Genomic DNA, 115343 nt, shown 5'->3' with positions numbered 1-115343 from the left:
TTCTTTTAATTCTTGAACTTTATTTTCTCCAAAATCTCTAATGCCTAAATTATAAGCTTCTTTCATTTCATCTATTGTTCGCATCTTAGAAACTGCTATTAATTTTACTTCTTCTCCAGTGATAGAAACTTTCCTTGAATTTTCTATTTCAGTTAATATAAATTCATAATTATCTTTTATTGACATTTCATCACCTCTATTAATTTAAAATTTGAGATTCATCTATTTGTTTCGGATTAACTATTATTGCATCATTTATTGAAATTGTTCTATATGACTTATCTCCTATAGTAATATATCCATTTTTATCTCCTTTAGATACATAACTGTAATCCTGAGTTGGAGAAATAACGATTATAGGTATAAATCTAACTAATCCATGAATTTCTTGAACATAGACACCAAACAGATTATTTCTTTTTACAATGGCACTTTTTGGAATTTCAAAACATTTCTTATCTACAAGAATTATTTTAAAATTATTTATTCTGTCAGAGTAAATTGAATTAAACATATCAGACATAGATAAAATTATTACCGATTTATTATTTTCTTTTTCAATTTTAATAATTTTTCCCTTTAGTGTTTCAAAATTAAATTTTAAACTCAAAGTATCTCCAACTTTAAATTTATCTATCTTTTTATTATCTTCAATTTTTAAAGCTAAATAATAAGATAAATTATTTATTAATTTAAACAATTTATCTCCTTTTTTTACTTGACTTCTACTCTCAAATTTAGTTACTTTATTATATTTCTGCAAATATGCATAATTAATTTTTTCTAAATTATCAATTGTATAATAACTTTCAAGTCCATCAATTTTATAAGAAACTATTCCACTAAAGTCTGATGTATATTCTATATTACTTTTTGAAATACTCAAAAGTAGTTGCTGTTTTTTTTCAGCAAGTTCTTCTTGTGTAAACTTCATAAGTTCAGTAAGCTCAGATATACTTATATTGTCTTTTGAATTTAAATCTATATCATTAATATCAGCTATTGCACTTGAAAATTTGTTTTGTTTTAAATCATTTTGAAGCTTTTCCACATTAAAGTCACTAATAGAGTTTTCCGAATTATTGCTACTATTGAGTTTATAATTTAATGCTGCATTAACTTTGATAAGCTCATCTTTAAGTCCAGATGTATCATTCATTAAATTTATGCTTGCTATTTCAAAGCCTACAGGAACTTTTTGCCCTTCACTTGCATTAAAAAGTGAAATACCATCATCTCCAGCAGAATATACCTTCTCGTCTAATATATTAAAACCAACTACTTCTAAATTTTTTTTATAATTAGTATATGTAGGAAAAACAGTCTTATAACTTCTATATATTTTTCCTGAAAATGCTCTAGATAAAAAAAATAGAAATATTAAAAAAATTAAAACAAAAATTATTCTCTTTCTAAAAAAGAGTTCCTTTTTATTTTTTTTAATTCTCAAAAATATCACCCGATTATAATATTAAGTATAACACAAATAAAAATAAATCCATTCTTCAATTAAAAAAAATTTCTTCAATTTCTTCTTTGTATTCACGCGTCATCAAATTCAAAACAGCTTCCCTAGGATCTAAGCCACTGTATAATACTTCATATAATTTATGAGTTATAGGCATGTTCACGTTATATTTTTTAGACAATTCATATGCTGATTTTGTAGTTTTTATTCCTTCAACAACTTGTCCTACTATTTTACAAGCTTCTTCCGAACTATTTCCTTCTCCTATAAGTATTCCTGCTCTTCTATTCCTTGAATGCATACTTGTACATGTAACTATTAAATCTCCTATTCCTGAAAGTCCGTTAAAAGTTTGAGGATTTGCTCCTAAGGCCATTCCAAGTTTACTCATTTCATATATTCCTCGAGTTACTAATGCAGCCTTTGTATTATCTCCATATTTTAGACCATCACTCATTCCCGCAGCTAATGCAATGATGTTTTTTAATGCTCCTCCAATTTCTACTCCTATTAAATCAGAATTTGTATAAACTCTAAAATTATCTGTAGCAAATATTTTTTGAATAGTTTTTGCAGCATTAATATCTTCAGATGCAACTGTTACTGTTGTTGGAATGTCTAATCCTACTTCTTCAGCATGAGAAGGCCCCGATAAACATACATATGAATTATTCGGCAAAATTTCCTTAGATATTTCAGACATTCGTTTTAAACTATCAATTTCTATCCCTTTAGATAGATTAACTATTATCTGATTTCCAACCTTCTTTTTAACTTCAATTAAAACTTTTCTAAAACTATGAGAAGGAACAGCCATAATTATAATTTCAGTATCATTTATACATTCATTTAAATTTGATGATGCTTTTACATTTTTTATTTCTATATTAGGTAAATATTTTGAATTTCTATGATTATTATTTATATCTAAAACTGTATCATTATTTCTAACGTAAAATTTAATATTATATCCTTTATTTGACAACAGCCTTGATATTGCAGTCCCCCAGCTTCCTCCACCAAGAATTGCTATGTTCATTTTTTTACAGCTCCTATTTTATTTTCAGTTCCATTTATAATTCTTTTTATATTTGATCTATGTTTGTATATCCCCAATAATCCTATAACAAAAATTATAGACAAACCAATGTTATTATAAGAAGAGAATGACAAAAATAATACTATTATACTTACAAAAAAGAATATAGAACCCAATGATACCATTTTACTTGCCATTGTAACAAATATCCATATCAAAAAACAAAAAAATGTTAGTTGAAAATTCGTAATTAATAAAGCACCAAGAGTTGTAGCAACCCCTTTACCGCCTTTAAACTTCATATAAAATGGATAATCATGTCCCACTATACCAAACAATATATTTATTAAAACTAATGTTTCATTAACTTTAAATATATTTTTTGATAATAGTACTATTATTATTCCTTTTAAAAAATCTATAAGAAATGTTATTATTCCCCATTTTATTCCAAATACTCTAATTGCATTTGTGGTACCTGCGTTTCCGCTTCCATACTTTCTGACGTCCTTATTTAAAAATACTTTCCCGATTATATAAGAACCTGATATTGAACCCACTAAATAAGAAATTATTATAGTTATTAAAACTGTCATCCTTTTTCGCCTCTATTTTTTAACGATAAAACTAATGGTACTCCATCAAAACTATATGCATCTCTAATTTGATTTTCTAAATATCTTACATATGAAAAATGAAATAAATCCTTATCGTTAACAGAAATCAAAAATTTTGGAGGTCTTACAGAAACTTGTGAGCCATAGTATAATTTCCCTCTTTTACCTTTATCCGACGGCGGTTGATTCATAAGTACGGCTCTATTTAAAATATCATTTAAAACTCCTGTTTTTATCCTGTGATTATAATTATTGTTAACTAATGAAATCATTTCAAGTAATTTGTCCACACGTTGACCGGTTTGTGCAGATATAAATAATATTGGAGCATAATTTATAAATGGAAGTCTTTTCCTAATATCAGACTCAAATTTTTTCATAGTAGAATTATCTTTTTCTATCAAATCCCATTTATTTACAGCAACTATTATAGCCTTATTGTTATCATGAGCATATCCTACTATTTTAGAATCTTGTTCAGACACTCCTTCATGAGCATCAATTACAAGTACACATACACTCGATCTCTCTATTGCAGTCAAAGTTCTAATAACAGAATATCTTTCTATATTTTCGTATATTTTCTTCTTTTTTCTAAGTCCTGCTGTATCAACGAAAACATAATCTTCTCCATTAAAATTGAATTTTGAATCTATTGCATCTCTTGTAGTTCCGGGAATATCAGTAACTATAACCCTTTCTTCTCCCAATATACGATTAATTAATGAAGACTTTCCCACATTAGGCTTTCCTATAAAAGTAACTCTAATATCATCATCGAAGAAGTCGTCTTCCTGATCTTTGAAATCAACGATAACCTCATCTAATAAATCTCCAACTCCACTTCCTTGCTCAGAACTTATAGTAATTGGAGTACCTAACCCCAACTCAAAAAAATCATAATAATTATTTTTAGCATCCTTAGAATCAAATTTATTTACAGCCAATATAACTTTTTTATTAGATTTTCTCAAATAATTTGATATTTCCAAATCATTTGAAGATACACCTTTTATTCCATCTGTCAAAAATATTATTACATCACTCATATCTAACGCAAGATCAACTTGAGCTTTTATACTTGACATAAAAATATCCTCATCTTTCAAATCAAGTCCGCCTGTATCTACAAGTAAAAATTGTTTATTAAGCCATGTTGCATCAGAATATATTCTATCTCTTGTAACACCCGGAGTATCTTCTGTTATAGAAATTTTTTTTCCTACTATTTTATTAAAAAGTGTGGATTTACCTACATTAGGCGTTCCAATTATTGAAACTATAGGTTTTTCCATACTACCACCTCATCTCATTTTATACTATATCATTATATCATTTGAACGTAATTGTTTCAATTAATTCAATTGTTAAAATGGCGAATAAATAGTATAATTTAGAATTGAAAGGAGAATTTTATGGAACGCGTTTTAAAAGATCTAAATGATGCAAAAAGGCTGTTGAATTTAGCTATTTATTCAGGACAACTTCTAATTATGTATGGTGCGGAAATTTATAGAGCAGAAGACACTGTTCAAAGAATTTGTGACTCTATGGAAAATGTGAGTTCTGCAGATGCTTATGTACTTCCTTCCGGTATATTTGTTTCCATTGAATTTGAGGGAGAAATTGTAACCATATTTAAAAAGGTACATAGTTCAGCAACCAATCTTAACAAAATAGATAAAATAAATAGCTTTTCAAGAAAATTTGTAAAAGAAAATATATCATATGAAAAAGGTATGAATATTTTAAAAAATATAGAAAATGAATCTCCTATGAAAGAATGGAAAAAAAATTTATCTGCAGCGTGGGCTGCTGCATTTTTCTCTCTTCTTTTCGGAGGAAATATAAAAGATTTTTTTTCAACTTTTATAATAACAGGTATAATGTCTTTTACATTTAATAAACTTTGCTTTTTTAATTTTTCATTTGTAATAAATAATTTTATAGGAGCTTTTGTAGCATCAATATTAGCTGTTTTTGCAACTAATTTTGGATTTAGCGACAATAGTGATATGATTATAATAAGTGCTATAATGATCTTAGTTCCCGGAGTATCAGCAACCAATGCAGTAAGAGATATAATGAATGGAGATTTTTTATCCGGTTTAATGGGACTAACAAAAGCAATTTTTTTAGCTCTATCGATCGCATTAGGTGTTGGTGTTGTATTAAAATTTTTTAGGTGATATCTATGTATTATATAATTCAATTTTTGATAGCTGCTTTTACAACCATGGGATTTACATTTTATTTTAATTGTCCAAAACGAGCAATACCCATTTCATGTTTTTTTAGCGGAATATCTTGGCTTATATACAAAATCATTGTTATAAAATATCAAGATTATTTCTTAGCAGGTTTTACATCTGCATTCATTCTTGGATTAATAGGAGAATCTGCAGCTAGAATCATGAAAAATCCGGCTACAATATTTATTTTGCCGGGACTTATTCCTATGGTTCCAGGTGCAGGAATGTACTATTCTATGTACTATTTAATATATCAAAATTACCCTTCTTTTAAAATGGAAGCAATTAAAACTTTTTATATAGCTGCTTCTCTTGCAATAGGAATAGTTGCTGCATCTACATTTACTAAAGCTACTTATGCTATACTAAAATACAAAAAATAGCCATATATATGGCTATTTTTTAGATGCTTGTAATATTCTCTTATTTAATTCATAAGCCGGATTATAACCCATTTCTTTTTGCTTAAAATTTTTTGTTGCAACTTCTACTATCAAAGATGTATGTCGCCCCGGTTTTACAGGAATACTAAATATAGGTATTTTTTTACCAAGTATTTCTTCGTAATTATTATCAATCCCAAGTCTATCATATTCTTTAGAATCATCCCAATTTTCCAAATTAACTATCATTTCTATTTCTTTACTTTCCATTACATAACCTATTCCAAAAATTCGTTGTATATCTATTATTCCAACACCTCTTATTTCCATAAAATGCTTGGTTATACTTGGGGATTTCCCAATTAATCTGTCATCAATTTTTTTTATAATAACAGAATCATCTGATATTAATTTTGAACCTTTTGAGATTAAATCTAATGCCGTTTCCGACTTTCCTATCCCAGATTTACCTGTTATCAAAACTCCAACTCCATAAACATCTAAAAGAACAGCATGCTTTCTGATAGTTGGAGCCAATTCAATTTCTATATAACTTTGAAATCTTCCGGCAAATTTTATAAATGAATCAGTAGTTCTTAAAAGAGATACATTATTTATTTTGGCAAGTTCTATAACTTCATCATGAATCCAATTATTTCCTGAAAATATAAGTGCCGGAATATTATACTCAAAAAGTTTTTTTAGTGACTTATATCTCTTTTCCAATTCCATTTCATCAATATAAGTCCACTCCTGTTCTCCTAAAATTTGAAGTCTATCAGAATCAAATTTATTATAATAACCCGCTAATTGCAATCCGGGTCTATTTAAATTAGCAGTCAAAATACTTACATCTTCATAATTATTTGCTAAAAAAATTTTTTGAAGATTTAAATCTTCAACTATCTTTTTTAGTTTAATTCCTTCCATGTTCTCCTCCGTGAAAATACAAATATATAGAATTTGCAGCTTTAGAATTTATACCTTTAACTTCCAAAAGTTCATCTAATTCTGCATTCTTTATTTTATCCAATGATTTAAAATGTTGCATTAAATATTCTTTTCTTTTTTTACCAATATTATCTATTAAATCAAGCTCAGATTTAAATAAATTCTTACTTCTCAACAGTCTATGATAATTTATTGCAAATCTATGCACTTCTTCCTGAATTTTATATATCATTCTATAACCATTGGAATTAATCTTTAAATTAAACTCTCTATTATTATATATTATTCCTCTCGTTGTGTGGAATTCATCTTTAACTAATCCGCAAACAGGTATATTAACACCTAAATTTAAAAGTATTTCAAGTACAATATTTACTTGTCCTTTACCCCCGTCAAGCATTATTAAATCCGGAAAGTTAGAGAACGACGAAATTATATTTTTATTTTTTTCATCAATTCCCCTTATAAATCTTCTGTTAAGAACCTCTTTCATTGAAGCATAATCATCTGGTCCTACTACAGATTGGATTTTAAACTTTCTATAATCACTTTTTTTAGCAATTCCATCTTCAAATACAACCATAGAAGCTACACTTTGTACACCTGAAATATTAGAAATATCATATGATTCTATTCTTTTCGGAAATACTTCTAATCCTAATAAATTTTGAATTTCTTTAAGGGCATAAGTATTTTTTTTAATCTTTTCACTATAGTTATCTTCGTATTTACTGATCATATCAAGTGCATTTTTTTTAGCCATAATTACAAGATCTTTCTTATCTCCTCTTTTTGGAGAAATTATGCTTACTTTTCCGCTTCTTTTATCAGACAAATAAGATTCTAAAACATCTTTATCGTAAGGCTCACTTTCTACAACTATTTCTCTTGGAATAAATGCAACTCCACTATAAAATTGTTTTATAAAAGCATTTAAAATACTTTCTATATCATTATTTAAATAGTCCTTTATAATATAGTGTTCCCTTCCTATTATTTTTCCTGCTCGTATAAAGAAAATCTGAACCAATATTTGCTCTATACCCCTTGCTACTCCTATTACATCCCTGTTTTCACTAAAATCCGTATTACTAATAATCTGTTTTTCATTTAATATTTCAAGAGCTTTTATGCCATCTCTAAAATTAGCAGCAACTTCAAAATTTAATTTTTTTGATTCCATATTCATATTTTCTTCAAGAATATGAATTATATTTTTACTTTTACCGGATAAGAATTCTGTAATTTCATTTATAATGTCATTATATTTATCCTCGTCTACATTTTCATGACACGGTGCAAGACATTTTCCAATAAAATAATTGAGACATGGTCTATATCTAACATTATTTTTTTCCAAATTTAATGAACATGTTCTAAGTTTAAATAATCTTTCAAATATATCTATAGCTTCATTTACAGCACTTGCTGCAGGATATGGCCCAAAATATTTAGCACCATCGTTTAAAATTAATCTCGTTTTCAAAACTCTTGGAAATCTTTCATTTATTGTTATTTTTATATATGGATATTGTTTATCATCTCTTAAAACTATATTATATTTAGGATGATTATCTTTAATTAGATTACTCTCAAGAATTAATGATTCTATTTCATTTTCAACAATAATATATTCAAAGTCATTTATATTGGAAACCATTGTCTTAACTTTTACATTAGAATTCCCATAACTACTAAAGTATTGTCTAATTCTTTTTCTCAAAGATTTTGCCTTGCCAACATATATTATATTATCATTAATATCCTTCATAATATATACTCCCGGCTGATCCGGGAGTTGTTTTAATCTTTCTTCAATATCCTTCAAATTTTTATCTCCTATTTGCTCATCTCTTTGGTAACTTCATATAACCATGATCTTTCTTCAGAATTTAAAAATGGTGATATTTTTTCATAAACTTCCTTATGATATTCATTGAGAGCTTTTAACTCAAAATCATCTAAAAGATTAACATTAATTGCTTCTCGTTCTATCGGTGCAAAAGAAATTAAATTAAACTTAAGAAATATTCCACTTTCATTTTCAATATCTTTAACTACTTCTAAAATATTTTCTGTTCTAATTCCAAATTTTCCTTCTTTATATACCCCCGGTTCATCAGAAAAAATCATTCCTTCTTTAATTTCACTGCCTAAAGCTCTTGGACTAAGCCATGGTGGATTTTCGTGTACTCCTAAAAAATATCCTACTCCATGCCCTGTTCCGCACTTATAATCACTATGAATTTTCCATAACGGATATCTTGCAATCGCATCTAATGCTGAATCTTTAGTTCCCTTCAAAAAAACTGCACTTGATAATACAAAGTGTGATTTTAGAACATATGTGAAATCTGTGATTTCTTCATCAGTTAATTCCCCTACAGCTATAGTTCTTGTTATATCTGTAGTCCCATCCAAATATTGAGCTCCGGAATCTACAAGTAAAAAGCCTTTATTTTCAATAACGGATGCTTTTTCCTCACTTGCACTATAATGCATCATCGCTGCATTTTTACCATATGCAGATATAGTTTCAAAACTTTCATCTGTAAATAGAGCTTGCTCCTCCCTAAACTTTCTGAGCTTTTGAGCCGCTTCATATTCTGTTATAATTTCATCTTTTACTATTCTTTTTATCCAATAAATAAATTTAGTTAATGCAACTCCATCTCTTATATGAGCATTTTTTATATTTTGAATTTCTATAGGATTTTTTACTGTTTTTAATCCTTCTATTAAATCATCCCCTGAAATGACGTTGTTAGATTCATTTATTTCACTAAATAATTTATGATTAATTGAACTTTTATCTATATAAATATTTGTTTCAAAATATTTTTTTACATGCTCAAATACATCATCATAATTTATTATTTCACTAAATGAAGATAAATACTTAATCACATTATCATCCAATTTATCCTTATTGATGAATATATAAACTTTTTCCATTTCAACAATAGCGTATGAAATAACAACCGGGGTATGTTCTATATCATTACATCTCATATTAAATAACCAAGCTATATCATCAAGCTTTGATATTATAGTTAAATTCGCATTATTTTCTGATAACACTTTTCTTACATCTTCTATTTTCTGTTCTGATGTTCTTCCGCTATATTTATGTTCATGAATAAAAACTTTTGAATTAGGTAAAGAAATTCTATCTTGCCATATGTCTTTGATTAAGTCAATATCAATAATACTTATATTATTCTTATTAAGTTTTAACTCTAAATTTTCAAAATCACTTTGCAAATAATACTTTGCATTTAATCCTAAAACTGATCCTGATTTTAAATTATCAGATAACCATTCTATAATTGTTGGATATCCTTCAATCCCAATCTTCATAAGTTTAAAACCATTATCTTTAATTTGAGACTCTGCTTGAATGAAATATCTTCCATCTGTCCATAAAAATGCATCACTATTTGTAACAACAGCAGTACCTGCAGAACCGGTGAATCCTGTTACAAATTGCCTTTCTTTATAATAATCAGGTAAATATTCGGAACTATGAGGATCAAGCGTAGGAATAATATAACAATCAATTTTATTTTTTTTCATTTCGTTTCTCAATACTTTTAATACCACACAATCATCTCCTTATATATATTTTACTATAAAAATAAATTTTGTAAAATTAAAAGAGAATGCTAAATAGCATTCTCCAAATAAATTTTTTCTATTGTTTTCAATTTTTCTCTATCATATCTTTCAAAAGCTCTTTTTGAAGAATCAACATTAGTATAACATTTCCAATAACCGGTTAATTTGCACTTACAATTTTTGCAATGAAAATTATATACATCCCTTAAAGGATATCCTAAAAAAATTCCTATTTCATTTGGACAACTGTCATTTTCTAAAAATCTATTTTTCAAATGTTCTAAATAATCTTTATAGTTACCACACTTAGAATATTCAAAATCCTTCAAAAATTTAGTTATTTTATCTTCTTTAAGTTTATTTTTTAATCTTTTTTTATCATAAAAATATACTAAGACAGATTTTTCATTTTCTCTAAGTTCAACAAAATCAAGATTCAATATTTCTGAAAAATATTGTCGATTTGCTTTCCATAACATTTTTAGTTTCCTTTTAGAATCAGTTAAATTAACCATAGTTCCTAATTTTAACTTAGCTCTTGTTGGTGCTGTATTAAATTTAAGCATAGCTATTAAAAAATTTAAATCATCATATTGCTCAAGAAAAATATAAAAATTTAAAAAATCTTTTTTATACATTTTAAATTAAGCGTTAGCTAATTCTTTACCTAATGCTTCACATTCTTCAATAGCATCTTCATCAGGATTGTCATATGCAGCAAATCCATCGGCGATTAATTTGCAACCTGTAGCTTCAATTTCTTCTTGCCACAATCTCATCCATTCTCCATCAGCCCACTCATATGAACCAAAAATTACAACATTCTTTCCTGAAAGAAGAGGGTTTACTTTATCCATAAAAGGTCTCATTTCTGTTTCTTCTAATTCTTCTGCTCCCATAGCTGGACAACCAAAAGCAACATTATTAACTTCTTTTACATCATCTTCAGTAGCTTCCCCTACAGGTATAAGCTTTACTTCAGCACCTGCATCCTGTGCTCCCTTAACAATTGCATTAGCCATCGCTTCTGTATTACCTGTTCCACTCCAATAAATTACATTTACCTTACTCATTTGAATCCTCCTATAAATATTATGTTTTGATATTGACTATCATTTTCTATTACATTATAATATAAGTGATATATTAATTTTTTAATAAAATTATAATAATTATTTTAAAATAAAGGAGTGGTTAAATGCTAAATCATCTATCACTAGCAAGTCAATTAAAATCTAGTACTTTCAATAAAGCTCTTGATATTTATCATGGTGATGTTAAAAAATTTATTAGTTCAAATCAAACTGCTAAGGAATATTTAGTACATTTAAATATGTTTTTATATACTTATTTTTTAGTTGAATATAACAAAGATTTGGAGGTTTTTGCACTTCAGAACGAAAGATATATCTACTCAGAAAATAATATACATGTATTAATTGAACTTGGTGAAATTATATTAAAAGGTTATACAAATAAGTTTTCATCTGAACTTAATCAAAATGACCATGAATTAATCGAAAAAGCTCTTGATTATATAAATAAAAACTATAATAAGAAAATAACATTACAAACTGTTGCGAATAAGCTTCATATATCAAGAAATTACTTATGTCATCTATTTAAAACAAAAACAGGCTATAAATTTTGTGAATATATAAATCTACAAAGAGTAAATAAAGCAAAAACATTAATTGAAGAAAATAAAAAAACATTTGAATTTATTTCTTTTGATTGTGGATTTTCTTCTCAATCACATTTTTCAACTACATTTAAAAAATATATGGGACTAACTCCAAATGAATATAAAAAAGAATTAGGATAAAAATAAACCATCTTTCACAAAAGATGGTTTATTTTTATCCTAAAAGAATATAAGTCCTTCTTATACTTCTGAAGGTTGATTTACAATTTCCTCATATTTAGCAAAAACAGCTTCTTCAATAGCTTTTCTTGCTTCAGCATTAATCGGATGTGCAATATCTCTAAATTCTCCGTTTGGAAGCTTTCTGCTCGGCATAGCTATAAATAATGATTCTGTACCTTCAATTATCTTTATGTCATGGATTACTATTTCATTATCAAATGTAACCGATACTATAGCCTTCATTTTGTCTTCATCTGGTAATTTTCTAATACGTACGTCTGTAATTTTCAATTGTAACTCACCCTTTCTATTGTGTGATTACTATTATACTATAATAATATATTAAAATATAGTATAGTTTTTTTTTTAACAATCTTTTTATTAAAATTGTTCATTTGATAATTATGGTATATGGTTTTTATATATGATATAATAAAAACATTAAATTTTATTTTTGGGGGAAAAAATGTTTGATTTTATAATAAATAAACATAAATATAGACATATTCACTTTATAGGAATTGGTGGAATATCAATGAGCGGTTTAGCTGAAATAATGCTAAATGAAGGATATGTAGTTTCAGGTTCAGATCATAAAGAAAGCATTATAACTAAAAAACTTGAAAATAATGGAGCCAAAATATATAACTCCCACTCAGCTGATAATTTAAGAGGGGTAGATTTAGTTGTATATACTGATGCCATTAATATTGAAAACGAAGAATTAAAGGCCGCTATAAAGCTTAAAATTGATATTATAGACAGAGCTTCTTTCCTTGGAGCTCTTATGAAAAATTATGATACATCAATAGCAATTTCAGGAACTCACGGAAAAACTACAACTACGTCAATGGTTACTGAAATCATAAAAAATCTTAATTCAAATCCAACAATATTATTGGGTGGTCAATTAGATGATATTAACGGTAATGTAAAAATAGGAGATAAAAAATTATTTTTAACTGAAGCATGTGAGTATAAAGCAAATGTATTAAAATACTTTCCTACTACGGCTGTGGTATTAAATATTGATGAGGATCACTTGGATTATTTCGATAATATCGAACATATTATTAAAACATTTAAAGGATTTGTAAATAATTTAAATTCAAATGATAAATTAATATTAAATCTTGATGACGAAAATTCAAGAATGCTATTAAATGACAAAAGAGAAAATGTAATTACATTTTCTACAAAATCTCCCGCAAATTATAATGCTAAAAACATAATTTATTCTTTAGATGGTTATCCGTCTTATGATTTATATTATAATGAAAAATTTATAGGTAATGTAGAACTTTCAATCATGGGAAATCATAATGTATCTAACTCCCTGGCAGCAATTGCTGCCTCTGTTGAAAATGGAGTGTCATTCAAAGATGCTATCAATGGAATTAAAATATATAAAGGAGTACATCGAAGATTAGAATATAAAGGTAAGTATAATGGTGCAATTATAGAAGATGACTATGCACACCACCCTACTGAAATAAAAGCATCTCTTAATGCTTTAAAAAATTCATGTAAAGGTTCTTTATATTGTATTTTCCAACCGCATACTTTTACTAGAACAAAATTGTTACTTGATAGTTTTTCAAAATCATTTAACAATGCAGATGTTGTTATAATTACTGATATCTATGCTGCAAGAGAAAAAGATTACGGAGATATTCACTCAAAAACTTTATGTGATGCAATAAACTCTAATGGAGGAAATGCTTTTTATTTAAAAAACTTTAGTGATGTTTGTGAATATTTAAAGAAAAATTTAAAAGAAAATGATATGGCTGTTACAATGGGCGCAGGTGATGTATATAAAATAGGAGAAGCTCTTTTAGAAGATAAATAATTTAAAATGAGATTTATGATAATCATAAATCTCATTTTTTATCTTATAAGTCATCCTCAAATACTGAAGATTTAGAATATGCTGATACTTTTCCTTCAAAAAAATCTGTCTTTATTTCATTTGGATTGGAATATTCAGAAACCCATTTCATCGAATTCGGCTCTTCAATATTCCTGTCGAACAAATTACCAAACCCAATACTTCTAGACCTTAAATTCCCAAGATATTCTATATAATCTTTTACCATTTGTGCCGTAATACCTTGAATATTATCTCCTATTACATACTGTCCCCATTCAATTTCTTGACGAACTCCTTCCATTAACATGCATTTATACTCATTTATTCTTTCTTCAGTAAATAATTCTACTTCCTCTTTTTTTAATTCTTGTATTATGTTTCTAAATAACCATAAATGTGTATTTTCATCACGATTTATATATCTAATTTCTTGAACTGTTCCGGGCATTTTTCCCATACGACCTAAATTATAGAAAAACATAAACCCTGAATAAAAATAAATTCCTTCAAGTATATAATTTCCCATTACAGTTTTCATATACGTTTCTTTAGTATGATTTTCTACAAAATCATTATAAATATTTCCAATAAACTTATTTCTGTTTAATAAATGCTCATCATCTCTCCATTGATATAGTATTTCAGTTCTTTCTTCAGGCGATGCAATCGTATCAAGTATATATGAATATGACTGAGAGTGTATAGCTTCTTGATATGCTTGAATTGTAAGTATTAAATTAACTTCATTTGCTGTTGTATAGTCACTTATATTAGGTAAATTTGCTGTTTGTATACTATCAAGAAATATTAAAAATGATAGTATTTTATCGTACGCTTTTTTTTCATGAAAATCAAGATTTCTATAATCTTTAATATCTTGATTCATATTTATTTCCTCAGGGATCCAAAAGTTATTCATCATAGTTCTATACATATCTGAAACCCAAGTATATTTTATATTATTAAAGTCATTTAAATTTGTTGTGTTGCCATTAATCATCTTTCTTTTTGTCAACTCAACATCTCCGCGTTCATTAAATAAAGCTTTCCTATTAATTTCCATTATATCCTCCTATGCAGAACATGTATCACACTCTTCTACTTCCAATGATTTGCCTCTCACATAATAAATTGATTTTATCCCCATTTCATTAGCCGAAATTAATAAATTTAAAATTTTTCTCATTGTATAATCTGTTGTTATATACAAATTCACAGATTGCCCTTGATCTATATGCCTTTGTCTGATTGATGCAGCTTTTATTATCCAATCCTGATCTACTTCATGTGCATTTTCATAATTCCAAAATGTTTTAGCATTAAGTCCAGGTGCAACTCTTGGTATTATTGAACCTTTTTTTTCTTCTAAAAAATATCTTTTCATAACCGGATCTACTCCTGCAGATGTTCCTGCAATTATAGATGTTGATCCTGTAGGTGCTATTGCCATCAAATAAGCATTTCTAAGTCCATTTACTCTTACAGATTCTTGTAAATCTTTCCACCTATTTGAAGAATAATCTCTTCTTCTAAAGTACTCTCCACTCTCCCATTCAGATCCATTAAAATATTTATAAGCTCCTTTTTCTTTTGCTATTTCACTACTTGCTTTTATTGCAAAATAATTTATATTCTCATAAATTTTATCCATAAATTCTAAATGCTCTTCTGACGAAAACATTATTCCTCTCTGTACAAGTGCATGGTGATAACCTGATGTACCAAGCCCTATTGCTCTATATTTTTGATTTGTAATTTCAGCATAGGGAACAGGATAATAATTCAAATCGATGACATTATCCAGTGCTCTAACTGTAATAGATACTATATTTTCAAGCTCTTTCTCATCTTCTAAATTTATATTTCCAAGAACTAAAGATGCTAAATTACATACTACAAAATCTCCCGCTTTAGTAACTTTTGTAATATAGGAATCTTTATTAATTTCTTCTATTCTAGTATCAATAGTCTCTATAGCCTTCATATTCTGCATAATTTCTGTACATAAATTTGACGAATATATCATACCTACATGTTTATTAGGATTAGCTTTATTTGCCGCATCTCTATTAAATGTAAACGGCGTTCCTGTCTCTGTGAGTGAAACTATAATTAATCTTATCATATCTTTAACTGAAATAGTTCTTCTGGACAGCTTATTATTATTTACACATTCATAATATCTTTTTTCCCACTCATCTCCATAGTAATCTTCAAGCTTATATCCCATAATCTGCTCAATTTCATGCGGGTCAAATAAATACCAAGTTGCCTCGATATTATTTTTTGCAAGTCTCCAAAATAAATCCGGATACGAAACAGCAGGAAATACATCATGAGCCTTTTGTCTATCATCTCCATTATTTGTTCTTAATTGCAAAAATTCAGGCATATCCTTATGCCAAACATCAAGATAAACCGCAACAGAACCTTGTCTCACTCCAAGCTGATCTACAGCCACAGCAGTATCATTTGTAAGCCTTATCCATCTTACAACTCCTCCTGCAACTCCTTTAAATCCTCTTATATCAGAACCTTGAGATCTTACTTTCCCAAAATATATCCCCATTCCTCCTCCATGTTTTGAAACTTGTGCAAAATTATCTATCGTTCTATATATTCCCGTCAAAGAATCAGGTACTATATCAATAAAACATGATGACAATTGATGATATGGTTTTCTGGCATTACTCATAGTAGGTGTTGCCATTGTTATTTTAAGAGTAGATAAAATATCATATAGTTTCTTTGCAAATGACACTTTATTATTTCCTTCAGGAATTGCAAGATGCATTGAAATTCCCATAAACATTTCTTGAATATTTTCAAGCACATTCCCTTCACTATCACGAATTAAATAGCGCTTAACTATCAAATCAAGTCCAGAATAATTAAATAATTTATCTCCGCTTGAATCCATATATACCTCTAATTCATTTATATCTTCTTCGGTATATTCTTTTAATATATAATCTCCATAAAGTCCTTCATCAGTAAGAGTTTTTATTTTATCGTAAAAATTCTTAATTCCTCTCTTTTCTGAATTTTGTTTTATAGAGGAATTATTATCATATACCATAAATCTTGCAGATATATACTCCCAATTAGGAGATTCTTTACTTGTAAGTTCTGCAGCAGCCTTAATAATCGCTAAAAGATATTGTCTCTGAGTCATATCTTTTTTTAAAAATGAGTTCCATTTTAAAAATAATTGTTCTATATCATAATGAGTTCTATCAAAATCATTTTGTATATCTCTTATAATATCTATTACATTGTTATCTGTTATATACTCTGAAAACTTTTCAATTATTTTTCTATTCATAGTATGTTGAGCTCTATATAATATATATGACTTAACAACTTCATATTGTCTGTTTTCTATTAAAGTAATTTCTACTAAATCTTGAATTTCCTCAACAGTAGCTATATGATTTGATGGAAATTTATTCAATAAAAGATTTTCAACTGAACATGCCATTTCATTTATTATATTTTCATCAGGCTCTCTATCCAATGATTTATATGCTTTTAAAATAGCTTTTTCAATTTTATTCCTATCAAATTCAACTAATCTGCCATCTCTTTTTTTTATATTAAACATTTACCTTACTCCTCCGATTAAATAATACACTATATATAGTATACTATTTAAGTAAAATATACAATATGTGTTAAGGAATTTATTTAAATTATTTATATCACTAAATATAACATTGACATGAAGTTTTCTATATATTAAAAGCTTAAGTTCAAATGAACTTAAGCTTTTAATACTTCTCATTTATATAATTTTCAATTAAGGAAATTCTAACATCATCATGAAATACTTCATTTTCCCTTAAAACATCTAATAACCATTTTGCTTTAGAGTGAAATATAGCTTCTTTTTTATCTTCTAATACTATCTCATATAAATTATTTTTTAATGAATTTGAATTACATTTTATATAATAACTATTAATATTTTCAAATTTTTGAATTTTTAAAATAGATAATACACACTCATCTTTTTCATGGTAATATTTATTTCCCATATTCAGATAATAGTTATAATATTTTGCATGTTTTTTAGTATTTCTAACTTCATTAGCAAGCATTCTATAATATTTAGCCATTCCATTATAATACTGATAGTTATACATTCCCTTTTCATAAGAATCTAACTTTAGAAAAGGTTTTGCATTTATAGATAAAAAATAGTCATAATTATATTGCAGAAATTCACGCTTAGTTATATCTCCATTAGTATATTGCATTATCAAAAAAGATCTATGTTCAAAAAATTTTTCAAACAATCCTTTTTTTCTAATAGAATCCAATTTTTACACCTTTCTAATTCAAAACTTGAAATAAAAATGGTACAACCATAACCAATACAAGTATTATGGCAACAATTCTTACAAAATTTTTATTTCCCAATAATATCACCTTATTGTGGAGTTACTTCTAAAGAATTTTCTTTTAAAGACTCCGGAATATCGCTTAGTACATAATCAACATTAATGTAAATTTCTCTATTCTCTATGTCTTTAACTTTTTCAAGTTTATTTTTAATAAACTCAAGATCTTCAATATTTAATTTTAAAACTTTATATATTCCATCAATATAAATCTTTTGAAGATCATAATCCATTGCCATTAGACCACAAATAAATCCATAGAAAGACTCAACATTATTTAATCTATAATCTGTTGCATTTATAAGCCTTACATTATAATCAAGACTAAAAATATGATCATCATCAACTTCTACAAAAGCAATGTTTCCATTTCCGCTTTTAAAATCTTCATTTGCATTATTAATTAACCATCTTGTCTTTCCTGAACCCTTTGTACCTAAAATATACTTAATCATATTATCATACCCTTTCATTTATACTGACCTTGATAAAAATTTTTATCAATCATTTCTTTTTCTATATCATCTCTTATTTTCCACCAAGAAGTATTCCAATTACAAAATAAACTATTTTCTTCAGGAGCTCTACCTATAATTCTCTGAATAACTATTCTTTTATCTAAATGTTGAAGAAATAGTATAACCCTTTTTTTATATTCTTCCAAAGAAATCAAATTTATTTTTCCTTCTTTATAAAGCTTCCCCATCATAGTATTTTCTAAAATATATAAAGCATGTAGTTTAACTTCATCAACTTGTAGAGCATTTAAAATATGTGCTGTTTCTATAACATCTATCTCATCATCATATGGTAAATTTAGTATTACATGAGTACATACTCTAATATTTCTTTTTTTAGCTCTATTTACACCATCAATAAATTCCGCTAATCCATGACCCCTATTTATCTTTTTTAAAGTCCTATAATTTGCAGTTTGAAGTCCTAATTCTAATGTAATAAAAATATTTTTATTTATCTCTTCTAAGAAATCCAAATATTTATCCGAAATACAATCAGGTCTTGTTGATATTGATATTCCTACAATATCATCTATCATACATTCATATATATTTACTTTAAATTTTTCAAAATCTAAATAAGTATTGGTAAAGTTTTGAAAATATGCTATAAATTTTTTCGCCTTATATCTATTTTCTATAACAGCTTTGTCTTTGGTTAGTTGTTCTTTTATTCCTCCAAAGTTATTTTCAAAACTTCCACCTTCTTCACCACAAAAAGTACATCCTCCATAGCCAAGACTTCCATCTCTATTTGGACAAGTTAAATTTAATTTTATGGGAAGTTTATAAACTTTTTCTCCAAATTTACTTTTTAAATAATCTGAATATTTATTATAAAGCATTGATGTATTCCAAAACTTCCGCTGCATGCCCTTGAGCTTTTACATCTCTATATTCTTTTATAAGATTTCCTTCTTTATCAAAAATAAACGTAGATCTTATGGTTTTTATAACATCTTTGCCATACATCTTTGCATTTTTTAATACGGAAAATTGTGCATGTACAGTTCTATCAGGATCAGCTAATAATTCATAAGGAATATTTTCCTTTTCCTTAAATCTTTCATGACTTTTTACGGTGTCTTTGCTAATTCCTACTATTTCACAATCTAACTTTTTAAACTCTTCATAATAAATTGAAAATTCATTGGCCTCTAAAGTACAGCCACTTGTATTATCTTTCGGATAAAAATACAATACCAAATACTTTCCATAATAATCTTTTAGGCTTACAATTTTTCCACTAGTAGAAGAAAGTTCAAAATTAGTATTCAAATAAATCACTCTTCCTCTACATAAAGTGCTTCAAACTCTTTTGATACTTTATTAAATAAATCTTCATCTTCAATCACATTTAATTCAACTTCTTCATTTTCTAATTCTTTAAAATCGTATATTAATATCTCTTCTCCATCTTCTTCATCAGCAGGAAGAAGTGCAATATACGATCTTTCTTCATAATCAAAAATTCCAAGAATTACACATTCAAGCTCAGAATCATCATCAAGAGTTAAAACTATAGTTTCAAATTCCTCAGCTTCATGTTCATGTTCGTGATCATGTCCACAACAGCAACATCCATTTTTCTTTTCTTCTGTCATTGTATTACCCTCCATAATTTTATTTTAAATTTTTTAATATCTCAATAACAAAGTTGTATACTCTATTAGTAGATTCAATTTCTAAGTTTTCTCCAGGAGCATGCGGACCATGTATATTAGGTCCTATAGAAAGCATATCAATATCTCCTATAGTCTCTTTGAACAACCCACACTCAAGACCGGCATGTATTGCCTCAAGTTTAAGTTCTTCTCCTGTTATTTCTTTATAAGCTTTTGCAGCAACATCTCTCAAATGAGAAACATCTTTATATTCCCATGCAGGATATTCACTCTGAACACTATATTCTGCATCGCATACTTTAGCACATACCTTATGTCTATCACTTATTTCATCTCTTAATGATTGTAGTGCAGATCTTATATTTGTAGTTATTCTGATTTCATCTTCAAAACTTTCTATAACACCAACATTAACCGAACTGCCAACCAAACCGTCAATATCTTGGCTCATACTTTGTACTCCATTTGGAAGTATATTCAATAAATTTATTATATTTTCTTTAATTTCTGTTTTTAATACACTTTCATAGTTGCTTGTCTTTTCAAAATTTAATCTGACATCAGGATCAACCTTACCAAGTTCTCTAACAAAATTTCTATTTAATTTTACTATCAAATCCTGTATTCTTTTTTTATCATCAGGTTTTATTGAAATTATAGACTTAGCCAATCTTGGTATTGCATTAGGCTTCGCTCCTCCGGATATATCTACTAAATCAATGTCAAATTCTTTATTGATTTCATATAGACTTCTACCCATCAATTTATTAGAATTTCCTAATCCTTTTTTTATTTCTTGTCCTGAATGTCCACCTTTTAACCCTGTAACAGTAAGTTCATAAAATTCTCTTGAATTCCTTGCTTTCTCAAACTTCTTATCAAAGCTTAGAATATCCCTTTTCCCTCCTGCACATGCAACACATGCTACACCTTCTGATTCAGAATCAAGATTTAGGAGCATTTTACCTTCAAGCATTTTACCATCAAGATTATGAGCTCCTGTCATTCCATTTTCTTCATTAGTTGTAATTAAAACTTCAAGAGGCGGATGTGCTATTTTGTCAGATTCAAGAATAGCTAATGCCATAGCAACGGCAATTCCATTATCTGCCCCTAAAGTAGTTTCTCTTGCTATGATAATATTTCCTTCAACTTCAAATTCAATAGGATCTGTATCAAAATTTATTGTACAATTATCAGCTTTCTCACATACCATGTCCATGTGACCTTGAATTATCAAAATAGGAGCATTCTCATAACCTTTAGAGCCATCTTTTTTAATTACTATATTATTGTTAACATCTCTTAAACATTTTAAATTATGAGACTTCGCAAAATTTTCTAAATAATCTGCAATTTTTTCTTCTTTTAAAGAACATCTTGGAACTTTTGTAATTTCTTCAAAATAATAAAATACCCTCTTCGGTTCTAAATTAGTTAATTTATTCAAAATATTCCTCCTTTACTACTAACTATTATACTCTATACTCAATAATAGTTCATTACTTATTTAATCAAATTAAACAATAATTTTAAATTAATCGTAACAATTACTCTTCATAATTTTCAAGCCGTGCAATAAGCTTTGAAGATATATAATTTGCTGAAATATCTTCTTCAAACGCTATCTCATAATATCCTTTTTTAATTTCATTAAGGCAGAATTCTATTAAATAATTAATTGAATAATTATTTTTAAATCTGCTTGAAATAAATTTTAAAACAACATCTTCAACATAATTTACTTCATCTTTAGAAAGCTTAAACTTATCAGCCGTATCTAAAAATACGAGTGAATATTTATATCTTAAAAAATATAGAAAATCTTGTAAATTTTCTTCATATCCGCTATTTTCTATCTGATAAAGTATTTTCATAAATAAATGCCATGAAAAATCTTTATTCATTATTTCAATAATAGTATCTGATATTTGATTCATAAAAGAATCATTGCACTTTATAGACTTATTAAATTCTATATACTCCCCTATATTCATTTTAGAATAATCAATTTTATTTATCTTATTTATCAAATTTATAAAGTTTTCCCCAAATGATATCTCTTTTTCTTTTACCGCTTTCATTTGAAGATATTCCACTATAAAATCTATTGAGTTTTTGAAATTAAACACAAATCCAAAGTCATCTTTTATCTTATTACTGAAAACATCATGTATTATCTTTGATAATAAATAATTAAGCTGTTCTTTTGCCGATTCCTCATCACTTGCATCAAGACTTGAAACATGATCATATAATATCATAAGCTGTTTATCTACCATATATAAAGAATCTTTAATTGATGCCATTATATCTTTAAAAAAACCTTCATTAATCATATAATTGTAATTCTTATACAAAATTTTATGGTCTATTTCCCCCCAAAATACATTAACCATCGATTTTATTTGAAGTTCAAATCTAAAAAAATTCTTACCATATTTATAAATACCATCAATTTTGTATATTTCAAATCCATTTTTTTGAATTTGCGGCTGTTTTTCAGAAAGTTTTAACATTATAGGACTGTCATCTATTATTTTGTAATAACCGTCACCAACATATGTATTAAATTTCTGTCTAATAATATTAAAGAGATGTTCTTCTTCTTTTATAAATCTACATTCCAATCTTATACCTATTAAATCCGATAAATCTAACATCATAGTTTCAGGTTTCTCATATTTTAAGAAAAAATTATTTTTTATAATTTTTTCTCTCAAACTATTCTCAGATTTAATCCTGTATGTTATATTCAGAAAATTATCATCATCACAAAGTATATCTTTTAAAAGTTTAATAGCATTTTGAGCAATTTCATTTAATACTTCATCATAATTATTTAATAATTTAATGCTATTATCAACAAAATTAAAAAGTTCTATTTTCATTTTATCCTCCTAATATTTGTCTCTTTTATAATTATACCCTTTATATAAATTTTTTTCATTTAAAAAAATACAATAAAATAAAAAACCGGAAATTATTTTTCCGGTTCTATATTTAAAACTTTTATATTGTGTTTTTGAGAAAGTTCTCTAATTTTATTCATATATATATTTTGTTCTTTATATCTTTTAACTTCTTTTATAACATCATCTCTAACTTCACTTAATGTATGTTTTTTTGAAGGTATTATTTTATTTAGCTTTATAATATGAAATCCAAAATTTGTTTTAACAGGTTCTGATATTTCTCCTTCTTTCATAGAAAAAACTTTTTCATCAAATTCACGAACCATTTGTCCTGAATGAAATACTCCGAGATTTCCTCCATTATTCTTTGAAGGACACATTGAATTATTTTTTGCAAGCTCTTCAAAGTTTTCTCCTGCTAATATTTTATTATATAATTCATTGGCTTTATTTTCATCTTCAACTAAAATATGACTTGCATCTACAGAATTCGGAACATCATAATGCTCAGCATTTGCATTATAAAATTCCTCTATCTCTTTTTCACTGGGTGAAACATTTTCAAGAAGCTTCCCTAATGCGTATGTTTTTAATAAAGAGGCTTTAGTTCTTTCTGAAACTGTAACAAATTCTTCATCTTCGTCAAGTTTATTTTCAATAGCATCCAAATATAATAGTTCTTGATAGATTAATTCATCAATTATTTCTTTTTTCTTATCCCCATCTGTAAAATAAGCTCTAACCTGAGGATTCAATGACTCCATAAAAAAATTAAAGTCATCCATAGTTATTTCATTACCATCTACAATAGCTAAAACTTTCTTTTCCATATATAACCTCCCAATATAACCAATAAGGTAATTAAAAAAGCAGCACATAGCTGCTTTTTTAATTATAATATAACGATATTTTCTGCTTGAGGACCTTTTTCTTTTTCCACAACATCAAACTCAACGTCTTGGCCTTCCTCTAAAGTTTTAAAGCCTTCTTTTTGGATTTGTGAAAAATGAGCAAATACATCCTTGCCATCTTCAGCAGTTATAAATCCAAATCCCTTTTCACCGTTAAACCATTTTACTTTACCTTTCATTTAGTACCTCCTATTTCCTTCAATCCTTTGTAAAATGCAGAGAAACTAAATTTAATAAAGTAAGTCAATCATTTTCAAATTCATAAAGTTATTAATACTTTTATATATTAACATTAAAAAATGAAATATTCAAGTATTCTTTTAATTTTAAAATCTAAGTAAAATCAAACTTAGTCTATACTTTATTTACATAAAATTTTATATATGCTATAATTCAAGCAGAGATAAAAACTAATAAGCGCCTGATCCGATAAGGATGACGAGGTTTGGAGTTATCGAAATTTTCGGCGGATGCTCCAAAGGTATCACAGCCTAAGTATTCTTTAAAAATTAAGAGTAATCTTATAACAAAGAGAATTCAGTGAATCTCTAAATATTTTTTTGGAGGTTAATTATGTGTGGAATAGTTGGATATTGTGGTAAATTAAATGCCACAGATGTAATCTTAAATGGGCTTGAAAAACTTGAATATAGAGGATATGATTCTGCAGGTATTTCAGTAATTACTCAAGATAATATGATTACCATTAAGCGTGCAGGAAGACTTAAAAATTTAAGTTCTGCAATAGCAGAAAGACCATTTATAGGAAATGTTGGAATAGGACATACAAGATGGGCAACCCATGGAATTCCGAATGAAGTAAATGCTCATCCTCATTTAAATAACGATGAATCTATTTCAGTTATCCATAATGGTATAATAGAGAATTTCGTAGAATTAAAAGAAGAGTTATTGAATAAAGGATATACTTTCAAGTCAGATACAGATACTGAAATAGTAGCTCAACTTTTAGATTATTACTATGATGGAAATCTTTTAAATGCAGTTGTTAGAACTATAAAAAGATTGGAAGGTTCTTATGCTCTTGTAATTATTTCAAAAAATAATCCAAATGAGTTAATTGCTGTTAGAAATGAATCTCCTTTGGTTCTGGGAATAGCAAAAGATGGATATATTGTAACTTCAGATATTCCATCAATACTCGAATATACAAGAGATGTTGTATATCTTGATAACGGTGAAATAGTTTACGCAAATCTAAATAAAGGTTACAAAATATATAACACAAATCTAGATGAAATAAATAAGAAAATTTCTACAATAGAATGGAATTTAGAAGCCGCTTCAAAAGAAGGCTTTGAACATTTCATGATAAAAGAAATTTTTGAACAACCTAAGGCTATCGAAGAAGCTATAAGAAGAAAGCTTAAAAATGATACTATAAACATATCGAATAGCTCTTTTTCAAAAGAAGAACTTGAAAAATTTAACAAAATATATATAGTTGCATGCGGGACAGCTTATCATGCAGGTCAAATAGGAAAATTTGCAATTGAAAAGTTTGCCAAACTTCCAGTAATAACTGACATAGCATCTGAATTTAAATTTAATTCAAACTTTGTTGATGAAAAAACATTAATTATATTTGTGAGTCAATCGGGAGAAACTGCTGACACCCTCTCCGCTTTAAGAGAAGGAAAAAAACATGGAGCAAAAACTCTTGCTATAACAAACGTAGTTGGATCATCTATTGCAAGAGAAGCTGATAAAGTTTTATACTGTTATGCCGGACCTGAAATAAGTGTAGCATCTACCAAAGCATACACTACACAACTTATAGCTTTATATTTTTTAGCTCTTGATTTTGCTAAAAAATTAGAAACTATGAATGAAAATAAAATTCTTGAGATAATTTCAGAATTAAAAAGTATCCCGAACAAAATAAATATAATTTTACAAAATACTAAAATCTTTGAAAATATCGCAGAAAATATCAAAAATTCAAAATCAATTTTTTACACCGGAAGAGGCATTGATTATATAACTTCAAAAGAGGGTGCTTTAAAACTTAAAGAAATATCTTATATTCATACAGAAGCATTCCCTGCCGGAGAACTTAAGCACGGTTCTATTGCATTAATTGAGGAAGGAACTAATGTATTTACTGTTGCTACGCAATCTAATCTTATAGAAAAAACAGCTTCAAATATTCAAGAACTAGCTGCAAGAGGAGCTAAAGTATACTCTATTGCACTTGAAGGAAATACTTTACTTGAAAAAAATTCAAATACAGTAATTTATATCCCTCCTACAATAGATATATTAACTCCATTGTTAACTGTAATACCTGAACAGCTAATAGCATATTATACATCCGTTTCTAAAGGAAATGATGTAGATAAACCAAGAAATTTAGCCAAAAGTGTAACTGTCGAATAATAAGAAACTTAATAAAAAACTCATGAGGACTAATTCTCATGAGTTTTTTATTAATAACTATTTCAATTTTAAAAATATTGTTTTTGCAAAGAATATTTCTTTCATGCATGTATAATTTCTCTTATTTATTTTTACATACACTTACATATTAGTCATAAAAATCTAAAAGCATCAAATCATATCTACTTATTTTTATTTGAAAAAATGCTTAGCTACCGGTGTAAATAATATTCATAGTACAATTATCATTCATTGCAATATTACATAATAATCTTTTTATTCAAAATTTTAAAATTCTATTATTGTCTTATATAAATCTCCATCTATTTCAATATTAAAGTTTCCGTTTTGTGCAGATGTAAGAGAACTTGCTATTGAAAGTCCAAGTCCCGAACCTTCAGTACTTCTTGAACTATCTCCTCTTGTAAATCTTTCTATCAATTCATTTGCAGTTATATTCAACGGATACTTGGAAATATTTTTAATTACTAATTTAACTTTTTCAGATTTTGTTAAATCAACATAAATTCTTGTGTTTTCTAATGCATATTTATTTATATTTGAAAATAAATTATCAAGTATTCTTGATGTTTTATTGCCATCAAGCTTTAATATAACAGGATCATCCGGAAAATTTATGTTAATATCTAAATTGTTATCATTGAACTTATCTTCCCATTCTCCTATTACCTGTTCTATTAACTGTTTAAAATCTACGTTTTCCATATTTAATTCTATATTTTTACTACTTAATTTAGATACCTCAAACAAATCTTCAATCAATTTTTTTAACTTATTTGACTTCTCATTTATTATCTTTGCATATTCAATCCTGTCTTCATTTGTGGTATTATCTTCAACAATTAATTGAGAATAATTTATTATTGATGTTAAAGGAGTTTTTAAATCATGAGAAACATTAGTAATAAGCTCAGTTTTCAACCTTTCTGACTGAATTGCATTTTCAACTGCCGTATTCAAATTATTACTAATTGAATTTAAACTATGCGATATTGATTTAAATCTGGTAGCCCCTTCATCAATTTTAATATTATAATTTCCATCGGCAATTTTTTTTGATATATTGGAAATATTTTGTAAGTCTATAAATGAACTTCTTATCATCATAAATATTCCGCTTACAAATATAAACCAAATAAATAATGCCAGAATAAATAAACTGTCTCTTACTAAAATAATAGCACCGAAAAATCCTAAAATTAAAAATCCTATATACAATATTAATTCTATTCTTGAATTTGAAACATCAAAATATTTTATAAAAGATTTTTTTATAAACTTATAAAATCTTACAATAATCGAATTTTTCAATACAAACGTTTCAGTTCCTAAATTATATATATCCTTTATTGAATAAATAATATAGTATATAGCTATTGACCCGAAAAAAGTAAGTATGAAGAAAATAATATTAAATAACATTCCGTTATATAATTTAAAAAAATATTCTTTCTCACTGCTTATAAATGATAGTGGAACAAACCATAATCCTATTAATGCTATTACTATTTCTATAGGATAAGACGATATTCCTTTGTAAAATCCTACATTACTTGTAAACTTATAATTTGAAATTGATGTTAAAAACAAAACTATCAAAAATGCTGAAAACATAGATATTAAAAGTATAGGAAAGAAATATGTTTCATAATTCATTCTTGTCTTCAACATTTCAAAATTATTAGAACTTAAATCAATCATATAATTAAAATTGATTTTTTTAATACCTGATTTAGGTTCTATATCAGAATATCTTTTTTTTATTTCATATTTCAACTTTGATAAATAAATATTAGAATCTTTATCCTTAAAATTACTGGAGTCCGTAAATTTAACCTTGCCATTTTCATAAAATCCACTTACAAATATTTTATCATTTTCATCTGTTTTAATATTTTGAGGATCAAATTCATTAATATTCGGTTCTGATGTCAGATAATTTACTGTAAATTCAGGCTCTTCAGTCTTATCTATATTGAGTTCCGATAAACTGTCAATATCTCGTCTTATCTCACTTATAGAGCCATCCCAATCCACAAAAGAACCATTGCTTTTTCTTTCAACAATATTATTCGGATATTTTTCCTTATATTCCTTAGTAAAAGGATAGTTGGATATTTTATATGATCTTATATAATATTCAAGCACATTATTATCTTGTCTTAAATCTCCTCTATCATAAGATGTATATAGAGAATCATAAATTTCAAATCTTATTTTATCTGAATATGCATAAATATTTTCTTCCTTTCCGAGCTTTTCTTTGTTCAAAAAAAAAGGTGTTATACTTACTATCAATGATAAAAGAATTAAAAAACAAACTATTCCTATGTTAGAGTATCTTATACTAAATTTATTTTTTTCCATTATAACCTCCTATTAGGCTTTACAAATTTGTAACCAAGTCCCCATGCGACCTTTAAATACAAAGGCTTTTTAGGATCTATTTCAATTTTTTCTCTTATTCTCCTGATATGCACAGTAACTGTTTTAGCTTCTATTGCAGGCTCATTCCAAACTTTTTCATATATTTCATCAATCGAAAACACTCTGTTTGGATTTTCCATTAATAATTCTAAAATTTTATATTCTATAGATGTTAATCCCACTTTTTCTCCATCTACAAAAACTGTTTTCTCAAATGTATTTAACTTTATTCCCCCAATTTCTATATATCTTTCATTTTCTTCTTTACTTTGATACTTATATAGTCTTCTGATATTGGAATTTACTCTTGCCATTAATTCCAATGGATTAAATGGTTTTGTTATATAATCATCTGCACCTATATTAAGTCCTATAACTTTATCATAATCTTCTGATTTGGCAGATAAAATTATTATTGGTACATAAGATTTTTCTCTTATTTTTAAAATCGCCTCTTCTCCAGTTACATTTGGCATCATCAGATCCATTATCACAAGATGAATTTCATTACTTCTAAATTTTTCTAAAGCATCTTTTCCGTCAAAAGCATATATAACATCATAGTTGGAATTTTTTAAATAAATTCCTATTGAATCTCTTATTGCCTTATCATCTTCTGCTACAAGTATTTTATATTTATCCATTTTGTTTCCTCCGTTATAATACTATCAAATATATTCAAAAAAATTATTATCTAAAAATTACAATATTCTTAATTTTATTATACCAAAATGTTAAGAATGATTTTACATTAAATATTATATTGTATATGTTATAATATTTTAAAAGCAGGTGATAAAATGTCCTATGATGGATCAACTTTAAGAGCTATAGTTTATGAACTAAATGAGAAAATATCAAATACTAGAATTGAAAAAATATATCAGCCTTCAAACGAAGAATTAATATTCAATTTAAAAAACTCAAATGGTAAATATAAATTACTTATAAATGCGGGAAGTAATGCTCCAAGAGTCTATTTAACTGATGAAATAAAAGAAAATCCCACTAATCCTCCAGCTTTCTGTATGCTACTCAGAAAGCACCTTGAAGGATTTAAAATACTTAATTTTTCTCAATATAAAATGGACCGAATTTTAAGAATTAATATTTTATCAAAAAACGAACTCGGTGATGAATTAGAAAAATCACTTTTTGTAGAAATTATGGGAAAACATTCAAATATAATTTTGACAAGATCAAATGATTTAAAAATATACGATTCAATTAAAAGAGTAAATTCGCTAATGAGCAGTATAAGGGAAATTCTGCCTTCAACAACATATTCAATAGAACCTATTTCAAATAAAATAGATCCTATTTCAAATAATTCTCTATATGATTCAATAGAATTTTTTGACGAAAATAAATCTATTAAAAATAATTTAATTAAAACTTTTACAGGATTAAGCCCAACTATAGCAAGAGAAATTGCTTATAGAGCAAATATTGATGAAAATAGAATGTTCTTTGGTTTAAGTCCTAATGAAAAAGAAAAATTAATACAATCTTACGATGAAATTATAAGAGATTTAAAAAATCACAATTACTATCCTATTATAATAAAGTCTGATAATAATTTAATTGATTTTTCGTGTATAAATTTGAAAATGTATCCTGAAAAAGAGAAACAAAACTATAATTCAATTTCTGAAGCTGTAAAATTATTTTACTCAGAAAAATCTATTACTCAACTAATTAATGACAAGTCTTATACATTAAAAAAACTGGTCAAAAACTATACCGACAGAGAAATTAAAAAATTAGAAAAACAATCTCAAGAATTAAACGAGGCGATAGATAGAGAAAAATACAAAATATATGCTGATTTAATTTCAGCTAATTCATATAAAATTGAAAAAGGTGCTAATTTTGTCATTTTAGAAAACTTTTATGAAAATATGAATTTAATTAAAATACCTTTAGATGAAAAATTATCTGCAACTTCTAATGCTAATAAATATTATAAGAAATATTCTAAACTAAAAAATGCAGCCATTATTCTTGAAAAAGAAATCGAAAAAACAAATACCAATATTGAATATTTAAATAGTATCTTATTAAATATTAGACTTTCAGAAAATAGCTCTGATATAGATGAAATAAGAGAAGAACTTATAGAAATGGGTTTCATAAAAAAAATAAATACAAAGAAGAAAAAAAATTCTTCTAAAATGAATTTTTTAGAATATAAGTCATCTGAAGGATATACTATAATATGCGGTAAAAATAACAAACAAAACGAATATATAAGTTTAAAATTAGCCGGTAAAGATGACTTATGGTTTCACGTTAAAAACGCGCCCGGTTCTCATGTTATACTAAAAAATAATGGAAATGACTTTTCTCAGAAATCAATTGAAGAAGCTGCACAAATTGCAGCACTTAATAGTTCTCTATTGAATTCTGACAACATTGAAGTGGATTATACAAAACGAATAAATATCAAACGACATCCTTCTAAAATTTTAGGTCTAATTTCCTATACAAACTACAATACAATTAATATTAAGAAAAAAGATTTAAATATAAATGATATAGAAAAGATAAAGTAACTTATTAAATAAGTTACTTTATCTTTTCTATATATTGATAAAAATTATCAAATAGTTTTACTTTTATAAATTTTTAAGATACAATTAAATAGTATATAAATATTATATACCTAAAAATTTTTTGAAGGGAGATTAATTATGTGTACTACAATTCTTGTTGGAAAAAATGCAAGTTATGACGGATCAACTCTTGTTGCCCGTATTGAAGATTCTTCTTCAGGAATGTTTAAAGCAAAAAAATTTATTGTTGTTGAACCCAAAGAACAACCCGTACATTATAAATCTGTGCGTACAGATTGTGAAATCGAATTGCCTGAAAACCCTATGCGCTATACTTGCCTGCCTAACGTAAAAAAATGGCGTGGAGTGTGGGGTGCATGTGGTATAAATGAAAAAAATGTTTCTGTTAGCGCTACTGAAACAATTACCACTAATGAAAGAGTTCTTGGTGCTGACCCATTAATTGAATTTGAGCCGGATATAATAAAAAAAGGTGGAATTGGAGAAGAAGATATCATCGTTATAACCCTTCCATATATAGAAAATGCTCGTCAAGGTGTTGAAAGACTCGGTTCATTAATAGAAAAATATGGAACTTATGAAAGTAATGGTGTTGCATTTCAAGATGTTGATGAAATTTGGTGGTTTGAAACAATCGGCGGTCATCATTGGATAGCAAGAAAAGTACCTGATGACAGATATGTTGTAATGCCTAATCAATTTGGAATTGATTATTTTGATTTAGATGACGCTTTTGGAGAAAAGAAGGAATTCATGTGTTCATCTGATTTAAGAGAGTTTATAAAAAAATATCATTTAGATCTTTCAATGGATGGAAGACTGAATCCTCGTGATGCATTTGGAAGCCATACAGATGAAGATACAACATATAATACACCTCGCGCATGGGTTATGTTAAGATATTTTAACCCTACTTCTTATACTTGGGATGGTCCTGCTGCTGACTTTAAACCGGAAAATCTTAATCTTCCATGGAGTATGGTACCTGAAAAGAAAATTACAATTGAAGATGTAAAATGTATTCTTTCAAATCATTACCAAGGGACGCCTTATGATCCTTATGCAAGATACGGCGACTTATCTCAAAGAGGAAAATATCGTCCAATAGGTATAAATCGTGATGATGTGCTAGCTCTTACACAAATACGACCTTATATGCCGGATGAAATACGTTCTATTGAATGGTTAGCATTTGGATGTAATGTATTTAATGCTATTGCACCATTCTATTCTAATATAACAAAGACTCCTGAATATTTAGCAAATACAACTCTAACTCCAACAATAGATAATCTTTATTGGGCTAATCGTATAATAGCTACACTTTGTGATCCTCATTTCTCAATAACACTTCCTGATGTTGAAAATTATCAGATGATAGTTCAATCTAAAGCTCATGAAATTTTAAATAAATATGATGAAGAGTTTTTAAATAATAGAAGTAAGATTAAAAATATTAACGAATTTTTAGAAAAAGCAAACGATGATATAAGTAATTTCTTAAAAGTTAAAACCACAGATTTATTGGATAAAACACTTTATACTGCAAGTTGTGAAATGAAAAATGGATATTCCAGATCTGATGCTTAAATATAAAGAGAGACTTCATGACGAAGTCTCTCTTTATATTCTATTATTTTTCTTTTTCAATAAAATTTAATCTTTCAAGAACTAATTTATATCCATCTGAACCGTAATTTAGTGATCTATTTATTCTCGAAATAGTTGCTGTACTTGCACCGGTTTCTGATTCTATTTCGTGATAAGTTTTATTTTTTATCAAAAGCTTAACAACTTGTAATCTTTGTGAAATTGCCTGTATTTCCTTAACCGTACAAATATCTTCAAAAAATCTGTAGCATTCCTCAATATTTTCTAAAGCCAATATAGCTTCAAATAATCCGTCAGTTTGTTCATTTTTAACCTTTGAATTGTAAATCATATTATTACCTCCTAATTTAATTCCTCATTCATTCTTTGTACATCTTCTTCAAGTTCCTTCTTATAATTTAATAATTTAGAACTCAAAGATTCATTATTTATAGCAAGCATCTGTATTGCTAATAGTGCAGCATTTTTTCCTCCATCTATAGCAACTGTCGCAACCGGTACTCCTGATGGCATTTGTACTGTAGCAAGTAATGCATCTAACCCATCAAGTGTAGATGATTTTACAGGCACCCCTATTACAGGAAGAATAGTATTTGCTGCAAGCACTCCTCCTAAATGAGCAGCTTTACCCGCTATGGAAATAATTACTCCTACTCCTCTACTCTTTGCCTCTCTTGCAAATTCATAAGCGCGAAGTGGAGTTCTATGAGCTGAAATTATTTCAATTTCATATTCAACTCCAAATTTTTTAAAAACAGATACTATATCATCACTGATTTTTTTATCACTGATACTACCCATTACTATAGATACCTTCATTATATCCTCCATTAAAGCTTTTACTAAAGTTATACATTTTTTACCAATAATATATTAACAATGTTTTACATTAAAGTCAAGAAATATACTAAATTTAGCTAGAATAAATAAATTAATTTCAACATTTTAAAAAAGTAACTATTATATAAATAAAAAAGATACCAAAATAATTTGGCATCTTTAACAACTTATTAATATTCAATAAATGATTTAGATTTAACGTGACAAATAGGACATTCTTCAACCATTTCATCAAATGTTATATATCCACAGAATGGACACATGAAAATCTTTTCTACATCAAGATCTTTTCCCGAATCTACTGCCGCTTTTGCTTCAGCATATCTTTCAGCATGAATTTTTTCAGCTTCAATAGCATATTTCATAGCTTTAACCGCTGTTTTTTCTTCTTGCATTTCAGCAACCGCAATATAAGCAGGATACATTTGAGTATATTCAAATACTTCTCCTCCTCTTGCTCCCTCAAGATTCTCAGAAGTAGTTCCTATACCAAATCCTGCCATTGATACAACAGGAAAATCTCCTTTAACATCTTTTAATGCTTTAAAATGTAATGTTGCATGCACTCTTTCCGCATCAGACGTAGCTTTAAACAACCTTGAGACATTTTTGAAGCCATTTTTTTCAGCTTCTTCACTCCAAATTATATATCTCATATGTGCTTGGCTTTCTCCCCCAAATGCAGATCTTAAATTATCACTAGTCATTGCATTCATATTATATTACCCCCTTATTTTATACCTAGACATGTATATTATAATATATTTTTAAAAATTTATCAGTAACTTTATGAAATTTACTTATCTACATTTTCAATTTTACTTGCTTGATCACTGGCAATCAATGCATCTATTATTTCATCTAAATCTCCATCTACAATGCTATCTATCTTGTGTAAAGTTAAACCTATTCTATGATCTGTTACTCTTCCTTGAGGATAATTATATGTTCTTATTCTTTCAGATCTGTCTCCGGTTCCTATCTGAGATTTCTTTTGCATTGATAATTCTGCATTTTGCTCTTGCAGCTTTAAATCGTATAGTTTAGTTTTTAAAATTTTCATTGCTTTTTCTTTATTTCTAAGCTGAGATTTTTCATCTTGACAAGAAATTACTATTCCTGTAGGTATATGAGTAAGTCTTACAGCAGAGTCCGTTGTGTTAACGCATTGTCCTCCGTTTCCTGAAGCTCTAAATACATCAAATTTTATATCTGATGGTTCAATATCTATTTCAACATCTTCTGCCTCAGGAAGTACAGCTACAGTTGCAGTTGATGTGTGAATTCTACCTGAACTTTCAGTTTCAGGAACTCTCTGAACTCTATGAACTCCTGATTCATATTTAAGTCTTGAATATGCACCCCTACCCAATATCATAAATATTACTTCTTTATAGCCACCTATTCCTATTTCATTAGTACTCATTATTTCAACTTTCCATCCCATTCTCTCCGCAAACCTGACATATTGTCTAAATAATACTCCGGCGAATAAAGCCGCTTCATCTCCACCAGCACCAGCCCTTATTTCTACAATTACATTTTTTGAATCGTTAGGATCTTTTGGAATCAAAAGTATCTTTATCTCATCCTCTAATACTGAAATTTTTTCTTCTGAGTCTTTTATATCCTCTTTAATTAAATCTCTCATGTCATCATCTAAATTTTCATTTAGCATTTCTTTATTATCTTCAAGATTTGATATTAGAGTTTTGTATTCTCTATATTTCAAAACTACAGGCTCAATTTCAGCATGTTCTATTGCTATTTTTTGATATAACTTAGAATCATTTATTACATTAATATCCATAAGTTTTTGTTCAAGTTCAATATATTTTTCATCAAATACTTGCAAATTTTCGTACATCTATTTCTCCTTTACTCGCAATTACTACTCTATCTCTCCCTGACATATCTTTTATAACAAAAAAATTATATTCAGATAAAATATTTCTTAATTCACTGCTTTGATTATGACCTATTTCAAAAACTACAAAACCGTCTTTTTTTAAAAATTTATCCAATTTCGAAACTATTTTTCTATAAAAACAAAGACCGTCTATACCTCCATCTAATGCGAGATGAGGTTCATAATCCTTAACCTCTCTTTGCAGATAATCTATTTCTTCTGTCTTAATATACGGCGGATTTGAATAAATTATATCATATTTATCTTTTATATTTGAATAGATATTACTTTTTACTACAGAAATATTATCCAAATTATATTTAGAAATATTCTTTTTAGTATTATTTATTGCATAATCCGAAATGTCACAAGAAGTAAATTTTATATCTTTATTTTCTATTGCCATACTTATAGAAACTATTCCACTTCCACATCCTATTTCTAAAAAATTTTCTATTTTATAATTTTCAAATAACTTTTTAAGTACTTCAATACTAACTTCTGTATCATTTCTTGGAATTAAAACATTATCATCAATAAAAAAATCTCTTCCATAAAATTCAACTATTCCAAAAATATATTGTAGAGGTTCTCCGTTGTTTCTTCTTCTTAAAATATCAAAATATTTATTTTCAATTTCTTTATCTATATTCTCATCTTCATGCGATATTAAATATGATATATCATATCCTAATATTTTGGATAAAATCAATCTGACTTCAAAAAATGGATTAGTATATTCTGAATTTTCTAAATATTTTATCCCTCTGTTTAAAATATCTCTTATTACCATAAATCACTTTCACCATCTTCAGGTAAAACTGCTTTTAAACTTTCTATTGCCACTTCTATCATTGAATCATCCGGTTCTCTTACAGTAACATATTTTTGAATTTGAAGACCCGGAATAGCAAGTATCCTACATACATTAGAATCACTTTTACCGATAATTCTATTTACCTCATAGGCAATTCCCGCAATAATCGGCAGCGCCAATATTCTTGAAATTATCCTTATTAAAATACTCGGCCATCCAAAAAATGACAATACAAATATACTTATAAGCATTACCATAAACAAAAAACTTGTTCCGCATCTTGGATGAACTAATGGATATTTTTTTACATTTTCTACGGTGAGTTCTTCCCCCGCCTCATAACAATGAATTGATTTATGTTCACTTCCATGATATTCAAAAACTCTTTTTATATCTTCAATTTTAGATATATAGTAAAGATATATTCCAAATACAATAAGTCTAAATACTCCTTCAACCAAATTTAAAATCACAGTGGATCCTATATGTTTCTGTAAAAATCCAGCTATCAAACTTGGAAAAATCATAAATAGAATAGATGCAATCATAAACGAAACTAATATTGTAAGTCCGGTTTCAATATTCTCTTTCTTATCTTTAAAAATCTTGTCCATTAACTTATCGGATTTTCTTATTTCTTCTTTACTCTCATCTTCCAAAAAAGATGCAGAATATGTTAGTGCATTTATTCCAAGTACCATTGCATCTACAAATTTATATGCACCTCTAATTATTGGGAAAGATAATAGTTTATATTTTTCACTTAAATCATTTAACTTTTCTATTTTTAACTCAATAGTTTTATCCGGCTTTCTAACAGCTATAGCGATTTTTGACGGTCCTCTCATAAGAACACCTTCAATAAGGGCTTGTCCACCTATAGTTGTTTTAAAAGCTTTTTTATTAAATACCTTATCCATATTACTCCTTAAAGAAAAATGGTTAGCCATTTGCTAACCATTACTTATTTCTTTGATATTTCTTATTGAATTTCTCAATACGTCCGCCATGGTCAGTAAACTTTTGTTTTCCTGTGAAAAACGGATGACATTCAGAACAAATTTCAACTTTTAAATCTTCTTTAACCGAGCCTGTTTTAAATGTATTTCCACAAGCACATGTTACAGTTGCTTCTTTATATTCTGGATGAATACCTTTTTGCATTTTAACACTCCCTTAATAATCTTATATTATTAAATTATTCTAACACAAAACATACTATATTACAATAATTATTAATTTTTTGTTTTGCTTTTACCTTTTATATATTCTTTTATATCAATTTCTTCCTTTGTCGACAATATAATTTTAAATTCATAATCATTAACAATACCCGCTCCAACACCTACTAAAGCAGCAACTGGTGCAAGAATTATTCCAAGTGCAGATACAGTAAGTGATAAACTTAAAACAATATCCCCGTCTTTTTTTACAACCAACTTATTTGCATTTCCTTGATTCCAAATTTCCTTAATTGCATCTTTTATATCCTCAAAGTCAATCGTATCTTTAGATTTTTTTGAAGAAGTATCCACTGATTTTCTAATTATATCAACGGCTAAATCGACATCTCCATCTGAATCTAATAAAGCTCTTCTCACAACATCATAAGAAGAATTTGTAACATCCATAACATAATCTATTTTTTCCATAGTAATCATAATATCACCTCTGTTTATTATTATACCCTTAATTTAACAACATAAAAGTTATGATTTTATTAAATTTTTTCAACTTTTTCAATAGCTTCTTCTCTTCCTAAAATTATTAATACATCTTCAGAAACTAACTTAGTATCTGGTTTAGGTGCTATCTGGATGTCATTATTTCTTTGTATTCCTAAAATAGTTATTTCGTACTTATTTCTTATTTTTAACTCATCTATTGTCTTATTTTCCCATTCAGGTAAAAGTTTTAATTCTACAATAGAAAAACCTGGAGATAACTGAATATAATCAAGAATTTTACTTGATGTCATATTATGTGCAACCCTATATGCCATATCTCTTTCCGGATATATAATTTTATCAGCACCTATCTTCTCAAGTATTCCACCTTGTCTTTCTGTTTTTGCTTTTGCAATAATATACGGAATTCCTGCTTCTTTAGATATTATAGTTGCCATAATTGCTGCTTCAAGATTCGAACCTATTGCAATAATTGCCGTATCAAAATTTTTAAGTCCCAAATCTTTAGTTGCGTTTTCATCTAATACATCACACTGTATAGCTGTTGTTACTTGATCTGAAATTGCTTGAGCATTTTCAAAATTATTATCTATTGCAAGAACCTCATTACCTAATCCTGTAAGAGTTGTAGCAATTGTAGAACCAAATCTACCACATCCAAAAACTACAAAAGATTTCATAGTAGCCTCCTATCCAACAATAACATGACCTTCAGCATATTTCAAGTTAGAAGATTTCTTCTTTCTCATAAGACCTATTGCAAGAGTTGTAGGACCAACCCTTCCAAGGAACATAGTAAATGACAATATGATTTTTGATACATTTCCTAACTTATCAGTTATACCTCTTGTAAGTCCAACTGTCCCAAATGCAGAAACAGTTTCAAACAAAATATCTACAAATTTAAATTTTTCATTTTCAAATATAGAAAGCTCTAAAGCTACCATAAGAACCAATCCAATACAAATAAAAGTTATAGCCATACATTTAAAAATAATATTATTTGGTATTGCTCTTTTCATAAAAACCGCTTCTCTTTCGCCTCTTATAACAGAGAAAGCTGTAAACATCATTACTCCAAGCGTAGTAGTCTTTAATCCACCTGCAGTTGATGCCGGAGAACCTCCTATAAACATTAGAATAATCATAAGAAATGCTGATGAATCTCTTATTTTATCCATAGGAATTGAATTAAACCCTGCAGTTCTGGTAATTGTTGATTGAAACGCAGAAATTAAAAACTTATCTTTTATGCTATAATTTGATATGGTTTGTACATTATTATATTCTATCAACAAAAATAATATTGTGCCAAAAGCAAGTAAAATAAATGACATTATAAGAACCATCTTAGTGTGCATGCTAAAATTTCTAAACTTTCTACTTCTATACATATCAATATAAACCGTAAATCCTAAACCGCCTAAAAAAACCAATAACATTATGACTAAATTAATTATAATATCCGTATTATATATCTCAATAGAGTTTCCTATAATATCAAAACCTGCATTACAAAATGCAGAAATAGAATGAAATATAGAATACCATATTCCTTTTACAAATCCATATATTGGAATAAATCTAACAGATAAAAATATTGCTCCAATAAACTCTACTATAAAACTTGTGAAAATCACGTATTTACTAAGCTTTACAATGCCGGACATTGAATCTATATTCAACTGTTCTTTTAACAATAGTCTTTGTGTCAATCCAATTTTTTTTCTAAGAATCAATGGTATTATAGAAAATACAACCATCGTTCCAAGTCCACCAATTTGAATTAACATAATTATAACTATGTGTCCGAATGTAGTCCAATTTTTAGCTGTATTTACAACAACAAGTCCAGTTACGCAAGTAGCAGAGCTTGAAGTGAAAAAAGCATCAACAAAACCTATTGATTCTCCATTAGAACTTGCTATAGGTAAGTTTAATAAAAATGTACCTATTAAAATTACAACTATAAATGATATTCCCAATAATAAAGGTGGATTTTGCAATAATTTAGAAATTTTTAATCGAAATTTCAAATACAATTTTTCCTCCTAAGAAAAATAAAGTCCCCTAAGGAACTTTATTACTCTCCTTTTGCTATTTCTACTAATTTAGCAAAACCTTGAGGATCATTGATTGCCATTTCTGATAGCATTTTTCTGTTAATTTCAATATTAGCTTTCTTTAATCCATTTATAAATTTAGAATAACTCATCCCATTAATTCTTGTTGCAGCATTAATTCTCGCAATCCAAAGTTTTCTAAAATCTCTTTTTCTTTGTTTTCTACCTATAAAAGCATAGCTTAAAGACTTCATAACTGCTTGATTAGCAGGTCTGAATAACTTTGATTTTGCACCAAAATATCCCTTAGCTTGCTTTAAAATTTTCTTGTGTTTTTTCTTAGCATTTACTGCTCTTTTAATTCTAGCCATTACATTAACCTCCTACTATGGAATCATATGATCGATTCTTCTTTGATCGCCCTTACTTACTAAACTAGATTTTCTAAGTTTTCTAAGTCTTTTTGCTGTCTTTTTACCTGTTAAATGGCCTTTAAACGCATATCCTCTTTTAAGCTTTCCAGAGCCTGTTCTCTTAAATCTCTTAGCAGATGCTCTGTGAGTTTTCATTTTACCCATAGTAATCCTCCTTATTTATCTGTTTTGGGAGATAAAAACATAATCATGCTCTTACCTTCAATTTTCGGTTTTTTATCCACAACTCCATACTCAGAAATTAATTCAACAAAATTATCAAGCACATCCTTGCCCATTTCAGTATGTCCCATTTCTCTTCCTCTAAAACGAACAGATATTTTAACTCTATCGCCATTTTGTAAAAATTCCTTAGCACGATTTGCCTTAGTCTTTAAATCATTGGTTTCAATACTTGGTGTTAAGCGAAGCTCTTTAACATTGATAACTTTTTGTTTTTTCTTTGCTTCTCTTTCCTTCTTAATCATATCATACCTATATTTACCATAATCCATAATACGACATACAGGCGGTTTTGAATTAGGTGAGACATTAACAAGATCAAGCTTTTTCTCTTCAGCCATCTCTAATGCTCTGACTCTAGTTACTACACCAACTTGATTTCCTTCATCATCTACTAACCTAACTTCTTTTTCTCTGATATCTTCATTTATTTGAAGCTCTTTAATTTCTAAGCACCTCCATTAATATATAATAAAAAAACGGGCAAAAAAGCCCGCAAGAATTCATAAAATTGATATTCTCAAACAACCTTATAACTTAAGAATAAGGTGAGAAGCGGACTTCTTCTTTTAATACTCATATATTATATACATTTAATTAAATACTGTCAATAATTTTATATCAATTTTTTAATAAATATAATAAAAAAATAAAATACTTAAAATAAATTATATTTCATTATTATATTCATAACTTTACATATTCAATGACATATAATCTTACTTAATAACAAAAGACACATCATCTTAAGATGATATGTCTCTTATCCTATCAATTCATTCTTCTGTATAAAAGCTCATATTGACTATATAATACTGTTACTTTATTTAATCAATTCATCTACTATTTCATCTATTTTTCCATTTTTAATATATACCTTTGGAAGTCTCGGAGAAAAATGACATGAATATGACGTTGCAATTTCATCAACTTTTCTTGCTATTTCTAATATATCAATATACTCATTTCCTTGAGAACCAAGTATTACAACTTCGTCTCCAATATTACAATCTACTCCACTTACATCCACCATCATTTGATCCATACATATTCTTCCTATCTGTCTGCATCTTTTTCCTGATACAAGCACATCAATTTTTCCGCTAAGTTGTCTCAATATTCCATCTGAATATCCCAATGGAATAGTTGCTATTTTAGTTTCAGTTGAAGTTTCATAAGTTAATCCATAACTTACTTTTTCCCCTTTGGAAACAATTTTAATATTAGACACTTGAGCTTTTATCTGACCTATATATTTTACATTATTTAACTCTTTATACTTAGTCTTAATTCCTTCAGTGGAACCATATTGTATTATTCCGGGTCGTACCGCATCAAGACTGTATTCATTATAATTCAGTATTGCACTTGAATTATTTATATGTTTTATCGGTATATTAATTTTATTTTTTTCCAAAATGTCTGTTGCATTTTTAAAAATATTAAATTGTCTTTTAGTATATTCTGCATTGGTATCAGCTGCTGCAAAATGTGAAAATACTCCTTCGATATAAATGTTTTTAAATTTAGAAATCTTTTTTATGTCTTCTATACTATCATCTATATTTTTAAATCCTATCCTATTCATTCCTGTGTCTAATACTATGTGAATAGTAGCTGTTTTATTTTGACTCTTAGCTATTTCATTTAAGGTTCTTGCAGATTCATAATTATAAATAGCTGATGTTATATCATTTTCAACTGCAACATTCATTAAATAATCCGGTGTATATCCAAGTATTAAAAGTTTTACATCTTTAAATTTTTTCCTTATAGCTATAGCTTCGGACATAGTCGCTACTGCAAAAAAATTAACTCCATTTTCTCTTAAAATTTCAACTATTTTTAATGCTCCAAAACCATAAGCATTACTTTTAACAACCGATATTATTTCGGCATCTTCTCTGACATTATTTCTTATTTTATTTATATTTTCTATTAAATAATCCAAATTAATTTCCAACCATGCAGGTCTAGTTAAATTCAATTTAATACCTCCATCAATCAAATATGGCATCTATAAATGAGTTCAATTCAAATTCTTGTAAATCATCTATCCCCTCTCCTACTCCTACAAGCTTAATTGGTATTTGAAGTTCACTTTGAAGAGCTATTACTACTCCTCCTTTTGCGGTTCCATCAAGCTTTGTCAAAACTATTCCGGAAATACTACAAACTTCCTTAAATGTTTTAGCTTGATTCATAGCATTTTGTCCCGTTGTAGCATCAAGTACAAGAAGTGTTTCTCTATTTGCATTAGGATACTCTCTATCTATTACTCTATTAATTTTTTCAAGTTCTTTCATTAAATTGGCTTTATTGTGAAGTCTACCTGCTGTATCACAAATAAGAATATCGGAATTTCGTGATTTTGCTGCTGTTATCCCATCAAATATTACCGCTGCGGGATCTGCTCCTTCATTATGTGAAATTACATCTACATTTGCTCTATCTCCCCAAGTTTTCAGTTGATCTATAGCTGCTGCTCTAAATGTATCTGCCGCTGCTATTAAAACTTTATTTCCTTCCATTTTCAACTTACTTGATAACTTGCCAATTGTCGTAGTTTTTCCAACGCCATTTACTCCCACAACTAAAATTATAGTAGGACTTTCCTTTTTTATCTTACTATCCAATGAGTCGTTCATAAGCTTTTTAACTTCTTCTTTCAACAATGGTTTAACCATATTGGGATCATTTATTTTTTCTTGTATTATTGTATTTCTAAGATTATCAATCAGTTTCATCGTAGTTTCCATTCCGATGTCTGCAGATATCAAAATATCCTCTAAATCTTCAAGCATTTCATCATCAATTTTTACATAAGAGCCCAATATTGTATTTATCTTTACTCCCATTTCGTGTCTTGTTTTAGTTAAACCTTGCTTTAATTTTTGAAATATAGATAATTTAGACTCTTCCTTAATCTCTTCTACTTCTTCATAGATTTCTTCTTTTTCTTCAATATTACTAATTTCATCAATAGTTTCATTTTCTAAATTATTATCTTTAATTTCATCTTGATGCAAAGTTCCTTCAACCAACTGATCTAATTCATTGTTAGATTCAACGATTTCTTTAGTATCAATATCTTCAACACTTGTATTTTCCAAATTATTTTCTTCATAAAATTCAACTTTTTGTTCAACTTCATTCACTTCATCTGCGTAATTTTCTTTTATAATTTTTTGCTCATCATCTTTAGAAAATTTTTCTTTAAACCATTTAAACATTTTTTTCTCCTAATTTTTAAGTTCTACTGAAATTATTTTACTTATTCCCTTTTCTTCCATTGTAACACCATATAGTATATTTGCAATTTCCATAGTAAGTTTTCTATGTGTTATTATAATAAATTGTATGTTTTCAATTTTTATCAAATAATCAACATATCTTTTTACATTGGCATCATCAAGTGCTGCATCTATTTCATCAAGAATACAAAACGGTGCCGTTTTAACTTTTAATAACGCAAATAAAAGTGCTACTGCTGTTAGAGCTCTTTCTCCTCCTGACAACAAAGATAATGACTGAAATCTTTTCCCTGGGGGTTGTGCTTTTATTTCTATACCGCTATATAATTCATCATCACCATCTATTTCAATTTGAGCTTTACCTCCATTAAATAATATCTTGAAAATTTCTTCAAAATACTTTGAAACTTTAGAAAATGTCTCCCTAAACTTTTCTTTCATTTCTTTATCTAATTCTTTTAATATAGACTTAATCTCTTCCCTTGAATCTAAAAGATCCTGTTTTTGCTCCAAATTAAATCTAAGTCTTTCACTAACCGCCTTATATTCTTCTATAGAAAATAAATTAATATCCCCTAATTTTGAAATACTTACTTTTAAATCAAAAATTTCATCTTTTATTTCTTTTAAGTTCTTATAGTCAACAAGCTTTTTAATATTATCCGCTTCGATTCCATATTCTATTTTTATTTTTTCCTCAATATTTAATATATTAAATTCTATTTTATCTTTTTCACTTAATATTTTGGCATTTCGTTTTTCAAAATCTATCAACTTTATTTGAAGTTGTTCAAAAATATTTCTATATTTTTTTAAATCTAAATTTAAACTAAGTTTAGATTCTCTAAGTTCAAATAAAGCCTCCTTAGTTTTATCTAGAATATCTTTTGAATTAATTAACTTTTCATTTAATTTATTTTCTTCAATATTTAAGTTCTCTCTGTCTAATTCTAAACTGACTATTTCACTATTTAAATTAGTTATTTTTAAATTATTAAATTCATTGTTGGATAATATATTATTATTTTCCTTTATTAAAGAATCAATATTACCTTGAATTTTAATACTATCCAGTTGATTTTTTGAATATTCTTCCCTTTGTTCTTCTATGAGAAGTTTTAAAGTATCATGTTCTTTATCAAAAGTATTTCCTGAAATATTTTTTTCTTTAAGCTGAAAGTCTATATTCTTAAGATTATTATCTAATTCAGTTAATAAATCTTTATCTAAAGTTATAGAGCTCATAAGTTGATTTTTTTCTTCTACATATTTGGATAAATATGCATCATTGCTGTTTTTACTTAAACTTAAATTATTTTTGCTATTCTCAAGAGTCACAATTTCCGAAAATATCATATAAATTTCATTTTTTAATTCATTTAATAAATTACTGTCATCTTCGATTTTTGACTTTAACTCATCATATTCTTTTAAAATAGATTCATATTTATCTTTTAAATCAAGAGATTCTCTTTCTAATTTTTCTATATCACTTTTCCGACTTATTATGTCCGTATTATTTTTAAGTATACTTCCTCCGGTTATTGAACCACCGATATTCAAACTATCTCCATCAAGAGTTACTACTCTGTATGTTCTGTTTAATTTTTTGGATATTCTATTTGCAGTATCAAAATCTTTAGAAATTATAATCTTTCCAAGTAAATTTTTAAAAATAGACTTATATTTGCAATCAAATTCTATAAGTTCATCAGCAAAACCTATTAGCCCTTCTTCATTTAAATCCTTCAATTTAAAATCAATTTCTTTATAAGTCATTGAATTAATAGGTAAAAATGTTACTCTTCCATATTTTTCTCTGTTCAAAAACTCAATCATTTCTTTTGCGTCACTGTCACTTTTTACTATAATGTTTTGTAAATTTCCACCAAGTGCCACACTTATTGCCTTTTCGTATTTTGAATCAACTCTTAAATTTTCAGCAACAGGTCCTATTAATGAATTTGAAAATATATTTCTTTTTTTTGCTCCATTCATAAAAAATTTTACACTTTTACTATATCCTTCATAATTATCCGCGATATTTTTAAGTGCAATAAATTCAGCATTCTTTTTATCATATTTATTTTTATATTCTGATAAAAGTTTGCTACTATTTTTAATTTTATTGTTAAGCTCAAGAATTTCTTTTTCTAATTTTTCTTTATCAACTATTAATTGTGACTTTCTATTTAAGATATCATTATATTTAATGTCTATAAAACTAAATTCTTTTTCTATTTCTATATTATTCTCTTTTAATAAATCTAAATTCTTACTTACACTTAAAAGTCTGCTCTCTTTTTCAGATATTATAGACTGTGTCATTAATTGTTTGGATTCTATCTCAGACTTATTTTTATGTAACTCTAAAAGAATTTTGCTGTCAGTTTCAATTTTATCTTCAACTTTTTTAAACTCAAGTATATTCAAATCTAAATCTTTTTTTAATTTTGAAAGCTGTTCAGTTACTTTAACAAAGTCGTCATTGCATGTATTTATTTTTTCTATATTTGTGTTATATTTTTCTCTATTTTGTAATATTAAATTTTCAAGCTCAAATATATTTGTATTTCTTTGCTCAACATTTGAATTTATATTTAATTTCTTTTCTGATATTAATTCAATTTGAGACAACATTCTCTCATAGTTTTTATTGTTTTCTATCTCAGATAATTGAATAGACTCTATTTCTTCTTCTATTATCCTTATTTTTTCTTCTACATTCTGCTGCTCATCTTGATTTATTTTAATTGATAAATTTATATTTTCTATTTCACCGTTGATAAAAGCTATTTTCTCATTAAATTTATCTTCACTCAATTTTTGTTTTTCTATATCAACAAATGCTAAAGTTACTTCCAGGTCAGTCAATTTATTAAAAAAGTTTTTATATCTAATTGCATTCTCAGATTCTACCTTTAAAACTTTTTCTCTTATTTCAATTTCCGAAATTATATCATTTAATCTTATTAAGTTCTCCTCTGTCTTTCTCAGTTTATTTTCACTTTCTAACTTTCGCATCTTAAACTTTGAAATTCCAGCAGCTTCTTCAAAGACACTTCTTCTTTGTTCCGGTTTATTACTTAAAATACTCTCTATTTTTCCTTGTCCAATTAAAGAATATCCATCTTTTCCTATACCGGTATCCATAAAAAGTTCTTTTATATCTTTAAGTCTACACTTTACATTATTAATTAAAAATTCACTTTCCAGCGATCTATACATTCTTCTAGTAACGGAAACCTCTGTGTATTCTATTGGAAGCTTCTTGTCACTATTATCAAATACAATAGTTACTTCCGCAAATCCAAGCGGTTTTTTTTCATCTGTACCGGAAAATATTACATCTTCCATTTTAGAACCACGAAGTGATTTTATACTTGTTTCTCCTAATACCCACATCATAGCGTCTGAAATATTACTTTTCCCGCTTCCATTAGGACCTACTATTCCGGTTATTTTATTATTAAATTCAATTTTAGTTTTTTGTGCAAAGGACTTAAATCCTTGTATGTAAAGTGTCTTTAAATACATACTTATCTCCAAATCATATAATCTTTTATTTGTATTTCATTTTCAAAATTTTTTTCATTCAATCTATATTTTAATATTAAAACATCATCAGATATATTTTCGCCAAATAACTTAAGATTCTTAATTTTAAATTCATTTATTATTTTATTCTTTAAAAATGATTTTTGGCCTGCCAAATTAGATACATTTTTATTTGATGAATGTATTTCAAGCTCATAATTTGTAATTTCCTTATCATTAAAGAAATTCTTTAGGACATCAAACAAAATCTCACCTTCTACAATTTGTCTTATAGCAGGATGAAAAGGTCCTGCAATTACATCTTTTCCCATTTGAATATTTTCTGTAGGCTGAAGTCCTATTCTAATAACATATATACCATTTAGTATATATAATTTTAATAATTCCTTAGTTATTCTTACAGCATCTTCTATACTCAAAGGTTTATAACTCCCATTATATAAACTTTTTTCAAGTTCTGTATCTTTTATAACTAAAGTAGGATATATCCTCACAAAATCCGGATTTAATTTAATAAATTCTCTTGTAGTATATAATGAAGCCTCTAAACTATCGCCAGGAAGCCCTATCATTTGCTGAAGTCCAAGATTAAATCCATATTTTTTTATCAATTTTACAGCATTATATACACATTTATCATCATGTCCTCTATTAGATAAATTTAATACATCTTCATCAAGACTTTGTACTCCAAGCTCAATAGTATCAACTAAATAATGCTTCAAAATTTCAAGTCTTTTGATATCTATGCAATCAGGTCTTGTTGAAAGCCTTATTTCTTTAATAATATTATTTTCTTTATACTCTTTTGCAACAGATAAAAGCTCTAATTGAATACAAATTTCTATTGCTGTAAAACTTCCGCCGTAAAATGCTACTTCTATATTATTTTTATCTTTAAAGTATGACAAGTATTCTTCAATAATAGATCTAACATCATCAGAAGTAATATTTGTAGACGATGCTGTTATTTTATTTTGATTGCAAAAAACACAATCGTTTGGACATCCTAAATGAGGTACAAAAATGGGTATTATGTTCTTTTTAGACATCTAACTCACCTATTCTTATAAGTGCATTTTTAGCAGCTAATTGCTCTGAACTTTTTTTAGTCTTACCATATCCGTTTCCTATTATTATATCATTAATTAAAACATTAGAATAAAAGACCTTATCATTACTAGGCCCCTTCTCATCATATATTACATATTTTATATTTCCCATCTTATTTCTTTGAATACATTCTTGAAGCATAGTTTTATAATCTTCTAAAGATTTTAAGTTTTCAACTTCCATAATTCTATCATGAAATAGTCTTAAAATTACCTTCCTGACAGCGTCTAATCCTCCATCAATATAAATTGCTCCTATCAGCGCCTCAAGGCAATCAGAAAGAGTAGATTCTCTTAAATTACCTTTATTTTTTATTTCTCCCTTTCCAAAATACATAAAATCTCCAATTGAAATATTTGTAGCTATTTTATATAGACTATTCTCATTAACAACTTTAGATCTAAGCTTAGATAAGCTTCCTTCTTTTAGATTTTTATGACTATAATAAAAATATTCTCCTATTATTAAATCTAATACGGCATCTCCTAAAAACTCTAATCTCTCATTGCTCACTGTATCTTTTAAATTATGCTCATTTATATATGACGAATGTGTCAATGCAGTATTTATATATTTATCATTTTTAAATTCATATTCTAATAAAGATAAAAGAATAGATACATTTTTAGGCATAAAATCACCTATTCCATTTCTTCAAGATAATCTAAGACATCTCCAATCGTAGACATATTTTCTAAAATATCATCCTCAATTTCAATTCCAAACTCATCTTCTATGCTCATAACAAGTTCCACTATATCTATTGAATCTGCATTTAAATCATCCGCAAAAGATGTATCTTCTCTTAAATCTTCTACTTCCTTATTAAATTGTGACGCTATTAACTCCAATACCTTATTTTTCATTTTCTATACTACTCCTTAAATATTTTACCTAAATTTTTAACTACATCAGCTTTTACTGCCATAACAGCAACTTTTGCTGCATTTTTTATAGCTACATAGTCCGAACTACCATGAGCTTTAATTACAACTTCATTCAAACCAAGAAGTATTGCTCCCCCAACCTCATGATAATCTATTCTCTTACTTAACTTGGACATTAACATTTTTATATCAATTAAGCTATCCTTAGATAAATTTAACTCGGCTACAGATTTCTCTATAAGTTTTGTCAAAAAATATGCAACTCCTTCTGTATTTTTTAGCAAAACATTTCCAACAAATCCATCACATACAACTAAATCACAAACTCCAAGAGTTACATCTCTCGCCTCTATATTACCAATAAAATTCAAATCTGATTTTTCAAGCAACCCATAAGTATTTTTAACAACTGAATTTCCTTTTCCTTTTTCTGTGCCGACATTCAAAAGCCCCACTTTAGGATTATGATTTCCGCTTGCTTCTAAATAAATCTTTCCCATTTTAGCAAATTGTAATAAGAGACTTTCATCACAGTCCATATTTGCTCCGGAATCAATTAAAAGAGTGCTTCCCTTTAAATTTGGAATTGCAGTTGGCAAAACTGCTCTTTTAATGTTTTCCGCTCTTCCAACTATAAAAAGACCTCCCGCAAGAAGAGCTCCCGTACTTCCCGCAGATACAAATGCATCAACCTTTTTTTCTTTTAACGCTTTCAATCCTACAACTATTGAAGAATCTTTTTTCTTTCTTAAAGCAAATGCAGGTTCTTCATCATTTTCAATTTTTTCACTTGCATTTATAATTTCAAATTCTATATTCTGATCTAGCTGGTCGGTTATATTCATTATTTCATTTTCTTTACCTACAAAGGCTATATCTATATCAAATTCTTTCTTAGCTTCAAAAGCTCCTTTTATTACCTCATAAGAACCGTTATCTCCGCCTAATGTATCAAATAAAATCTTCATAAAATTCCTCCATTCTAAATAAATATATAGTAAAATCAATAAAAAATCAAATATTTTATACTAAATATAACTAATTAATCAACAAAATAAAAAAAATGCCATAAACATAATTTATAGCATTTAAAATAAAATGTTACTGAATTTATGGGGTGGATAGTGGGATTCGAACCCACGATCTCAAGAGCCACAATCTTGCGCCCTAACCAACTAGGCCATACCCACCATAATCATCAGTAACAAATTTATGTTACCAAATTTCGCATGTTAAGTCAAGAGTTATTTATTATTAATAAATAATTTTATCACTGTATTTTTTCATTAAAAAATCTTTGAATTTTTTAATTGCTTCACTTCTATGGCTAATGAGATTTTTTTCATCACTGCTCATTTCTCCAAATGTCCTGTTAAATCCTTTAGGTAAGAAGATAGAATCATATCCAAATCCACCATTTCCTATTTCCTTTTCTGTTATTTCTCCTTTACAGATACCTTCAAAAATATGTTCTTCTCCTATAGAATCTATATATACAATTACAGTTTTAAAATAAGCTCTCCTGTCTTTTTCATCTCGTAAGTTTTTAATTAACAATTTTCTGTTTTCAGCATCATCATGTGATTTTGCATATCTCGCAGAGTGTACTCCCGGTTCTCCGTTAAGTGCATTTACAAATAATCCTGTATCATCAGCTATTACAGAATAAGCACACTTATCTTTTATTGCTGATGCTTTTAAATGTGCATTTCCCTCAAGTGTATCAAAGTTTTCATCAACATTGATATTAGAAAGATTTACATCTTTTTTAGATATAATCTCAACAGGCAAATCTTTTAATATTTCTTTTATTTCTGTTATTTTATGCTCATTATCACTTGATAAAACAATTTTTTCTTTATCAAGTAACACCTTATTTTGTATATTAAATATATTATCTATTGCGATTTCTGATAAATCTATAAGTTCATTTAACTCTTTTCTAGAAAAACTTCTTCCTTCTGCCGTCCCTTGAATTTCTATAATTTCCTTATTATCGTTCATAACTACATTCAAATCAACTTGTGCATTAGAGTCTTCATCATAATTAAGATCCAAAAGCTTTTCATTTTCTACAATTCCAACACTTATAGCAGCAACTTTATTCTTTATTGGATTTTCTAAAATAATCCCTTGTCTAATAGCATTTTTTACAGCAAGACTCAATGCAATAAAGGAGCCATTGATGCTAGTTGTACGAGTTCCTCCATCTGCAGATATTACGTCACAATCTATCCAAATAGTTTTTTCTCCTATTTTTGATAAATCAACACATGATCTTAAGCTTCTACCAATTAACCTTTGAATTTCTTGACTGCGCCCATCAAGTTTTCCCCTTGATATGTCCCTCACTTTTCTAACGCTTGTAGAGCCAGGAAGCATAGAATACTCACATGATAACCATCCACTATTTTTACCTTTTAAAAAGAATGGAACTTTATCTTCTATCATAGCAGTACAAATAACTTTAGTATTTCCACACTTAATAAGTACAGAACCATCCGGAGCAGAAGTATAATTTAACTCAAGTTCAATGTTTCTCATTTCATCAAATTTCCTATTATCTCTCATTTTATCCTCCAAAAATAAAAGAGGTATAACCCTCTTTTATTTATCACCATATTTGTTGACATAGTTTTTAATTCCCTTAAACAATCCATTAGCAAGTTTATCTAAATAATTATCATCAACAAGATTTTTATAATCTTCTTCATTAGACATAAAGCCAAGCTCTGCAAGTGCCGAAACATTTTTAGTTTTATTTAATACTACCAAATCAGGTCTGTTTTTTAACCCTCTACTGCTACAACCAGTCTCTTCTATTAAAGCTTTTAATAATTCATTAGCAAAATGCTTTTGTTCAACTGTCTTTATTTTTACTTTGCTTTCAGAAGCATAAAGTACTTCTATGCCTTTTGCTTCTTTATTATCTGAGCTGTTGAAATGTATAGATAAGAAAATTTCTGCACCATTATCATTTGAAATTGCAGCTCTATCTACGAGTTTAATAAATTCATCTTCGGTTCTTGTTATTATTACTTCATATCCTTCTTCTTTTTTTAACAGTTCATATAATCTACCTGCTACTTTAAGATTTAACTCTTTTTCTGTAAGTCCGCTTTCCATAATAGCTCCGGAATCTTTTCCCCCGTGACCCGGATCAATAACTATTGTTAAAGGACCATCTATTTTAAATCGTTTAGTTATAACTCTTTCCTCTTCTTCTAAATCAGGTATGCTAAGACCTGCAGCCTTATATGCTTCTTCTTCAGCTGTTTTATTCAACTGATTCGTTTCCATTTTTTCATAATTTGAAGTAAATAACGCATTATTACCATTCAAAGATTTTACTTCCTTATCTGTGTTATTAAGGGATGCAGTTTTTATTTTTTCTTTATCTTTAGATTTAGTTTCTTCTTTTTGAATTTTAGTTTCTTCTTTTTGAGCTTTAGATGTTTCTTTTTTGGAACTTAAAACACTGGCTGTTTTTGTTTCTCCATTCCAGTCAACATCATATCCAAACGCTTCAGACAAAAATCTTAAAGGTACCATTGTCTTTGTTTCGATTCTTGGTTCTTTATATTCTGCAAATTTTGGTATAGAATTTTCCTCAAGTTTTGTTTTAACTCCATTTATATAAATAATATTACTTCCTATTTTTAATTTTATTTCTTTTTGACCAAGACTTATGCTTGCACTTTTTGTACTATTATCCCACTCAACATCAGCTCCTAAACTTTCCGTAAGTTCTCTTATAGGTACAAAAGTTCTGCCTTTATCTGTATATGCATTGAAAGCCATGTCAAGCTTAGTTTTATTTACCTCTACATTTACCATCTTTACAGATACATCTTTTCCGTCAATAGTCACATCAAACTGCGAATCGGCATATACCTTGTCTGATAGTAAAAATAGAAATGTAAGTATCATTAAATATATATATTTATTTCTCATAATTCCTCCTTGATTACTATAGTTATAACATTAATATATTGTCAAAGTCAATAAATTTATACTATCTTATATAGTTCATCAACAGTGGCTTCTAATACTATCTCTCTATTTTCTCCTTTGATTAAAAGATCTGAGCCTTCTTTTACAATTCCTATCTCAGTAATTAATATATTATTTTTTTCACATTTCAACTTAAATTCTAAAAAATCCTCTTTACTGAATATAAAAATCATACTCCCACTGGAAATAAATCTAAATACATCTATATCAAAAATTTTTGATATTTTCTTAGTTGAATTTTTTATGGGAACTAAATTTTTATTAACTTCAATAGCTTTTTTTATTACATTGCTACTTTCCCACAAGGCTCCATAAAGTCCACCTTCTGTTATATCATGCATAAATTTTACATTATAATCCTTAGCTATTTTTGATTCATTAACTACAGAAAGCATTTCTGACATACTACATATTTCTATTTTATCTTCTTTACTTAAAATTTTATCAAGCTCATTTTTTCTTTCATTATAGGCAATACAAGTTCCTTCTATTCCTATATATTTCGAAATTGCAATTACATCTCCCGCTTCTATTCTATTGATCTTAGGTAATAACTCCCGTTTTACCTTACCAAGTACTGTAGTTGTTACTACAATTCTATTTACCGCATCAGTAACCTCCGTATGGCCTCCGACTATATTGAGATTAAGTTTTTCACATTCTCTACTTGCATCTTTTATAATTACATCAAGTTCATCAAGAGTTGCATTCGGAGGAAGCAATACACTTATTAAAACACCAACCGGTTCAGCACACTCGCAGGCTATATCATTACATGACACATTAATCGCAAGCTTTCCTATATCATTTGTAGCGCCGGTTATAGGATCAGTCGATGCAACTATCAAGTTGTCTTTAAAATCTAATACAGCAGTATCAACACCAATGTCTGCTCCAAATAAAACTTCATCTCTATTTACTGTAATATTTTTTAAAACATAATTTTTTAGTTCTTCATTTGATAATTTCCCTATTTCCAATTTATTCATCCACTTCTATTTTAATTTGACTATAAAATAATCTCTAAATAGAATTTTATCACATTATGTATTTTTATCAAATTACAACAATATTAAATATATAAATCAATCGATTTACTAACTTAAATTAAAAAGAGCAACCTTAGTTGCCCTATATAAATATAATTAATTTACAAATGTAATTACCGAAGATTTTTGTCCTCTTTACTTAAACTTGAATATATTTCATAATAGTACTCTTTAGTTCATTATTTCTATCTTTATTTTAAATTTAATTACTCCATCTTCAATATCTGACTGCAATAATTCACTTTTATGTTTAATTCCCTCTAATATTTTCTCAATCTTCTTTTCATTTTTTGCTATTCCATTTACATACATTGCATTATAGTAATAGTAATCTGTAAATAATATTTCATCATCTTCCAAATCCTCAAGCTCTAAAAATAAATTCCCAAAATCAACTGCCGATTTTTGTTTTTCTCTCAGTTCATTATCTTCTTCTATATCCTTTAACAACTTTTCATTTTTCTGTTTAAGTTCATCATAATTTAACTCTGAAATTCTATTATCTAATATTTCCTTATTGTTGTTCAATTCGTTAAGTTCACTTTCTCTTATATTGATATTGTTGGAAATATAAATGTATAACAAGAAATTTAACACAAAAAATATTAAAGCATAAAAATATATTTTGCTAACTTTTTTCTTTTGTTCTTTTATAAAATTTAACTTTTTATTAGGATTAAATTTTTTATAATCTATTTCAAAAAAATATTCATTACTAATCTTTTCTAATTCAGTTTTAGTTTTATCAATTATTAAATTTCCGGTAAAAAGTGTAGCTCCGTACTCTAATGATTTATTTATCAAATTTATATTTTTATACAAAATTAAATCAAAATTGTTTTCGATTTTTAAAATTGTATTACCTTCCAATTCAACAAACTTTTTTTCCATAATATCTTTAGATACAAAATATTCCAAATTATATTTATTAAATATCTCATAAAAATCAGCATTGTAAATACTCTTATTTACATCCGAATTTTTAATTAAAGTATGTCCAAAGTTTAAACTTATAAAATTTGTAAATTTTGTATCTTCACAAAAATCATTAAAAAAATAAAATCCTTTTAATTTTTTATTGAGGTTTTTAAATACATCCTCAAAATCAGCTATAAAATCCTTCCGAGCAACTCTAACATCTACATTTATTTCTGAATTTATTGTATAAGTATATACAAATTCATATTCAGACAATTTTATAGGAAGCAAATTTTCTATCTCATATCCTATCATGCTTCTAATATCTTCTTCGCTGATTTTAGGAAGTTTTAATTTTAAACTGAATATTTTAGATGATTGATTGAAAATTATAAATTCTTTTTCAGATATATCATTATTTTCAAAAAATTTTTTTAGTATATAATACAAATAATTTTTATCTACTATAATCCCATCAATTAAAATATTCCTTGGTATTTCTACCCTTTCCATAAAATTATTACTTATAAAGTCAAAACAATAATCATCAAAAATTAAATATGCAAAATTCTTACTCATATTATCACCATTAATATACTTATTGCTATATATGGACAAAATGCTATTTTCTCTTTTGCTCCTTTATTTTTTAAAAATACTAATAATATTACTACAAATGCCGCAACCATAAAACTATTTCTAAAGATTTTAAAAACTTCATAAAAATTTGTAGCAAAAAATCCTGATACTGCTCCTAAAATAACATCTGCCTCTCCCATTGCTTTTGACAAATAATATATTAAAAAATAAATCATTCCAAGCAAAACCATCATCTTAATGCTATTTAACATAACATCTCCATAATAAATTTTAATAAAAAATTCAGTTGAAAATAATGCAAAAATATCAATTGTATATACTGCTTTTTCTCTAATATCTGTAACAGAAATTATTAATAATAAAATTAATTCTAATAACCTCAATAAAAACTTAAATTGAAATCCATAATTAATATACAATATAGTAGTTAATATCGCCATTATAATTTCACACATAAAAATATATACATGTATTTTATTTTTACAATTTTTACATTTTCCTTTTAAAATAATATATGACAGTATTGGAATATTATAATAAAAGGGAATTTTTTTACCGCAAATTTCACATTTTGATCGTCCGATTAAAAAGCTTTTTAAATTTTTTCTCCTATAAATATAGGCTCCTATTGCAGAGCCCAAAATACTTCCAAAAATAAAAACTATTATGTATAACATTACTTCTCCACTTCAAGATTTTTCCCATTAACTTTAACAGTTCCGGGAGTTACTGTTATATTTGAATTATCATCAACACTTATTTGAAAATTTTCCTGATTTAGAGCTTTAGCCGGTTTTGGAATTCCATTTTCAAAATAATCTGATAGTTTTTCTATAGTTACATTTTTTTCGTTAGGATGTTCTATGAGATATAAAATAGCTGCATTTTTTATTTCTTTTACATTCACATTGTGAGCCGCTGCTTGTGCTGATAAATTTGATTTTTCATATTTAGGAACTGCTATAGATACCAAAATTAAAATTATTGCAATAACTACAACTAATTCAACCAATGTAAATCCTTTTAATTTTTTCATAAAAAACCTCCTTAAATTCTATTAACTAAATCAAACATAGGCATTGCAATTGAAATTACTATGAATCCAACAAATATAGATAATACTAATATGATTATCGGTTCTACAAGCGAAACATATTTTTGACTTTTAAAATATATTTCATGCTCATAATAATCATCTAATGCTCTAAGAATATTATCGAGCTCAGAAGTTTCTTCTCCTATGTTTAACATAGATAATGCCGCTTCAGAAAACAATCCCGTATTTCTCAATGAATCTGATAAACTTATTCCATCATACAAATCTCTAATTGCATTTTTTATATGTTCCTTTACAACAAAATTTTCTGTTGAATCTATTATTATTTCAAGAGAGTTAGACATTGTAGCTTTGGACGATATTAAATAGTTAAGCATATTTACAAATCTCTTAACAATTATTGTCTTATAAAATTTATTCTTTAACTTAATTTTATCTAATGTGTACCTTCCCCTATAAGTTTTAAAAAATACTTCTAATAAAAGAATGGCAATTAAAAAATTTAAAATTATTATAATAATGTTCTTATTTATAAATGTGGATATATTAATCAATATCTGTGTAATATACGGAAGCTCTGCACCGGAATTTTTAAAAACTTCTGCAAATGTAGGTAATATATTTAACATTAAAAAATTCACTATAAAAAATGTAACCACAAATAATAAAGTCGGATATGATAAAGCATTTCTTATTTTTTTATCAAGCTTAACTTTATTTAAATAATATTCCGACAAATTTTTTAATATTAGTATCATATTAGATGAATTTTCTCCAACTCCTATCATATTTACAACTAGATTTGGAAATTCTCTACTTTCTTTTAAGGCATCGCTTAACGGTTTCGCCGAAAGTAAGTCTTGATATACTTTTTTTAAAATCTTATTCTTTTTACCGCTATAACTTTTCAATAATACTCTAAATGCAGATGGAATTGTATTTTTTGCATTAACCAATACATATAGTTGATATAATAAAATATGCAAATCTTCATTATTAAATGTTCTTCTCTTTAATACTATATCCACATTAATTTTATTTATCTCAACAATCTTAATAGGTCTAAGATTTCTACTTCTTAAAATTGATATAGCCTCTTTTTCTGAATTTGCCTCAAGTCTATCTTCTATTAAATTATCTTTAAAATCCAATGCTTTGTATTTAAAAATCATAAGTCACCTATAGTAATTATATTTTTATATACCTCATCCAAAGATGTAATTCCTTCAAGTAACAACTCTTTCATAGATTCTTTTAAAGAAATCATATTATGTTTTTTACATAACTTTCTAAATTCAGTTAAACTTATAGATGAATTTAGAGCTTCTTTCAATTCATCATCCAAAATTAATATTTCAAACACCGCTTTTCTTCCAGCATATCCGCTATTGGCACATTTAGGACAACCGCATTTTTTATATATTTCCATTTCTTCATCAAATATATCTATATATTTTTTCTCTTTAATTTTACAATCACAAAGTTTTCTTACTAATCTTTGTGAAATTATTCCTATAATCCCGGCAGATATTAGATAACTTTCTATTCCCATATCCTTTAATCTATATATTGCTGACGGACTATCATTAGTGTGTAGTGTACTGAGCACTAAATGTCCTGTTATTGAGGCTCTAAGAGATGTACTTGCCGTTTCTGTATCTCTTATTTCACCAACCATTATTTTATCCGGATCAAGTCTTAATATTGTCTTAAGACCTGAATTAAAATCAAATCCGACTTTCTCATTTATTTCTAACTGATTTATACCTTCAATTTTATATTCAACAGGATCTTCTATAGTAAGTATATTTATATCCTCACTTTGAATTGATTTAAGTAAAGTATACAGTGTAGATGTTTTTCCGCTACCGGTAGGACCACATACCAATATCAGACCATTGGGCTGCTTAATTAGAGTTTCTACAGCTTTTAGTTTATCTCCATGTAATCCGATTCCCTTCTTAGTAAATAAAACGTTTTCTCTATCTAAAATCCTAAGCACTACTTTTTCAGAATATATTGTTGGAGTTATTGCAACTCTTATATCAATACTCTTTCCTAAGTAATTAAAACTAAACCTTCCGTCTTGTGGTATATTTTTTACAGTATAATCTAAATTACTGAGAACTTTAATTCTATTTATTATAAATTTAATTACACTCTTTTTTATCTCAAATAAGTCCATTAAAATTCCATCAATTCTAACTCTAATGAGCGATGAATTTACAAGTCCATCAATATGTATATCAGAACATTTATTTTCTATTGCATAAAAAATAATATTATTTAAAAATTCAGATACTTTGGATTTTTCTCCAAGTTCTAATTCTCCACTTTCTATTTCTACTCTAGATTCAAAATTTTCAAGTGAACTTTTAAGTATGGACATATCAGAAACAGAATATACACTCTTCCTATGATTAATTAATTCTTCATCACTACAAATTTCAAATGTTATGGTTTTATTCAAAAGTATCTCCAAATATAGCTGTGTATTCTGATCAATTTCAGTTGACCAGAATACGATATTACTATTATTTTCTAATTTAGGAACTACATTGTATTTCATAGAAATATCTTTATTTACAATACCAATAACATTATCAGATATAAAGTTCATATTAATCTCCATTACTTTTCAACATAATTACAATCTTTATTGCTACATTTTATCAAATTGCCCTTTTTGGTTACTACTTCTGTTAAAACTTCTCCACATTTAGGACAAATCTTATCTATAGGTTTATTCCACGTTACAAAATCACATTTTGGAAAATTGTCACATCCGTAAAATACTCTTCCTTTTTTACTTCTTTTTATTACAATATCTCCTCCACATTTAGGACATTTTAAACCAATTTTTTCAACTAATGATTTAGTATTTCTACATTCAGGAAATCCGGGACATGCTAAAAATTTTCCATATCTTCCCATCTTTATTACCATATTCCTGCCACATTTTTCACACTTTATATCGGTTTCTTCATCACGAATTTCAATTTTTTCAATTTTACTGTCAGCTATTTTTAAATCTTCTTCAAGTTTAACATAAAAATTCCTTATTAAATTTCTCCATTCTAATTCACCATCAGCTATTTTATCAAGATCAGCTTCCATATTAGCAGTAAACTGCTCATTTATTAAATCAGAAAAATTATCACACAAAATTTCATTAACCGTTATCCCAAGTTCAGTTGGAAGTATTTTTTTATCTTCTATCACAACATAATATCTTGAAAGTAATGTACTTATTATCGGTGCATAAGTAGACGGCCTTCCTATAGCTCTTTCTTCCAAAAATTTAATTAAAGTTGCCTCATTATACCTTGCAACAGGTTGTGTAAAATGTTGAATATTTTCAATTGTCGCACATTTCAGCTTATCGCCGACCTCTAAATTAGGCAATATATCATCTTTTTCAGTTGAAAATTCATATACTCTTAAAAATCCATCAAACTTTATTTGCGAACCGGATGACTTAAATACTTCATTATTTGAAATTATATTGAGACTCATCGTATCATAAATTGCAGGTTGCATTTGTGATGCAACAAATCTTTTCCAAATTAAAGAATATAATTTAAATTCATCTTTAGAAAGTGAATCTTTCAATAAGTTTGGTGTCCTATTCACATCTGTAGGTCTTATACACTCATGAGCATCTTGAATATTACTTTTACTAACTTTAGCATTATTTTTATATAGGTAATTATCCCCATATTCATCACTTATAAATTTAAGTACGCTATTTTGAGCTTCATCTGACATTCTTGTAGAATCTGTTCTCATATAAGTTATTAATCCCACAGATCCTTCATGCGGAATATCTATACCTTCATATAAACTTTGTGCCACAATCATTGTTTTTTTTGTAGAAAAATTCAACTTTTTAGATGCTTCTTGTTGCATTGTAGATGTAGTAAAAGGAGGAGAAGATGATTTTTTTCTCACGCCGCTCTTTTTTTCTTCTACAATAAAATTATCTTTGTCAATATTATTTAATATATCTAAAGACTCTTTTTCCGTTTTTATTTCACGTTTTATCTGTTTGCCATTTTCTATTGTTCCATAGTATTTAGACGAAAATTTACTTCTTCCCTTTTTTAGGGTAGCTTCAATTGTCCAGTATTCTTCAGCTTCGAATTCTTCTATTTCCTGTTCTCTATCACATATAGCTTTTAAAACAACAGACTGCACTCTTCCGGCAGACAAACCGCTTTTTATCTTCTTCCAAAGCAATGGACTTATTTTATATCCCGCAAGTCTATCTAAAACTCTCCTTGCTTGTTGTGCATTAACAAGATCCATATCTATCAAACGTGGATTTTTAATTTGTCTTTTTACAGTTTCTTTTGTTATTTCATTAAATGTTACTCTATTCTTACTATTTGAATCAAGATTAAGTATATTACTTAAATGCCATGAAATAGCTTCCCCTTCTCTATCAGGGTCAGTTGCCAAATATATATGATCTGCTTCTTTAGCATCTTTTTTTAATCCTTTAATAATATCTCCCTTGCCTCTAATATTTATATAGCTGGGCTCGAAATTATTATCAACATCTATTCCAAGTTTACTTTTAGGCAAATCTCTTATATGTCCTACCGATGCTACAACTTTATAAGTACTTCCAAGCATTTTTTTAATAGTTTTAGCCTTAGTAGGTGACTCAACTATAACTAAATTTTTAGCCAATATTACACTTCCTTAAACATTTTTCATTTATGTTATAATATCAAGTATTTATTAAGTGTTCAAGTCTTTTAACAATTTTTTAAACAAAAAAACCTAAGGCTAATCCTTAGGTTTTTGTATTTTATAACACTCTTGTTGCATTTACATAATGAGAATCATAGTATTTTTCATTTAAATTAGATACTACAACTTTTCCTTTACCGCTTGATGCATGAATAAATTCTCCGTTTCCTATATATATGCCAACGTGAGAAACTCCGCCACCTGTAGTATTAAAAAACACCAAATCTCCTGCTTGAAGATTTTCTCTTTCAATTTGAATTCCATACTCTGATTGTTCTGAAGAACTTCTCGGTAAATTTATTCCCATTTGCTTTTTATATACAGCATATATCAAGCCTGAACAATCATATCCTTCATCTCCTGCAGATCCATATACATATGTTGTTCCTAACTTATCAAAAGCAGAATCTAATATTATCTTAACTTTTCCATTTTCAACATTTGGTACAACAACTTTGGCTTTTTCAACATTAGATGTTGTAATTTTTGCTGTTGCAACTTTTTGTATTTCCTTTTCCTCATTTGATAAAATATTTACTTGCACTACATTAGTTTTTTTCTCAACAACTTTAATTGCCTTTTTAGGTTCAATTTTTTTAGTTGTTGTAGACACTAATTCTAAACAGTTTTTATCAACTTCGCCCTCTACATTGTCATTGCATTTAACTAAGAAATTTTCTCCTCTTAAAGCTAAATACACAACTTCTTCTCCCAAAAATAAATTTCTTATAATTTGTCCTTCTTTATCTTTTATAGATGTATTTTTAGAAACTTTATATATAGAAGTAGTAACTTCTGTTAATTCTATTTTTTCTGTAGGAATTGTAACACGAGCTTTTCCTTTAGCAACTATGTATCCATCTTTTGCTTTTTCTACTATTTCAGCTTTTTCCCCTAATTCAAAATAAACTTTATTTCCACTATAAGTAGTTTGAACATGGTCTCTTATAAAAATACCGGTATCTTTAAGTCCAAATAACGATACTGCACATAATGCAATTACTCCCATAGGTACTTTCTTATTTATATTCAACAATTTGTAACACTCCTTATGTTAAAAATATAATCTCTTTCTAATAAAGTATAACAAATCGGTTACAAAAATGCAATAAAAGATTACAAATTTGTTAAAATAATTTTAACCTATTTGTAATCTTTTATCATAAGTAAGTAAATCTATAAGCTGCGTTCTGTTTTATCAATCATCTATCTATATTTATTGTCACCAATAAATTAAAGCGACCTACCTTCCGGCAGATGCGAGCAACATCTGTTTTATCCTATCTTGGTCTTGCTCCGAATGGGGTTTACATGGCATTATTATTACTAATAACCCGGTGAGCTCTTACCTCGCCTTTCCACCCTTACCTGAACTTCAGGCGGTATCTCTCTGTTGCACTTTCCTTAGGGTTGCCCCCACCGGTCTTTCACCGGCATCCTGCTCTATGGAGCGCAGACTTTCCTCATCTATCGATGCGATTGACCAATTTACTTACTAAAATATTTTAACACTGAATTTAAACTCGATCAAGTTCTAATTCAAAATTAGATGAAGTAAGTGAATATACATCAATTTCAAACTTATTTTTATACTCATAACTAAGTTTTTCAATTATCAATTTTTCACTTCCATAATGTCCTATATCCATAACAGCTATATTATTTTCATATGCATATTGTCCATCATGATATTTTATATCTCCTGTTATATACAAATTTGCATTATGTTTTACCGCATCACTTATAAAATCTGAACCTGATCCTCCACAAATTGCTATAATATCTAATTTAGATGGATATTTTCCATATAATTTTATATTGTCAATTTTTAGTTCATCTTCAAATTTATTTTTAATTTCAGCCAATGAATTAAATTTATTATTAGTACCGATTTTACCAATATAACATCCATTTTCCATTTCAGATAATCCTACACAATTATCTAATTCTAAAAATTCCGCTAAACAATCATTAACTCCATTTATAGCAATATCAAGAGATGTGTGTGAACTATATACACTTATCTTATTTTCTATTAGTTTTAAAATATTTTCCCCAAAATAACTGCTGAAATTTATATTTTTAATTCCTCTAAAAAACATCGGATGGTGAGTTATTATTAGTTTAGAGTTTTTTTCAATGGCAAAATCTATTACTCTATCATCTATATCTAATGCGACCACTATCGAAGCGGTTTTTTCTTCGTCAAATAATATTTGCCATCCCGAATTGTCCCATTCTTCTTGAAAACTTGGATTTGCCCAATTTTCTAAAAATTCAATTAATTTGATTACATCATATTCCATAATAGCTCCTCATAAGATTTGTTTTTAGACTCTAACTTACTAATTCTATTTAAGACCCTATCAGTATTAGAACCTTCTTTTAAAATTTTTATTATTGATTTATTATATTTTATTTTATTTTCTAAAAATAATTTTAAAATATTTTCTTTTCTTTCATACATTAATTTCGGAATCTCATAATAGATTTCGTTAACTTCAGTTCTTATACCTGTATATTTAACAACTATTATTTCAAAAAACTTTTCATCTTCATATACAATATTTTCATCCAAAATTTCATATCCGGTACAATACAGATATTTCCTTAAAAATTCTTGACCTTGCATTGGCTGGAGTATTAATTTTTTTAAGTTTTTAACTTTAGAAATTTCTTTATGAAGTAAATCTACAATTAAATTTCCACCCATTCCGGCTATTATTACAGTATCAACTTCTCCATCCTCTACTACTTCAAGGCCGCTTCCAAGTCTTGGAAATATTTTATCACTATAATTAAGTTTTTTTACCAATTCTACACTTTTTTTCAAAGACGAAAAACTTATATCTGAACATACCACATAATCGGATATATTATTTGATACTAAAAAAGCAGGCACAAATCCATGATCTGTGCCTATGTCTGCTACTTTAGAATTTCTATCCACATATTCTGAAATTTTTTTTAATCTATTAGAAATATTTATCATTCCAAAAAATCCTTTAATTTTTTACTTCTGCTCGGATGTCTTAATTTTCTAAGAGCTTTTGCTTCTATTTGTCTGATTCTCTCTCTTGTAACATCAAATTCTTTTCCTACTTCTTCAAGTGTTCTTGCTCTGCCATCATCAAGTCCAAATCTAAGAGTTAAAACTTTCTTTTCTCTATCTGTTAAAGTCTGTAATACATCTTCCAATTGCTCTTTTAGTAATGTAAATGTAGCTGCATCAGATGGTGATAATATTTCATCATCCGGAATAAAATCTCCTAAATGAGAATCTTCTTCTTCTCCTATAGGTGTCTCTAATGAAACAGGCTCTTGAGCAATTTTTTGAATTTCTCTTACTTTTTCTACTTCGAGATTCATTTCTTTTCCTATTTCTTCAGGTAGCGGATCTCTGCCAAGTTCTTGTACCAATTGTCTCTGTACTCTAACCAATTTATTAATAGTTTCAACCATATGAACCGGTATTCTAATAGTTCTAGCTTGATCTGCAATAGCGCGAGTTATAGCCTGTCTTATCCACCATGTAGCATAAGTCGAAAACTTAAACCCTTTTGTATAGTCAAATTTCTCTACCGCTTTCATAAGCCCTAAATTTCCCTCTTGAATTAAATCAAGAAAGCTCATTCCTCTTCCAACATATCTCTTAGCAATAGAAACTACCAGTCTTAAATTCGCTTCAGCTAATTCTTGCTTAGCATCTTCGTCTCCAACTTCCATTCTTTGAGCAATATCTATCTCTTCATCTCCTGTAAGTAGAGGAATCTTTCCTATTTCTTTTAAATACATCCTTACAGGATCATCTACACTTATCCCCTTAGGTACAGATAAATCTTCTTTTGATAAATCATCCTCATCATCTTTTCTAACATCTAAAATATCCTCATCAAGCTTATCATCATCCAAAATATCATCGTCTATTTTATCATCTGTTAAAATTTCTATTCCAGACTTCTCAAAATCTTGATATAATAACTCAATCTCATCACTTTCCATAGGGATTTCTTCTAATGCATTAATAATTTCATCGTAAGTTAGATTTCCTTTTTTCTTACCATTATTTTTTAAATTTATAATTATACTATCTTTTGATTGAAGGTTGCCATCTTCAATTTTTGAATCAGTATCTTGCATATATTTAGCCTCCTTACTGAGAAATATTAATTGTTTTATTTATTTCATTTAGTTCATCTATTAGTAACTTTAAAATTTCAGAATTTTTTTTGGACGGTTCTTCTTTTTCAAGATTTTTTATATCTTGTAATATATCTTTTCTTCTATATTCCAAACTATCTTTTTTCAAAGCTCCAATCAACTCACTAATAATTTTATCCGAACTATATTGATTAATTTCAATTATATTTATTTTATCAGCATAATCTTGAGATATCAGCTTCTTATCTACCAAATTTTTTAACACGTCTTTAAAATCTATACCTTGCCTATAATATTCGGCAAGCTCTTCAAATATTATCCTGCATTCAGACTTTGTAAATTCACACGAATTTATTTTTTTATCTATCAACTCAAAATTATCATTTGAATAAAGTGCATATTTTATAAGTTGGTCTTCTGCTATATACCTTGTATTTATCGAAATCTTTTTATCTTTAACTTCTTTATTTTTATATTCATAAGTTTTTTTATTAAATTCTTTATTTTTCTTATTTCTGCTTAAAATTAATATATAATTAATAATAGAATTTTTAGAGACACCATATTGCTTAGATATTTTATCTACATAGATATCCATTTCTATAGGATTTTTTATTCTTGAAATTAACTTTGACACTTCACTAGTAAATCCGCTTAATCCATCCGGCGACTCTATATTATAGTTCTCTCTTATTTTAGATATTTTATATTCCAAATATGGTTGACTATTTTTAAGTTCAATCTCAAAGCTAAGTTTTCCATATTTTGTTACATATTCATCAGGATCCAATTTTTCTGGCAACGTTAATATTTTCGGCTTTATATTTTGAATTATAAGTATATCTATAGCTCTATTTGTAGCCTTTATCCCTGCAGAATCTCCATCATAACATATATATACTTCTTTACCATATCTTTTTATGAGTTCTGCTTGTTCTTCCGTTAATGAAGTACCTAAGCTTGCTACACTATAATTTATACCACTTTTATATAAAGATATAACATCCATATATCCTTCTACCAAAATAATCTTTTCTCTATCAGATTTTTCTGATATTATGTTTAAATTATATAAGTTTTTACCTTTATTAAATATAATCGTATCTCTTGTATTTAAATATTTAGGAAGACTGTCATCAAGAACTCTTCCTCCAAATCCTATGACTCTTTTTTTTGTATCTATTATAGGGAACATAATTCTATTTCTAAATCTATCTATAAATTTACCTGATTTTGACTTTGAAACTAAATTAAATTCTTCAAGTTCATCTCCATTAAATCCCTTTTTACTTAAATAATTAAATAATTCATTCCAACTGTCAGGAGCATAACCAAGTCCATAGTCTCTAATTGTATCATTGTCAATATTTCTATTTTTTAAATACATATATGCAGACTTAGATCTGCTTAAAGAAAGCATAAAGAATTTTGCAGCTTCTCTATTAGCTTCATAAGCTCTATTTTTTTTATTTATCAGCTGGGTATTTATACTCTCGGATGTATTTTTCAATTCTATTCCATATTTGTCTGCCAAAAACTTAACAGCTTCTCTAAAACCTAAATTTTCTCTTTTCATTATGAAAGAGATTTGATCTCCTCCAACACCGCAACCAAAACAATGAAATATTCCTTTACTTGGTGATACAGAAAAAGAAGGAGTTTTTTCACCATGAAATGGGCAAAGTCCCATATAATTACTTCCACTTTTTTTTAAGTGTACATATTGAGAAATCAAATTTACTATGTCAATTTTATCTCTAATATCATTTAAAAGTTCGTCATCTATAATGTAGGACATAAAATCACCTACTTACTCCAACCCTTTGGGATATACAATGACTTATATAAATCAACAACATATATATCCGTCATCCCTGCTATATAATCACATATTATATCTTCTTCAGTGTGCTCTATATTTTCGTATACCTTTAAATTTTCAGCAGGTATCTTACTAATATCATTTTTATAATAATCAAATAAAGACATAATTATATGCTCTATTTTATCATCTTCTGATTTAACAGTTTTATCTAAATAAACATTTTTAAACATAAACTGTCTAAGTTCCATAGTTGCTTTTTCTATTTCCGGTTCCATATAAATAGAATTTTTATGATAACTTTCTCTAACTATTGAATTTATCATTTTATTTATTCTCTTACTATGAGAATCTCCAAGAAGCTCAATTAAATCAGTCGGTAAATCTGTTTTTGAAATTATTCCAGCTCTAATAGCATCATCAATATCGTGATTTATATATGCTATTCTATCTGCATATTTTAATATTTTACCCTCCAATGTTGATGCAACATTATCACCGGAATGATTTACAATACCATCTCTTACTTCCCAAGTAAGATTTAAACCAATTCTATTTTCTCCAACTTCAAGATAATCTACCATTCTAAGTGACTGTTCATTGTGTTTAAATCCTTTTTGATTTAATTTATTCAAAACTTTTTCTCCACTATGTCCGAATGGAGTATGTCCAAGATCATGTCCTAATGCCATAGCTTCAATTAAATCTTCATTTAACTCAAGACTTCTTGCTATTGTTCTGGCTATTTGTGAAACTTCAAGAGTATGTGTAAGTCTTGTTCTAAAGTGATCCTTTTCAGGAGATATAAAAACTTGTGTCTTATGCTTTAATCTTCTAAATGCTTTTGAATGTAATATTCTATCTCTATCTCTCTGATATTCTGTTCTCAAATTACACTTTTCTTCAAACTTTTGACGCCCTCTACTCTCATCAGAAAAACTTGCAAAATTATATAAAATTTCATGCTCAAGTTTTTCTCTCTTTTCTCTTGGATTCATATTATCCTCCGCTATAAAACTTTTTCCATGTGGTCAATAATAATCTCAGCTGTTTCTTCAATTGCTTTATTGGAAACATCAATTACAAAACATCCAAGTTCTTCCATTATTTGCTTAGAATATTTAAGTTCAGCTTTGATTCTTTCAATATTTGCATACTTTGCGCTACTTGATAACCCTAATGATTTAAGTCTTTCCTCTCTTATCGTTATAAGTTTTTCAGGATTACAAGTTAATCCTATTACTCTATTAATATCCTTCTCATATACCTCTGCCGGAACCGGAACTTCCGGTACAAGAGGTATATTTGCAACTTTATATAATTTATTTGCAAGATACATAGAAAGTGGTGTTTTTGATGTTCTTGATATTCCAACAAGACATATATCTGCCTTTTTAGCTCCTCTTGGATCTTTACCGTCATCATACTTTACAGCAAACTCAATCGCTTCTACTTTTTTAAAATAATTATCATCAAGTCTTCTTATAAGTCCAGGTTCTCTTACCGGTGAATATCCTAATATTGCTTCTAAATGACTCATCGGAGAACCCATTACATCTACAGTATGCAAACTAAGTTCTTCCGCTTTTTTTTCTATAAAATCTCTTGTCGACTGAACAACATTTGTATATATTATTAAACTTCTTGTACTTTGTGCCGCTTCAAGAAGTATAGGCTCTATTTGTTCTATTGTGTTGTGATAAGGATACCTCTTTATTTCAAAATTTTCAGACTCAAATTGTCTTATACTTCCTTTGGCAATAAGTTCTCCCGTTTCACCTATAGAATCTGAAATTACATATATTATAATTGAATTATCAGACATAATTCCTCCTTTAATATCCTTCCTTTACAAGCTCTACAAAAATTCTATTGACATTTGTTTTAGTAAATCTTCCTATTACTTTAAGTTTATTTAAATCTCCGTCTGTAATTCTAACAACAGGAAGAGAATCAACTGCTCTGTCATTGATTTTTATAGCAGCTTCAATTATACTGCTATTTTCTGTCACATATACTATACTGGACATTCTTGTCATTATCATGGCTACCGGAGTATTGTTTAAATCCATTTTACCAAGAGTTGTTCTAAGTAAATCTTTCCTAGAAACAACCCCTGTTAAAAATCCATTAGATGTTATGAAAATCGAACTTACATTTTCTAAAAACAGTTCAACTATAACATCATAAATACTCGTGTTTTCATCCATTACTACCGGCACACTCATCGTTTCTTTTACTAATATTTTATCTACTTCTCTTAAAAATATAGATGTATTGGAATTCTCAATATAAAAATATCCGACTTTAGGACGTGCACCTAATATATTAAGCCGAGTTAATACCGAAAGATCCGGTCGTATAGTGGCTCTTGATATATTAAGTTCTCTAGCTATATCGTCTCCTGTAATAGGAGCTCTTCCTTTAACTATTTCAATTATATCAAGTTGCCTTTTAGTAAAATCCAAATTATCACCAACTTTAATCAGTTACAATTTTTTCTATATTCAATATTCTTCTCATTACAAAATCTATTTTGCTTATCATTTCAAGTCTATTAAATTTAATTTTTTCATCATCAACCAATACCATTATATTATCAAAGTAATTATTTATTAATACAACTAAATTATCCATTAAATTTAACGCTTCAATATACTCTTTATCATCTATTAATTTATTTACATTCTCTAATAATTTAGACTGTGCTTCATAAAGAGCTTTTTCATCAGGCTCAGATAAAAGCAATGCTTCAAATTCTATATCCCTATCTTTTTTCTTAGCCATATTATGAAGTCTTGTATATGCATCTATTAAACTGCTCTTGTCTTCTTTAAAATATTTATTTAATTCATTAGCTTTTTTGAAGATATTTACAACACTTTCTGAATCACTTAGTACAGAATCAATAATATCATATCTTATATCGTCTTCTTGAAGCATGTTTTTTAATCTTCCTGCAAAAAATTCTATTATGCTATTTTTAACTTTTTCATAATCAAATACTAAAGATAACTCACTGGTATAAATATACAATGAATAATCAACTATGTCTCCAATAAGTATGTCCCACTTATTTGATTCTATTATATTAATAATCCCTCTTGCATTTCTTCTTAAAGCGAAAGGATCTTGAGAACCTGTAGGTATTAAACCTATTGCAAACAATCCTGTTATAGTATCAATTTTATCTGCTATTGCAAGAATTGAACCTGTTGTTGACTTAGGTAATAAATCATTTGAAAACCTTGGTAAATACTGTTCATAAATAGCCTGAGATACTATCTCAGATTCTCCGCTCTTAGTTGCATAAATTGAACCCATGACTCCTTGAAGTTCTGTAAATTCTTGAACCATTTTTGTAGTTAAATCAGCCTTAGAAAGTTTTGCAGAACGTTTTATAGATTCTATAGTTTCATCAGCAACCTCTAAATTTTCTCCTATCTTTTGAGCAAGTTTAGACACACGTTCAGATTTGTCATACATCGTTCCAAGTTTTTGTTGAAACATTACTCCCTTTAATGAATCAATATAACTTTCAAGTGATTTTGATATATCATCATTGTAGAAAAATTTAGCGTCTTCAAGTCTTGCTCCAAGTACCTTTTCGTTGCCTGCTATTACTATATCTTTATAATCGTCATTTCCGTTTCTTATAGTTATAAAATTAGGAAGAAGTTCTCCATTTGAAGCATGGATAGGTATAAATCTTAAATGATCTCTCATCGGAGTAGTGATTACTTCTTTCGGTAATTGTAAATACTCATCTTTTATACTTCCCATTATAGGATTTGGATATTCAACTATATATGTTAATTCTTCCAATAAATCTTTATCTTCGTATATTTCTCCACCTATTGACTTTGCAATTTTTGCAGAACCGTATTTAATTATTTCTCTTCTTTCATTTTGATTTAATATTACAAAATTATCTTTAAGTAGAGATTCATAATTATCTACTTCATCAACAACTATATTTGAGCTTCCTAAAAATCTATGTCCTCTTGTAATATTTGAAACACCAATTCCCTCAAATTCAAAAGGAACAACTTTATTATTTAGCAATGATACAATCCATCTAATCGGTCTTGCAAATTTAATATTTTTGCCTCCCCATTTCATATTTTTAGGGAAATTTATAGATTTGATTAATTCCGCAATATTTTTAGATACTATACTTTCAAATGAGTCTCCTTTTTTATGTATATTAGAATATACATATTCCTCACCTTTAAATTCTTTTATAACAATATTTTCAGGTGCTATATTTTGAGACTTCATAAATCCAAGCAAAGGTTTAGTAGGATTTCCTTCCTCATCAAATGCTATTTTCTTCGCCGGACCTTTTACTTCTAAATCTAAATCTTTTTGATATAATTCAACATCATTTATGATCAAAGTTAATCTTCTTGGAGTAGCATAGACTTCTACACTGTCATATTTAAGATCATTTTCTTCTAATAATTTTTTTGCCTTATCTTCCATTTGAGCTATTGCTAAATTTACAAATCTTGCAGGAAGCTCTTCAACCCCAATTTCAAGCAAATATCTATTCATTGCCAACACCTACCTTATTTAATAAAGGGTAACCCATTTCTTCTCTTTCTTTTAAATACTGTAATGCGACTGCTCTAGCAAGATTTCTGACTCTTGATATATAAACCGCCCTTTCAGAAACAGATATCGCTCCTCTTGCATCTAATACATTAAAAGCATGAGAACATTTTAAACAATAATCATAAGCAGGAAGTACAAGACCGTTTTCTATTATTCTCATAGACTCTTTTTCATACACTGTAAATAAATTTTTAAGCATATCGATATCAGCAGTTTCAAAGCTATAAACGGAATGCTCATATTCTGACATTTTAAATACATCACCATATGTTAACTTCTCATTCCATTTTATTTCGTATACAGAATTTACATTTTGTAAATACATAGCTATCCTTTCTAGACCATATGTCAGTTCTGCAGATTCAAGTTCACAGTTTACTCCACCAACTTGTTGAAAATAAGTGAATTGTGTTACTTCCATTCCATCTAACCAAACTTCCCAACCAAGTCCCCATGCTCCAAGTGTAGGTGACTCCCAATTATCTTCTACAAATCGTATGTCATGCTTTAACGCATCTATACCTATGGCTTTTAAGCTGTCAAGATATAATTCTTGTACATTTTCAGGAGACGGCTTTAATATAACTTGCATTTGATGATGTTGATATAATCTATTAGGGTTTTCTCCATATCTGCCGTCAGCAGGTCTTCTGGATGGCTCCACATAACAAGTTCTCCATTCTTCAGGCCCTAATGCTCTTAAAAATGTTGATGGATTCATTGTACCTGCACCCTTTTCAACATCATAAGGTTGCATAATTACGCATCCCTTATCTTTCCAATAGCTTTGTAAATTTTGTATCAAATCTTGAAAATACATTTTTTTCCCCCTTAATTTAAATAAGTGCTAACGAATTAATTTCGTTAATATCAAGATTATATTTTATATATTCTATTAAAATATTGTGTAAATATATAAGCTTATCACTGTCATATCTTTCGTCTATTTCATCTAAAGAAGTATATAATAATTTTTTTAAATAGTAAATATCTTTTTTATCCAGTAGATAACAACCGAACTGATTTTCATCCAAATCTACAATACCGCCATCTTTAATAGAAAAATAGTTGTTTTTTTCTTGTAATTCTAATGATGGTCTATATCCTAAAAATGTAATATATTTTAATTCAAAAGCTAAAATTATCGGCATGATATAATTAATATTTTGAATGATTTTTAAAGTTTTTACAGTTAAATCAAATATCTTTTTATTTACTTCTCCTTCAAGAAAGGTTTTATCCAATAATTCTAAAATATAACTAGATATTATTAAAGTTTCATATTTTTTTCTTATTTTAAAGTTCGAATTTAAAATAGTAGCAGATTCAATGTAATAAAATGATCTCCCCTTATTTATATAAGCATTTGAGTGACTAAAAAGCTGTGTTATAGAAACAAGAGGTGATTTAGCATTTAATGCTCCCTTAGCTAAAATTGTAATTTTTCCCTTTTCTTTTGAAAATACTCTTATAATTTTACTTGATTCACCATATTTTTGTTCACTCAGTACAATTAATTCAGTCCTTATCTTTTCCATTACTTATATCCAAAATATTTAACTTTATTATCTAAATCTCTCCAATTTTTTTCTACCTTGACCCACAAATTAAGATTCACTTTAGTATCAAGCAAATTTTCAATTTCAGTTCTTGCTGCACTTCCTATTTTTTTTAACATTTGTCCATTTTTACCAATTACTATTTTTTTATGAGATTCTCTTTCAATATATATGACCGCTTCAATATCAGTTATTTCTTTTTCTTTTCTCTCTCTCATTTTCTCAATTGAAACGGCAATGCCATGTGGTATCTCCTCATCTAAAAATCTAAGAGCTTTTTCTCTTATAATTTCTCCAACAATAAACTTTTCCGGATGATCTGTTACCATATCTTCAGGATAATACATAGGTCCGATTGGAATATACTTTGCCAATGTCTTCAAATAACTTTCTACTCCATCATTCTTTAATGCAGATATCGGAATTATTTCCTTAAATATTCCAATGTCATCATACATTTTTATTATTTCAAAAAGCTCTTCTTTTGCAACCTCATCTATTTTATTTACTAAAAGTACAATAGGTGTTTTTAGGTTTTTTTCTTTTAATTCTTTTATTATATAATTATCAAGTTTTCCTATTTTTTTTGAGCAATCCACTATATATGTTATGACATCTACTTCAGAAAGAGTTGATTCAGATACTTTTAACATATAATCACCTAATTTATTTTTTGGCATCTGTATCCCGGGAGTATCTAAAAATATAACTTGCATTTCTTCATCAGTATATATAAATGTTATTTTATTTCTTGTTGTTTGAGCTTTATTAGAAATAGCAGAAATTTTTTGACCTACTATACAATTTAAAAGTGTACTTTTTCCTACATTAGGTCTCCCTATTATTGTAACAAAACCTGATTTAAACATTTTTTACTCCTTCAAGATCTTCCGGCCCAAAACTATACGGAAGTAATTCTTCTAATGTAAATACTTTATAACGCTCAACCGAATTAGCTATTATTATCTTTGCATTTACTCCAAATTCTCTTATTACTTGTCTGCATACTCCACACGGAAATGTATATTCTGCATCTCCTACTATAGCAATCTTTTTAATTTTTCTCTTTCCTTCTGATATTGCTGTAAATATCGCAGTTCTTTCAGCACAATTTGTAGGTGAGTAAGATGCTATTTCTATATTTCCTCCTTTATATACACTACCATCTTCCATCTCAACTGCGGCACCAACTCTAAAATTAGAATACGGTGTATATGATGAATTATTTTTAGCTTCAATAGCCAACTCTATTAATTTTTTATCTTCCATCAAATCTCCTCTTATCCAAATACTTTAAATATAAAAATTGCTACACAAATTCCAAGTATGGCTCCACTTACAACTTCACTAATTTTATGAATTTTGCCCTCTATTCTACTTTCTCCTACTAAAAAAGCTATTCCAAATGATGCAATTGTTATTAATGTTTTTTCTGCAACAAGCGATATTATTGTCGCTGCACAAAAAGCAATTGATGTATGTCCTGAAATTGCTCCTCCTTGAAAATAAGTTCCTCTGTTTTTTTTAGCTCTTAAATATTTACCTCCTATTGTAAGCATTACAACTATAATAATCGCTACAAAGCTAAGATGTTCATCAGAATTCTTTATCTTTATTAAAAGTAAATCTCCCATATTTGCCATTCTCTTATAAAATAATAAATAAGCTGTAACTAAAGCATTAACGGAAGCTATCAAAACTGCTCCTGCAGAGATATCTTTAACATATTTTGCTATCGGATTATAATCTTGAACTACAAGGTCTATTGTTCGCTCTATAGCTGTATTAAACATTTCAGAAGTTATTACAAATATTATCGCTAATAATAAAAACATAAATTCCACTCTAGTAAAATCCATAAATAAACTTATAAATATTACTCCAAGTGCTGCTATGTAATGAAATTTCATATTTTTTTCTGTTTTTAACGCAGATACTATTCCCTGCACAGCATAATTAAACGATGCTATAAATCCACCTTTTTTCATTATAATCACCTATATATTTTTAAATTATCCATTATAATTTTTTCTTTGGATCTCATGATTAACTTATCTTCTTCTTCAATATGATCATAACCTAAAAGATGTAAAACGGAATGAACAGTTAAATATGACATTTCCCTTTCATTTGAATGTCCAAATTCTTGAGCCTGTTCTATAACCCTTTTTGTATTTATTACTACATCTCCAAGTATTCTTTCTTCAATTTGAAATTCATCATCTATAGGAAATGACAATACATCTGTAGAAGAATCAACTCCTCTGAAATTTTTATTTAATTCTTGTATCTCTTCATCATCTACAAATGATACACTTACCATTATATTTTCATCTAATTTTTCAGACTTTATAACTTCTAAAATAGATTTTTTTATAAGTTCTATAATATTTTCATCTATTTCTATTTCATCTTGCCTATTATCAAATAATATATTCATTTATCTAACCTTTTTTATTATATTTGCGTTCTTTTCCAATATCATTTTCATACTTATCGTAAGCATTTATTATTCTCTGTACCAAAGGGTGTCTAACTATATCATTATTTCCAAGATATATTATTCCGATTCCCCTCACACCTTTTAATATATTTAACACAGTTTTCAATCCCGATGGTCTTCCTTTAGGTAAATCTGTTTGAGTAATGTCTCCTGTAATAATTGCCTTTGAACCATATCCAAGTCTTGTCAAAAACATTTTCATTTGCTCATGAGTAGTATTTTGCGCTTCATCTAAAATTACAAATGCACTGTCAAGTGTTCTTCCTCTCATATATGCAAGTGGTGCAACTTCTATAAGCCCCTTTTCAACATACTTAGTATAATTATCATATCCCAACATTTCAAATAGAGCATCGTATAGCGGTCTTAGGTATGGATCAACTTTCATTTGAAGATCTCCGGGAAGAAATCCTAAACTTTCTCCAGCTTCAACTGCCGGTCTTGTTAAAATTATCCTGTTCACCTGCTTATTCTTAAATGCTTTTACAGCAGCTGCCACTGCAAGATATGTTTTCCCGGTTCCTGCAGGACCTATTCCAAATACAACATCATTATCTTTAATTGCATCTAAATATCCTTTCTGCCCTAAAGTCTTAGCTTTTATAGGTTTTCCCATAGATGTATATACTATCGTTTCATTTAACAGTTCAACAATACTTGTCATATTGCCGGATTTAATTAAATTTATAGAATATTGCAAGTCTGTTTTTTCGAGTCTTTTTTGTCTCAAAATAAATTCTTTTAAATTTTCTATAAGTATTGCAACATTTTCTACTGTATCTTCTTCACCTTTAATGCTTATTTCATCATTTTCACATTTTATAATAACATTAAACTGTTCTTCAATAAGGTATATATGCTCATCTAGCTTCCCGTAAAGTTGAGCAACCATATCATTATTTAATATAGAAATATCAACTAATTTTTCAGCCATTATTACCTCCTATAATCTATATATAATATCACAAAAAGGCTGATTTTTCTACTTTAACATTACAAAAACAAAAGGGAGATGTTCTCTCCCTTTTCATCTAAGTGATACAGGTTTATCTAATATCTCTTTCATAATGACTGCTTTTACAAGTTCCTTGTCCGTAAAATCATTCAAGATATCTTCCTCGCTTATTTCCAATGTTTCAGTATCAACACTATTCTCCACTGAAAAAGCATCTTCACGATTTAAGATCCTATTTCTCTCTTCTTTTATTTTTTCCAATCTTGAGTCTCTATCTTCATAATTATTTGTCTTTAATTCTTGTGCTTTCATTGTAGGATAACCATCTTTATCATATCCATAAAGATCATTAGAATTATTTTTTAATTTACCTTTATCAGATGTAGATAGAGAATCTAAAAATTCTTCAAAAACATTATTTTTAATTGTACTTAATATTTTTTTAGAGTTTTTTAAACCTTTTGAATTATTCATTTTTAATAACTCTTTTTCATCTTTAAAACGACTGTCGGACTTCTTTTTTGAAAATTTACCATCACGATGTTTTTTATCTTTCGAAAGAGAAATTATTAAAGGTATTAACAAAATTAAAATATTAATAATTTTCATATTATCACTTACTTATCTTTATTCTTAGAAGTATCTGTAACTTTTGAAATAGCATCTCTCATATCTGTATCAGAGTTAATATTTTTTATCTTATAATAATCCATTACTCCAATATTTCCATTTCTAAGAGCCTCTGCCATAGCAAGAGGAACTTGTGATTGCGCTTCAACAACTTTTGCTCTCATTGATTCAACTTCAGCTTTCATTTCTTGTTCTCTCGCAAGAGCCATAGCTCTTCTTTCAGATGCCTTAGCTTCAGCTATTCTCTTATCTGCTTCAGCTTGATCTGTTTGAAGTCTTGCACCTATATTCCTTGCAACATCAACATCCGCTATATCTATTGATAAAATTTCAAACGCAGTTCCTGAATCAAGTCCTTTTTCAAGTACAACTTTAGAAATAGAATCAGGATTTTCTAAAACTGCCTTATATGTTTTAGATGATCCTACTGTTGTTACTATACCTTCACCAACTCTGGCTATTATAGTTTCTTCTCCCGCTCCTCCTACAAGTCTGTCAATATTTGCTCTAACTGTAACTTTTGCTTTTACTATTACCTCTATACCATCTTGCGCTACCGCAGAAATATTTGGCGTTTCTATTACTTTAGGGTTTACAGATACTTGAACTGCTTCAAGTACATTTCTACCTGCAAGGTCTATCGCAGCTCCTCTTTCAAATTGAAGAGGAATATTTGCACGCTCAGCAGCTATAAGAGCATCAACTAATGTATTTACATTTCCACCTGCTAAATAATGTCCTTCAAGATTTTCTATTTCAAGATTAAGCCCCGCCTTGGTTGCTTTTATCATAGGGTTTACTATTCTACCCGGTCTTACACGCCTAAGTTTCATTCCTATAAGTGTGGAAATTTTTATTTTTACTCCTGAAAAAAATGCAGTTATCCAAAGCCCAACCGGAACAAAACTAAAAAATAAAATTAAAAGAATTATAACAAGTATAATTACTCCGCCACCTAAAATATTACCGACATAAATCATTCCTCTTTCCTCCTAACAAAAATTTTAAAAGCTTCTATTTTGCATACTACGACCTCTACATCTTTTTCAATAAATCCATTATATGCTATAGCCTCATATTTTTTACCATCAATTTCAATGTATCCTGTAGGACGTAATATACTTATTGTCTTTCCATTTCTACCCACATCAAGCTTAGCATAATCAACACTGATGTATCCATCTTCAGACGAACATGACTTTGAAAGTGTAACATTATTTATAAATTTTAATTTCTTTCCCTTTTTAATAAGATATATTCCACATAATATTGTGATAATTAACGCTATCGCTATACTTGTAATTGCAATTTCTAAAGTTTTCATTGCAAGCACAAGTCCTGAAATTACAAATATTATTCCTCCTATTCCCGCTATACCGAATCCCGGAATTATGATTTCTATAATTATTAAAACAATACCTACTAAAAATATAACTATTGAATACCAATTAGAATTTCCGGCCATTAAATTTCCTATAAAAAACAGTGAAAAAGCTATTATAGATATAATACCTCCTACACCAAAACCCGGTGTAAAAATTTCTACAACAAATCCAAGCATTCCTAAAATAAGAAGTATAGTAGAAACAGTTTGATTTGACACTATGTTTATTACCTTAACAGTTAAATCCATCTTGGCAATTTCATATTTTTTACCATCTAAATTAAATTGTTTTAATATATCTTCATAATTATTGGCAACTCCATCTGAAATTCCAAGATCTAAGCTTTCTTTAGATGTCAAATTTGTAAGTTTCCCCTTTTCGATTATCATTGGAATGTATATGTCCGAATCTGCCATAGATTCTATTATTTGCTCATTTCTACCTCTATACTGCGCTGTATCTCTAAGCATACCTTTCCAAAATGAAATATTTTTTTCTGTCTTAGGTATAGTTTCTGCAGATCCTATTGTTGCCGTTTTTGACATATAGACATTTTTACAAGCTATTGTTATTAAAACTCCTGCTGATTCAGCTTTATTATTTACAAATGCAACCGTAGGAATTTTTGAATCTATAATATAATTTTTTATTTTTTCAGCAGCTATTATAGAACCTCCATAGGTATCAATTTCAAAAATTATAAGTGGACTTTTTTTATCTTCCGCATTTTTTATGGAATCTCTAACATATGTTGCCATAGCTGAATTTATTTCACTCTTTATAGGTATAATTACCGGTGTATTTTCACTTGCAAAAGCTTCATTTGATATTAATGCCAAAAATAAAAAAAGTAATAATAAAATTTTTTTCATAATTTTCTCCTAAAAAATTAAACCCGGGTTATACCCCAGGTTTATTTAACAAATTTTGAGCAATTTTACTTACCATTTTGCCATCTGCTTTGCCCTTAATTTTAGGCATAATACACTTCATAAGATTACCCATTTCCTTAGCTGAGCTGATATTATTTTCTTCAATTGTCTGTTTAACAATCTCAGTAAGCTCTTCTTCAGTAAGTTGTTTAGGTAAATATTCAAGCAATATTTCTATTTCAGCGTTAGTTTGATCGATTAAATCTTGACGATTTCCCTTTAGGAAATCTTCTATAGAAGCTTTCTTTTCTTTTAGTTGCTTTGTAAGCACTTCTATTATATCTTCATCTGAAAGTTCTATTCTCTCATCAACTTCTCTTTGCTTGATAGCGGCACGCGCCATAGTTATTGTATCTTTGCGAAGCTTTTCTTTATTTTTCATGGAAGTTTTTAAATCTTCCATAAGTTTTTCTTTTAGAGACATCTCACATGCACCCTCTTTTAATATCTTGAATGTTTCTTTCTACGTGCTTCTTCAGACTTTTTCTTTCTTCTAACACTTGGCTTTTCGTAATGTTCTCTCTTTCTTGCCTCTTTTAATACTCCACTTGTGGCACATTGTCTCTTAAATCTTTTAAGAGCATTGTCAAGAGATTCATTTTCTCCAACTCTGATTTCTGACATTGCTTCCCCTCCTCTCGTAGAAAAGAGTAGCCCTGCGGGCCAATTCTTAATAATTATACCTTAATAACGGTTATATTTCAATATCTTTTTTATCAGCCCGGTGGCCAATTAAGACTTCTTCCACCCAATACATGAAAATGTAGGTGATTAACAGTTTGTCCCCCATCTTCCTTACAGTTATTAACTATTCTATAACCATTTTCAAGACCAAATTTTCCACATAAATTTTTTGCAACTAAAAAAATATGTCCTATTAATTCTTTATGATTTTCACTAAGTTCATCTGCAGATTTTATATGTTCTTTTGGAACAATTAAAAAATGTATCGGAGCTTGCTTATCAATATCATTAAAAGCATATACAAGCTCATCTTCATATATACATTCGGACGGAATACCTCCATTTATTATTTCACAAAATAAACATTCCATAACTAACCTCCTATAACTGAAACCTCAACCGGATCACATTCTATATTTACTATATTAACATCTTTTATCTTATTTTTTAAGTTTTCTTTTGAATTTGTAAAGCATCTTATATAGTTAGTTGTATATCCAACATAACTTGAATTTACAAGTTTTTCTTCAAATAGCACAGATTTTATTACATTTAAATTTTTTTCAGAAAATTTTTTCATAAGTTCATCACTTAACGCAAGTAATATGGAACTTCTCTTATTTTTTATATTTCCGTCAATTTGATTTTTCATTTTAGCTGCAACAGTTCCATCTCTCTTAGAATATTTAAATACATGAACTTTAGAAAATTCAACTTTTTTTATCAAATCATAACTGTCTAAAAAGTCATCATCTGTTTCTCCCGGAAATCCTACTATAACATCCGTTGTCAATCCTGCATATGGCATATAACTTCTAATCATTTGTGTCTTATCAAAATATTCTTCTCTTGTATATTTTCTATTCATTTCTTTTAAAATTTTATTTGAACCGCTTTGCAATGATAAGTGAAAATGATCACATAATTTATTTGTAGCAACAACCCTTTTCATAAAATCATCTGTTATAGTCCGAGGTTCTATTGAAGATAATCTTATTCTTTCAATTCCATCAATACTTGCAATGTTTTCTATTAAATCAATCAATCGCTCCTTACCAATGTCATACCCATAAGAGCCAATGTGAATTCCGGTTAAAATTATTTCCTTATATCCTGCTTTTGCCAATTTTCTTGCTTCATTCATAGAATCTTCTATTGATCTTGACCTTATATTTCCCCTTGCAAATGGTATTATACAATACGTGCAATATCTATTACATCCATCTTGAACTTTAATATACGCTCTTGTCATATCATTTTCTTTAGATGTGTTAATAGTTTGAAATTCATGGTCACTCTTTAATGATCTAACGATATTAATTTGCTTTTTATTATTCGAAAACTCCTCACATAATTCAACGATTCTATTTCTCTCAGTAGTTCCTATAATTATGTCAACACCCGGAATTGAACTTACTTCCTCAGGAGACGTTTGAGAATAACAACCCACTACTGCAACTATAGAATTAGGGTTGTCTCTTTTAGCTCTTCTTATAAATTGTCTTGATTTTCTGTCAGATAAATTAGTTACTGTACAAGTGTTTATGATATATATATCCGAAACCTCCGTCTCAAAATCTACATTAAGATATCCTTCATTTTCAAATAATTCAGCCATTGCCTCAGATTCATATTGATTTACCTTACACCCTAACGTCAATATCGAAAAAGACTTTTTCATCACTTACCTCTTTCAAAATTATATATTATATAAAAACTTGCACAAACTGCTGCTGTTTCAGCGCGTAAAATTCTATTTCCAAGTGATACAATTTTTGCACCTAAAGATTTTAAATAATCTATCTCAGTTTCTTCAAAACCTCCTTCAGGTCCTATAACTAAAATAACATTTTTATTTTCCAGTTTTATATCTACAAGCCTGTCATCATCTTCATTCTCATATGGCACAATTAACTCTCTATTTTCTAAAATTTCTTCTATCCCTTCTAAATCAATAGGAGTATTAACTCTCGGTATATAATCTCTTTTTGATTGCTTAGCCGCAGCCTCTACAACCCTTTGCCATCTTTGAACTTTTTTATATTCCTTATGATCTATTTGTGCAACAACTCTTTTTGTATTCAGAGGATAAATTTCGCAAACTCCAACCTCAACAGAGGATTTTAATGCTTGGTCCATCTTATCACCCTTTAAAATCCCCTGGAGCAAAATCAATTTTACATCACTTTCTCTTTCAGCTGAAACTTCTTCTATTTTTTTTAAAATTATAAAATCACCGCAACAGCTATCAAAGATAGCCTTAAACACTCCATTGTTTGCACCTACTTCTACTATTTCCTCTTCTCTGATTCTAAGAACAGTTTTATAATGATGTGAATTTTCTTTAGACAGAGTTATTGTATTTTCAAAATTTGCATTTTCAAAAAATCTATACATTTTTTATCACTCTGCCAACAATTAAAGACCAACCGTTATTTTCTCTGATTTCTATAATTTCAAATCCTTCTTTTATTAATGCATTTTTTACCATGTCGATTTTTTCAACAATTATTCCTGAAGATATAAATATTCCATTACTCGTTAAATGTCTTTTTAAATCTCCTATCATATCAACTATAATCTCTGCAATTATATTAGAAACTATTATATCGGCATTTCCACTTACAACGTCTAATAAATTTCCTTTGTAAACTTTAATCTTTTCAGAAACATTATTCATATTTGCATTTTCTAAAGATGCTTCTATACATTTTTGATCAATATCTACTGCTATTACTTTTTCTGCACCTAATTTTATGGCAGCTATTCCAAGTATTCCACTTCCACATCCAATATCAAATACAATATTGTCTTGCTTTACATACTCTTCCAGAGCTTCTATGCACATATATGTCGTTTCATGTGTACCTGTACCAAATGCCATACCCGGATCTATGTCTATAACTATTCTATCTTTATTTTCATATTCTTCCCATGTAGGCTTAATTAAAATCTTCTCTCCTATTTCAATAGGATGATAATATTTTTTCCAATTATTTGCCCAATCTTCATCATCAGTTATATTAATATCTGCACTCCCAAGTTTTTTATTTTCTATAGCAAATTTAATTTCCTCAGCCCTTTCTTTTTCCTCAATAGAAAAATAACATTTTAAAATTAAATTGCCTTTACCTATGGAAAACACATCCTCATCTACAAAATCCCAAGATTTTTCATTTTGAGCTAATTCTTCAATTATCTCTATACTATCTTCTTCAAACACATAAATATCTCTATTATATAATTCATTTAAAACAAACTCTCTATTATTATCAATAGTATTTATAATAAGTTCAATATATTTCATAAAACCTCCAGTTTTAAAAATAGACAAAATCTAATGATTTTGCCTATTCAAAAAATTCTTTGACTTTATCAAAAAATCCCTTTCGTTCTTCGTGTATGTCTTTACTTTTTTCTCTTAGAGTTTCAAGAAGCTTTTTTTGTTCATCTGTTATCTTTTTAGGCACTATTATGTCAACCGTAAAGTATAAATCTCCTTTTCCCTCACGCCTTACATAGCTTACTCCCTCTCCTCTAAGTTTAAATGTAGTTCCTCCCTGCGTTCCCTTAGGAATTTCATAGTCGACTAAGTTATTTAACGTAGGTACTTTTATCGTTCCGCCAAGTACAGCATCCATATAAGAGATTGGAATTTCTAAATACAAATCTGTTCCATTTCTTTTAAATACAGAATCTTCTCTAACGGACACATAAATAAATAAATCTCCATTTGATCCGCCGTTTTCTCCTACATGTCCTTCACCCTTCATCGAAATTATTGTATTATTGTCTACTCCGGCAGGAATTTTAACATTTAACTTTTTACTTATTACTTCTTTTCCTACTCCTCTACAATGCTTACACGGCTTATCAATTATTTCACCCGAACCATTACATTTATCACAGGTAACTACTCTAACAAATCTACCAAATGCAGAAGTTGACTGTATTTTAACTTGTCCTGTTCCATTACATTTATCACAAGTGTGTTTTGAAGTTCCGGGTTCCGCTCCTGTACCGCTACAATGTGAGCAGTTTTCCTGTCTTCTTATATTTATTATCTTTTCAACTCCAAATACAGCCTCTCTAAAATCTAAAGTTATATCATATCTGATATCTCCGCCTTTTATTGGAGAATTAGAACTTCTGCTTGTATATGAATCTCTAAATCCTCCTCCAAACATATCAAATATGTCGCCGAATATATCTGAAAATCCTCCAAAGTTTCCTCCACCTTGGAAGTTTCCATTTATTCCGTCTTCTCCATACATATCATAAGTTTTTCTTTTTTGATCGTCTGAAAGAACTTCATATGCTAAGTTTATTTCTTTAAATTTCGTTTCCGATTCTTCATCTTCTTGATTTAAATCAGGATGATATTTCTTAGCTAATTTTTTATACGATTTCTTTATTTCTTCAGAAGTAGCAGTTTTTTCAACCTCTAAAATATCATAAAAATCTCTCAAATCTTCACCACCAATTTCTAAAGTCTTATTTTACATCTTTTTATCAAAAAAATAAAGCTAAATCAAGTTGAGATTTAGCTTTATTTATAGATTACATATTATTATTCTTCATCTACTACTTCATAATCTGCATCTACAACATCTTCTTCAGGTGCTTTTTGTTCTTCTTGAGCTTGTGTTGCTTTATAAATTTCTTCAGATACTGCATAAAACGCTTTTGTCAATTCTTCAGTCTTAGCTTTAATTTCATCCAAATCTTCAGAATCTTTTACAGATTTTAAGGATTCTATAGCTTTTTCTATTTTTTCTTTATCTTCAGCCTTTATTTTATCTTTTAACTCCTCAAGTGTTGATTCTGATTGATAAATCATCGAATCCGCATTATTTCTTGCTTCAATCAAATCTTTTTTCTTAGAATCTTCTTTAGCAAACATTTCAGCTTCTTTTACTTTCTTTTCAATCTCTTCGTCACTCAAATTTGTTGAAGATGTAATTGTAATTTTTTGTTCTTTTCCTGTTCCTAAATCCTTGGCATATACATTTACTATTCCATTTGCATCTATATCAAAAGTAACTTCAATTTGAGGTATTCCACGTCTTGCAGGAGCTATTCCGTCTAATTGGAATCTTCCCAAAGTAACATTATCTGATGCCATTTGTCTTTCTCCTTGTAGAACATGAATATCTACTGAAGTTTGATTATCAGATGCTGTTGTAAATACTTGTGATTTCTTTGTAGGAATAGTTGTATTTCTTTCTATAAGTCTTGTTGTAACTCCCCCCATTGTTTCAATTCCAAGAGATAATGGTGTAACATCAAGTAATAATAAATCTTTTACATCCCCTGAAAGAACTCCTCCTTGAATTGCTGCACCAAGAGCAACACATTCATCAGGATTAATATCTTTTTGTGGTTCTTTCCCTACCAACTCTTTGATGCAAGCTTGAACTGCAGGAATTCTTGTAGAACCTCCAACCAACAATACCTTATCAATATCGCTTGGAGTCATATCTGCATCTTTAAGAGCATCTTTTACAGGTTGTTCAGTCATTTTTACAAGTTCTTTAGTAAGCTCATCAAATTTAGCACGAGTTAAGTCCATATTTAAATGTAACGGTCCTTCTGCTGTTGCTGTTATAAACGGCAAATTAATGTTTGTAGACATTGTTGAAGATAGTTCCTTCTTCGCCTTTTCCGCTGCTTCTTTTAGTCTTTGTAAACTCATTTTATCAGCTTTCAAATCTACTCCATGAGCTTTTTTAAACTCACTAGCTATATAATCAATTACTTTATTATCAAAGTCATCTCCACCTAATTTGTTATTTCCTCTTGTTGCATGTACTTCAAAAACTCCATCTGAAAGTTCAAGAATAGATACGTCAAAAGTACCACCGCCAAGGTCATATACCATAACAGTTTGTGAATCCGATTTTTCATCTTCTCCATAAGCAAGTGCTGCTGCTGTAGGTTCGTTTACAATTCTTTTTACATCTAATCCTGCAATTTTACCGGCATCTTTTGTTGCCTGTCTTTGTGCATCCGTAAAATATGCAGGAACTGTAATTACAGCCTCTGTAATTTTTTCTCCAAGATAGCTTTCCGCATCAGATTTTAACTTTTGAAGAATCATAGCAGAAATTTCTTGCGGAGTATAATCCTTTCCGTCAATATTTACCTTATAATCACTACCCATGTGTCTCTTTATTGACTGAATAGTTCTGTCCGGATTTGTTATAGCTTGACGTTTTGCAGTTTCACCTACAAGTCTTTCTCCATCTTTTGTAAATGCTACTATTGATGGTGTAGTTCTATTTCCTTCAATGTTAGGAATTATTATTGAATCTCCACCTTCCATTACCGCTACTGCTGAATTTGTTGTTCCTAAATCAATACCTATTATTTTTCCCATTATTATTTCCTCCTTAAGAGATTATTTTATTTTTTATTTAGATACCTTAACCATTGCTGATCTAAGTACTTTTTCACCTATCATATAACCTTTTTGTAATACTTCTATTACAATTCCCTCTTCAATGCCATCTTTTTGCTCTATGAGAACTGCATGATGAAGATTAGGATCAAATTTTTCATTTAATGAATTCATTTCTGTAACTCCATTTTTCTCAAGCAATTCCATAAGTTGTTTATAAATTAATTCTACGCCGTCAAAAAATGTATCTTTTTCCCCTTTAGATTCTATAGCTCTTTCAAAGTTATCTACTATTTGAATTAATTCAAGCATAACTTTTTTAGTTCCAAGTTCTATATATTCCTTTCTTTCAACTTCTGTTCTTCTCTTATAATTAGCAAAATCAGCCTGAAGTCTTAAAAATTGATCTTTTATAAGATTAACTTCACTATCAATTTCATCAATATCTTCTTCAGTAGTTACCTCCTGAGAATTATCTACAGGTTCTTCCATTGTTTCATTAACTTCTTCAACAACTTCTTCTTTAACCTTTTTATTATCTGACAATTAAATCACCTCACTATTTTATCTATAACATAAGACAAATTATCTCTGAATAATTTTACAGTCTTTATATGTTTTCTATAATCCATTCTTATCGGACCTATAATTCCTATTTGTCCTATTCTCTGATTTTTAGGTCTAAATGTTGCTCTTATAATCGAATTGTTTTTCATCAGTTCATCTTCATTTTCATCGCCTATTATCACATCAAAATCAGATTTCTCGGAATAATTTATAAGTTTTAAAATTGATTTTTTATCTTCAATAAACTTAATAAAATTTCTTGCTTTTTCAATATCATAATATTCTTCAAAACTCAAAATATTATTCAATCCATCATAATAAAAATCAAATTGACTGACTTTTTCGTTAAAAGTGCTTGCTCGTTTTATTATATCTGAAATAAATTCTCCATATTTTACCATAGAACCTTTCAAAACAACTTTAAGTCCACCTATTTTTTGAAAATCTATTCCACAGAGATATTCATTTAATTTTTTACAAATTTCATGTAAGTCATCATCAGAAATGGATACTTGTGTATTTACAATTTGTTTTTCAACTACTCCTCTATTTCCAACAATAAGCAAAAGTATTGAATATTCATCAATATTTAGTAACTGAATAAATTTTATTTCAGTGTCGGGTTTTTTTAATGCTACTACATAAGATGTACACTTTGTAAAATCAGAAAGAAGTTTTACAGTGTTTTTAAAAATATCATCTAAGCTATTGGCATTTTGTAAAATTAAATCTCTTATGTCATAGTCTTCAATAAAATCTATATCATATTCAAAAATTTCTTTTTGAATATGATCTACGAAAAACCTATAGGCCTTATTGGATGGAATTCTCCCTGCAGAGGTGTGAGGCTTATTCAAATATCCTAAATCTTCAAGATCTGCCATTTCATTCCTAACTGTCGCTGAACTTATTCCCAAGTTGAAATCCTTTGAAATAGTTCTGGAACCTACAGGATTAGGAGAATCTATATAAGAATTTATTATAGCATTTAATATTTCTATTTTTCTCTCATCCATATTATCACCTTTTGTTAGCACTCTTATTTGTTGAGTGCTAAACCCTATATATAATATATATCCTTAGTCAAAGATTGTCAATACTTTTTTTGCAAATATATTTTTCTTTTTATTGTCATTATTTTAATTATACAAAAACTGTGTTAAAATATAGTTTAGTTTTAGATTATTAAAATTAACCAACTTTAAAATATATGAGGTGAATTATGAGTGAACCAAAGAAAGAATCTTTTCTAAGTTTTATTTTAATATTTATATCGGCATTTGTTCTTGCATTTTTAATTAGACAATTTATTTTTAATGTCAATATTGTTGTCGGAGAATCTATGTATCCTACCTTAAAACCCAATGACAGATTAATTACATTAGTGTTTCCGCTAAAATTTAAAAGTCCAAATAGAGAAGATATTGTAATTTTAGATGCTCCTGATGAATCAGGAAGAGAATATATAAAAAGAATTATCGGCATTCCCGGCGATAGTGTTAAAATAGAAAATGGAAAAGTATATATAAATGACGAACTTTTATCTGAAAATTATTTAGATAATAATATTGAAACTCCAATACAAAATCAATCTGAATGGCATCTTTCAGAAAATGAATTCTTTGTAATGGGTGATAACAGATATAATAGCTCAGATTCAAGAATTTTTGGAGCAATAGATAAAACTTCAATAAGAGGAATTGTAGTTCTTCGCTTTTGGCCGATATCAAATTTTGGAATTGTCGGAGGTTTAAATGACAAATAGACAAGATAATATTAGAAATTTTTCAATAATCGCACATATTGATCACGGAAAGTCAACTCTTGCTGATAGACTTATTGAAAAAACCGGAATGCTTACCGAACGTGAAATGGAGTCACAAGTTTTAGATTCTATGGAACTTGAAAAAGAAAGAGGTATCACAATAAAGTTAAAAGCCATAAGACTTGTCCATAAAACTAATGACGGCAAAGAATATATTTTCAATTTGATTGATACTCCGGGACATGTAGACTTTAACTATGAAGTTTCAAGATCTCTTGCAGCATGTGAGGGAGCATTAGTTGTTGTTGATGCAACTCAGGGTGTTGAAGCTCAAACTCTCGGAAATGTATATTTAGCGATTGATCAAAATTTAGAGCTCGTACCTATAATTAATAAAATAGACCTCCCAAGCGCAAGAGCCGACGAAGTAAAAAAAGAAATCGAAGATATTATTGGTATTGATTGCGAAAACTCTCCGCTGATATCAGCTAAGAGAGGTATAGGAATAGAAGATGTATTTACACGCATTATTGAAGATATCCCGGCTCCTAACGGAGATGAAAATGCCCCGCTTAAAGCTTTGATATTTGATTCATATTATGACTCTTATAAGGGTGTTATATGTTATGTCAGAATAAAAGACGGAAGCGTTAAACCCGGCGATGAAATAATGATGTTCTCAACCAAAAAGGTTTTTGAAGTTGTAGAAGTCGGTGTTACTACTTCGGGTCTTATGCCTTTGAACAAGTTATCAGCAGGTGATGTAGGCTATATAACAGCAAGCATTAAAAATGTAAAAGAAGCAACAGTTGGAGATACCATAACATCTCCATCAACTCCTACTGCAATGCCCTTTCCTGGATATAAAAAAGTAGTTCCTATGGTTTACTGCGGAATATATCCTGCTGAAGGAGAAGAATATGTCAGCGTAAGAGAAGCTCTTGAAAAACTGCAAGTAAATGATGCGGCATTAGTTTTTGAAGCTGAAACTTCTGTTGCCCTCGGTTTTGGATTTAGATGCGGATTTTTAGGATTACTTCACATGGAAATAATCCAAGAAAGACTTGAAAGAGAATTTGACCTTAATTTAGTTACAACAGCTCCGTCAGTTATATATAAAATAACAAAGACAGATGGAAGTATAGTAGAAATACAAAATCCTACTAATATGCCAAGTCCCGCTGAAATACTTAAAATGGAAGAACCGATTGTAAAAGCCGAAATTATGACTCCAACAGATTATGTAGGCGCAATAATGGATTTATGCCAAAATAGAAGAGGTGTATTCTTAGGTATGGAATACCTTGAAGAAACAAGAGCTCTTATAAAATATAATCTTCCGTTAAATGAAGTTATATATGACTTCTTTGATGCCCTTAAATCAAGAACCAGAGGCTATGCTTCATATGATTATGAATTGATAGGATATAATGAATCCGACCTGGTTAAACTTGACATACTTATAAACGGAACTCTTGTAGATGCTTTTTCAATTATCGTACATGAATCTACAGCTTATAATAAAGGTCGTAGAATCTGCGAAAAACTTACAGATGTAATTCCAAGACATCAATTTGCAGTACCTATTCAAGCGGCAATAGGAAATAAAATAATAGCAAGAGAAACTATAAAAGCACTTAGAAAAGATGTTCTTGCAAAATGCTACGGCGGAGATATTTCAAGAAAGAGAAAACTTTTAGAAAAACAAAAAGAAGGTAAAAAACGTATGAGAACTGTCGGCGAGGTTGATGTTCCTCAAGAAGCATTCTTAACGGTATTAAAATATGATGAAGAAAATTAATAAGTCCGATTTTATATCGGACTTTATACTTAATAAAAATTCAACTGAAGATATATCATTATATATACACGTTCCATTTTGTGAGAGTAGATGTTACTATTGTGACTTTTATTCATCAATTATAAACGAAAACAACGTCAATGATTATTTTGAAAATTTATATAAAGAATTATTTTTATATAAGGATTTTTTAAAAGACAAAAAAATAGTCAGTATATTTATAGGTGGCGGAACGCCAAGTTCTGTAAATCCAAAATATATTTTTAAATTAATGGAAAAAATCAATTTAATTTCCACAATTGAAAAATCTTGTGAAATAACTATTGAACTAAACCCCAATTCAGTATCAAGTGAAAAATTAAAATTATATTTGAACTCAAAAATTAACCGTTTTTCAATGGGAGCGCAAAGTTTTAATGATGATATATTAAAAAAAATAGGAAGAATTCATAAAAAAGAAGATATTATTTCTGCATGCAAACTATTTGGAAAATATAACATAAAAAATTTCAATTTAGACTTAATGCTTGCACTTCCCTCTCAAAAATTTGAAGATATTAAAGAATCTATCAAATATATAAAACTGTTGGATCCTGCTCATATTTCATATTATAGTTTAATTTTAGAAACAGGAACTAAACTATATGATATAAACCAAGTTAATCCACTGATTTTTCCGGATGAAAATCAAGATAGAGATATGTATCACTATATAGTTCATTCACTTGATGACTTAGGATACAAACAATATGAGATTTCAAATTTTTCAAAATCTGAATTTGAATCAAAACACAATTTAAGGTATTGGAAATTAAAAAATTATTTGGGTCTGGGTATTTCCTCACATTCAAATATAAACAATTTAAGATTTTATAACCATAATTCATTTGAAAAATATTATTCAATAATTAAAACTTCAAATTTGCCGGTTCAAGATTTTGAGGTCTTAGATAATAAAGATAGAATAAATGAATTTATAACAATGGGACTTAGGTTAAACAGCGGAATTAACATCTCTTCAATAAATAAAATTTTTAAAATAGATTTTTTAAATTATTATAAAAATGAAATTTCTAAAAATATTAATTTAAATCTAATTACTATTAAAAATGAAACTATTTACTTAACTGAACTTGGAAGAGATTTATCAAATCTTGTAGAATTGGATTTTATTAGACTTTAATAAATAAAATCTTGCATTGTTACTAAATTAATGTTAAAATACTAAAAGCTTATAGATTAACTGTGGAGGTGAATTACATGGCAAATATTAAATCAGCTATTAAAAGAATAGATGTTATTAAGAGAAATAACGCTCGTAACAAATCAATCAAAACTGAAGTTAAATCAGCTGTTAAAAAATTTGAATCAGCATTAGAAGCTGGTAATATAGATGAAGCGAGAGAACTATTAAAGCTTGTTGATAAAAAACTAAAAAAAGCTGCTCACAACAATATCGTTCATAAAAATGCAGCAGCAAGAAAAATTTCAAGACTTACTCTTAAATTTAACAAGGCAAACTAATTATCAACAAAATTAGAATGTAATTGTATCGCACATTTCTATAAAATAGTCAGATATAAATTAACCTGAGGAATATTCCTCAGGTTTTCTAATTTTATTTTGTAAATTCTACTATTAGCATTTCTAATAAAATATATTTCGAAAGTTGTGTTGTTTTAAAATATTCATCAATATTTAACAACTTTTCATAAAACTGATATAAAAATTTTAAATCAAAGTTATGCGAAAACTTTGAAATTTTTGAATACTCATATTGTTTTATTCCCATATAATTCATAGCTTGTACATCTTTATATCCGTTAGATTTTAAATCTCCATACATTATTAGAAGCCTAACCTGTCTTACAATCATAGAAAATATTCTCTCAATAGGTTCATTCAATAAATGTAATTTTTTAAATTCCATAAGTGATTTTTCAGTATTTTTATTACAAAGTGCATCTAAAAAATTAAAAATATTTGAATCGGCATTTTGAGTCATAGACCTATCAATAACTTCCCTATCTATTTTCTTAACTTCAGATAAAACAAGCATCTTATCAAGTTCATTTTTTAAATCATACAAAGTCATATCTAAATTTTTAGAATCATAACCTGATTTTAAGCTAAGATAACTAATATCCGATTTACTAATATCAAATCCTTTTCTAACTAAATATCCTTCAATAAAATTAAATATGTCCTTTCCGCTTAATTTAGGAAATTCTATAGCTCTATTATTTTTAGAAAAATATTTATAGAAGGTTTTTGTTTTATCTATTTTATTGTCTTCATCAAGAAATACTAATATTAAAAATTCTCCGATATTATCCAAAAATTTATAAAATTCTTTTGTAACACTTTCTGAAAACGCATTAGCTCCTTTTACGAATATAACTCTTTTATCATTCATAACAGGAAGTGTTTCGCAAGATGACATAAGCTTATCTTCCGTTAAATTATTTCCGTCATATAATGACAAATTAAAAGTTTCCATTCCTCTACTTACATATTTTTTCTTTACATATTCGATTGCATTGTCCATTAAAAGCCTTTCATAACCATAAAACAGAAATGCCCCGCTAATATCTTTTTTGTATATTTCCCTGTATTGCAATATATTCACCATACTCTCTTACAAATGCAATAATAACTATATAAGTTAATAATGTAATTATACCAAAACTTCCATCTTTTTCCTTAAAACCTTTAAAAATAATAGAATTCTTTTTAATATTTAAATTTATTTCTCCAACCTCATTTGTAACTTTGGTTATTACATTATTTTCTTGTAATCTGTTAATAACCTCTGAATGAGGATGCCTATAAGAATTATTAATTCCACAACTTATTACCGCATATCTAGGTTTAGCAGTTTTCAAAAATTCTTCTGATGTAGAAGTTTTTGAACCATGATGTGCAACTTTCAACAAATTACAGGTTTCAGTAATATTACTTTCAGTTTGTTCTATATCTCCTGTAAATAAAATTTTAAACCCTCTATGATTTAATATCATAACCATCGACTTATCATTTGAAGAATTATATTCGTCAACATCTGAAATTATTCTAAAAAATGTGTTATCATCCATCTTTATTAAATCATCTTTTTGTACAAGGTATATATTCATTCCCTTACTTAATGCCTTTTGTAAATATTTATTGTCTTCTATATATGATATATAAAGACTTTTTATTTTAACTTCATCAATAATATCAAGTAGTCCATCAACATGATCTTCATCAAAATGTGATATAAAAACTTTATCAATTTTATTTATTCCCTTAGCTTTCAAATAGTTTAATGTATATTTTTTACCCGGATTGTAGTTTTCATTTGAACTTCCCCCGGTGTCAACCATAAAATATCTATTATTAGTTCTTCCAATGGCGCAATCTCCTTGACCTACATATATAAAATTAAGCTCAAACGAATTATTATAATCGTATAAAAACATAGCTGAATTAATTAATATTATTAATATTAAACTTATTAAAACAGATATATTAAATTTATAAAAATTAATAAAAATATCTTTATATTTGATTATAATAAAATTGGAATATAAAATAAAAACTGAAATGATAGAAATTTCAGCAAACTCTAAATTTAAAAAGCTAAAATCATTAATTTTTACAGCTAAAAAACTTGCAACATTCAATATAAAATTTATTGATGGTGCAATAAGAAATGCAATAGGCTTAAATATAATTAAAATATATGAAAGTATTATTGCAAAACTATATAACGGCAATAGAAAAACATTTGATATGAAACCCAAAACAGAAAATTCTCTAAATAAGTATATACTTACCGGAAATAACATAATATTCACAGAAAGAGTCAGTGCCAAGCTTTTGCCGAAATAATTTTTTTGAAATAATATTTCGAATTTTTTATAAAATAATATAATTCCAAGCACACTCAAATAGCTGAGTAAAAACGACGGAGAATATATGGAAAATGGATTTATTAAAATTGTAATCATTGCACTTAAAATGAGTGCATTAAATGAAGTATATTTATATTTAAACAAAAATGACATAAACATAAATCCAAACATCAAATATGCTCTAAATGCCCCTATTGGCATTGAAATTAAGTATAAATATACAAATGAAAATAAAAGAGCTATACTCCTTCTTAAAACTTTTGAAATTCCAAATAATTTTAATATTCCCTCAAAAATAATCATAAGTATTCCCATATGAAGTCCCGAAATGGCAAGCATATGAGAAAGCCCAATATTTCTAAAATTATCTTTAATATCTTTATCAATATAATTTGAATTTCCAAGCAATATAGAATTTATAATATCTGCATTTTTATCAGATAAATTCTTTGATACCGTGTCTGTAATATAATCCTTAAAATATGTTCTTAGCTTTAAACTTTTACTTTCTCCGACTTTTTTCACTGAATTTGAATATATAATTTCATATATTCCTTTCGATTTTAAATAATTTTTATAATTAAAATCACTAAAATTCATCTTCCCTTCAGGTATCGCAGAGCTTCCGTAAATAATAACAATATCTCCAATACTTAACTTTTCTTTTGAATATAATAAATATTTTTTAAATATAGATGAAGATGCAATGTATTTACTTTCATTATTTATATAATCATCTACAATTTCAGCTTTAATATTTACACTTTCATTTAATTGATTTGATGTCCTCATACTCACATTTAAAAAAGAGATTATAAACAATATAATACATAAAAAAGATATTCCGGTCTTAAATTTTTTAAAATAAAAAAAGTATGTAGATGATAGCATAACTAAAATGGCAAGATATATTAAATTTATTTTTAAACAGTCACCTAAGACTATTCCTAAAATCATTGACAATAACAAATAAATCATAATGCACCTCTACTTATAATATATTATAGAGTTTACTTTTGTTCAATATTTAATTAACATGTTACTATTTTTAAATTGTTCTATAATAACGTCATTTAATAAATTATTAAACTAAAAATTGGTTAAGTTTGCACTTAACCAATTTTATTTTTTTATTTAATTATATCCATAATCTAAAATATTATTTTAGCTCCATCATTTTCAACTTCAACATTGTGAATTCTCCATTTTGAAATTATATTGCTTAAATTTTTAAGAGCATTATCTATATCATTGTTATCCCTTTCAGATATTACAAGTAAACTTGGTCCTGCCCCGCTTATAAATAGGACTGCATTATTACCGCTGCATATGCTTTTAATATAATCATAATCGCTTATCAGTTGTTTTCTGTAGGGTTCATGTAATAAATCCTTAGCCGCTCCTTTAAGCAGATTAAAATCTCCACTGTTAAGTGCATTTGAAATCAATGTTGCTCTTGCAATATTTGAAACTGCATCAGATAACCTAACTTCTTTTTTTACAACTTCTCTTGCTCTACTTGTTTGCATTTTAAAATTTGGAACCAATACATTAAATTTAAAATTTTTATCAATATGAGTTTTATAAAAATATACTTCATCTTCCACTATTGAAGTGATATGTCCTCCAAAAATTGCAGGAGCGACATTATCCGGATGTCCCTCTATATTTGTAGCATATCTTAAAATAGCTTTCCTATCCAATTTTAAATTACTCAACTCATTCGCAGCCATTAATCCTGCAACTATACAAGTAGCACTGCTGCCAAGTCCTCGAGTCATCGGAATCATAGATTTTACTTTTATAGAAATACTTGGCGCTTCAATATTGTTTTCATCGTAAAAATATCTAAAAGATTTATAAATAAGGTTATCATTTAACTTCTCATCTAAGAAACTACAAGGCTCTATTTTAAAAAAATTATATAATTTTAATGCCATACCTTGACTATCATATCCTGGCCCTAAATTTGCCGTTGTAGCCGGCACTTTTATGATCATTTTATTATCCTCCTTATATAATCTTTTATTTCATCTTTTTCTATTACCATTTTATTTTTTATATCTTTTGCAAATAAATCTTTAAATTCAACAGGAACACTTATATTAAATTTTTCTTCCAAAGTATTTAAAGCACTAATTTCATCATTTGAATTCATCATAAGTGCCTCAGCTATTGAATTTATAAATTTAAACGGTGATGCAGTAGCTGCAACCAGTATTTTTTCGTCCTTATTAAATTTTTCATAATCTTGCGCAGCAAGTAACCCTATCGCAGTATGTGTATCCACTAAATAATTATACTCATCATATATTTTTTTTATTTCATCTATAGTTCTATCATCATCAAAATAATATGCCGTTATATTATTAAGCCTTCTGCTGTCAATAAAATATTTTCCATTCTTCATCAACGATTCCATTAAGAACTTAATCTCTTCAGAATCTTCGCCAAGTTCATAGTATAAAAATCTCTCTAAATTACTTGAAATTAAAATATCCATTGAAGGAGAATTAGTGACAAAAAACTCTCGATTTATATTGTAAATACCTCTATTTATAAATTCTGTAAGTACATTATTTTTATTTGAAGCACATATTAAATTATTAATAGGTAATCCCATTTTTTTAGACAGATATGCCGCTAAAATATTTCCGAAATTTCCTGTAGGAACACTTACAGAAATTTTCTCACCATTTTTTATATAACCGTTTTTCACAAGATAATAGTAACTATAAAAATAATATACAGTCTGTGGTATAAGCCTTCCTATATTTATAGAATTAGCTGATGATAATTCATATCCTTTCATATTAAGATATTCTCTAAATTGCACATCATTAAAAATCTTTTTAAGCGAAGACTGAGCATCATCAAAATTTCCTCTTATTGCAATTGCATGGGTATTCTTACCATCAAGTGTTACCATTTGTCTCTCTTGAATTTCACTAATACCATCTGTAGGATAAAAAACTGCAATATCAGTATTTTCTACGTTTTTAAAACCATATAATGCCGCACTTCCTGTATCTCCGGAAGTAGCGGTTAAAACTAAAATTTTTTTATCTAATCCAGAATGTTTTATTGCAATACTTATAAGCCTTGGTAATAATGATAGTGCAAAATCTTTAAATGCAAAAGTTTGACCATGATATAATTCAATAACATATTTATTATCAAGCTTTTTTATAGGAACTATGTTGCCTTTAAATGTTGAATATGCCAACTCAATAGCACTATATAATTCTTCTTTATTAAAGTCATCAAATATACTTCCTATTATTTTTTTAGCAAAATAAATATAATCTAATTTTTCAATTTCCTCATTACTAAATTCAATTTCAGGAAAACTTTCAGGAAGATATAGTCCTCCATCATCACTAAGTCCCTTTAAAATTACCTCGTAACTTGAATTTAATTTCGAATTTCCTCTTGTACTTATATATTTCATAATTATTCCCTTACTTGTCCAGAACCTAAAATAACATATTTTGAGCTTGTGAGCTCATTCAACCCAACAGGACCTCTTGCATGCAACTTTTGTGTAGAAATTCCAATTTCAGCTCCAAATCCAAAAATTCCACCATCAGTAAATCTTGAACTTGCATTTACATATACACATGCAGAGTCTACTCCATTTAAAAATTTCATAGCATTTTCATAATTTTCTGTAATAATAACTTCAGAATGATTTGTAGAATATCTATATATATGATCTATTGCTTCATCTATTCCGCTAACCACTTTCATAGACATTTCATAATCTAAATATTCCTTTCCATAATCTTCATCTGTAGCATAAATCACATTATTAATCTTATCCATGGTCTTCTCGCATCCATGTATTATTATATTATATTGATTAATAATTTTTTGTAGTCCTTCATAAAAGTTGTCAGATATATCTTCACTTACAAGTAATGACTCCATAGCATTACATACTCCAATTCTTGAAGTCTTTGCATTCTCAATTATATTTAATGCCATTTCAATTTTTGCACTGCTGTCTACATATACATGACAATTCCCAACTCCTGTTTCAAGAACCGGAACCTTTGAGTTTTCAATTACTGAATTTATTAAACTTGCGCTACCTCTTGGTATTAGTAAATCTATATATCCTTTTAATTTCATAAGCTCTACTGATGACTCTCTTGTGGTATCTTCAATTAAACAAATCATATTTTCATCATATCCCAATTCAGAAATAGATTCCCTTATTATCTTTACTATTGAAATATTTGAATTTATAGCTTCTTTTCCACCTCTTAAAATAAGTGAGTTTGATGACTTTATGGCAAGTATTGAAGCATCTAATGTAACATTTGGTCTTGCTTCATATATTATTGCAAGAACTCCTATGGGTACAGTTTTCTTTCCAACTATAAGCCCATTTTCAAGAGTTCTCATATCATAAATATTGCCGACAGGATCTTTTAAATCTATGAGAGTTTCTACCGACTCTGCCATGGCTCTAACTCTATTTTCTGTAAGCAAAAGTCTATCAAGTACACCTTCTTTTAACCCGATTTTTTTAGCATTATCCATATCAATTAAATTAGCTTTTATAATTTCATCAGCTTTCAAAATTATATTTTTCTTTATATTTGATAATATACTATTCTTTTCCTTAGAGCTTAATTTTGAAAGCTGTCTATTGGCATTTTTAGATTTAATTGCAATATTTTCAAGACTTTGCCTTAAAGATTGTTCCAATTTCTTCTCCTCCTACTACCCTTCTTATATTCTTAATATCATTTGAATTAGCAATAACAACATCTATCCCCTTCTCCATGCACATTTTTGCAGCATTTATCTTAGTTGTCATTCCGCCTGTACCTACATTTGAAGAAGAGTCCTTTGCCATCATTTTTAATTTCTCATCAATTTCATTAACTTCATAAATAAACTTTGCATTTTCATTTTTCTTCGGATCATCATTATATAAACCATCTATATCCGATAATAATATAAGTAAATCAGCATCAACAATTCTTGCTACAACTGCAGATAATGTGTCATTATCTCCAAATTCTATCTCAAATGTTGAAATCGTATCATTTTCATTTACTATTGGTATTACATTCATACTTAATAATTTTTGAAATGTATTTTTTGAATTTTCTCTCATTACACTATCTGTCTCAATTTGCTTTGTCAATAAAATTTGTGCCGCTTGATAGCTAAACTCATTAAATGCTCTGTTATAAGTGTTCATAAGAGCTACTTGCCCTACTGCGGATGCAGCTTGTTTTCCAACAGTATCTCTAGGTCTCTCAGCTAAATTTAATCTCTTTGCTCCTGCAGCAATTGCTCCGGATGAAACTAAAACCACATCTATACCATGATTTTTTAAATTTGAAAGTTCCCATGCAAGTTCATCAATCTTCTGTAAATTTATAATTCCATTGTCATGTGTTATTGAAGATGAACCAATTTTCACAACTACCTTTTTTAACTTTCTACTAAATTCTCTCAATTAATCACAACCTATATAATTATTATTTATTAATATACTACAACAAAATCCATATTTCAATAATTTCAACCTTATAAAGCATACTATATTAATAAAAAAAGAGTAGGAAATCCTACTCTAAAGTATCCGAACTTTCTATTTGTATAGAAGTTTGGGTATACATCCTTTTAATCATCTTATACATAAAATAAAATGTCGGTATTATCATTATAAATGATAAATAATCTATTGCATTTAAAAATGCATCATTATATATAAAATCCGGAAAAGACGAAATAAAATTATTTAATATATGAACATATATTGGCCAAATTAACGACTTCATATCTTTGTATACAAGAGCTATACCAAATCCTAAGGAAATTGTATATACTGATTGAACCAATTCCCTATGCCAAATACCGAAAAGTAACGCAGAAACAATCACAGGAAACAACTTACTCTTTATCTTATCAGAATAATTATATATAAGACCTCTAAAAAGCAATTCTTCTACAATCGGCCCTAAAATTACCACTGAAAGAAATACAAATATATACGGTTCTTCTACAACACCGGACCACGTATCATTGAAGCTGTCATAGCTATTTTTGAAAATTGAAATTTTATATAAATAACGATCAACAAATTCCAACCATAATGATGATATTCCGCCCAAACCAAATGTTATTATACTGCACTTAACTATCTTTGATATTACAGACTCTTCAAAACTCACTTTATCATCATTATTCTTTTTTAAAGCAAAAAACCATACAGAATATACAATTAAAGGAATTATACAAGATAGTGTTTCAAGAAAAAAATCTCCATCATTAAAAATTTTAAAATTTTCTCCGAACAAAGCTGCCTTTCCATAAAAATAAAATGCAAAAAACAATTCCAGTAACAAATCATAGCTAATTACTAAAAATAAGATTATAAAAATATATTGCAATAAACTTTTCTTACTTTTCAAAATATCTCCCCCAAAAACTTTTAACTTAAATAGTTTACCACAAATTTTAAATATTAATAGTTATCAAAATAAATATTTATAATATTTTAACTATTTATTCAAAAGTAATTTCTTTATTTATTCTTTCTATTATTATAGATATAACCTTATATCTTCTCTGAAATCAGATATGAAATTTGAGAAATAATCATATATATTTTGTATTTTAAGATTCTTTTTTAAATTTTTATCTACATATTATTTCTTATCTTCTTATCTGAAAACAAAAAAGAGAACTTCAGCATCTGAACATACCGAGTTCTCCGTAATGAATGAAAATATTAAAGTGTAATGGTTGGCTAAAGGACATAACAAAATTTCTTTGACAAATTTATATCTTCTCCGTTTCTCTCTTGATTAGCTTTAATATTTTATCTTTATATGTTTCCCCTGTGCCTTGCTTAAAATGTAGGTTTACAGTGTGTTTCGTCTTTCCAATATCCATTATTAACTGTTTATATTGCAGTTTTTTTATCTCTCTTTTTTCTTCCATAAGTCCTCCTTTCCGTTTTTAGACAAAGAAAAAACAGCAAATCTTTGTGTTTTACTGTTTCAAAAATTATTCTATTCAATTAGACAAACTTGGAATTGTCTAATAAATCTTTTCAAATACTTCGCATATCATTGGAGCTTGTTCATAGAAATTTTTTCCTACCGATTTATATTCTTCAAAAAAGTAGCTGTCATGAACCTCTCTCCAATACTGATAGCTCCTATCACCTTCACCTTCATGCCATGCATGTTCCGGTGTAATTAAGTTATAAGGCATCATATACACTACTTTTGTTTGTGTAATACATACAGGCTCTTTAGAACCATTGAGAATTATATTATACTCTCCCACTTGTGGTATATCGTCTCCCATTTCATATAATTCAAATGCTGAAGTCGTAGCTGTCTTAATATTACAATTAACTAATTCTGCCAATTTATCAGCCATCTCTTTTGTATTGCCGAAACTCCAAGCTTGATATTTTATATCTATCGGTAATTTCTTTTCGTTGCAAAATTTAATCCAAAACTCTTTTACTTTATCATCCATTCAAATTACCTCCACAACTTCCAAACAGTAAACCTTTTTGATTTACTGTCCCTGTGTTAGTCATATTTAGTTGTTAATGTGACAAACTGGGATTTAAGATTTTCTTATGTTCTTTACATTCCAATTCATCAAATGCCTTCCCAAATGTCTATATACAAAAGTCTTGATTCCTGATAGCTCCTGATGATGATTTTTCATTAATTCATCCGGAGAATCATATACTCCAAAATCCTTAGTTATTCCCTCACTTTGTATGTATGTGTTGTTTCTGTCAAAATCAATTACTGGATGCTGAAAATCCTTTACCGCAACCCCATATCCGCAAAAAGATCCAGTGCAGTTTGCAAATTGTTTTTGCAACTTGGATAAGTATTTTTGATCCAGTATAAAAGCCTCCAGTTCATACCATTTATCTTCAAAATACACTTCAACCCAGCTGTGAAATATATTTTGGGGTGCATTTTTATAAACAAACCCACTCATTGCACCTTTTTGTAGTTGTTTATCTATGGTAAATCCATGGATTCGGCAAGGAATTTTGCAGGCACGAAGCAATGCCATAAAAAGAGTTCCTTTTGTATTGCATTGACCATATCCATCATCAAGAACTTTAGAAGCAGGAATACTGTCATCCACATTGTACCCAAATACTATATCATCTCTTACGAAATTATAAATAGCTTTAAGACAATCAAACTTATTTTCTTCTTCCCAACGCTTCATCTCTATTAATTTTTGAATACTCGGATTTGAAAAATCCAGCATTTTAGTTTCTTTCAAGTATTGATTCATTTTAGTTTCCTTCACAAACTTTTAATTTTATCTCTTTTTCACCTTATGTTATACCATTTTTAAGCCATTTTTTCTATATCAATTTTCTGTGGCACTTGACAGTTACCTATGAAGTTAAAATACACATCAACTTGTTATTTTCTGTCTTTGCCTTGTCTTCCTCCTGTTGCTTCATGGATTACAACTTTTTCTATATACTCATTTATCATTGGTAGGCTGATGGGATAAGGACTTTATCTTTGGTTAATATATCTGCTATCTGTGTTCAATTTTCTTTTACTTATACATCTTCAAATTTATGTTTCATATGATAGTATCCACTTCTTGAGTCGCAATAAATACACCCATTAGTGCAGCCTCTGAATAAATTCATTCCATTCTTTGAAGAGAGAATTCCTTTTACTTCTTTAAAATGCACTTTACTACCCTAATTCCCTCTATTTTAACTTACAATTTTTCTTATGAGCTTTAAGCTTTTTCATTGCCCAATCATAATGACTTGAGGTTGCACTTACAAAATAGGAACCCAGTGTACTCCCCCCTGTCCACTTATAGACGCCTTTGGAAAACAATTCTTTGTCTGTAAATGTTTCAGCTAATGCTAAAACATCACTATGGGATTTATGAAACATTTCTGCTGCATCTTCAAGAGAAGTATTTTGATGTTTCTTCCAAAACTCAACATTCATATCTCCGTAAGTTTTCCAGTTATACGGCGCAGGCAAAAACGGTTTTTCTTCTCCTTTTTGATTGGAATGTACCCAATTCAAAATAAGCTGATGCCATTCATAGAGATGGATTAAAACATCTCTTAGGTTCTTATCTCTTTTCCAGTGGGCTTCTTTTTTCTTTTCATCTTTTGAAAAGTCAAATGGTGTATTTAACTCTTCCTCAGTCATCTTTGAGATAAATAAATTTAATTTTTCATAGTTTTCTTTAGCAGCAGCCATTAAATCATTTTTTGTCGTTGGTCTTGGCATATTTTTTTACTCCTTCCATCTCTTTAGAGTTGGGAAAAACTCCATCATCATTTTTCTTGCACTATCTTCATTCATATCTTTATTGGCTTCGACTACATGAGGAACGCATATCTCAATCATTTCCTCCATTGTTCCCTTAAAAGTAAATTCGCTTTTCTCAAAGCAATACTTACAATAATCTTCATTTACGCTTTCATCTGAATTTGTACCATAAAGCTCTGTTCCCTCTCCCATAGGCATGCCACAACATTGACAATATTTCGTATCCATTTTTTATTCCTCCTTATCTTTATTTAAGATAATTATATCTCACCATACTTGACACCATCTGTCATATTATATATTTTTCTGCCATTTTATTTATCATTTTTTTAATTTGCATTCTAACTTCTTCAGGTTCCAATACTTCTGCTTCATCTCCAAATGAAAAAATATAATTATATAAGTTATAGTCATTCGGTATTTCTATTTCAGTATATAAATTTCCGTCATTATCTTCTGTAATTTCTCCGTTTAGTTCATCATATACCCTGAAAGCAACTTTACGATCAAACTTAACTTTTATATGCACTGTGTTCTCGTGTGGCATTTCTTTCTTGAGTATTGCATCTTCAAAGTTGTCATCAAACTTTTCAGTATGGATTTCTAAATTCTTTATCCGGGACAATTTGAAATATCTGAAATCATTTCTGAGTAAACAGAAAGCATATAGATACCAGTCCTGACTCTTGAAAAGTAGTCTAACGGGTTTAACTCTTCTACTTGTTTCTTTTTTATTGCTGCTAAAATATGTGAATGAAATAATGTTTTTACTTAAAATTGCAGATTTAATATCATTAAACGTTTGTTCATACAGCTTATTGTTTTGCCAATTATTAAAATCAACCTCTATCCAACTGGTATTTTTCATTTTAAAGAGTGCGGAAAGTTTTGTTAGAAGCTCATTCTCATGCTGTATTGCGGTATTATCCAATCCTTGAAGAGCTGACATAATTTGTTGTTTCTCGTTTTCAGACAGTAGTGATTTACTAAGAACAAAATCCTCAGCAATTTCTATTCCGCCGCCCTTTCCTTGCGTTGCATAGATTGGAATACCGGCACTGCTGATAGAGTCAATATCTCTATAAATTGTTCTGACTGATACCTCAAATTTATCAGCAAGTTCGCTTGCTGTAACTTTTCCCTTTTCTAAAATATAATATAGTATCCTAAATAGCCTATTGTCTTTCATCGCCTTAACATCTCCTATGTTTATTATACCATAATAACTTGACATCTATTGTCATATTATCTGAGATATTTCTTTTACAAAACTTATACTATATCTCATTTGATATAATTATAATATAAATTTAAAACTCACTTAACGCTTAATCTATAACTTATTCTTTTATAGCAAGCATAGTAAGCGTATACCTGCTTATGAAAAAATTGATTAAGTTGCTCTATCGTTAAACTGCTTATTTTTTTAATGCTTTAGCGGTAAATTAAAATAAACCAACTAATATATTAGTTGGTTTATTTTAATTTAAATTTTTATTATATATAATATTATTCTTCTATCTTATCAATAAAGAACATTTTTATCGCTGAAACTATTTGTAGTATAAAAATGAATAATACAACAAATCCTCCTGCCGCAGCAAGTGCTTTTACACCTTCAACTCCTTGTTCTCTTCCGCCGAACGCTGCCATAATTATAGCTATTATACCTATAGTAACTCCCCAAACTACTTTTAAATATCTTGGAGCTTCAGAACCTATCGGTATATTCTTAATACACATTGATGCAACATTATTAGTTGTAGCATCGGCTGCTGTTACAAATGATATTAATATTACAAATAGGTTTATTGGAATAAGTATTACACTTAATGGCATGTTCTTTATAAATTCAAATAGTGCTGTTACAGCATTTGAATTTTGAATTGTAGCAACCAAGTCCATTTGTCCTGTTAATTGCATATTTATTGCAGTATTTCCCCATACGCCAAACCAAATGATACCAAATACTGATGGAAGAATTAAATTAACTATTAAGCATTCTCTTATAGTTCTACCATAAGAAATTTGTCCTAAAAATATTCCTGTTACAGGTGCATAAGCTATCCATACAGACCAGTCAAATAAAGTCCAAGAACGTGTTAACGGTGCCCCTCCTATATCTATAGGATCAAGTCCCCATAACCAGAAATTATTAAACCACTCAGCTAATCCTGCTGTTGTATTTCTCAATATAAAAAGAGTAGGTCCGGCTACAAATAAGAATATAAGTAATCCGTAATAGAAATACGCATTAATTCCTGCCAATTTTTTAAGTCCATTATCTAATCCCACATAAGAAGAAAGTGTAAATAGTGCAACTATAACAACGCCTACTGCAAGGAATAATCCAAATGAATTTTCAAAGCCGTAAGAAGAATTTAATCCTGTAGTTATCAAAACTATACACATTGTAAGTCCTGATGATAGTCCTAAGATTATAGCAAGCATTGAAAGTGTATCTATTATATTTGCAATAAATCCTTTTCTGATTTTTTCTCCAAATACAGGTTCAAGTGTAGAAGTTACATTCAATTGTTTTTTCTTGTTAAAATATACATAAGCTACTACAATCCCTGCAAGAGCATACATTGCATAAGGTATAAATGTCCAGTTATAAAAACTTCTTCCCATAGCAAATCTTGCCGCTTCTGCTGTTCCGGGCTTAATTCCAAGAGCATCCAATTCCCCATACACATTTCCTAAATATATTAGAGGTTCATTTACACCCCAACTTACTATACCTGTTGCAACTCCACCTGTTAATGTCATTGCAAACCATGTCCAAAAAGAATACTTCGGCATTGCATCTTTTCCACCTATTCTTATTGAACCAACTTTAGAAAACATTATAACTAATGTAACTATCAAAACTGCTACACTGACTATTTGATATAACCATCCAAAACTTTCAAGTGACCAACCAAAAAACTTATTTGACATACTTGCTAAAGCTTCATTATTTACTATACCTATTATTGCTGCTAAAAGTGTAAGTGCAAAAGCTGGTATAAAAACCGGCCATCTTATTTCTTTTTTATCAATTTTTTTCTCACTCATTTATTCCACCTCTAAAATTTCTAATAATTTTTTAGATTTTATTACTTCATAAACCTTTTCTATATCTCTACTTAAATTTCTATCTTTATCATAGAAAGGTACCGCATCTCTAATTACCTTGTATGCAAGTGAAGTAGTCTTTCCAAGTTTCTTATTTCCTCTAAGGTCAATTGCCTGTGCTGCATGCATTGCCTCTATACCGATAATATATCTTATATTATCAAGCATTTGGAAAATCTTATAACAAGCAAGAGGTAAATTACTTGCATGGTCTTCTATTGTTCCGGCAAGAGAATAAAAATCCATAGATGAAGGATTTGCAAGTCCTCTATTTTGAGTATCAAGCATTGTATATGTCTTTTGAATAGTTCCAAAAGCTATTGTTTCAACTTCCTTTGGTGTTAAAAATCTATTCAATTTAGTAAATGCAGGATCCGCCAATTTTATCATTCTGTAACAAGAAGATTTAGATAAATGACTAAGCGCTACTGCCAGCATTTCAACTCCTATTGCCAAAGATGTTATTTCAAAATTTGCACTTACAAATGATGATTTTTCATCTATTATTATGCATGGATTATCATCTGTTGTATTCATAGTTATTCCAAGTTGCTCTTTTACATATTCCATTACATCATACATTGTACCATTAACAGAATGGGCACATCTAAAACTTAATGGATCTTGTAATGCTCTTTCAGGATCATATTCATGAAGATAACTTCCTTCTAAGTATTCTCTACACATTTTTGCAACTTTTTCTTGACCCTTGATTGCTCTAACTTCATTAACATCTTCTCTAAGCTGTTCCATAACGCCGTTTAGGCCCTCTAAACTCATACAGAATATTATAGTAGACATTTTTACGATATCTTCTATTTCTTTAAGTAAAATTGCAGTCATAGCCTCTCCCTGTGCATTACAAGAAACTATACTAAGACCATCTTTGGGACCAAGCTTTGCAGGTTTTAACCCAACTTTGTTCATAGCATCTGTTGAATTCATAACTTCTCCGTTAAAAGTTACATCTTCTTCACCTATAAAAGCAAGACCTATGTGAGAAAGTGTTGTTATGTCAGCCTCTCCTATTGAAGATCTCATAGGAATTCTCGGATGAATTCCATAATTTAGAAAATCTCTATAGTGATGCAACAATTCCGCAGATATTCCGGTATGTCCTGTTAAAGCTTTATTTAACCTTAAAAGTAAAATTGCCCTTACATGCTCATCCGGGTGATATGGTTTAACACCAAGACAATGACTGTTTAATAAATTTTTATTATATGCTGCAAAAAAATCTTCATCAAATTCTTTGTCTTTGTTCCAACCTACACCTCTGTTTAATCCATATACCGGTTTACCCTCAGCTGCCATATCAAATAAAATTTGTCTGGCATCTCTTACTCTTTTTTCGGCATCATCAGAAATTTCAACTTGTCTGTTAGAATATGCTACACTGTAAACATCTTCAAGTGTCAATGGAGCTCCTGTTAAAATTAATTTCTCCATTTTATTCCTCCTCTCTTAATTTTTCTATGCTCTTTATAATATTTTCCGGATTTGCCGGATAATTGGTAATATTAGTTCCAAGAGCATGATTTATTGCATTTAAAACTGCCGGAGCAGGTGCAACCGCTGATAATTCTCCTACGCTTTTTAATCCGTAAGGAGCCGTTTCATCATCACTTTCCACTAAAATAACCTCTACATTAGGCATATCTTGTGCATTTAAAGTATGATACTTTGATAGACTTGCATTTTTTACATATCCATCTTTGTCTATTACAACTTCTTCTGAAATAGCCATTCCTAAGACAAATTGACAACCTCCGTGAATTTGTCCTTCAACTAGCATAGGATTGATAGGCTTCCCTATATCATGTACAGCTAATAACTTTACGATTTCTACAAATCCTGTCTTTTTATCAACCTTAACTTCCGCAAAACAAGCTGCAAGTGCAGCCGGATTTCCTTTTGGTACATGGTGTACATATACTGAAGTAGGATCGAATAAAAATTTTTCCCTCAATGACGCTATTTCTCCATAGCTATATTTTTCATCAGAATTTCTAACCAATACATATCCATCATCTATATATAAATCATTCTTATTTAGTTTTTTAACCTTTTCTAATGTATCAAAAAGCTTTTCTTTTAATTTTTCAGCTGCCTCTATTATTGCTCCTCCACTTACAAAGCTTACTCTACTTGCCTGAGTTCCTGCAGCATCATATGGAGAAATGAACGTATCAGCCTCAGGAATGGAAATCATTTTAGGGTCAAGATCGAGTTCCTCTGCCGCAACTTGTACAAGAGATGCAACCGTACCGCAACCTTGCTCGTGTATAGCATTTTTTATCAATACACTTCCATCTGCGGAAAGAATCATTTCAATATTTGTAAAATCCGGAAAAGCTCCAAGATAACCATTACCGTGACTTGCACAAGCAACTCCTACTCCATAAGAATATCTATCCGTATTCTTTTCCCTTATATGATTAAATTTTTCTTTCCAATCAAAAGCTTCCATTCCTTTTATGATGCATTCCTTTATTGCGGCTTTACCAAGATTCGGTCCGCCCACAGGATCATCATCATATGGATCTATTAAATTTTTTAACCTGAATTCACAAGGATCCATCCCGATTTTTAACGCAGCATTAGTTATATTTATTTCTGAAACCGCATGAGCCTGTGGTCCCCCATACGCTCTACATGCTCCTCCAGGAATTGCATTAGTATAATATGCTCTACCTTCAAATTCTTGATTTTTTATTTTGTATAATCTGAATAATTTTTTTGCAAAAGCATTTGTAATACTTATATTGTTCGTATCATATGCTCCACCGTCTACTTCAGTAGATATTTTTCTACCAAGTATTGTTCCATCCTTATTGATGGCAGTTTTAACACTTACCCTCATATAATTTCTTGTAAATGTTCCTTTTATGCTTTGTTCTCTATCCATATATAAAAGGATCGGCCTTTTTAACTTCCATGCAACAGCTCCAACTATAATTTCTAAAAGAGGTTGTTGCTTTCCTCCGAAAGAACCGCCCATCAAGGATTTTATAACTCTAACTTTGTTATATGGAATTCCAAGTACATTTGACAAATGCATTTGTATTGCAAAAACTATTTGACTTGGGCTTGACACTACCAAATTCCCAAATTCATCAATTTCTCCAAGTGCAACATGGTTTTCTATGGCAAGATGATGTGTTCTTGGAGTAGAACCTCTGTCTTCAATTATATAGTCTGCTTCTTTGCATACCTTTTCAAAATCTCCACACGCCAAATGTTTTTCATAGGCAAGATTTGAATCTCTTTTTATTACTATTTCATCTTTTTTTGCTTCATCAATGCCGATTACTGCGGGCAATTCTTCATAGTTTATCTTTAACTTCATAATAGCTTCTTCAACTGCAATTCTGGTTTCTCCAATCACAATTGCAATTCTATCGCCTACATATCTTGCTCTTTCATTAAGTACACACTCATCTTTATAACCTGACACACCTGAAAACCATTCCATTGAATTATACATTTTTTGCGGCAAGTCACTATGTGTTAAAATAGAATGAATGCCTTCTACTTTCATAGCTTCACTACAATCAAAACTTATATTTGCATGTGGCTTTTCACTTAAAACAAGTTTTGCATAGAGCATATCATATTTTTTTATATCGCCTATAAATTTTGCTTTCCCTGTAACTCTACTAAGGGAATCCTCTCTAATTAAACTTTTCCCTATATATTTATATTGACTCATTTTAAATCTCCCAATAAATCTTCAACTAAACCTTCAATTGCAATTCTTTTATAATATTTTGAAGATCTTGTCGGAATTGCAAGTTCAATTTCTCTAAATGCCAATTCTTGTATTTTTGTAATATCAATATCATTTAGCCTTTTATTTAAAATTTCTTCTTCAATAAGTTTCGCTTCAACCGGCTTTACTCCGACCGCTCCTAAATATACACTTGCATTTAAAATTACATCCTCAGACATTTCTAAATCCATTGCACAACTTATTTTTGATATTGTTACTGCAATTCTCGAACCGACTTTTCTAAACGCACTTATTCTATTTTTCTTTTTTATAATTATTTCGCATATAACTTCATTTTTTGTCAAAGATGTTTTTTCTCTTCCGATTACAACATCGTAAATAGGCACAATCCTAAAACCGTTTTCAGGGTTATATATTTTTATATCAGCTCCATAGGAAAACATAGTAAGCATAGTATCTGCAGACTGCGATGCATTGGCAATATTTCCTCCAATTGTAGCCTTATTCCTTATTTGTTCAGAGCCGAGATTATATGCTGCATTATAAAGTGCAGTAAGCTTATTTTTTATTAATTCACTTTCACAAAGTTCTGTCATAGTTACAACAGAACCTATATATATATATTCTTCGTCTTCACTAATATTTTTCCAATCACTGATTTTTGTCAAATCAACAATGCTGTATTCTGTAATATTATTTTTTTTAAGATGTATTATTAAATCAGTTCCACCTGCAATAAAAAATGTATTTTCAGGTGCATTCAATAAAACATTTTTTAACTCAATTTCATTTTTAGGTGAATAAAACATTATTTCCCCTCCTTAATTGCAGAATCAATAGCCTCGATAATTTTTTTATAGCCTGTACATCTACAAATATTACCTTCTATTGCTCTTTTTATATCATTAAGAGTGGGATTTTCATTATTCATCATTAGCGCCTTTGCACTCATCAAAAACCCGGGAGAACAAAATCCGCATTGAACCGCTCCATGTTCTATAAATTTTTTTTGTAATATATCAAGCTCTCCATTTTGCTGTAAGCCCTCAACTGTTAAAATTTCACAACCGTCAACTTGACCTGCAAGAACTAAACAAGATGCAACTGCCTTTTTATCAATTATGACAGTACAAGCTCCACATTCTCCCTCAGAACATCCTTCTTTTGTCCCTGTCAGTTTCAAATCATCTCTGAGAAAATCTATTAATCTTAATTTTTCACTTACATCGGTCTCATATTCTATTCCATTTACTTTTGTTTTAATAATCATATTCTTCACCCACAATAATACTCTATACCTTAATTCCTTGTTAATGTATTAAACTAAATATAGAATACTATCTTATTGTCTAATTAAAGTCTAATTTTAAATACTTTTTATTATGGTGTTGTTTTTATTTAAGATTCAATATTTTTTATTTTAATTAGACGGAAATTACTAAATTAATAATATAATGAATTTATCAGTTATTGCTCAAGTCAAATTTTTTTAATTATAACGCTTCATTTACTAATTTAGTATTTCGAAATATTATTTTGTATTTTTTTTAATACTATTTAATAGTGTTTTATCAACGATATGCAATTAGTAAATTTATATGATAACTTTTATTTATTTGTAATTTCCAAGCTATTTTTTTGTGTTATAATTAATTTGTATAAAATTATTAATGGGGTGTAAATATGTATAAAATTTTGAATAAAGAGTGTCTTGCTCCAAATATCTACTTAATGGATGTATATGCTCCTCGCATTGCAGCTTCAGCAAAGCCCGGACAATTTATTATTGTAATTGCCGATAAATATTCAGAGAGAATTCCTCTTACAATTTGTGATTACGATAAAGAAAAAGGTACCGTCCAAATAGTAGTTCAAGTAATTGGTGAATCTACTAAAAAAATATGTAATTATAACATAAATGAATCTTTTGCAGATTTTGTAGGTCCATTGGGACATCCTTCAGAATTTATAGAAGATAATCTAAATACTCTAAAAAGCAGAAAATATTTATTTGTTGCAGGTGGTGTCGGAACTGCGCCTGTATATCCTCAAGTTAAATGGCTTTTCGAACATGGGATTGATGTAGATGTAATAATAGGTGCAAAATCAAAAGAATTTGTAATATTAGAAGATAAATTAAAAGCAGTATCAAAAAATTTATATATCACAACAGATGACGGAAGCTATGGATTTAAAGGTCTTGTAACTAATAAAATTGTAGATTTAATCGAAAATGAAAATAAAAAATATGATATATGCGTTTCAATCGGTCCTATGATTATGATGAAGTTTGTATGTCAAACAACTAAAAACTACAATTTAAAAACTATAGTTTCATTAAATCCTATTATGGTTGACGGTACCGGAATGTGTGGAGCTTGCCGTGTAAATATTGGCGGAGTAAATAAATTTGCATGTGTTGACGGTCCGGAATTTGATGGACATCTTGTAGATTTTGATTCAGCTATAAAAAGACAATCTCAGTACAAAAATAATCCTGAAAAATTATTAAAAGATAATAAGGAACATACTTGTTCACTTGAAATTGCCGTTGAAAAACAACATAGAGAAATTGAAAACGAGAAAGCTGATAGATTTAAACGTACTCCTATTTCAGAACAGCCTGCAAGTATTAGAAATAAAAATTTCGAAGAAGTGTGTCTCGGATATACTGAAGAAGAAGCTGTTATAGAAGCTAAGCGATGTCTTAATTGTAAAAATCCTCTATGTGTCGGCGGATGTCCTGTATCAATAAATATTCCTGAATTTATCAAAGCAATTGCAAATTCAGAATTTGGAAAATCTGCTGAAATTCTATCTCGCTA

General features: G+C 28.3%; 112 protein-coding genes, 1 tRNA gene, 1 other RNA gene and 1 pseudogene (2 of these 115 running past the window's edge). 12 read left to right on the top strand and 103 right to left on the bottom strand.

What is annotated here, in order from left to right; genetic code table 11:
* The 5 genes in view from M915_RS01505 to der are tightly spaced (at most 46 nt apart) and all read right to left on the bottom strand, a layout consistent with a single transcriptional unit that may run on beyond the window.
* On the bottom strand, positions 1–186 hold the start of the coding sequence (locus M915_RS01505) for a YggS family pyridoxal phosphate-dependent enzyme (RefSeq protein ID WP_036728722.1). The gene continues 501 nt to the left of window position 1, outside the view; only the first 186 of its 687 coding nucleotides appear in the window; the start codon lies at positions 184–186; the stop codon falls past the left edge of the window.
* A 13-nt stretch (positions 187–199) separates the two neighbouring features.
* The gene (locus tag M915_RS01500) at positions 200–1459 is read right to left on the bottom strand and encodes an HlyD family efflux transporter periplasmic adaptor subunit (RefSeq protein WP_051259766.1); all 1260 of its coding nucleotides are present in this window, start codon (positions 1457–1459) and stop codon (positions 200–202) included.
* A 46-nt stretch (positions 1460–1505) separates the two neighbouring features.
* On the bottom strand, positions 1506–2507 hold the full coding sequence (locus M915_RS01495; RefSeq protein ID WP_009222253.1) for an NAD(P)H-dependent glycerol-3-phosphate dehydrogenase: 1002 nt from the start codon (positions 2505–2507) through the stop codon (positions 1506–1508).
* Positions 2504–3103: a glycerol-3-phosphate 1-O-acyltransferase PlsY gene (gene plsY, locus M915_RS01490; protein WP_036728717.1), complete on the bottom strand. Its 600-nt coding sequence runs from the start codon at positions 3101–3103 to the stop codon at positions 2504–2506. Before plsY ends, M915_RS01495 begins: the two co-directional genes overlap by 4 nt.
* Entirely contained in the window at positions 3100–4419 is a 1320-nt protein-coding gene (der, locus tag M915_RS01485; RefSeq protein ID WP_036728715.1) for a ribosome biogenesis GTPase Der, read from the bottom strand. Before der ends, plsY begins: the two co-directional genes overlap by 4 nt.
* A gap of 120 nt (positions 4420–4539) precedes the next feature.
* Here der and M915_RS01480 point away from each other — a divergent pair, with 120 nt between their 5' ends.
* A complete protein-coding gene (locus M915_RS01480; protein WP_009222256.1) occupies positions 4540–5313 on the top strand; it encodes a threonine/serine exporter family protein in 774 nt (257 codons plus the stop codon).
* Between the two features lie 5 nt (positions 5314–5318).
* A complete protein-coding gene (locus M915_RS01475) occupies positions 5319–5759 on the top strand; it encodes a threonine/serine exporter family protein (protein WP_036728711.1) in 441 nt (146 codons plus the stop codon).
* Positions 5760–5771: 12 nt separating this feature from the next.
* Here M915_RS01475 and hprK read toward each other — a convergent pair whose 3' ends face one another.
* From hprK to M915_RS01450, 5 genes are all read right to left on the bottom strand, one after another.
* Positions 5772–6689, bottom strand: coding sequence for an HPr(Ser) kinase/phosphatase (gene hprK, locus M915_RS01470; protein WP_036728709.1), 918 nt, complete (start codon positions 6687–6689; stop codon positions 5772–5774).
* Positions 6676–8538 (bottom strand): excinuclease ABC subunit UvrC, encoded by a 1863-nt coding sequence (gene uvrC, locus M915_RS01465; protein ID WP_036728706.1) that lies wholly within the window; start codon positions 8536–8538, stop codon positions 6676–6678. The genes hprK and uvrC overlap by 14 nt, the downstream gene beginning before the upstream one ends.
* Positions 8539–8549: 11 nt before the next feature.
* Positions 8550–10313, bottom strand: coding sequence for an aminopeptidase P family protein (locus M915_RS01460; protein ID WP_036728703.1), 1764 nt, complete (start codon positions 10311–10313; stop codon positions 8550–8552).
* Positions 10314–10375: 62 nt separating this feature from the next.
* Positions 10376–10966: a DUF3793 family protein gene (locus tag M915_RS01455; protein ID WP_036728701.1), complete on the bottom strand. Its 591-nt coding sequence runs from the start codon at positions 10964–10966 to the stop codon at positions 10376–10378.
* A gap of 6 nt (positions 10967–10972) precedes the next feature.
* Entirely contained in the window at positions 10973–11401 is a 429-nt protein-coding gene (locus tag M915_RS01450) for a flavodoxin (protein ID WP_009222262.1), read from the bottom strand.
* Between the two features lie 125 nt (positions 11402–11526).
* On the opposite strand from M915_RS01450, the gene M915_RS01445 reads away from it, so the two are divergent.
* Positions 11527–12153 (top strand): helix-turn-helix domain-containing protein, encoded by a 627-nt coding sequence (locus tag M915_RS01445; protein ID WP_036728698.1) that lies wholly within the window; start codon positions 11527–11529, stop codon positions 12151–12153.
* Between the two features lie 60 nt (positions 12154–12213).
* Here the strand turns inward: M915_RS01445 and spoVG are convergent, their stop codons facing one another.
* A complete protein-coding gene (gene spoVG / locus M915_RS01440) occupies positions 12214–12486 on the bottom strand; it encodes a septation regulator SpoVG (RefSeq protein ID WP_009222263.1) in 273 nt (90 codons plus the stop codon).
* A gap of 175 nt (positions 12487–12661) precedes the next feature.
* Between spoVG and murC the strand changes: the two genes are divergently transcribed.
* Positions 12662–14047, top strand: coding sequence for a UDP-N-acetylmuramate--L-alanine ligase (gene murC / locus M915_RS01435; RefSeq protein ID WP_036728694.1), 1386 nt, complete (start codon positions 12662–12664; stop codon positions 14045–14047).
* A gap of 43 nt (positions 14048–14090) precedes the next feature.
* Here murC and M915_RS01430 read toward each other — a convergent pair whose 3' ends face one another.
* From M915_RS01430 to M915_RS01380, 11 genes are all read right to left on the bottom strand, one after another.
* On the bottom strand, positions 14091–15131 hold the full coding sequence (locus M915_RS01430) for a ribonucleotide-diphosphate reductase subunit beta (protein WP_009222265.1): 1041 nt from the start codon (positions 15129–15131) through the stop codon (positions 14091–14093).
* Positions 15132–15140: 9 nt separating this feature from the next.
* The gene (locus tag M915_RS01425; RefSeq protein ID WP_036728691.1) at positions 15141–17672 is read right to left on the bottom strand and encodes a ribonucleoside-diphosphate reductase subunit alpha; all 2532 of its coding nucleotides are present in this window, start codon (positions 17670–17672) and stop codon (positions 15141–15143) included.
* A 166-nt stretch (positions 17673–17838) separates the two neighbouring features.
* Entirely contained in the window at positions 17839–18390 is a 552-nt protein-coding gene (locus M915_RS01420; protein WP_036728688.1) for a DUF6648 family protein, read from the bottom strand.
* Positions 18391–18500: 110 nt separating this feature from the next.
* A complete protein-coding gene (locus M915_RS01415; RefSeq protein WP_009222268.1) occupies positions 18501–18926 on the bottom strand; it encodes a hypothetical protein in 426 nt (141 codons plus the stop codon).
* 14 nt (positions 18927–18940) lie between these two features.
* Positions 18941–19834 (bottom strand): TIGR01212 family radical SAM protein, encoded by an 894-nt coding sequence (locus M915_RS01410; RefSeq protein WP_036728686.1) that lies wholly within the window; start codon positions 19832–19834, stop codon positions 18941–18943.
* The gene (locus M915_RS01405) at positions 19824–20267 is read right to left on the bottom strand and encodes a peroxiredoxin (protein WP_036729727.1); all 444 of its coding nucleotides are present in this window, start codon (positions 20265–20267) and stop codon (positions 19824–19826) included. The genes M915_RS01410 and M915_RS01405 overlap by 11 nt, the downstream gene beginning before the upstream one ends.
* A gap of 5 nt (positions 20268–20272) precedes the next feature.
* On the bottom strand, positions 20273–20593 hold the full coding sequence (locus tag M915_RS01400; protein ID WP_036728683.1) for a DUF1292 domain-containing protein: 321 nt from the start codon (positions 20591–20593) through the stop codon (positions 20273–20275).
* 19 nt (positions 20594–20612) lie between these two features.
* Positions 20613–22064 carry an aminoacyl-histidine dipeptidase gene (locus M915_RS01395; protein WP_036728681.1) on the bottom strand — a complete coding sequence of 484 codons (1452 nt, stop codon included), beginning with the start codon at positions 22062–22064 and terminating at the stop codon, positions 20613–20615.
* 100 nt (positions 22065–22164) lie between these two features.
* Positions 22165–23505, bottom strand: a complete 1341-nt coding sequence (locus tag M915_RS01390; RefSeq protein WP_036728678.1) for a GTP pyrophosphokinase — start codon at positions 23503–23505, stop codon at positions 22165–22167.
* 92 nt (positions 23506–23597) lie between these two features.
* On the bottom strand, positions 23598–24359 hold the full coding sequence (locus tag M915_RS01385; protein WP_036728676.1) for a peptidylprolyl isomerase: 762 nt from the start codon (positions 24357–24359) through the stop codon (positions 23598–23600).
* 62 nt (positions 24360–24421) lie between these two features.
* Complete coding sequence (locus M915_RS01380; RefSeq protein ID WP_009222275.1) at positions 24422–24619, bottom strand: cold shock domain-containing protein; 198 nt, start codon at positions 24617–24619, stop codon at positions 24422–24424.
* A 394-nt stretch (positions 24620–25013) separates the two neighbouring features.
* On the opposite strand from M915_RS01380, the gene glmS reads away from it, so the two are divergent.
* Complete coding sequence (gene glmS, locus M915_RS01375; RefSeq protein ID WP_036728673.1) at positions 25014–26840, top strand: glutamine--fructose-6-phosphate transaminase (isomerizing); 1827 nt, start codon at positions 25014–25016, stop codon at positions 26838–26840.
* Between the two features lie 288 nt (positions 26841–27128).
* Here glmS and M915_RS07265 read toward each other — a convergent pair whose 3' ends face one another.
* Together M915_RS07265 and M915_RS01365 are read right to left on the bottom strand one after the other, a co-directional pair.
* Positions 27129–29228, bottom strand: a complete 2100-nt coding sequence (locus tag M915_RS07265) for a HAMP domain-containing sensor histidine kinase (protein ID WP_009222277.1) — start codon at positions 29226–29228, stop codon at positions 27129–27131.
* Complete coding sequence (locus M915_RS01365) at positions 29228–29932, bottom strand: response regulator transcription factor (protein ID WP_009222278.1); 705 nt, start codon at positions 29930–29932, stop codon at positions 29228–29230. Before M915_RS01365 ends, M915_RS07265 begins: the two co-directional genes overlap by 1 nt.
* Positions 29933–30088: 156 nt before the next feature.
* Here M915_RS01365 and M915_RS01360 point away from each other — a divergent pair, with 156 nt between their 5' ends.
* On the top strand, positions 30089–31843 hold the full coding sequence (locus tag M915_RS01360; protein WP_036728669.1) for an Rqc2 family fibronectin-binding protein: 1755 nt from the start codon (positions 30089–30091) through the stop codon (positions 31841–31843).
* A 138-nt stretch (positions 31844–31981) separates the two neighbouring features.
* The gene (locus M915_RS01355) at positions 31982–33454 is read left to right on the top strand and encodes a C69 family dipeptidase (RefSeq protein WP_036728666.1); all 1473 of its coding nucleotides are present in this window, start codon (positions 31982–31984) and stop codon (positions 33452–33454) included.
* Positions 33455–33497: 43 nt separating this feature from the next.
* Here the strand turns inward: M915_RS01355 and M915_RS01350 are convergent, their stop codons facing one another.
* From M915_RS01350 to hrcA, 60 genes are all read right to left on the bottom strand, one after another.
* Positions 33498–33806 carry a YerC/YecD family TrpR-related protein gene (locus M915_RS01350; protein ID WP_009222281.1) on the bottom strand — a complete coding sequence of 103 codons (309 nt, stop codon included), beginning with the start codon at positions 33804–33806 and terminating at the stop codon, positions 33498–33500.
* An 11-nt stretch (positions 33807–33817) separates the two neighbouring features.
* Positions 33818–34294, bottom strand: a complete 477-nt coding sequence (gene purE / locus M915_RS01345; RefSeq protein ID WP_115737009.1) for a 5-(carboxyamino)imidazole ribonucleotide mutase — start codon at positions 34292–34294, stop codon at positions 33818–33820.
* Positions 34295–34485: 191 nt separating this feature from the next.
* A complete protein-coding gene (locus tag M915_RS01340) occupies positions 34486–35031 on the bottom strand; it encodes a rubrerythrin family protein (protein ID WP_036728664.1) in 546 nt (181 codons plus the stop codon).
* Between the two features lie 80 nt (positions 35032–35111).
* Entirely contained in the window at positions 35112–36182 is a 1071-nt protein-coding gene (gene prfA / locus M915_RS01335; protein WP_009222284.1) for a peptide chain release factor 1, read from the bottom strand.
* Positions 36157–37017, bottom strand: coding sequence for a peptide chain release factor N(5)-glutamine methyltransferase (gene prmC, locus M915_RS01330; RefSeq protein ID WP_036728661.1), 861 nt, complete (start codon positions 37015–37017; stop codon positions 36157–36159). Before prmC ends, prfA begins: the two co-directional genes overlap by 26 nt.
* A complete protein-coding gene (locus M915_RS01325; RefSeq protein ID WP_036728659.1) occupies positions 37011–37961 on the bottom strand; it encodes a DUF1385 domain-containing protein in 951 nt (316 codons plus the stop codon). The genes prmC and M915_RS01325 overlap by 7 nt, the downstream gene beginning before the upstream one ends.
* Positions 37962–38001: 40 nt before the next feature.
* Positions 38002–38205, bottom strand: coding sequence for a 50S ribosomal protein L31 (rpmE, locus tag M915_RS01320; protein WP_009222285.1), 204 nt, complete (start codon positions 38203–38205; stop codon positions 38002–38004).
* 71 nt (positions 38206–38276) lie between these two features.
* Entirely contained in the window at positions 38277–38702 is a 426-nt protein-coding gene (locus M915_RS01315; protein ID WP_036728656.1) for a DUF4342 domain-containing protein, read from the bottom strand.
* A 59-nt stretch (positions 38703–38761) separates the two neighbouring features.
* Complete coding sequence (locus M915_RS01310) at positions 38762–39409, bottom strand: potassium channel family protein (protein WP_036728652.1); 648 nt, start codon at positions 39407–39409, stop codon at positions 38762–38764.
* Positions 39410–39418: 9 nt separating this feature from the next.
* Positions 39419–40771 carry a TrkH family potassium uptake protein gene (locus M915_RS01305; protein ID WP_009222288.1) on the bottom strand — a complete coding sequence of 451 codons (1353 nt, stop codon included), beginning with the start codon at positions 40769–40771 and terminating at the stop codon, positions 39419–39421.
* Between the two features lie 41 nt (positions 40772–40812).
* A complete protein-coding gene (gene rplT / locus M915_RS01300; RefSeq protein ID WP_009222289.1) occupies positions 40813–41163 on the bottom strand; it encodes a 50S ribosomal protein L20 in 351 nt (116 codons plus the stop codon).
* A 15-nt stretch (positions 41164–41178) separates the two neighbouring features.
* Positions 41179–41370, bottom strand: coding sequence for a 50S ribosomal protein L35 (rpmI, locus tag M915_RS01295; RefSeq protein ID WP_009222290.1), 192 nt, complete (start codon positions 41368–41370; stop codon positions 41179–41181).
* An 11-nt stretch (positions 41371–41381) separates the two neighbouring features.
* Complete coding sequence (gene infC, locus M915_RS01290) at positions 41382–41894, bottom strand: translation initiation factor IF-3 (RefSeq protein ID WP_051259765.1); 513 nt, start codon at positions 41892–41894, stop codon at positions 41382–41384.
* A gap of 377 nt (positions 41895–42271) precedes the next feature.
* Positions 42272–43435, bottom strand: a complete 1164-nt coding sequence (gene alr, locus M915_RS01285) for an alanine racemase (RefSeq protein ID WP_051259764.1) — start codon at positions 43433–43435, stop codon at positions 42272–42274.
* A 13-nt stretch (positions 43436–43448) separates the two neighbouring features.
* On the bottom strand, positions 43449–44681 hold the full coding sequence (gene ftsY, locus M915_RS01280; RefSeq protein ID WP_009222293.1) for a signal recognition particle-docking protein FtsY: 1233 nt from the start codon (positions 44679–44681) through the stop codon (positions 43449–43451).
* A 9-nt stretch (positions 44682–44690) separates the two neighbouring features.
* Positions 44691–48239 (bottom strand): chromosome segregation protein SMC, encoded by a 3549-nt coding sequence (smc, locus tag M915_RS01275; RefSeq protein ID WP_036728614.1) that lies wholly within the window; start codon positions 48237–48239, stop codon positions 44691–44693.
* 2 nt (positions 48240–48241) lie between these two features.
* A complete protein-coding gene (locus M915_RS01270; protein WP_009222295.1) occupies positions 48242–49312 on the bottom strand; it encodes an elongator complex protein 3 in 1071 nt (356 codons plus the stop codon).
* Entirely contained in the window at positions 49305–50006 is a 702-nt protein-coding gene (rnc, locus tag M915_RS01265; RefSeq protein WP_036728611.1) for a ribonuclease III, read from the bottom strand. The genes M915_RS01270 and rnc overlap by 8 nt, the downstream gene beginning before the upstream one ends.
* Before the next feature lie 8 nt (positions 50007–50014).
* Positions 50015–50239: an acyl carrier protein gene (acpP, locus tag M915_RS01260; RefSeq protein ID WP_009222297.1), complete on the bottom strand. Its 225-nt coding sequence runs from the start codon at positions 50237–50239 to the stop codon at positions 50015–50017.
* Positions 50240–50247: 8 nt separating this feature from the next.
* Positions 50248–51228, bottom strand: coding sequence for a phosphate acyltransferase PlsX (plsX, locus tag M915_RS01255; protein ID WP_036728609.1), 981 nt, complete (start codon positions 51226–51228; stop codon positions 50248–50250).
* A gap of 145 nt (positions 51229–51373) precedes the next feature.
* Positions 51374–51450, bottom strand: a tRNA-His gene (locus tag M915_RS01250).
* Positions 51451–51514: 64 nt separating this feature from the next.
* A complete protein-coding gene (rph, locus tag M915_RS01245; protein WP_036728606.1) occupies positions 51515–52831 on the bottom strand; it encodes a ribonuclease PH in 1317 nt (438 codons plus the stop codon).
* A 36-nt stretch (positions 52832–52867) separates the two neighbouring features.
* Positions 52868–54214, bottom strand: coding sequence for an N-acetylmuramoyl-L-alanine amidase (locus tag M915_RS01240; RefSeq protein ID WP_036728604.1), 1347 nt, complete (start codon positions 54212–54214; stop codon positions 52868–52870).
* Between the two features lie 56 nt (positions 54215–54270).
* Positions 54271–55263 (bottom strand): AIR synthase family protein, encoded by a 993-nt coding sequence (locus M915_RS01235; RefSeq protein ID WP_235043745.1) that lies wholly within the window; start codon positions 55261–55263, stop codon positions 54271–54273.
* A gap of 231 nt (positions 55264–55494) precedes the next feature.
* The gene (locus tag M915_RS01230) at positions 55495–56820 is read right to left on the bottom strand and encodes a hypothetical protein (RefSeq protein ID WP_036728599.1); all 1326 of its coding nucleotides are present in this window, start codon (positions 56818–56820) and stop codon (positions 55495–55497) included.
* Entirely contained in the window at positions 56817–57518 is a 702-nt protein-coding gene (locus M915_RS01225; RefSeq protein WP_036728596.1) for a prepilin peptidase, read from the bottom strand. The genes M915_RS01230 and M915_RS01225 overlap by 4 nt, the downstream gene beginning before the upstream one ends.
* Positions 57518–57877 carry a competence type IV pilus major pilin ComGC gene (locus tag M915_RS01220; RefSeq protein ID WP_009222304.1) on the bottom strand — a complete coding sequence of 120 codons (360 nt, stop codon included), beginning with the start codon at positions 57875–57877 and terminating at the stop codon, positions 57518–57520. The genes M915_RS01225 and M915_RS01220 overlap by 1 nt, the downstream gene beginning before the upstream one ends.
* 11 nt (positions 57878–57888) lie before the next feature.
* Positions 57889–59070: a type II secretion system F family protein gene (locus M915_RS01215; protein ID WP_036728593.1), complete on the bottom strand. Its 1182-nt coding sequence runs from the start codon at positions 59068–59070 to the stop codon at positions 57889–57891.
* Positions 59067–60518: a GspE/PulE family protein gene (locus M915_RS01210; RefSeq protein ID WP_036728591.1), complete on the bottom strand. Its 1452-nt coding sequence runs from the start codon at positions 60516–60518 to the stop codon at positions 59067–59069. The genes M915_RS01215 and M915_RS01210 overlap by 4 nt, the downstream gene beginning before the upstream one ends.
* An 11-nt stretch (positions 60519–60529) precedes the next feature.
* Positions 60530–62593, bottom strand: coding sequence for a type I DNA topoisomerase (gene topA, locus M915_RS01205; RefSeq protein WP_036728588.1), 2064 nt, complete (start codon positions 62591–62593; stop codon positions 60530–60532).
* 121 nt (positions 62594–62714) lie between these two features.
* Positions 62715–63692, bottom strand: a complete 978-nt coding sequence (locus M915_RS01200; RefSeq protein WP_036728586.1) for a C40 family peptidase — start codon at positions 63690–63692, stop codon at positions 62715–62717.
* Between the two features lie 127 nt (positions 63693–63819).
* An RNA gene (gene rnpB, locus M915_RS07300) (RNase P RNA component class A) lies at positions 63820–64151 on the bottom strand.
* Positions 64152–64173: 22 nt separating this feature from the next.
* The gene (locus M915_RS01195; RefSeq protein ID WP_009222310.1) at positions 64174–64962 is read right to left on the bottom strand and encodes a Nif3-like dinuclear metal center hexameric protein; all 789 of its coding nucleotides are present in this window, start codon (positions 64960–64962) and stop codon (positions 64174–64176) included.
* Positions 64947–65648: a tRNA (adenine(22)-N(1))-methyltransferase gene (locus tag M915_RS01190; RefSeq protein WP_009222311.1), complete on the bottom strand. Its 702-nt coding sequence runs from the start codon at positions 65646–65648 to the stop codon at positions 64947–64949. Before M915_RS01190 ends, M915_RS01195 begins: the two co-directional genes overlap by 16 nt.
* Positions 65645–66796, bottom strand: a complete 1152-nt coding sequence (gene rpoD, locus M915_RS01185; RefSeq protein WP_009222312.1) for an RNA polymerase sigma factor RpoD — start codon at positions 66794–66796, stop codon at positions 65645–65647. The genes M915_RS01190 and rpoD overlap by 4 nt, the downstream gene beginning before the upstream one ends.
* A gap of 13 nt (positions 66797–66809) precedes the next feature.
* On the bottom strand, positions 66810–68615 hold the full coding sequence (gene dnaG, locus M915_RS01180; protein ID WP_036728583.1) for a DNA primase: 1806 nt from the start codon (positions 68613–68615) through the stop codon (positions 66810–66812).
* 8 nt (positions 68616–68623) lie between these two features.
* Entirely contained in the window at positions 68624–69637 is a 1014-nt protein-coding gene (locus M915_RS01175; protein ID WP_009222314.1) for a deoxyguanosinetriphosphate triphosphohydrolase, read from the bottom strand.
* Between the two features lie 11 nt (positions 69638–69648).
* Entirely contained in the window at positions 69649–70464 is an 816-nt protein-coding gene (locus M915_RS01170) for a pyruvate, water dikinase regulatory protein (protein ID WP_009222315.1), read from the bottom strand.
* A 10-nt stretch (positions 70465–70474) separates the two neighbouring features.
* Positions 70475–71107: a helix-turn-helix transcriptional regulator gene (locus tag M915_RS01165; protein WP_009222316.1), complete on the bottom strand. Its 633-nt coding sequence runs from the start codon at positions 71105–71107 to the stop codon at positions 70475–70477.
* 13 nt (positions 71108–71120) lie between these two features.
* Positions 71121–73196, bottom strand: a complete 2076-nt coding sequence (gene glyS, locus M915_RS01160; protein WP_036728579.1) for a glycine--tRNA ligase subunit beta — start codon at positions 73194–73196, stop codon at positions 71121–71123.
* Positions 73189–74076 carry a glycine--tRNA ligase subunit alpha gene (gene glyQ, locus M915_RS01155; RefSeq protein WP_036728577.1) on the bottom strand — a complete coding sequence of 296 codons (888 nt, stop codon included), beginning with the start codon at positions 74074–74076 and terminating at the stop codon, positions 73189–73191. The genes glyS and glyQ overlap by 8 nt, the downstream gene beginning before the upstream one ends.
* 16 nt (positions 74077–74092) lie before the next feature.
* Positions 74093–74794, bottom strand: a complete 702-nt coding sequence (gene recO, locus M915_RS01150) for a DNA repair protein RecO (protein ID WP_009222317.1) — start codon at positions 74792–74794, stop codon at positions 74093–74095.
* Positions 74794–75684, bottom strand: a complete 891-nt coding sequence (gene era / locus M915_RS01145) for a GTPase Era (RefSeq protein WP_036728575.1) — start codon at positions 75682–75684, stop codon at positions 74794–74796. The genes recO and era overlap by 1 nt, the downstream gene beginning before the upstream one ends.
* Complete coding sequence (locus M915_RS01140) at positions 75677–76084, bottom strand: cytidine deaminase (RefSeq protein ID WP_009222319.1); 408 nt, start codon at positions 76082–76084, stop codon at positions 75677–75679. The genes era and M915_RS01140 overlap by 8 nt, the downstream gene beginning before the upstream one ends.
* An 11-nt stretch (positions 76085–76095) precedes the next feature.
* On the bottom strand, positions 76096–76803 hold the full coding sequence (locus M915_RS01135; RefSeq protein WP_036728573.1) for a diacylglycerol kinase: 708 nt from the start codon (positions 76801–76803) through the stop codon (positions 76096–76098).
* Positions 76804–76808: 5 nt separating this feature from the next.
* Positions 76809–77255: an rRNA maturation RNase YbeY gene (ybeY, locus tag M915_RS01130; protein WP_036728572.1), complete on the bottom strand. Its 447-nt coding sequence runs from the start codon at positions 77253–77255 to the stop codon at positions 76809–76811.
* Between the two features lie 4 nt (positions 77256–77259).
* On the bottom strand, positions 77260–78252 hold the full coding sequence (locus M915_RS01125; protein WP_036728570.1) for a PhoH family protein: 993 nt from the start codon (positions 78250–78252) through the stop codon (positions 77260–77262).
* A 93-nt stretch (positions 78253–78345) separates the two neighbouring features.
* Entirely contained in the window at positions 78346–78882 is a 537-nt protein-coding gene (locus tag M915_RS01120; protein ID WP_036728568.1) for a hypothetical protein, read from the bottom strand.
* 8 nt (positions 78883–78890) lie between these two features.
* On the bottom strand, positions 78891–79883 hold the full coding sequence (gene floA / locus M915_RS01115) for a flotillin-like protein FloA (RefSeq protein WP_009222324.1): 993 nt from the start codon (positions 79881–79883) through the stop codon (positions 78891–78893).
* The gene (locus M915_RS01110) at positions 79880–81160 is read right to left on the bottom strand and encodes an NfeD family protein (RefSeq protein ID WP_036728565.1); all 1281 of its coding nucleotides are present in this window, start codon (positions 81158–81160) and stop codon (positions 79880–79882) included. The genes floA and M915_RS01110 overlap by 4 nt, the downstream gene beginning before the upstream one ends.
* A gap of 28 nt (positions 81161–81188) precedes the next feature.
* Positions 81189–81644, bottom strand: a complete 456-nt coding sequence (locus M915_RS01105) for a GatB/YqeY domain-containing protein (protein ID WP_009222326.1) — start codon at positions 81642–81644, stop codon at positions 81189–81191.
* A gap of 17 nt (positions 81645–81661) precedes the next feature.
* Entirely contained in the window at positions 81662–81844 is a 183-nt protein-coding gene (rpsU, locus tag M915_RS01100) for a 30S ribosomal protein S21 (protein WP_009222327.1), read from the bottom strand.
* Between the two features lie 92 nt (positions 81845–81936).
* Entirely contained in the window at positions 81937–82275 is a 339-nt protein-coding gene (locus M915_RS01095; protein WP_036728562.1) for a histidine triad nucleotide-binding protein, read from the bottom strand.
* A gap of 2 nt (positions 82276–82277) precedes the next feature.
* Positions 82278–83585 (bottom strand): tRNA (N(6)-L-threonylcarbamoyladenosine(37)-C(2))-methylthiotransferase MtaB, encoded by a 1308-nt coding sequence (gene mtaB / locus M915_RS01090; protein ID WP_036728560.1) that lies wholly within the window; start codon positions 83583–83585, stop codon positions 82278–82280.
* Positions 83585–84301: an RsmE family RNA methyltransferase gene (locus M915_RS01085; RefSeq protein ID WP_036728557.1), complete on the bottom strand. Its 717-nt coding sequence runs from the start codon at positions 84299–84301 to the stop codon at positions 83585–83587. Before M915_RS01085 ends, mtaB begins: the two co-directional genes overlap by 1 nt.
* Positions 84294–85211 carry a 50S ribosomal protein L11 methyltransferase gene (gene prmA, locus M915_RS01080; protein WP_036728554.1) on the bottom strand — a complete coding sequence of 306 codons (918 nt, stop codon included), beginning with the start codon at positions 85209–85211 and terminating at the stop codon, positions 84294–84296. Before prmA ends, M915_RS01085 begins: the two co-directional genes overlap by 8 nt.
* Before the next feature lie 43 nt (positions 85212–85254).
* On the bottom strand, positions 85255–86373 hold the full coding sequence (gene dnaJ, locus M915_RS01075; protein ID WP_036728552.1) for a molecular chaperone DnaJ: 1119 nt from the start codon (positions 86371–86373) through the stop codon (positions 85255–85257).
* Between the two features lie 101 nt (positions 86374–86474).
* Complete coding sequence (gene dnaK, locus M915_RS01070) at positions 86475–88283, bottom strand: molecular chaperone DnaK (RefSeq protein WP_009222333.1); 1809 nt, start codon at positions 88281–88283, stop codon at positions 86475–86477.
* Between the two features lie 33 nt (positions 88284–88316).
* Positions 88317–88850 (bottom strand): nucleotide exchange factor GrpE, encoded by a 534-nt coding sequence (gene grpE, locus M915_RS01065; protein WP_036728549.1) that lies wholly within the window; start codon positions 88848–88850, stop codon positions 88317–88319.
* A gap of 5 nt (positions 88851–88855) precedes the next feature.
* A complete protein-coding gene (gene hrcA, locus M915_RS01060; protein WP_036728546.1) occupies positions 88856–89887 on the bottom strand; it encodes a heat-inducible transcriptional repressor HrcA in 1032 nt (343 codons plus the stop codon).
* A 206-nt stretch (positions 89888–90093) separates the two neighbouring features.
* Between hrcA and lepB the strand changes: the two genes are divergently transcribed.
* The 4 genes from lepB (at position 90094) to rpsT (ending at position 93961) form a co-directional block, all read left to right on the top strand.
* Positions 90094–90636, top strand: a complete 543-nt coding sequence (gene lepB, locus M915_RS01055) for a signal peptidase I (RefSeq protein ID WP_009222336.1) — start codon at positions 90094–90096, stop codon at positions 90634–90636.
* Positions 90626–92437, top strand: coding sequence for a translation elongation factor 4 (gene lepA, locus M915_RS01050; RefSeq protein ID WP_009222337.1), 1812 nt, complete (start codon positions 90626–90628; stop codon positions 92435–92437). The genes lepB and lepA overlap by 11 nt, the downstream gene beginning before the upstream one ends.
* Positions 92424–93620 carry a radical SAM family heme chaperone HemW gene (hemW, locus tag M915_RS01045; RefSeq protein WP_009222338.1) on the top strand — a complete coding sequence of 399 codons (1197 nt, stop codon included), beginning with the start codon at positions 92424–92426 and terminating at the stop codon, positions 93618–93620. Before lepA ends, hemW begins: the two co-directional genes overlap by 14 nt.
* A 77-nt stretch (positions 93621–93697) precedes the next feature.
* Complete coding sequence (gene rpsT, locus M915_RS01040) at positions 93698–93961, top strand: 30S ribosomal protein S20 (protein WP_009222339.1); 264 nt, start codon at positions 93698–93700, stop codon at positions 93959–93961.
* A 94-nt stretch (positions 93962–94055) separates the two neighbouring features.
* Here the strand turns inward: rpsT and holA are convergent, their stop codons facing one another.
* The 19 genes and pseudogenes from holA to M915_RS00950 form a co-directional block, all read right to left on the bottom strand.
* Positions 94056–95057, bottom strand: coding sequence for a DNA polymerase III subunit delta (holA, locus tag M915_RS01035; protein ID WP_036729716.1), 1002 nt, complete (start codon positions 95055–95057; stop codon positions 94056–94058).
* The gene (locus M915_RS01030; protein ID WP_036728542.1) at positions 95023–97311 is read right to left on the bottom strand and encodes a DNA internalization-related competence protein ComEC/Rec2; all 2289 of its coding nucleotides are present in this window, start codon (positions 97309–97311) and stop codon (positions 95023–95025) included. The genes holA and M915_RS01030 overlap by 35 nt, the downstream gene beginning before the upstream one ends.
* A gap of 173 nt (positions 97312–97484) precedes the next feature.
* A complete protein-coding gene (thrB, locus tag M915_RS01025; RefSeq protein WP_036728540.1) occupies positions 97485–98333 on the bottom strand; it encodes a homoserine kinase in 849 nt (282 codons plus the stop codon).
* Positions 98330–99784, bottom strand: coding sequence for a threonine synthase (thrC, locus tag M915_RS01020; RefSeq protein WP_009222343.1), 1455 nt, complete (start codon positions 99782–99784; stop codon positions 98330–98332). Before thrC ends, thrB begins: the two co-directional genes overlap by 4 nt.
* Positions 99785–99786: 2 nt before the next feature.
* Complete coding sequence (locus M915_RS01015; RefSeq protein ID WP_036728537.1) at positions 99787–101049, bottom strand: glutamate-5-semialdehyde dehydrogenase; 1263 nt, start codon at positions 101047–101049, stop codon at positions 99787–99789.
* A complete protein-coding gene (gene proB / locus M915_RS01010; protein WP_009222345.1) occupies positions 101021–101812 on the bottom strand; it encodes a glutamate 5-kinase in 792 nt (263 codons plus the stop codon). Before proB ends, M915_RS01015 begins: the two co-directional genes overlap by 29 nt.
* Before the next feature lie 112 nt (positions 101813–101924).
* The gene (locus M915_RS01005) at positions 101925–102770 is read right to left on the bottom strand and encodes a CPBP family intramembrane glutamic endopeptidase (RefSeq protein ID WP_009222346.1); all 846 of its coding nucleotides are present in this window, start codon (positions 102768–102770) and stop codon (positions 101925–101927) included.
* Positions 102771–103140: 370 nt separating this feature from the next.
* Positions 103141–103302 carry a transposon-encoded TnpW family protein gene (locus M915_RS01000; protein ID WP_009222347.1) on the bottom strand — a complete coding sequence of 54 codons (162 nt, stop codon included), beginning with the start codon at positions 103300–103302 and terminating at the stop codon, positions 103141–103143.
* A gap of 99 nt (positions 103303–103401) precedes the next feature.
* Positions 103402–103851 carry an ASCH domain-containing protein gene (locus M915_RS00995; protein ID WP_036728535.1) on the bottom strand — a complete coding sequence of 150 codons (450 nt, stop codon included), beginning with the start codon at positions 103849–103851 and terminating at the stop codon, positions 103402–103404.
* Between the two features lie 93 nt (positions 103852–103944).
* On the bottom strand, positions 103945–104643 hold the full coding sequence (locus M915_RS00990; RefSeq protein ID WP_036728531.1) for a transglutaminase-like domain-containing protein: 699 nt from the start codon (positions 104641–104643) through the stop codon (positions 103945–103947).
* A 59-nt stretch (positions 104644–104702) separates the two neighbouring features.
* Positions 104703–104864: pseudogene (locus tag M915_RS07565) on the bottom strand (DUF4368 domain-containing protein); the annotation flags it as partial.
* A 216-nt stretch (positions 104865–105080) separates the two neighbouring features.
* Positions 105081–105623: a ClbS/DfsB family four-helix bundle protein gene (locus M915_RS00985; protein WP_009222350.1), complete on the bottom strand. Its 543-nt coding sequence runs from the start codon at positions 105621–105623 to the stop codon at positions 105081–105083.
* 6 nt (positions 105624–105629) lie between these two features.
* Positions 105630–105893, bottom strand: coding sequence for a zinc ribbon domain-containing protein (locus M915_RS00980; RefSeq protein ID WP_036728528.1), 264 nt, complete (start codon positions 105891–105893; stop codon positions 105630–105632).
* 61 nt (positions 105894–105954) lie between these two features.
* Positions 105955–106854, bottom strand: coding sequence for a helix-turn-helix transcriptional regulator (locus M915_RS00975; protein ID WP_036728525.1), 900 nt, complete (start codon positions 106852–106854; stop codon positions 105955–105957).
* A gap of 320 nt (positions 106855–107174) precedes the next feature.
* Entirely contained in the window at positions 107175–108725 is a 1551-nt protein-coding gene (locus M915_RS00970) for a BCCT family transporter (protein WP_036728522.1), read from the bottom strand.
* A complete protein-coding gene (locus tag M915_RS00965; protein WP_036728520.1) occupies positions 108726–110234 on the bottom strand; it encodes an HAL/PAL/TAL family ammonia-lyase in 1509 nt (502 codons plus the stop codon).
* A 1-nt stretch (position 110235) separates the two neighbouring features.
* Positions 110236–112497, bottom strand: a complete 2262-nt coding sequence (locus M915_RS00960) for a xanthine dehydrogenase family protein molybdopterin-binding subunit (protein WP_036728517.1) — start codon at positions 112495–112497, stop codon at positions 110236–110238.
* The gene (locus M915_RS00955) at positions 112494–113327 is read right to left on the bottom strand and encodes an FAD binding domain-containing protein (RefSeq protein WP_009222357.1); all 834 of its coding nucleotides are present in this window, start codon (positions 113325–113327) and stop codon (positions 112494–112496) included. The genes M915_RS00960 and M915_RS00955 overlap by 4 nt, the downstream gene beginning before the upstream one ends.
* Positions 113327–113788, bottom strand: coding sequence for a (2Fe-2S)-binding protein (locus M915_RS00950; protein WP_036728514.1), 462 nt, complete (start codon positions 113786–113788; stop codon positions 113327–113329). The genes M915_RS00955 and M915_RS00950 overlap by 1 nt, the downstream gene beginning before the upstream one ends.
* 413 nt (positions 113789–114201) lie before the next feature.
* Between M915_RS00950 and M915_RS00945 the strand changes: the two genes are divergently transcribed.
* Positions 114202–115343, top strand: partial view of a bifunctional dihydroorotate dehydrogenase B NAD binding subunit/NADPH-dependent glutamate synthase gene (locus tag M915_RS00945; RefSeq protein ID WP_036728511.1) — the 5' portion only. The gene runs 1141 nt beyond the window's last position; only the first 1142 of its 2283 coding nucleotides appear in the window; its start codon is at positions 114202–114204; the stop codon falls past the right edge of the window.

This window comes from Peptoniphilus mikwangii (assembly GCF_000468535.1).
In the GTDB taxonomy this organism is placed as follows: domain Bacteria; phylum Bacillota; class Clostridia; order Tissierellales; family Peptoniphilaceae; genus Anaerosphaera; species Anaerosphaera mikwangii.
Note: the sequence above shows the minus strand (reverse complement) of the source record. Positions and strands in the feature narration are given on the sequence as shown.

Coding starts and splice junctions, on each gene's coding strand:
- M915_RS01495 (WP_009222253.1), bottom strand. CDS start 2,507: ATGAACATAGCAATTCTTGGTGGAGGAAGCTGGGGGACTGCAATATCA.
- plsY (WP_036728717.1), bottom strand. CDS start 3,103: ATGACAGTTTTAATAACTATAATAATTTCTTATTTAGTGGGTTCAATA.
- der (WP_036728715.1), bottom strand. CDS start 4,419: ATGGAAAAACCTATAGTTTCAATAATTGGAACGCCTAATGTAGGTAAA.
- M915_RS01480 (WP_009222256.1), top strand. CDS start 4,540: ATGGAACGCGTTTTAAAAGATCTAAATGATGCAAAAAGGCTGTTGAAT.
- M915_RS01475 (WP_036728711.1), top strand. CDS start 5,319: ATGTATTATATAATTCAATTTTTGATAGCTGCTTTTACAACCATGGGA.
- hprK (WP_036728709.1), bottom strand. CDS start 6,689: ATGGAAGGAATTAAACTAAAAAAGATAGTTGAAGATTTAAATCTTCAA.
- M915_RS01455 (WP_036728701.1), bottom strand. CDS start 10,966: ATGTATAAAAAAGATTTTTTAAATTTTTATATTTTTCTTGAGCAATAT.
- M915_RS01450 (WP_009222262.1), bottom strand. CDS start 11,401: ATGAGTAAGGTAAATGTAATTTATTGGAGTGGAACAGGTAATACAGAA.
- M915_RS01445 (WP_036728698.1), top strand. CDS start 11,527: ATGCTAAATCATCTATCACTAGCAAGTCAATTAAAATCTAGTACTTTC.
- murC (WP_036728694.1), top strand. CDS start 12,662: ATGTTTGATTTTATAATAAATAAACATAAATATAGACATATTCACTTT.
- M915_RS01430 (WP_009222265.1), bottom strand. CDS start 15,131: ATGGAAATTAATAGGAAAGCTTTATTTAATGAACGCGGAGATGTTGAG.
- M915_RS01425 (WP_036728691.1), bottom strand. CDS start 17,672: ATGTTTAATATAAAAAAAAGAGATGGCAGATTAGTTGAATTTGATAGG.
- M915_RS01415 (WP_009222268.1), bottom strand. CDS start 18,926: ATGATTAAGTATATTTTAGGTACAAAGGGTTCAGGAAAGACAAGATGG.
- M915_RS01410 (WP_036728686.1), bottom strand. CDS start 19,834: ATGCTTTATAATAAATATTCAGATTATTTAAAAAGTAAATTTGGAGAA.
- M915_RS01400 (WP_036728683.1), bottom strand. CDS start 20,593: ATGACAGAAGAAAAGAAAAATGGATGTTGCTGTTGTGGACATGATCAC.
- M915_RS01390 (WP_036728678.1), bottom strand. CDS start 23,505: ATGAAAATAGAACTTTTTAATTTTGTTGATAATAGCATTAAATTATTA.
- M915_RS01385 (WP_036728676.1), bottom strand. CDS start 24,359: ATGGAAAAGAAAGTTTTAGCTATTGTAGATGGTAATGAAATAACTATG.
- M915_RS01380 (WP_009222275.1), bottom strand. CDS start 24,619: ATGAAAGGTAAAGTAAAATGGTTTAACGGTGAAAAGGGATTTGGATTT.
- glmS (WP_036728673.1), top strand. CDS start 25,014: ATGTGTGGAATAGTTGGATATTGTGGTAAATTAAATGCCACAGATGTA.
- M915_RS07265 (WP_009222277.1), bottom strand. CDS start 29,228: ATGGAAAAAAATAAATTTAGTATAAGATACTCTAACATAGGAATAGTT.
- M915_RS01365 (WP_009222278.1), bottom strand. CDS start 29,932: ATGGATAAATATAAAATACTTGTAGCAGAAGATGATAAGGCAATAAGA.
- M915_RS01360 (WP_036728669.1), top strand. CDS start 30,089: ATGTCCTATGATGGATCAACTTTAAGAGCTATAGTTTATGAACTAAAT.
- M915_RS01355 (WP_036728666.1), top strand. CDS start 31,982: ATGTGTACTACAATTCTTGTTGGAAAAAATGCAAGTTATGACGGATCA.
- M915_RS01350 (WP_009222281.1), bottom strand. CDS start 33,806: ATGATTTACAATTCAAAGGTTAAAAATGAACAAACTGACGGATTATTT.
- purE (WP_115737009.1), bottom strand. CDS start 34,294: ATGAAGGTATCTATAGTAATGGGTAGTATCAGTGATAAAAAAATCAGT.
- M915_RS01340 (WP_036728664.1), bottom strand. CDS start 35,031: ATGAATGCAATGACTAGTGATAATTTAAGATCTGCATTTGGGGGAGAA.
- prfA (WP_009222284.1), bottom strand. CDS start 36,182: ATGTACGAAAATTTGCAAGTATTTGATGAAAAATATATTGAACTTGAA.
- prmC (WP_036728661.1), bottom strand. CDS start 37,017: ATGGTAATAAGAGATATTTTAAACAGAGGGATAAAATATTTAGAAAAT.
- M915_RS01325 (WP_036728659.1), bottom strand. CDS start 37,961: ATGGATAAGGTATTTAATAAAAAAGCTTTTAAAACAACTATAGGTGGA.
- rpmE (WP_009222285.1), bottom strand. CDS start 38,205: ATGCAAAAAGGTATTCATCCAGAATATAAAGAAGCAACTGTAACATGT.
- M915_RS01315 (WP_036728656.1), bottom strand. CDS start 38,702: ATGATTACTATGGAAAAAATAGATTATGTTATGGATGTTACAAATTCT.
- M915_RS01310 (WP_036728652.1), bottom strand. CDS start 39,409: ATGAAATCTTTTGTAGTTTTTGGATGTGGTAGATTTGGTTCTACAATT.
- rplT (WP_009222289.1), bottom strand. CDS start 41,163: ATGGCTAGAATTAAAAGAGCAGTAAATGCTAAGAAAAAACACAAGAAA.
- rpmI (WP_009222290.1), bottom strand. CDS start 41,370: ATGGGTAAAATGAAAACTCACAGAGCATCTGCTAAGAGATTTAAGAGA.
- ftsY (WP_009222293.1), bottom strand. CDS start 44,681: ATGTTTAAATGGTTTAAAGAAAAATTTTCTAAAGATGATGAGCAAAAA.
- smc (WP_036728614.1), bottom strand. CDS start 48,239: ATGTATTTAAAGACACTTTACATACAAGGATTTAAGTCCTTTGCACAA.
- M915_RS01270 (WP_009222295.1), bottom strand. CDS start 49,312: ATGTCTAAAAAGAACATAATACCCATTTTTGTACCTCATTTAGGATGT.
- rnc (WP_036728611.1), bottom strand. CDS start 50,006: ATGCCTAAAAATGTATCTATTCTTTTATCTTTATTAGAATATGAATTT.
- acpP (WP_009222297.1), bottom strand. CDS start 50,239: ATGAAAAATAAGGTATTGGAGTTAATAGCGTCACAATTTAATAAGGAA.
- plsX (WP_036728609.1), bottom strand. CDS start 51,228: ATGAAGATTTTATTTGATACATTAGGCGGAGATAACGGTTCTTATGAG.
- rph (WP_036728606.1), bottom strand. CDS start 52,831: ATGAGAGATAATAGGAAATTTGATGAAATGAGAAACATTGAACTTGAG.
- M915_RS01240 (WP_036728604.1), bottom strand. CDS start 54,214: ATGAGAAATAAATATATATATTTAATGATACTTACATTTCTATTTTTA.
- M915_RS01235 (WP_235043745.1), bottom strand. CDS start 55,263: ATGAATAAATTGGAAATAGGGAAATTATCAAATGAAGAACTAAAAAAT.
- M915_RS01230 (WP_036728599.1), bottom strand. CDS start 56,820: ATGAGTAAGAATTTTGCATATTTAATTTTTGATGATTATTGTTTTGAC.
- M915_RS01225 (WP_036728596.1), bottom strand. CDS start 57,518: ATGTTATACATAATAGTTTTTATTTTTGGAAGTATTTTGGGCTCTGCA.
- M915_RS01220 (WP_009222304.1), bottom strand. CDS start 57,877: ATGAAAAAATTAAAAGGATTTACATTGGTTGAATTAGTTGTAGTTATT.
- M915_RS01215 (WP_036728593.1), bottom strand. CDS start 59,070: ATGATTTTTAAATACAAAGCATTGGATTTTAAAGATAATTTAATAGAA.
- M915_RS01210 (WP_036728591.1), bottom strand. CDS start 60,518: ATGAACTTTATATCTGATAATGTTATTGGTATTGTAAATAAAGATATT.
- M915_RS01195 (WP_009222310.1), bottom strand. CDS start 64,962: ATGGAATATGATGTAATCAAATTAATTGAATTTTTAGAAAATTGGGCA.
- M915_RS01190 (WP_009222311.1), bottom strand. CDS start 65,648: ATGATAAATATTTCTAATAGATTAAAAAAAATTTCAGAATATGTGGAT.
- rpoD (WP_009222312.1), bottom strand. CDS start 66,796: ATGCAAGATACTGATTCAAAAATTGAAGATGGCAACCTTCAATCAAAA.
- dnaG (WP_036728583.1), bottom strand. CDS start 68,615: ATGTCCTACATTATAGATGACGAACTTTTAAATGATATTAGAGATAAA.
- M915_RS01175 (WP_009222314.1), bottom strand. CDS start 69,637: ATGAATCCAAGAGAAAAGAGAGAAAAACTTGAGCATGAAATTTTATAT.
- M915_RS01170 (WP_009222315.1), bottom strand. CDS start 70,464: ATGTCTGATAATTCAATTATAATATATGTAATTTCAGATTCTATAGGT.
- glyS (WP_036728579.1), bottom strand. CDS start 73,196: ATGAATAGATATTTGCTTGAAATTGGGGTTGAAGAGCTTCCTGCAAGA.
- glyQ (WP_036728577.1), bottom strand. CDS start 74,076: ATGTATTTTCAAGATTTGATACAAAATTTACAAAGCTATTGGAAAGAT.
- recO (WP_009222317.1), bottom strand. CDS start 74,794: ATGGAAAAGATAAGGACTGAATTAATTGTACTGAGTGAACAAAAATAT.
- era (WP_036728575.1), bottom strand. CDS start 75,684: ATGTTTAAATCAGGTTTTGTTACAATAATAGGGAGACCTAATGTAGGA.
- M915_RS01140 (WP_009222319.1), bottom strand. CDS start 76,084: ATGGAAGATAAAAAATTAATAGAGTTGGCTATTGAAGCTAAAAATAAT.
- M915_RS01135 (WP_036728573.1), bottom strand. CDS start 76,803: ATGAAAAAAGGTGGATTTATAGCATCGTTTAATTATGCTGTGCAGGGA.
- ybeY (WP_036728572.1), bottom strand. CDS start 77,255: ATGAATATATTATTTGATAATAGGCAAGATGAAATAGAAATAGATGAA.
- M915_RS01125 (WP_036728570.1), bottom strand. CDS start 78,252: ATGGCTGAAAAATTAGTTGATATTTCTATATTAAATAATGATATGGTT.
- M915_RS01120 (WP_036728568.1), bottom strand. CDS start 78,882: ATGAAAATTATTAATATTTTAATTTTGTTAATACCTTTAATAATTTCT.
- floA (WP_009222324.1), bottom strand. CDS start 79,883: ATGATTTATGTCGGTAATATTTTAGGTGGCGGAGTAATTATACTTGTT.
- M915_RS01110 (WP_036728565.1), bottom strand. CDS start 81,160: ATGAAAAAAATTTTATTATTACTTTTTTTATTTTTGGCATTAATATCA.
- M915_RS01105 (WP_009222326.1), bottom strand. CDS start 81,644: ATGTCTCTAAAAGAAAAACTTATGGAAGATTTAAAAACTTCCATGAAA.
- rpsU (WP_009222327.1), bottom strand. CDS start 81,844: ATGTCAGAAATCAGAGTTGGAGAAAATGAATCTCTTGACAATGCTCTT.
- M915_RS01095 (WP_036728562.1), bottom strand. CDS start 82,275: ATGGAATGTTTATTTTGTGAAATAATAAATGGAGGTATTCCGTCCGAA.
- mtaB (WP_036728560.1), bottom strand. CDS start 83,585: ATGAAAAAGTCTTTTTCGATATTGACGTTAGGGTGTAAGGTAAATCAA.
- M915_RS01085 (WP_036728557.1), bottom strand. CDS start 84,301: ATGTATAGATTTTTTGAAAATGCAAATTTTGAAAATACAATAACTCTG.
- prmA (WP_036728554.1), bottom strand. CDS start 85,211: ATGAAATATATTGAACTTATTATAAATACTATTGATAATAATAGAGAG.
- dnaK (WP_009222333.1), bottom strand. CDS start 88,283: ATGGGAAAAATAATAGGTATTGATTTAGGAACAACAAATTCAGCAGTA.
- hrcA (WP_036728546.1), bottom strand. CDS start 89,887: ATGGATGAGAGAAAAATAGAAATATTAAATGCTATAATAAATTCTTAT.
- lepB (WP_009222336.1), top strand. CDS start 90,094: ATGAGTGAACCAAAGAAAGAATCTTTTCTAAGTTTTATTTTAATATTT.
- lepA (WP_009222337.1), top strand. CDS start 90,626: ATGACAAATAGACAAGATAATATTAGAAATTTTTCAATAATCGCACAT.
- hemW (WP_009222338.1), top strand. CDS start 92,424: ATGAAGAAAATTAATAAGTCCGATTTTATATCGGACTTTATACTTAAT.
- rpsT (WP_009222339.1), top strand. CDS start 93,698: ATGGCAAATATTAAATCAGCTATTAAAAGAATAGATGTTATTAAGAGA.
- M915_RS01030 (WP_036728542.1), bottom strand. CDS start 97,311: ATGATTTATTTGTTATTGTCAATGATTTTAGGAATAGTCTTAGGTGAC.
- thrB (WP_036728540.1), bottom strand. CDS start 98,333: ATGATCATAAAAGTGCCGGCTACAACGGCAAATTTAGGGCCAGGATAT.
- thrC (WP_009222343.1), bottom strand. CDS start 99,784: ATGAAATATATAAGTACAAGAGGAAATTCGAAATTAAATTCAAGTTAC.
- M915_RS01000 (WP_009222347.1), bottom strand. CDS start 103,302: ATGGAAGAAAAAAGAGAGATAAAAAAACTGCAATATAAACAGTTAATA.
- M915_RS00995 (WP_036728535.1), bottom strand. CDS start 103,851: ATGGATGATAAAGTAAAAGAGTTTTGGATTAAATTTTGCAACGAAAAG.
- M915_RS00990 (WP_036728531.1), bottom strand. CDS start 104,643: ATGAATCAATACTTGAAAGAAACTAAAATGCTGGATTTTTCAAATCCG.
- M915_RS00985 (WP_009222350.1), bottom strand. CDS start 105,623: ATGCCAAGACCAACGACAAAAAATGATTTAATGGCTGCTGCTAAAGAA.
- M915_RS00980 (WP_036728528.1), bottom strand. CDS start 105,893: ATGGATACGAAATATTGTCAATGTTGTGGCATGCCTATGGGAGAGGGA.
- M915_RS00975 (WP_036728525.1), bottom strand. CDS start 106,854: ATGAAAGACAATAGGCTATTTAGGATACTATATTATATTTTAGAAAAG.
- M915_RS00970 (WP_036728522.1), bottom strand. CDS start 108,725: ATGAGTGAGAAAAAAATTGATAAAAAAGAAATAAGATGGCCGGTTTTT.
- M915_RS00965 (WP_036728520.1), bottom strand. CDS start 110,234: ATGGAGAAATTAATTTTAACAGGAGCTCCATTGACACTTGAAGATGTT.
- M915_RS00960 (WP_036728517.1), bottom strand. CDS start 112,497: ATGAGTCAATATAAATATATAGGGAAAAGTTTAATTAGAGAGGATTCC.
- M915_RS00955 (WP_009222357.1), bottom strand. CDS start 113,327: ATGTTTTATTCACCTAAAAATGAAATTGAGTTAAAAAATGTTTTATTG.
- M915_RS00950 (WP_036728514.1), bottom strand. CDS start 113,788: ATGATTATTAAAACAAAAGTAAATGGAATAGAATATGAGACCGATGTA.